General features: G+C 29.6%; 109 protein-coding genes, 1 other RNA gene and 2 pseudogenes (2 of these 112 cut by a window edge). 41 read left to right on the top strand and 71 right to left on the bottom strand.

Annotated features, from left to right (window positions below; translation table 4 throughout):
* From HLA87_RS01900 to rpmH, 6 genes are all read right to left on the bottom strand, one after another.
* A protein-coding gene (locus HLA87_RS01900; protein ID WP_171111384.1) for a PQ-loop repeat-containing protein crosses the window boundary here: on the bottom strand, positions 1–424 show its 5' portion. It extends 326 nt beyond the left edge of the window; 424 of the gene's 750 nt are visible here — the first part of the coding sequence; the start codon lies at positions 422–424; its stop codon lies off the left edge, out of view.
* Positions 424–1,251 carry an alpha/beta fold hydrolase gene (locus tag HLA87_RS01895; protein WP_171111382.1) on the bottom strand — a complete coding sequence of 276 codons (828 nt, stop codon included), beginning with the start codon at positions 1,249–1,251 and terminating at the stop codon, positions 424–426. The genes HLA87_RS01900 and HLA87_RS01895 overlap by 1 nt, the downstream gene beginning before the upstream one ends.
* A 3-nt stretch (positions 1,252–1,254) precedes the next feature.
* Entirely contained in the window at positions 1,255–2,235 is a 981-nt protein-coding gene (locus HLA87_RS01890; protein WP_171111380.1) for a lipoate--protein ligase, read from the bottom strand.
* Positions 2,236–2,342: 107 nt separating this feature from the next.
* Positions 2,343–4,253: a membrane protein insertase YidC gene (gene yidC, locus HLA87_RS01885; RefSeq protein ID WP_171111378.1), complete on the bottom strand. Its 1,911-nt coding sequence runs from the start codon at positions 4,251–4,253 to the stop codon at positions 2,343–2,345.
* Positions 4,243–4,569, bottom strand: a complete 327-nt coding sequence (gene rnpA / locus HLA87_RS01880; protein WP_171111376.1) for a ribonuclease P protein component — start codon at positions 4,567–4,569, stop codon at positions 4,243–4,245. Before rnpA ends, yidC begins: the two co-directional genes overlap by 11 nt.
* Before the next feature lie 21 nt (positions 4,570–4,590).
* Positions 4,591–4,740: a 50S ribosomal protein L34 gene (rpmH, locus tag HLA87_RS01875; protein ID WP_171111374.1), complete on the bottom strand. Its 150-nt coding sequence runs from the start codon at positions 4,738–4,740 to the stop codon at positions 4,591–4,593.
* Positions 4,741–5,095: 355 nt separating this feature from the next.
* On the opposite strand from rpmH, the gene serS reads away from it, so the two are divergent.
* Entirely contained in the window at positions 5,096–6,361 is a 1,266-nt protein-coding gene (gene serS / locus HLA87_RS01870) for a serine--tRNA ligase (RefSeq protein ID WP_171111372.1), read from the top strand.
* 45 nt (positions 6,362–6,406) lie between these two features.
* On the opposite strand, the gene nusG is transcribed toward serS, so the two are convergent.
* The 6 genes from nusG to HLA87_RS01840 are packed head-to-tail and all read right to left on the bottom strand — an operon-like array spanning position 6,407 to position 10,007.
* Positions 6,407–7,012 carry a transcription termination/antitermination protein NusG gene (nusG, locus tag HLA87_RS01865; RefSeq protein ID WP_171111370.1) on the bottom strand — a complete coding sequence of 202 codons (606 nt, stop codon included), beginning with the start codon at positions 7,010–7,012 and terminating at the stop codon, positions 6,407–6,409.
* A 19-nt stretch (positions 7,013–7,031) separates the two neighbouring features.
* Positions 7,032–7,235, bottom strand: a complete 204-nt coding sequence (secE, locus tag HLA87_RS01860) for a preprotein translocase subunit SecE (RefSeq protein WP_171111368.1) — start codon at positions 7,233–7,235, stop codon at positions 7,032–7,034.
* Positions 7,235–7,384, bottom strand: a complete 150-nt coding sequence (gene rpmG, locus HLA87_RS01855; RefSeq protein WP_171111366.1) for a 50S ribosomal protein L33 — start codon at positions 7,382–7,384, stop codon at positions 7,235–7,237. Before rpmG (HLA87_RS01855) ends, secE begins: the two co-directional genes overlap by 1 nt.
* Before the next feature lie 59 nt (positions 7,385–7,443).
* Complete coding sequence (locus tag HLA87_RS01850; protein ID WP_171111363.1) at positions 7,444–8,031, bottom strand: hypothetical protein; 588 nt, start codon at positions 8,029–8,031, stop codon at positions 7,444–7,446.
* Positions 8,032–8,034: 3 nt separating this feature from the next.
* Positions 8,035–8,730 (bottom strand): 23S rRNA (guanosine(2251)-2'-O)-methyltransferase RlmB, encoded by a 696-nt coding sequence (rlmB, locus tag HLA87_RS01845; protein ID WP_171111361.1) that lies wholly within the window; start codon positions 8,728–8,730, stop codon positions 8,035–8,037.
* Positions 8,731–8,774: 44 nt separating this feature from the next.
* A complete protein-coding gene (locus HLA87_RS01840; protein ID WP_171111359.1) occupies positions 8,775–10,007 on the bottom strand; it encodes a class I tRNA ligase family protein in 1,233 nt (410 codons plus the stop codon).
* 293 nt (positions 10,008–10,300) lie between these two features.
* Between HLA87_RS01840 and parE the strand changes: the two genes are divergently transcribed.
* From parE to HLA87_RS01805, 7 genes are all read left to right on the top strand, one after another.
* A complete protein-coding gene (gene parE, locus HLA87_RS01835) occupies positions 10,301–12,214 on the top strand; it encodes a DNA topoisomerase IV subunit B (RefSeq protein ID WP_171111358.1) in 1,914 nt (637 codons plus the stop codon).
* Positions 12,215–12,222: 8 nt separating this feature from the next.
* The gene (gene parC, locus HLA87_RS01830; RefSeq protein ID WP_171111356.1) at positions 12,223–14,802 is read left to right on the top strand and encodes a DNA topoisomerase IV subunit A; all 2,580 of its coding nucleotides are present in this window, start codon (positions 12,223–12,225) and stop codon (positions 14,800–14,802) included.
* 497 nt (positions 14,803–15,299) lie between these two features.
* The gene (locus HLA87_RS01825) at positions 15,300–16,283 is read left to right on the top strand and encodes a hypothetical protein (RefSeq protein WP_171111354.1); all 984 of its coding nucleotides are present in this window, start codon (positions 15,300–15,302) and stop codon (positions 16,281–16,283) included.
* Positions 16,273–17,289, top strand: coding sequence for a hypothetical protein (locus tag HLA87_RS01820; protein WP_171111352.1), 1,017 nt, complete (start codon positions 16,273–16,275; stop codon positions 17,287–17,289). Before HLA87_RS01825 ends, HLA87_RS01820 begins: the two co-directional genes overlap by 11 nt.
* Positions 17,290–18,209: 920 nt before the next feature.
* Entirely contained in the window at positions 18,210–18,962 is a 753-nt protein-coding gene (locus tag HLA87_RS03675; protein ID WP_419538404.1) for an MAG0920 family protein, read from the top strand.
* Between the two features lie 251 nt (positions 18,963–19,213).
* A complete protein-coding gene (locus tag HLA87_RS01810) occupies positions 19,214–19,888 on the top strand; it encodes a hypothetical protein (RefSeq protein WP_171111347.1) in 675 nt (224 codons plus the stop codon).
* 189 nt (positions 19,889–20,077) lie between these two features.
* The gene (locus HLA87_RS01805; protein ID WP_419538408.1) at positions 20,078–20,647 is read left to right on the top strand and encodes an MAG0920 family protein; all 570 of its coding nucleotides are present in this window, start codon (positions 20,078–20,080) and stop codon (positions 20,645–20,647) included.
* 43 nt (positions 20,648–20,690) lie between these two features.
* Here the strand turns inward: HLA87_RS01805 and rbfA are convergent, their stop codons facing one another.
* Both rbfA and HLA87_RS01795 read right to left on the bottom strand, forming a co-directional pair.
* Positions 20,691–21,032 carry a 30S ribosome-binding factor RbfA gene (gene rbfA / locus HLA87_RS01800; protein ID WP_171111342.1) on the bottom strand — a complete coding sequence of 114 codons (342 nt, stop codon included), beginning with the start codon at positions 21,030–21,032 and terminating at the stop codon, positions 20,691–20,693.
* A 159-nt stretch (positions 21,033–21,191) separates the two neighbouring features.
* Positions 21,192–21,749, bottom strand: coding sequence for an inorganic diphosphatase (locus HLA87_RS01795; RefSeq protein WP_171111339.1), 558 nt, complete (start codon positions 21,747–21,749; stop codon positions 21,192–21,194).
* A 140-nt stretch (positions 21,750–21,889) separates the two neighbouring features.
* Between HLA87_RS01795 and lpdA the strand changes: the two genes are divergently transcribed.
* The 4 genes from lpdA (at position 21,890) to HLA87_RS01775 (ending at position 27,431) form a co-directional block, all read left to right on the top strand.
* On the top strand, positions 21,890–23,368 hold the full coding sequence (gene lpdA / locus HLA87_RS01790) for a dihydrolipoyl dehydrogenase (protein WP_237022756.1): 1,479 nt from the start codon (positions 21,890–21,892) through the stop codon (positions 23,366–23,368).
* Positions 23,369–23,489: 121 nt separating this feature from the next.
* A complete protein-coding gene (locus HLA87_RS01785) occupies positions 23,490–24,920 on the top strand; it encodes a hypothetical protein (protein WP_171111337.1) in 1,431 nt (476 codons plus the stop codon).
* Positions 24,921–25,334: 414 nt separating this feature from the next.
* Positions 25,335–26,420, top strand: coding sequence for a thiamine pyrophosphate-dependent enzyme (locus HLA87_RS01780; RefSeq protein ID WP_171111335.1), 1,086 nt, complete (start codon positions 25,335–25,337; stop codon positions 26,418–26,420).
* Between the two features lie 24 nt (positions 26,421–26,444).
* Positions 26,445–27,431: an alpha-ketoacid dehydrogenase subunit beta gene (locus tag HLA87_RS01775; RefSeq protein WP_171111333.1), complete on the top strand. Its 987-nt coding sequence runs from the start codon at positions 26,445–26,447 to the stop codon at positions 27,429–27,431.
* Between the two features lie 113 nt (positions 27,432–27,544).
* Here the strand turns inward: HLA87_RS01775 and rpsT are convergent, their stop codons facing one another.
* Positions 27,545–27,820 carry a 30S ribosomal protein S20 gene (gene rpsT / locus HLA87_RS01770; protein WP_171111331.1) on the bottom strand — a complete coding sequence of 92 codons (276 nt, stop codon included), beginning with the start codon at positions 27,818–27,820 and terminating at the stop codon, positions 27,545–27,547.
* Positions 27,821–28,545: 725 nt separating this feature from the next.
* Here rpsT and HLA87_RS01765 point away from each other — a divergent pair.
* The 5 genes from HLA87_RS01765 to HLA87_RS01745 are packed head-to-tail and all read left to right on the top strand — an operon-like array spanning position 28,546 to position 33,210.
* Positions 28,546–28,974, top strand: a complete 429-nt coding sequence (locus HLA87_RS01765) for an LSm family protein (RefSeq protein ID WP_171111329.1) — start codon at positions 28,546–28,548, stop codon at positions 28,972–28,974.
* Between the two features lie 8 nt (positions 28,975–28,982).
* Positions 28,983–30,620 (top strand): hypothetical protein, encoded by a 1,638-nt coding sequence (locus tag HLA87_RS01760; RefSeq protein ID WP_171111327.1) that lies wholly within the window; start codon positions 28,983–28,985, stop codon positions 30,618–30,620.
* A gap of 3 nt (positions 30,621–30,623) precedes the next feature.
* The gene (locus HLA87_RS01755) at positions 30,624–30,905 is read left to right on the top strand and encodes a YlxR family protein (protein WP_171111325.1); all 282 of its coding nucleotides are present in this window, start codon (positions 30,624–30,626) and stop codon (positions 30,903–30,905) included.
* Positions 30,884–32,686, top strand: coding sequence for a translation initiation factor IF-2 (gene infB, locus HLA87_RS01750; protein ID WP_171111323.1), 1,803 nt, complete (start codon positions 30,884–30,886; stop codon positions 32,684–32,686). The genes HLA87_RS01755 and infB overlap by 22 nt, the downstream gene beginning before the upstream one ends.
* Positions 32,687–32,697: 11 nt before the next feature.
* Positions 32,698–33,210 carry an adenine phosphoribosyltransferase gene (locus tag HLA87_RS01745; RefSeq protein WP_171111321.1) on the top strand — a complete coding sequence of 171 codons (513 nt, stop codon included), beginning with the start codon at positions 32,698–32,700 and terminating at the stop codon, positions 33,208–33,210.
* A gap of 30 nt (positions 33,211–33,240) precedes the next feature.
* On the opposite strand, the gene HLA87_RS01740 is transcribed toward HLA87_RS01745, so the two are convergent.
* The 7 genes from HLA87_RS01740 to def all read right to left on the bottom strand — a co-directional run bounded on the left by HLA87_RS01740 (position 33,241) and on the right by def (position 45,005).
* Complete coding sequence (locus HLA87_RS01740) at positions 33,241–34,836, bottom strand: MnuA family membrane nuclease (RefSeq protein ID WP_171111319.1); 1,596 nt, start codon at positions 34,834–34,836, stop codon at positions 33,241–33,243.
* Between the two features lie 122 nt (positions 34,837–34,958).
* The gene (locus HLA87_RS01735; RefSeq protein WP_171111317.1) at positions 34,959–36,977 is read right to left on the bottom strand and encodes a variable surface lipoprotein; all 2,019 of its coding nucleotides are present in this window, start codon (positions 36,975–36,977) and stop codon (positions 34,959–34,961) included.
* A 143-nt stretch (positions 36,978–37,120) separates the two neighbouring features.
* The gene (locus HLA87_RS01730; RefSeq protein ID WP_171111314.1) at positions 37,121–37,996 is read right to left on the bottom strand and encodes a 5'-3' exonuclease; all 876 of its coding nucleotides are present in this window, start codon (positions 37,994–37,996) and stop codon (positions 37,121–37,123) included.
* An 8-nt stretch (positions 37,997–38,004) separates the two neighbouring features.
* Entirely contained in the window at positions 38,005–40,914 is a 2,910-nt protein-coding gene (gene dnaE / locus HLA87_RS01725) for a DNA polymerase III subunit alpha (protein WP_171111312.1), read from the bottom strand.
* An 80-nt stretch (positions 40,915–40,994) separates the two neighbouring features.
* Positions 40,995–43,148, bottom strand: coding sequence for a helix-hairpin-helix domain-containing protein (locus HLA87_RS01720; protein WP_171111311.1), 2,154 nt, complete (start codon positions 43,146–43,148; stop codon positions 40,995–40,997).
* Between the two features lie 54 nt (positions 43,149–43,202).
* Entirely contained in the window at positions 43,203–44,333 is a 1,131-nt protein-coding gene (locus HLA87_RS01715; RefSeq protein ID WP_171111308.1) for a hypothetical protein, read from the bottom strand.
* Positions 44,334–44,432: 99 nt separating this feature from the next.
* On the bottom strand, positions 44,433–45,005 hold the full coding sequence (gene def / locus HLA87_RS01710) for a peptide deformylase (protein WP_171111307.1): 573 nt from the start codon (positions 45,003–45,005) through the stop codon (positions 44,433–44,435).
* A gap of 47 nt (positions 45,006–45,052) precedes the next feature.
* Between def and rsmD the strand changes: the two genes are divergently transcribed.
* Positions 45,053–45,601, top strand: a complete 549-nt coding sequence (rsmD, locus tag HLA87_RS01705; RefSeq protein ID WP_171111305.1) for a 16S rRNA (guanine(966)-N(2))-methyltransferase RsmD — start codon at positions 45,053–45,055, stop codon at positions 45,599–45,601.
* Positions 45,602–45,642: 41 nt separating this feature from the next.
* Here rsmD and ffs read toward each other — a convergent pair.
* Positions 45,643–45,739: signal recognition particle sRNA small type (gene ffs, locus HLA87_RS01700), an RNA gene on the bottom strand.
* Positions 45,740–45,784: 45 nt separating this feature from the next.
* On the opposite strand from ffs, the gene HLA87_RS01695 reads away from it, so the two are divergent.
* A complete protein-coding gene (locus tag HLA87_RS01695; RefSeq protein ID WP_171111302.1) occupies positions 45,785–46,765 on the top strand; it encodes a LacI family DNA-binding transcriptional regulator in 981 nt (326 codons plus the stop codon).
* 20 nt (positions 46,766–46,785) lie between these two features.
* On the opposite strand, the gene smpB is transcribed toward HLA87_RS01695, so the two are convergent.
* The 3 genes from smpB to gyrB all read right to left on the bottom strand — a co-directional run bounded on the left by smpB (position 46,786) and on the right by gyrB (position 49,703).
* A complete protein-coding gene (gene smpB, locus HLA87_RS01690; RefSeq protein WP_171111300.1) occupies positions 46,786–47,229 on the bottom strand; it encodes an SsrA-binding protein in 444 nt (147 codons plus the stop codon).
* Between the two features lie 96 nt (positions 47,230–47,325).
* Positions 47,326–47,640: a thioredoxin family protein gene (locus HLA87_RS01685; protein ID WP_171111298.1), complete on the bottom strand. Its 315-nt coding sequence runs from the start codon at positions 47,638–47,640 to the stop codon at positions 47,326–47,328.
* Positions 47,641–47,771: 131 nt separating this feature from the next.
* Entirely contained in the window at positions 47,772–49,703 is a 1,932-nt protein-coding gene (gyrB, locus tag HLA87_RS01680) for a DNA topoisomerase (ATP-hydrolyzing) subunit B (protein WP_171111297.1), read from the bottom strand.
* Positions 49,704–49,871: 168 nt separating this feature from the next.
* Between gyrB and HLA87_RS01675 the strand changes: the two genes are divergently transcribed.
* The 5 genes from HLA87_RS01675 (at position 49,872) to HLA87_RS01655 (ending at position 54,877) form a co-directional block, all read left to right on the top strand.
* Positions 49,872–51,332: a DUF2179 domain-containing protein gene (locus tag HLA87_RS01675; RefSeq protein WP_171111294.1), complete on the top strand. Its 1,461-nt coding sequence runs from the start codon at positions 49,872–49,874 to the stop codon at positions 51,330–51,332.
* A gap of 81 nt (positions 51,333–51,413) precedes the next feature.
* Positions 51,414–52,301 carry an alpha/beta fold hydrolase gene (locus tag HLA87_RS01670; RefSeq protein WP_171111292.1) on the top strand — a complete coding sequence of 296 codons (888 nt, stop codon included), beginning with the start codon at positions 51,414–51,416 and terminating at the stop codon, positions 52,299–52,301.
* A 1-nt stretch (position 52,302) separates the two neighbouring features.
* Positions 52,303–53,217 carry an HpyAIV family type II restriction enzyme gene (locus HLA87_RS01665; protein ID WP_171111291.1) on the top strand — a complete coding sequence of 305 codons (915 nt, stop codon included), beginning with the start codon at positions 52,303–52,305 and terminating at the stop codon, positions 53,215–53,217.
* 102 nt (positions 53,218–53,319) lie between these two features.
* On the top strand, positions 53,320–54,123 hold the full coding sequence (nadE, locus tag HLA87_RS01660) for an NAD(+) synthase (protein WP_171111289.1): 804 nt from the start codon (positions 53,320–53,322) through the stop codon (positions 54,121–54,123).
* 1 nt (position 54,124) lies between these two features.
* Positions 54,125–54,877 carry a YebC/PmpR family DNA-binding transcriptional regulator gene (locus tag HLA87_RS01655; RefSeq protein ID WP_171111287.1) on the top strand — a complete coding sequence of 251 codons (753 nt, stop codon included), beginning with the start codon at positions 54,125–54,127 and terminating at the stop codon, positions 54,875–54,877.
* A 71-nt stretch (positions 54,878–54,948) separates the two neighbouring features.
* Here HLA87_RS01655 and HLA87_RS01650 read toward each other — a convergent pair whose 3' ends face one another.
* The 12 genes and pseudogenes from HLA87_RS01650 to HLA87_RS01590 form a co-directional block, all read right to left on the bottom strand.
* Positions 54,949–55,740, bottom strand: a complete 792-nt coding sequence (locus HLA87_RS01650) for an alpha/beta fold hydrolase (protein WP_171111285.1) — start codon at positions 55,738–55,740, stop codon at positions 54,949–54,951.
* A 549-nt stretch (positions 55,741–56,289) separates the two neighbouring features.
* Positions 56,290–57,573, bottom strand: coding sequence for an Mbov_0401 family ICE element transposase-like protein (locus HLA87_RS01645; RefSeq protein ID WP_171111283.1), 1,284 nt, complete (start codon positions 57,571–57,573; stop codon positions 56,290–56,292).
* A gap of 45 nt (positions 57,574–57,618) precedes the next feature.
* On the bottom strand, positions 57,619–58,305 hold the full coding sequence (locus tag HLA87_RS01640; RefSeq protein ID WP_171111280.1) for an Mbov_0400 family ICE element protein: 687 nt from the start codon (positions 58,303–58,305) through the stop codon (positions 57,619–57,621).
* A 181-nt stretch (positions 58,306–58,486) separates the two neighbouring features.
* Positions 58,487–58,942, bottom strand: a pseudogene (locus HLA87_RS01635) (Mbov_0399 family ICE element protein); the annotation flags it as partial.
* Between the two features lie 106 nt (positions 58,943–59,048).
* Positions 59,049–59,750, bottom strand: a complete 702-nt coding sequence (locus HLA87_RS01630) for an Mbov_0400 family ICE element protein (protein ID WP_171111275.1) — start codon at positions 59,748–59,750, stop codon at positions 59,049–59,051.
* A 283-nt stretch (positions 59,751–60,033) separates the two neighbouring features.
* A pseudogene (locus tag HLA87_RS01625) lies at positions 60,034–63,791 on the bottom strand (Mbov_0399 family ICE element protein); the annotation flags it as partial.
* 150 nt (positions 63,792–63,941) lie between these two features.
* Positions 63,942–64,679 carry a nitroreductase family protein gene (locus tag HLA87_RS01615; RefSeq protein ID WP_171111269.1) on the bottom strand — a complete coding sequence of 246 codons (738 nt, stop codon included), beginning with the start codon at positions 64,677–64,679 and terminating at the stop codon, positions 63,942–63,944.
* 1 nt (position 64,680) lies between these two features.
* Complete coding sequence (locus tag HLA87_RS01610) at positions 64,681–65,304, bottom strand: ribonuclease HII (protein WP_171111265.1); 624 nt, start codon at positions 65,302–65,304, stop codon at positions 64,681–64,683.
* A gap of 42 nt (positions 65,305–65,346) precedes the next feature.
* The gene (locus tag HLA87_RS01605; RefSeq protein WP_171111262.1) at positions 65,347–66,177 is read right to left on the bottom strand and encodes a hypothetical protein; all 831 of its coding nucleotides are present in this window, start codon (positions 66,175–66,177) and stop codon (positions 65,347–65,349) included.
* A gap of 12 nt (positions 66,178–66,189) precedes the next feature.
* Positions 66,190–67,107 carry an RluA family pseudouridine synthase gene (locus HLA87_RS01600; protein ID WP_171111260.1) on the bottom strand — a complete coding sequence of 306 codons (918 nt, stop codon included), beginning with the start codon at positions 67,105–67,107 and terminating at the stop codon, positions 66,190–66,192.
* A gap of 91 nt (positions 67,108–67,198) precedes the next feature.
* On the bottom strand, positions 67,199–68,623 hold the full coding sequence (locus tag HLA87_RS01595) for a phosphotransferase (RefSeq protein WP_171111258.1): 1,425 nt from the start codon (positions 68,621–68,623) through the stop codon (positions 67,199–67,201).
* A 15-nt stretch (positions 68,624–68,638) separates the two neighbouring features.
* Positions 68,639–69,172: an NUDIX hydrolase gene (locus HLA87_RS01590; RefSeq protein WP_171111256.1), complete on the bottom strand. Its 534-nt coding sequence runs from the start codon at positions 69,170–69,172 to the stop codon at positions 68,639–68,641.
* 69 nt (positions 69,173–69,241) lie between these two features.
* On the opposite strand from HLA87_RS01590, the gene HLA87_RS01585 reads away from it, so the two are divergent.
* The gene (locus HLA87_RS01585; protein WP_171111254.1) at positions 69,242–71,089 is read left to right on the top strand and encodes an ABC transporter permease subunit; all 1,848 of its coding nucleotides are present in this window, start codon (positions 69,242–69,244) and stop codon (positions 71,087–71,089) included.
* Position 71,090: 1 nt separating this feature from the next.
* On the opposite strand, the gene HLA87_RS01580 is transcribed toward HLA87_RS01585, so the two are convergent.
* The 16 genes from HLA87_RS01580 to HLA87_RS01505 all read right to left on the bottom strand — a co-directional run bounded on the left by HLA87_RS01580 (position 71,091) and on the right by HLA87_RS01505 (position 83,573).
* Positions 71,091–71,312 (bottom strand): phosphopantetheine-binding protein, encoded by a 222-nt coding sequence (locus HLA87_RS01580; RefSeq protein ID WP_171111252.1) that lies wholly within the window; start codon positions 71,310–71,312, stop codon positions 71,091–71,093.
* Positions 71,313–71,319: 7 nt separating this feature from the next.
* On the bottom strand, positions 71,320–72,033 hold the full coding sequence (prmC, locus tag HLA87_RS01575; protein ID WP_171111250.1) for a peptide chain release factor N(5)-glutamine methyltransferase: 714 nt from the start codon (positions 72,031–72,033) through the stop codon (positions 71,320–71,322).
* A complete protein-coding gene (prfA, locus tag HLA87_RS01570) occupies positions 72,033–73,112 on the bottom strand; it encodes a peptide chain release factor 1 (RefSeq protein ID WP_171111247.1) in 1,080 nt (359 codons plus the stop codon). Before prfA ends, prmC begins: the two co-directional genes overlap by 1 nt.
* Before the next feature lie 85 nt (positions 73,113–73,197).
* Positions 73,198–74,175 carry an aspartate--ammonia ligase gene (locus HLA87_RS01565; protein ID WP_171111245.1) on the bottom strand — a complete coding sequence of 326 codons (978 nt, stop codon included), beginning with the start codon at positions 74,173–74,175 and terminating at the stop codon, positions 73,198–73,200.
* Between the two features lie 98 nt (positions 74,176–74,273).
* Positions 74,274–74,987 carry a hypothetical protein gene (locus tag HLA87_RS01560; protein ID WP_171111243.1) on the bottom strand — a complete coding sequence of 238 codons (714 nt, stop codon included), beginning with the start codon at positions 74,985–74,987 and terminating at the stop codon, positions 74,274–74,276.
* Positions 74,988–75,074: 87 nt separating this feature from the next.
* The gene (rplA, locus tag HLA87_RS01555; protein ID WP_171111241.1) at positions 75,075–75,767 is read right to left on the bottom strand and encodes a 50S ribosomal protein L1; all 693 of its coding nucleotides are present in this window, start codon (positions 75,765–75,767) and stop codon (positions 75,075–75,077) included.
* Entirely contained in the window at positions 75,767–76,348 is a 582-nt protein-coding gene (rplK, locus tag HLA87_RS01550; protein ID WP_171111239.1) for a 50S ribosomal protein L11, read from the bottom strand. The genes rplA and rplK overlap by 1 nt, the downstream gene beginning before the upstream one ends.
* Before the next feature lie 257 nt (positions 76,349–76,605).
* Positions 76,606–77,157 (bottom strand): thermonuclease family protein, encoded by a 552-nt coding sequence (locus tag HLA87_RS01545; protein ID WP_171111237.1) that lies wholly within the window; start codon positions 77,155–77,157, stop codon positions 76,606–76,608.
* A 93-nt stretch (positions 77,158–77,250) separates the two neighbouring features.
* The gene (gatB, locus tag HLA87_RS01540) at positions 77,251–78,669 is read right to left on the bottom strand and encodes an Asp-tRNA(Asn)/Glu-tRNA(Gln) amidotransferase subunit GatB (RefSeq protein ID WP_171111235.1); all 1,419 of its coding nucleotides are present in this window, start codon (positions 78,667–78,669) and stop codon (positions 77,251–77,253) included.
* Positions 78,662–79,990 (bottom strand): amidase family protein, encoded by a 1,329-nt coding sequence (locus HLA87_RS01535; RefSeq protein ID WP_171111233.1) that lies wholly within the window; start codon positions 79,988–79,990, stop codon positions 78,662–78,664. The genes gatB and HLA87_RS01535 overlap by 8 nt, the downstream gene beginning before the upstream one ends.
* Entirely contained in the window at positions 79,990–80,292 is a 303-nt protein-coding gene (locus HLA87_RS01530) for an Asp-tRNA(Asn)/Glu-tRNA(Gln) amidotransferase subunit GatC (protein ID WP_171111231.1), read from the bottom strand. The genes HLA87_RS01535 and HLA87_RS01530 overlap by 1 nt, the downstream gene beginning before the upstream one ends.
* Entirely contained in the window at positions 80,280–81,161 is an 882-nt protein-coding gene (locus tag HLA87_RS01525; RefSeq protein WP_171111229.1) for an RluA family pseudouridine synthase, read from the bottom strand. Before HLA87_RS01525 ends, HLA87_RS01530 begins: the two co-directional genes overlap by 13 nt.
* Before the next feature lie 27 nt (positions 81,162–81,188).
* On the bottom strand, positions 81,189–81,773 hold the full coding sequence (scpB, locus tag HLA87_RS01520) for an SMC-Scp complex subunit ScpB (RefSeq protein ID WP_171111227.1): 585 nt from the start codon (positions 81,771–81,773) through the stop codon (positions 81,189–81,191).
* The gene (locus tag HLA87_RS01515) at positions 81,763–82,518 is read right to left on the bottom strand and encodes a segregation/condensation protein A (RefSeq protein WP_171111225.1); all 756 of its coding nucleotides are present in this window, start codon (positions 82,516–82,518) and stop codon (positions 81,763–81,765) included. Before HLA87_RS01515 ends, scpB begins: the two co-directional genes overlap by 11 nt.
* Complete coding sequence (locus HLA87_RS01510; RefSeq protein WP_171111223.1) at positions 82,511–83,257, bottom strand: lysophospholipid acyltransferase family protein; 747 nt, start codon at positions 83,255–83,257, stop codon at positions 82,511–82,513. Before HLA87_RS01510 ends, HLA87_RS01515 begins: the two co-directional genes overlap by 8 nt.
* 1 nt (position 83,258) lies before the next feature.
* Positions 83,259–83,573, bottom strand: coding sequence for a 4'-phosphopantetheinyl transferase superfamily protein (locus tag HLA87_RS01505; protein ID WP_171111221.1), 315 nt, complete (start codon positions 83,571–83,573; stop codon positions 83,259–83,261).
* Between the two features lie 160 nt (positions 83,574–83,733).
* Between HLA87_RS01505 and recU the strand changes: the two genes are divergently transcribed.
* Positions 83,734–84,219 carry a Holliday junction resolvase RecU gene (gene recU / locus HLA87_RS01500; RefSeq protein ID WP_171111219.1) on the top strand — a complete coding sequence of 162 codons (486 nt, stop codon included), beginning with the start codon at positions 83,734–83,736 and terminating at the stop codon, positions 84,217–84,219.
* On the opposite strand, the gene HLA87_RS01495 is transcribed toward recU, so the two are convergent.
* The 11 genes from HLA87_RS01495 to HLA87_RS01445 all read right to left on the bottom strand — a co-directional run bounded on the left by HLA87_RS01495 (position 84,212) and on the right by HLA87_RS01445 (position 93,641).
* Positions 84,212–84,484 (bottom strand): HU family DNA-binding protein, encoded by a 273-nt coding sequence (locus tag HLA87_RS01495; RefSeq protein ID WP_171111217.1) that lies wholly within the window; start codon positions 84,482–84,484, stop codon positions 84,212–84,214. The genes recU and HLA87_RS01495 overlap by 8 nt on opposite strands.
* Positions 84,485–84,620: 136 nt before the next feature.
* Positions 84,621–85,931, bottom strand: coding sequence for a ribosome biogenesis GTPase Der (gene der, locus HLA87_RS01490; protein ID WP_171111215.1), 1,311 nt, complete (start codon positions 85,929–85,931; stop codon positions 84,621–84,623).
* Positions 85,921–86,598 carry a (d)CMP kinase gene (gene cmk, locus HLA87_RS01485; protein ID WP_171111213.1) on the bottom strand — a complete coding sequence of 226 codons (678 nt, stop codon included), beginning with the start codon at positions 86,596–86,598 and terminating at the stop codon, positions 85,921–85,923. Before cmk ends, der begins: the two co-directional genes overlap by 11 nt.
* 70 nt (positions 86,599–86,668) lie before the next feature.
* Complete coding sequence (locus HLA87_RS01480) at positions 86,669–87,142, bottom strand: hypothetical protein (RefSeq protein WP_171111211.1); 474 nt, start codon at positions 87,140–87,142, stop codon at positions 86,669–86,671.
* A gap of 62 nt (positions 87,143–87,204) precedes the next feature.
* On the bottom strand, positions 87,205–88,281 hold the full coding sequence (locus tag HLA87_RS01475) for a DnaJ C-terminal domain-containing protein (protein ID WP_171111209.1): 1,077 nt from the start codon (positions 88,279–88,281) through the stop codon (positions 87,205–87,207).
* 111 nt (positions 88,282–88,392) lie between these two features.
* Complete coding sequence (locus HLA87_RS01470; RefSeq protein WP_171111207.1) at positions 88,393–89,442, bottom strand: YihY/virulence factor BrkB family protein; 1,050 nt, start codon at positions 89,440–89,442, stop codon at positions 88,393–88,395.
* A gap of 79 nt (positions 89,443–89,521) precedes the next feature.
* The gene (locus HLA87_RS01465) at positions 89,522–89,944 is read right to left on the bottom strand and encodes a hypothetical protein (RefSeq protein ID WP_171111205.1); all 423 of its coding nucleotides are present in this window, start codon (positions 89,942–89,944) and stop codon (positions 89,522–89,524) included.
* Positions 89,937–91,298 (bottom strand): MAG4530 family protein, encoded by a 1,362-nt coding sequence (locus tag HLA87_RS01460; protein ID WP_373422502.1) that lies wholly within the window; start codon positions 91,296–91,298, stop codon positions 89,937–89,939. Before HLA87_RS01460 ends, HLA87_RS01465 begins: the two co-directional genes overlap by 8 nt.
* The gene (locus HLA87_RS01455; protein WP_171111201.1) at positions 91,289–91,636 is read right to left on the bottom strand and encodes a hypothetical protein; all 348 of its coding nucleotides are present in this window, start codon (positions 91,634–91,636) and stop codon (positions 91,289–91,291) included. The genes HLA87_RS01460 and HLA87_RS01455 overlap by 10 nt, the downstream gene beginning before the upstream one ends.
* A 177-nt stretch (positions 91,637–91,813) precedes the next feature.
* The gene (locus HLA87_RS01450; protein ID WP_171111199.1) at positions 91,814–92,788 is read right to left on the bottom strand and encodes an AEC family transporter; all 975 of its coding nucleotides are present in this window, start codon (positions 92,786–92,788) and stop codon (positions 91,814–91,816) included.
* Positions 92,789–93,197: 409 nt separating this feature from the next.
* A complete protein-coding gene (locus tag HLA87_RS01445) occupies positions 93,198–93,641 on the bottom strand; it encodes an RpiB/LacA/LacB family sugar-phosphate isomerase (protein ID WP_171111196.1) in 444 nt (147 codons plus the stop codon).
* Positions 93,642–93,713: 72 nt separating this feature from the next.
* On the opposite strand from HLA87_RS01445, the gene HLA87_RS01440 reads away from it, so the two are divergent.
* From HLA87_RS01440 to HLA87_RS01385, 12 genes are all read left to right on the top strand, one after another.
* Complete coding sequence (locus HLA87_RS01440) at positions 93,714–95,801, top strand: Mbov_0121 family peptidase domain-containing ABC transporter (protein ID WP_171111194.1); 2,088 nt, start codon at positions 93,714–93,716, stop codon at positions 95,799–95,801.
* A complete protein-coding gene (locus tag HLA87_RS01435) occupies positions 95,776–96,168 on the top strand; it encodes an MAG1140 family protein (protein WP_171111192.1) in 393 nt (130 codons plus the stop codon). The genes HLA87_RS01440 and HLA87_RS01435 overlap by 26 nt, the downstream gene beginning before the upstream one ends.
* A gap of 22 nt (positions 96,169–96,190) precedes the next feature.
* Positions 96,191–96,646, top strand: a complete 456-nt coding sequence (gene ybeY / locus HLA87_RS01430; RefSeq protein ID WP_171111190.1) for an rRNA maturation RNase YbeY — start codon at positions 96,191–96,193, stop codon at positions 96,644–96,646.
* A gap of 2 nt (positions 96,647–96,648) precedes the next feature.
* Positions 96,649–97,041 (top strand): cytidine deaminase, encoded by a 393-nt coding sequence (gene cdd / locus HLA87_RS01425; protein WP_171111188.1) that lies wholly within the window; start codon positions 96,649–96,651, stop codon positions 97,039–97,041.
* Positions 97,041–97,910, top strand: coding sequence for a GTPase Era (gene era / locus HLA87_RS01420; protein ID WP_171111186.1), 870 nt, complete (start codon positions 97,041–97,043; stop codon positions 97,908–97,910). The genes cdd and era overlap by 1 nt, the downstream gene beginning before the upstream one ends.
* A 10-nt stretch (positions 97,911–97,920) precedes the next feature.
* Entirely contained in the window at positions 97,921–98,982 is a 1,062-nt protein-coding gene (locus tag HLA87_RS01415) for an aminopeptidase P family protein (protein ID WP_171111184.1), read from the top strand.
* 6 nt (positions 98,983–98,988) lie between these two features.
* Entirely contained in the window at positions 98,989–100,332 is a 1,344-nt protein-coding gene (locus HLA87_RS01410) for an aldehyde dehydrogenase family protein (protein WP_171111182.1), read from the top strand.
* Between the two features lie 85 nt (positions 100,333–100,417).
* Complete coding sequence (gene proS, locus HLA87_RS01405; RefSeq protein ID WP_171111180.1) at positions 100,418–101,848, top strand: proline--tRNA ligase; 1,431 nt, start codon at positions 100,418–100,420, stop codon at positions 101,846–101,848.
* Positions 101,849–101,893: 45 nt separating this feature from the next.
* Positions 101,894–102,265, top strand: coding sequence for an MG284/MPN403 family protein (locus HLA87_RS01400; RefSeq protein ID WP_171111177.1), 372 nt, complete (start codon positions 101,894–101,896; stop codon positions 102,263–102,265).
* Between the two features lie 105 nt (positions 102,266–102,370).
* A complete protein-coding gene (locus HLA87_RS01395) occupies positions 102,371–106,714 on the top strand; it encodes a PolC-type DNA polymerase III (protein ID WP_171111175.1) in 4,344 nt (1,447 codons plus the stop codon).
* A gap of 40 nt (positions 106,715–106,754) precedes the next feature.
* Positions 106,755–107,489: a chromate transporter gene (locus HLA87_RS01390; RefSeq protein WP_212752338.1), complete on the top strand. Its 735-nt coding sequence runs from the start codon at positions 106,755–106,757 to the stop codon at positions 107,487–107,489.
* Positions 107,489–108,163 carry a chromate transporter gene (locus HLA87_RS01385; protein WP_336508864.1) on the top strand — a complete coding sequence of 225 codons (675 nt, stop codon included), beginning with the start codon at positions 107,489–107,491 and terminating at the stop codon, positions 108,161–108,163. Before HLA87_RS01390 ends, HLA87_RS01385 begins: the two co-directional genes overlap by 1 nt.
* A gap of 51 nt (positions 108,164–108,214) precedes the next feature.
* Here the strand turns inward: HLA87_RS01385 and rpmG (HLA87_RS01380) are convergent, their stop codons facing one another.
* The 3 genes from rpmG (HLA87_RS01380) to ftsY all read right to left on the bottom strand — a co-directional run bounded on the left by rpmG (HLA87_RS01380) (position 108,215) and on the right by ftsY (position 109,774).
* A complete protein-coding gene (rpmG, locus tag HLA87_RS01380; protein ID WP_171111173.1) occupies positions 108,215–108,367 on the bottom strand; it encodes a 50S ribosomal protein L33 in 153 nt (50 codons plus the stop codon).
* 137 nt (positions 108,368–108,504) lie between these two features.
* Positions 108,505–108,732 (bottom strand): sigma factor-like helix-turn-helix DNA-binding protein, encoded by a 228-nt coding sequence (locus HLA87_RS01375; RefSeq protein WP_171111171.1) that lies wholly within the window; start codon positions 108,730–108,732, stop codon positions 108,505–108,507.
* Positions 108,725–109,774, bottom strand: coding sequence for a signal recognition particle-docking protein FtsY (gene ftsY / locus HLA87_RS01370; protein WP_171111170.1), 1,050 nt, complete (start codon positions 109,772–109,774; stop codon positions 108,725–108,727). Before ftsY ends, HLA87_RS01375 begins: the two co-directional genes overlap by 8 nt.
* Before the next feature lie 104 nt (positions 109,775–109,878).
* Between ftsY and HLA87_RS01365 the strand changes: the two genes are divergently transcribed.
* The 3 genes from HLA87_RS01365 to HLA87_RS01355 all read left to right on the top strand — a co-directional run bounded on the left by HLA87_RS01365 (position 109,879) and on the right by HLA87_RS01355 (position 112,433).
* The gene (locus tag HLA87_RS01365) at positions 109,879–110,790 is read left to right on the top strand and encodes an ABC transporter ATP-binding protein (RefSeq protein ID WP_171111168.1); all 912 of its coding nucleotides are present in this window, start codon (positions 109,879–109,881) and stop codon (positions 110,788–110,790) included.
* On the top strand, positions 110,790–111,650 hold the full coding sequence (locus HLA87_RS01360; protein ID WP_212752337.1) for an ABC transporter permease: 861 nt from the start codon (positions 110,790–110,792) through the stop codon (positions 111,648–111,650). The genes HLA87_RS01365 and HLA87_RS01360 overlap by 1 nt, the downstream gene beginning before the upstream one ends.
* Before the next feature lie 171 nt (positions 111,651–111,821).
* Positions 111,822–112,433, top strand: a complete 612-nt coding sequence (locus HLA87_RS01355) for a DUF402 domain-containing protein (RefSeq protein WP_171111163.1) — start codon at positions 111,822–111,824, stop codon at positions 112,431–112,433.
* Positions 112,434–112,485: 52 nt separating this feature from the next.
* Here HLA87_RS01355 and HLA87_RS01350 read toward each other — a convergent pair whose 3' ends face one another.
* The 3 genes from HLA87_RS01350 to HLA87_RS01340 form a co-directional block, all read right to left on the bottom strand.
* On the bottom strand, positions 112,486–114,135 hold the full coding sequence (locus tag HLA87_RS01350) for an MBL fold metallo-hydrolase RNA specificity domain-containing protein (protein WP_171111161.1): 1,650 nt from the start codon (positions 114,133–114,135) through the stop codon (positions 112,486–112,488).
* A gap of 120 nt (positions 114,136–114,255) precedes the next feature.
* Positions 114,256–114,978, bottom strand: a complete 723-nt coding sequence (gene rsmI / locus HLA87_RS01345; RefSeq protein WP_171111159.1) for a 16S rRNA (cytidine(1402)-2'-O)-methyltransferase — start codon at positions 114,976–114,978, stop codon at positions 114,256–114,258.
* Positions 114,971–115,343, bottom strand: partial view of a DNA polymerase III subunit delta' gene (locus tag HLA87_RS01340; RefSeq protein ID WP_171111157.1) — the final stretch only. It continues 548 nt past the right edge of the window; 373 of the gene's 921 nt are visible here — the last part of the coding sequence; the start codon falls outside the window, past its right edge; its stop codon occupies positions 114,971–114,973. Before HLA87_RS01340 ends, rsmI begins: the two co-directional genes overlap by 8 nt.

Below are 115,343 nucleotides of genomic sequence, written 5' to 3'. Positions count from 1 at the left end.
CTTGAACTATTCCAAATAATGATAAGACAGTCGATGCGATAGCAATTCCCATTGAAATAAGCAACACTAATCAAGCATGTTTTCTTCTTGATTTGTCTGGAGAGTATAAATATAAAAAGAATAAAGTTAGTGAGAATATGTATGATGCAGCCATATTAGAATATGCAGTAGCTAACATTTTTGGGTTCGTTACGTCTCAAGAACCTAAAATCATTCACCCGACAATTCCTGAAAAGAATAATCAGAATGAATAATATTTAACCTCTGGACTAGTTTCCTTAGTTTTAATTAAGTGAATTAATTGAGGAAGTCCGATAAGAACGGTAAAAATTAGTGATGTCATGCCAAACAGCCATGTGAATCAGGCTGAAATTGGCTCGGCACTAGTCAGGTTTAAAAACCCTAAAACTGTGTTTTGGTCCATTAATAAAATCCTTCTTTCTTTATAATAAAATTATTAATATATTTGTGTATTTTGTCCGTATTTTTGTAGAACATAGCGTGACCGGAGTCGTTTAGTTCATACGTGTTAATATTATATAGATTTATATATTTTTCCGCCCTAGAAAAATCGAAATAATGGTCATTTCTACTGATAATTGCAATAAAATTTGATTTTTTATTATAAAAGTCCCCGTAAATTTTCTTAATTTTGCTAGTTTCGAAAATTTCATTAGCTAAAGCAGTAAATCTTTTTTTACGTTCAATATAGAATTCAGGAGGTGTTTGGAGGATTTTTTGCTTAACAGATTCGGTTTTAATTCAAGTATCATCATACTCAGAAAATAGGTTTAATTGTGATTCATAAAGTTCTTCAGGAGTTGAGGGAAGCATTCATTTAGTTCTGATTTTTATTGACTCTTGAGATTCGTCTCTTGGCATTATTGGTGTAACACCAAAAACGAATTTTATGTCTTCATTAAAAGTGGCATTATAAAGAGCAGCTGCCGTTCCCAAGGAATGGGTAACAACATAAATGTGTTTATTTTTCAATGTTTTTTCAATAAATTCTTGCACTATTTCGCAATAGTACTGCATAGTTGGAGTTTCGATGTTATTTGTTGATTGACCACATCCAGGCATATCGGGAGCAGTAATAGAGTACATTCTGTTTTTAATTTTAAAAAGAGATAAAGCACGTTGTGCTTCATCTCCAAAACCATGAAGAAATAAAACAACTATGTTGGTCAATTCTTCATCAACTAAATAAGAAATCGTTTCATTATTTAGTTCAATAAATTTTCTAATCATTATTTAGCCTAAGATTAGTTTTATAACTTCGTCTGGAGTTACAGTGCCAAAGTACTCTTGAAAATCAATTTCGTTAAAGACTTTTCTTATTGATTCTTCATTTAGTGGTAAATTATTGAATTTTGGTTCAATCTCATGAATATCTTTTTTGCTTAAGAAATCACCTTCAAATCTTAATTCTTTAATGATTCCTTTTTCGATATTTCCTTTAACAGTTACAATTCCACCCTTAAATTTGTTACCGCTTTTAAAGGTGAAAGTAGCAGCTTTATTGAAAATTCAGTCTTCTGAACTTACTTTTTCATACATTTCATCTAATTGTTTTTGGTATTTATCATAAGGGATCTCCATTAAAATACCACCTGAATTCTTAATGAAATAATCAATTAACTTAGTTATGAAAGTTTCAACATCCATTTTTTCTTTTAGTTCATCGTAAACGTTTGTAACACGCGCTCGAACTGATTGAATACCTTTTGATTCATATTTGATTCTAGCTGGGTTTAGAGCATTTGAAAGTTTAGTTAAATCTACATTGTAAAGTATTGTTCCGTGGCTCACAATTCTATTTTTACTTAAATATTGAGCGTTTCCGCTGATTTTGCAACCGTTAACATGAACATCATTTCTACCGTGAAATTCAGCATTTAAACCAAGCGATTTTAAAAAGTCTATAATTGGTGCTAAAAAACGTTCATAACCACCTTGATTATTGTAATCGGTAATAAAACTAAAGTTGATATTACCCATATCGTGGTAAACAGCACCACCACCTGATTTACGACGCGCTAATTTAATGTTGTTGTCAATAACATATTGTCTATTAATTTCTTCGTGCGCATTTTGGTTATTTCCGATTATTATTGCGTTATCGTGTTGATAAAGTATTAATACATCCCCAGTTACATCAGGATCGTTAAGAATAATATTTTCTAAAGGCAACGTAATGTAAGGGCTAGTTTCTTTAATTCTATAAATTTTCATTTTTCCTCTTTTCTATAAGTAAATTTTACCACCTATTTTTTAATGTTTTATACTGATAATTAAGTATTTAAGAAAAAAACAAGCATTTGAAACGCTTGTTAATTTTTTTAAGCAATTATTTTTTTATTGTATCTTTTTTTGTAGAAATTCGATTTCTTGAAGAAATGAATTGCAACAGCTTGAAGTATTGACCAAGCACTAGTTAAGAATCAATAAATTTGAACACCAGCAGTAAAGATTAAGGTAATGAATACAAATACAACCATCATTATTCATTGCATTTTATCGCTTTTTCTCATAGCGGCACGTTGTTCAATGCTTAAATGTTTAGTTTTTCTTTTGTTTAATAATCTTGGAACAAACATTGACATAAATTGTGTTCCAGCTGTTAGTATTAATAATATTAGATATAGATATTCACCCGCAAACAGTCTCTTGTATGAAACTGCAGCAAAGTCAAAACCTAGAAATTGTGTCGATTTTAGCTCGGGTACCGATTGAATTACACGTCACATAGCAATGAAAATAGGGAACGAAATAATCATTGATAATATTGCATCCATTGGACTTACACCATTTTTCTTATACAATTCTGATATTTCTTGTTGTTGTCTCATTTTCATTTCTTTATTGCCTTTGAATTCGGCATATTTTGCATCAATTTTAGCTTTACGTACACGCAATTCTTCTTGAATTGATTGTGACATTGTTGCTTTTCATGTAATTGCTAATACTATTAAACGTGTGATAATAACCGCAATTAAAAGCACTAGGAATGTACTTCACCCATGAGCGTCAGGCAATGGGGTTCTAACAGAGAATGTTAGTCAGGCTATTGGCCAGATTACAAATGAAAAGAAAGGACCATAGCTTAATGTTGATTTAAATGAGTAGAAAGAAATTTGTGGTTCAGCCGCAGCATAAGGAATTGTGTTTTTAACTGCATACGAAGGTGCGCCAATTACAGATTCAGGCGTACTTAAACTAGAAATTTTCTTTTGACCATTTTCATCATAAAGTTGTACACCGAATTTATCAATTAATGGTAATTTGGTGTTTGTGTGTTTTAGTAATGTTGCATCTAAATATGAGTCCATTACTTTATGGTATCTTGTAAGAGCCACGTATTCCTTCTCAGATAGAGTGGTCTTCTTGCCATCGATAATAGATTGCATAAATTCGGCATATGTTTTACCATTAAACGCATCATCATAGTATTTGTTGTTTACAAAAGTATTACGGTATAAGAATTCCAAGACATCACGTCCATATTTTTGGAATGGAAGATTTTGATATCCTTCTTGGTCATTATATACGGTAAATAACGAAGCTTTCTTAACTACTAATTCTTCATTTTCGGGGTGGTATATTGCTAAAGATTTATTATTAATTGGATATAATCCATCTTCTTGTTTTTCGCCAATGATTGCCTTTAAAGAAAAATCTGTATCTAAATATTTAAAGCTTGTTCAATTTTTGTAAATAGATTGATAATTTTTAGCGGTACTGTTGATGTATAGATATCTATTTGGTGTTTCACCGGTAACAATAGGCGTTTCATTTAAATTTTCATCAACAAATCTGATTGATGAAGAAAATTCCCCATTTTCGCCATATTTACCGCCATCTTGTACTGCTTGTTTTCTTAGTGATTCGATAACATCGCTGTAGTTTTTGTAAGCCAAGTGGTAGTTAGACTCTGGAGAATAAGTGATTTCATAGTATTCTCCGGTTTTCATATTGTTGGTGTCATTTTTTGCGGTTTTTTTGATAAAAGTCGAAACTGTTGGTGATATTTTAGCTTGTGAATCGTAAAATTCAGTACCAGCACCTGTATAATTTGAACTTTTAATAACCATAGTTTGAATGCAACCTGTTAAGGTTAACGCAAACAACAATACGTATAAGATAATTTTAGTTACAAGTCAAACTTTCTTTCAGACTGCTTTCTTTTTGCTTGGTCCTTGATTGTTATTCTTGCCTTTGAAGAAATCAAAGTTATTTGATCTATCTCTCATGATTTATTTTTTTAAATAACCTTTCGGTTGTTTCTAATTTTGTTTGATATTTTTGGTTTAAAAATTCTTTACGTAAGATGACAACGAAGTGATACTTTGAATCATATAATCCTAAAGAGTGGATGATTGATTTCAATTGACGTTTGTAAAAATTTCTATATACTGCATTGCAGAATTTTTTAGGAACAGTAATCCCCACTTTAAAGTCATTGGCTGGTTGATAGTAAATTATTAAATATTTGTTAATAACTTGCTTTTTGCCTTTGATGACATTGTCAAATTCTCAACTTTTTTGTAATCTAAATTCTTTTTTCATTTTAAAACCTAAATAGATAAATTAGTTATTGTCCGATACAGTTAATCTAGCTCTACCTTTAGCTCTTCTGGCAGCTAAAACTTTACGTCCGTTAGCTGTAGCCATTCTTGCACGAAAACCATGTGTTTTAACGTGTTTTCTTTTGTTTGGTTGGTATGTTCTTAAACTCATTGTAACCTCCTGTGTGTTTAAATGTTCTATCATATATAAATATATATTAATAAAACGCTTTTCTATTATATACAACAGAATAAAAAAAATTAGAAAAAAACTGCTTGACAGTCATTTTGCAACGCAAATTTATTATTTATCCACAATTTATCAACAAGAATATTGTGTTATTTATTAGATTAATTAATTCCAGTTTTTTTGCGAAAACACACGTTTTACAATTGAAATAGGCGTTTTGAATGAAAAGCATAATGTATGTGATTTAGTTATTATCAATATGGAATAAATAGCGAGTAATATTTGCTGATTAATTAGTGGTATAATTAGACAATTAATAATTAAATTAGGAGTTAACATGTTAAATATAAAGTTTATCCAAGAAAACAAAACGAAGGTACGCGAAGCATTGCAAAAGCGTAATTTTAATATTAAAATTTATGACGAACTAATAATATTGCTAGATAAACGTGGTAAATTAATGCATCAATCTCAATCTAAAAAAGCAGAATTAAGTAAATTTAGTAAAGAATTCGCTGAAGCTAAAAATGATAAAAATAAATTAGCTGAATTGAGAAAAGAAGCGGCGAAAATTAAAGCTGAACAAAGTAAACTTGAGGTTAAAGCTAATGAAATCGATCAAAAAACAAACGAATTATTATGAACAATACCCAATATTTGTCTGGATGAGGTTCCTTTTGGAGAATCTGACAAACAAAATATTGTTTTAGCAACGCATGATAAACTGGGTAGAGGTTTAGTAGCTAAAGCAAAACCACACTATGAAATTGCAAAAGACTTAGACATTATAGATTTTGAACGTGGCGTAAAACTTTCTGGTACCAGATTTGTTGTCTACAAAGGATTAGGCGCAAGATTAACAAGAGCAATTCAAAACTTTTTACTAGATCTTCACACTTCAGATGGTTATACTGAATTTTCAACCCCTGTTATTACTAAACCAAATATACTTTTCGGAACTGGGCAGTTACCTAAATTCAAAGAGGATTTATTCACGGTCGATGGCAATGATTGATATTTAATACCAACAGCGGAGGTTACATTAACAAACTTATTAAATAATGAAATGGTTGATTTGTCGACACCTCATCGTTATACAGCGTTTACGGAGTGTTTTAGATCCGAAGCTGGTAGTGGTGGCAAGGACACTAAAGGAATAATAAGATTGCATCAATTTAAAAAAGTTGAATTGGTTAAAATTACAAACGAAAAAGACGCAATGGCAGAATTCGATCAAATGCTTGCGCAAGCAAAAAAAGTACTTGAATTATTAGAACTACCTTATAGAGAAATATTATTATGCACTGGAGATACGGGTTTTTCATCTAGAAAAACCATTGATTTAGAAGTTTGATTACCTTCGGAAATTCAATTCAGAGAAATTTCATCAGTTTCATATATGGGCGATTTTCAAGCTAGAAGAGCAATGATAAGATACAAAGATGAAAATGGTACAAGTCAATATGCACACACCATGAATGGTTCTGGTTTAGCCATCGATAGACTTGTAGCTTCTATTTTAGAAAATTACCAAAACGAAGACGGAACCATAACAGTTCCTCAAAAACTTGTTCCATATATGGGAAAAGAAATTATCAAATAATGATTTTTAAAAAAACATAATCAGCCGATTATGTTTTTTGCATTATTATTTTTCTTGACTTTTGATTACATCATAGTCGAAATCAGTAGGAACGTTTCTTCCGAAATATTCAACTTCAACGGAAACCATTTTTTTAGAGTCACTTGCTTCAATAACTTTACCGCTTTGACCTTTAAATGGTCCATCAATGATTTCAACAATTTCACCGACAGAAAATTTTGTTTCAAGCTTTCCTTCGTAGAAATCTTTTAACATTTTTTCTTCAGATTTAAAACATTTTCTTATTTCGCGACTTGTTACTGGTGTTGGTTTAGCCCCTTTACCAGATGAACCGATTAAACCTGTTACATACTGTGTGTTACGGATAACAAATCAAGCCTTATCACTCATATACATATTGATAAAAATATAACCACTGTACATGTTGATCATTTTGACTGTATAAGGTTCTCCGTTAAGTTTCTTTTCCGCCTCTTTAGCTGTAAGGCTAGGTTTTTTGAAGATTTTAAATGCACCATCTTCCGTAGCTTCATTGTTAAAACAGTCATCGACTTGTTCACTAATTATTCTGTTTCTTAACGATTCAACAACCAAATCCTCTTTACCGGATACTGTACTGATCATGTATCATAAAAATTTTTTTTCTTCCATATTTTCTCCCACTGTGTATTTAATTTAATCCTAATTTAGTTCAAATTAGAGTAATTAATGTTGCAAAAAGCACCACAACTGCCGTAAATAATAAAGTAAAAATTACCACCTTTAAAAACGATGTTCAATTTGTTTTTTGACTAGGTCATCTAATACGTTTCATTTCTTTAACAAAACGTCTAACCCTGTACTTTTTAACTTTTTTTGTTTTGTTTTCAGGCATTATTTTTCCTCTTTATGCAACGTGTGTGTCTTACATTTTGGGCAATGTTTTTTGATTTCTATTCTCGCTGGATTCCCAGACCCTTTGCTTGTTGAATAGTTCATTGAGCGACATTCCGAACAACTTAAGGTGATTTTTACTTTTTTCATATTTATAATTATAATTTATTCTCCTTATTTAACGGCAAATAAAAAAGTGCCTCGCACTACTAATATTTTACACCATCTATGTAGTAATTGAAAGATTTTTTAATATGATGCAAAAATTCATTTTTTTTATTTCCTGTCATAAATCTCATTTTATTCTTATTATTTTCTAATTTACTCATATTTCTATATATTTCGTCAAATTTCATTTGATTATTAATAAATAAATTTATGTCATATTGGTATATAAAATTATCAAAAGATAATTCTGCATAATCGTCTTTAAGATTAAATAATTCGTCAACAGGTATTGGAGAAATGTTTATTTTTCTTTTATTTCTTAGCCAGTAATTTATTTTTGTTAAGCAAAAAAATTTGCCGGATGTAAGTAAAAAAGTTTTGAATGATGCACCTTTATCGGACCTAAAATTTTTAATGATTAATGGTGTTTTTAGTAAAAATTCATTATAGATATCTTCATATGAAAGCGGTATATCAAATTTTCTACTAAGAATAGATTTAATTGTAATTACCAACTCTTGTTTGTACAAACTATCAATTAAATATACTTGTTTTTTAAAACTAAGCGACGATAAAAAACCGCCAACTTCGCTTTGATTTAGTTGGTTGAATTTTGAAATTAAATTCATAGATTACTCCTTGGTTATTTGATTTATTAATAAACCTGCAGCAACTGAAACATTTAGAGATTGCACTGTTCCCTTTTGTGGAATATAGATAATAACATCAGATTCATTTAAAACTGGTTGTGATACACCCGAGCCTTCATTTCCTATAACAAGAATAGTTGGTTTGTTGTAATCCACTTTATCGAAGTGTTGAGCATTTTTGCTCAAGGCTGATGAGTAAACTCAGTATCCTGCTTTTTTAAGTCTTTTCAATGCAGCAACAAGATTGTTAACTTTTACAACTTTAACACCAACAAAACCACCAGAGCTTACCTTTAATACAGTGGAAGTAATTCCTGCCGATCTGTCTTTGGATAATATAATGTGCTTAATACCTAAAGCATTAGCAGTTCTTAAAATAGCTCCCAAATTATGGGGGTCTTGAATTTTATCTAGTACCAAAACGTTATTTGGTTTTTCTTTTTCTATTATTGCAAGATCATAAATAGGGAAATCTTTTAAAACTGCAATAATTCCTTGGTGATTTTCTCTTGTGATTTGGTCAAAAAACTTATTGTCTTCAACGACCACTTTTACAGTTGTTTCGGTTTTTATTTTTTGAGCAAGATTTTCGTTGTTAACATAAATAACCATAATGGGTAATTTAGCATTTATTGCATCGTTTACAGAATTTCTTCCTCACAATATTAATTTTTCCATATTATGTCCTTTAATTATTATTAATTTTTCCGTTTTAGTTTGTGTTAATAATGCCCTGTTTTCATTAATTTTTCTCTACAAATATCTGCATTTAAATAGTCTTTTTTCTCTACAAATGAACGCCATTCGTCAAAAAGTTTTATTGATTCCAGATAGTTTTTGTAATTAGTTAATGTTGGGTGTAAAATGTTTAAAACAGTGATTATTGTTTGAGCGACTTCATAAGTTTTATATTTATTATATTTTTTGATTTCTTCATTTAATAACATATTGTATTTTGCAAAATCGTAATTAGCTAATGCTTCAAAAATTTTAATCGTTTCTTCAGATGAAGATAATTTTTCAAAATTATTACCGTGATTTAAAAAGATTTGAAAAATCACTTTAATATATTTTGATTCTACTGATTTAAGATTCTTAAATAATTCTTCCGTGATATTTATTGGGGCACTAAATTTAGCGGTCAAAATCATTAATTTATAAATTTCAACTCCGTATTTATTGAAAAATTCCTCAGGGGAAATAACGTTTCCAAGTGATTTTGACATTTTTACACCTTCGAGATTAATTTGTCCCGTTCTCAATCATTCACTTGCCAAGTGTTTATTATGCAATGCAAAATGTTGTATATTTTCATTCTCGTGGTGAGGAAATGTTAAATCCATTCCGCCACTATGAATATCAACTCCTTGAGAAGAAAAATGTTTATCTATTAACGCACAACATTCAGTATGTCATCCTGGTCTACCTTGTCCAAAAGGAGAATTGTATTTTATTCCTACTTTTGTATTTTTTCAAAGGGCAAAATCGGCGGGGAATTTTTTATTGATATTTTGTTCTTCAAAAGCCATTTTTTCAATTTTTTGTCCTGAAACACAGCCATAAGAATCAGCATTTTTTTGAACGTCAAATCAAACATTTCCTTCTGAATCAGAATATGCATTACCAGTGTCAATTAGTCTTTGAATATATTTCGTAATTACATCCATATTATCAGTAACTTTTTCAACACATGTAATAGTGTCAACATTTAACATTTTTAATAAGTTGAAATATACTTGTGTATATTTTTCCGAAATTTCTTTCTCTGTTTTATTTGATTCAATTGCTTTGTTAATGATTTTGTCATCGATGTCGGTTATGTTATGAACTAAACAAAAATCTTTTTTTAAAAAACGCATTGCTTTTAAAATGAGGTCAAATGTCACAATTGCTCTTAAGTTTCCGATATGGGGGTTGTTATAAACCGTCGGTCCACAAATATATAATTTAATCATAGTATTAATTATACATATTTAAATCTGTAATTGATATATATGTTATTTGAATCTAGGAAAAATTATTTTTTATTTTGCAAAAAAATAAATCATAATTATTAATTTTAAGAAAATGGATTGCTAATTCACACATTTTACAATTGAATAAGCAAAATTACTGAAATAAAATATAATATAAAACAACCCCTTTATATTTACAGTGATGCATTAAAAATCATTAACAAACAACTATTTTTTTTCTTATTACTAAATTATATATAGAGATTAAGTATAAAAAATAGTATTATTGATATATGCAAAAATATGATGAAAATAGTATTCAACAATTAAAAGGTTTGGAAGCAGTGCGTAAACGTCCAGGTATGTACATTGGAAGTACTGATGTTAATGGGCTACATCACTTAGTTTGAGAAATAGTTGATAACTCTATCGATGAAGCGTTAGCTGGTGCAGCTAATATAATTTCAGTTACTTTGACCAAATCTGGTTCTGTAATAGTAAAAGATAATGGTCGTGGGGTACCGGTTGGTAAAACCCAAACTGGAAAAACAGCAGTTGAAAGAGTATTTACTGAACTGCACACTGGTGGCAAATTCGATGAAAGTGCTTATAAGACATCTGGGGGTCTACATGGTGTTGGCGCTTCTGTAGTTAATGCATTGAGTACAAAGTTAATAGCCACAGTTCATAAAGACGGCGGAATTTATGAAACTGTTTTTGAAAATGGTGGAGAAATAACACAAAAAACTCAACTAATTGGCAAAACAAAGGAAAACGGAACAATAGTTGAATTTTGACCTAATTATGAAGTATTTAAACGATCAAAATTGAGTTACGAAAAAATATCCGAAAGATTAAGAGAAAGTAGTTTTTTAATTGCTGGTTTGAAAATTATTTTAATTGATGAGATAAGAGATCAAAGAGATGAATTTCAATATGAGAATGGTATAAGTGCGTTTGTGGAGTTCATGAATGATTCTAAAAATGCAATTGGAGATGTTTTTACATTCCGAGAAATTAAACGAGATATTGAGGTAGAGTGCGGTTTTCAATATACCGATAGCTACAATGAAACTATTTTATCTTTTGTTAACAACGTTAAAACTAAAGACGGCGGAACACATGAATCAGGATTGAAATCGGCATTAACTAAAACTTTCAATGAGATAGCAATGGATGAAAAAATGATTAAAGGTAAAAACACTTTTGATGGAGATGATATTCGCGAAGGTTTAACAATCATAATCAGTGTTAAGATACCTGAAAAATATCTTGAATTTGTTAGTCAAACCAAAGATAAACTTGGAACTCCTGAAGCTAAAAGTGTTGTAGAAGAAATTGCTCTTAAGCATCTTAAAATTTGATCAGTAGAAAATAAACCATTAGTTAAAAAAATATTAGACAAAATTAAAAAAGCAGCTGAAGCTCGAGCTAGCGCACGTAAAGCAAGAGCTGAAGCCCGTTCAACTAAAAACGCTTTAAAAGAAAAACAAATTTTAAGCGGTAAATTGACACCTGCTCAATCAAGAAACGCATCCGAAAAAGAATTGTTTTTAGTTGAAGGCGATTCTGCTGGAGGTACCGCTAAAAAAGGTCGTGATCGCAAGTTTCAGGCAATCTTACCTTTAAGAGGAAAAGTTCTAAACACTGAAAAAGCTAGACTTTATGAAATATTAAAAAACGAAGAAATAGCAACTATTATAAATACTATTGGAGCTGGTGTTGGTGATGATTTTGACATTAAAAAAGCCCAGTATGGGAAAGTAGTAATTATGACCGATGCCGACACGGATGGGGCTCACATACAAATATTACTTTTAACATTTTTCTTTAGACATATGAGAGAACTTGTAGATGCCGGTATGGTTTATATCGCATTGCCTCCTTTATTTAAAGTTACGAGTACTCGAGGTAAAAAAGAAATTATTTATGCTTGAGATGAATTGGAACTAAAAGATATTTTGCAACAACCAAACTTTAAAAATGCCGAAATACAGCGTTATAAAGGTCTTGGTGAAATGAATGCAGATCAGATTTGAGAGACAACAATGAATCCTGAAACGAGAACTTTGATTCAAGTGAAAATTAATGACGTTACTTTGGCTGAAAGACGTGTTTCAACATTAATGGGTGATAATGCCGAACCAAGAAAAGAATGAATTAATGCAAACGTAGAATTTAGTCTTGAAGATGACTATGAAATTTAGGAGGCCTAATGACATCAAAAAATAAACTTAAAATCGACCAAATTGTCGAAAAAATTGTTGCTGAAAATATTGATTCAATTATGGCGGATCGTTTTAGTCGTTATTCAAAATATATAATTCAACAAAGAGCTCTGCCTGATGTTAGAGATGGTTTGAAACCAGTTCAACGTAGAATTCTTTATTCAATGAGTGAATTGGGTTTATTTTCTAATAAACCATTCAAAAAATCAGCGAGAGTTGTTGGCGATGTTATTGGTAAATATCACCCGCATGGTGATAGTTCAATTTATGAAGCAATGGTTAGAATGGCACAAGATTGAAAAATTGGCCACACGTTAATTGAAATGCACGGTAATGTTGGTAGTATTGATGATGACCCAGCAGCTGCAATGCGTTACACAGAAGTTAGATTGGCTAAAATAAGTGAATACATCTTGGGAGATTTGAAAAAAAACACTGTTAAATTTGCTCCTAACTTTGACGATAGCGAAAAAGAACCAATTGTTTTACCGTCTATAATTCCTAATTTATTATTAAACGGAGCAAGGGGGATTGCTTCTGGTTTTGCTACTGATATGCCGCCACACAATTTAAATGAAATTATAGACGCCGCAATTGCAAAAATTAAAAATCCTGATATTTCATTAAAACAATTAATGAAATATATTCAAGGCCCTGACTTCCCAACCGGTGGAATTGTATACGGGAATCAAGGAATTTACGAAGCATTTGAGCTTGGTAGAGGTCGTATCACGCTTGTATCAAGATATAAAGTTTATGAAGACAAGAAAAATAAATATATTGAAATTACAGAAATACCTTATGGCGTAATTAAATCAAAATTAGTCAGAGACATAGATTTACTAATAACTAATGAAAATATTAATGGGCTTTTAGAAGTAAAAGATATGTCTGACAGAGACGGCATCAGTATTTTAATAACTCTTGATTTGAATGCTAATGAAGAAACAATATTAAACTTTTTACTCCAAAAAACTGAAATGCAAGTTTACTACAATATAAATAATGTTGCTATTGTAAATAATTCACCTAGATTATGCGGTTTACAACAACTTTTAAATGAATACGTCAGCCATGTTAAAGATATAAAAACTAAGACTTTACTATTTGATCTTGCTAAATATAAAACTAGATTAGAACTTGTAGAAGGTTTTATTAAAGTTTCTGAAATTACTGACAAAGTTATTGAAGTAATTAGAAAAAGTGAAAATGGTAAACAAGGTGTTATTGATAATTTAGTAAGTGTTTTTGATTTTACTATTAATCAAGCAACGGCAATTGCGGAGTTAAGATTATATAGATTGTCAAAAACTGATAAAGAAGCATTTCTGGCGGAAAAATTAGAATTAGAAGAATTAATTAAGCGTTGCGAGTTACTTTTGAGTGATTCTGGTCAATTTAATGATTGAATCATTGAGGTTCTTAAGGAAATTAAAAAAGAATTCGGCATACCTAGAAAAACGACTATAAACCAAGAAGAAATTAAAATTAAATACGATGAAGCTGACCTAGTTGTGAGCGAAGATGTAATTTTAAGCATCACCAAACATGGTTATATCAAGAGATTCTCTACAAGAGTAAATGAAGCGAATGACTGAACAACATTCGGCATTAAAGAAGAAGACAGAATTCAATTTTATGGCAAAGTTAATACAACAGACAGCATATTAACTTTTACTAATCTTGGTAATTATGCGTTAGTTCCGGTTTATAAAATTCAGGAAAGCAAGTGAAAAGAGTTCGGTTCGCATCTATCTGAATTTGTTGAGTTACAATCGGGTGAAGAATTAGTTTCAGTTATTAACGTAAAAGACTTTGAAACTCTTAACTATGTTTGTTTATTTACAAAAGAAGGTCAAGGAAAAAGAGTTTTATTAAAAGATTTTTATGTTTCAAGAAACAACAAAACATTTACCGCAATGAAATTGCGTGCTGGAGATCAACTAGTTGGGGCAAAATTATCAAATGGTTACAAAGACATTTTAATTATTACAGAACGTGGTTTGGCTTCTCTTTACACCGAAAATGATGTACAAATTTATGGAACCAAAGCGAACGGTACTAAATCTTGTTTCTTACCACCTATTGATAGTATTGTGGCATTTTGTCCAGTAGAATCTGATGATGTGGTCACATTACTGGCCAACGATAAATTCGTCAAAAGAATAAAGGTGAATGGTATAACCAAAATAAGTAAAAAACATTTAGGTAAGCCACTATTCAATCAATTTAAAACAAAACCATACCTGGTAACTGATGCTATGTCAACAAATTTATCTGATGAAATTTTTGTTAAAAACAGTAATAATGAATTAACTTTGGAAAAAGTTTCAGAGTATCCTATAACGACAATTAAAGAAGGCTTTTCAAAAATTAAAGTTGAAGATGTTGCTAATTTATCATTTAAATCAAATGACGAGACATCTGATGAAATTCAAAATATTGAAAAATCTTACGAAAAATCGACTGACAAAGAAGAAAAAATTATCGATAATGCCCAAAAACAAGTTGATAATTTATTGGATATGGATGTTGAAGCAATTTTAAAAAAATACTCAATTAAGTAAATAAAAAATAACATTGCGAAGTGTTAATTATTTTGTACGCAATCATTAGTAGTGTAAGTCTCATCAAAAAAAAGATAGAGTTGTAAATGCAGGTCACTTACGCATTGAAGAGATTGTTCGATATAAATTAAATAGAATTGAAGTAGTATTTAAAACATTTGGATATTTTAGATAGAAAGAAACAACATAAAAAATATAAAAAACTTACGAAAATGTAAATAATGTTTTCTATTACACAAACTAGTGAACAGGAGAATTTAATATAGCACACCAAAGTTCTTAAAATCTTGATTAAAGCAATTTTATTAACTGTTTTTATGTTTATTTAACAACATTGAAATAAGCTATAATTATTTAAATATATTATTTGCTCAAAGTCTATTCTTGAAATTTATGGTTTAAGAATTTAATATATTTGAGGAAATCATGGCGGTAGTGTAATATTTAATATGTATTTTTTAGAGTAAAGATGATAAAAATATAAGGGGTGGTAGATAATGAATAAGAAAATTCGATTAGGCCAATTTTTTACAAAGAAAAGCATTTGATTAAAGCCCCAAGTTTTAGAATTCATAGAAAATTCTAAAATGAAAAATATATATGACCCTTTTGCTGGTTCAGGGGATTTATTTAAAGCGTTCGATGGAAAAATGTTTACGAAACAAATTGGTTTAGATATTGACAAAGAGTTGAATTGAAAATATAATGATTCTCTTGTTTGAATACCGCATGAGAAAGATGCGATTATCATAACAAACCCACCATATATTAAAAAACACTCTGCAAAAAGACAGGGTATTAATTTGCAAAAATATTTTAATAAGTCAGAATATGATGATGTTTATTTGATTGCTCTAGAAATGATGCTTAAAGCACAAAAATTTGTTGTTGCAATAATTCCTGAATCGTTTATTAATTCGAATTTTAAAGATAAAGAAAAATTATATTCAATTACCATTCTTGAAGAAAACCCATTTTATGATACGGAAATGCCTGTCTGTGTTGCTTGTTTTGACGGTATAAAAAAATCCTTAGATAAAATAAAAATATATAAAAATAATAATTATGTTGGTAATTTAATGGAAATATATTCTCATTTTTTAAAACCTATTAATAAAATTAAAATTAAATTTAATGATATAAACGGTTGGCTAGCTCTCAAGGCCATTGATGGAACCAAAGAACAGTCTGTAATTAAATTTGATTTTAAACAGAATATTAAATACGACTGAGAAAATAAAATTAAGGTTTCTTCTAGACATATAACATTAATAAATATAAACGTTAAAGATTCGTTAAAAAACAAATTCATAGAAAGAATTAACCTAATTTTAAATAACATTAGAGAAGCTACTGATGATGTTATTTTAACGCCGTTCAAAGGAAATACCATTAAAGGCAAAAGAAGAAGAAGATTAGATTTTAAGTTGGCAAGAGGCATAATAGAGAAAGCGTATGTAGAATTAAATAATGAAATTTAAAATAGACAATATAGAAATTTTTGAAAGAAGTAAAGATAAAAAGAATGCTTCAATAAAAAACAATGAAGAAAATTTTGGATTTTTAGTAATCCCGAATACAGCAGACCAAACAAATAGTCTAACTGAGAATAATCAAGAATTAATCAATTTAATAACAACTTATTCGTCATTAAAAAAATTAGATTTTAATGCTGTGAATCAAAAGTTGTTAGAAGAAATAATTAATAAAATTATTCGCATTATTGAAGACGTAGAATTTATTAATTATTCTTCGTTTTGTATTTATTTTCAAACACAAGGTACATCATATAATCAATTTATTACAATTAAAAAAACATTAAAAGAAAAGCAAGAAATAATAAAACGGTTGATTGAAAATTATATTCATGATAGACATAATATATATTTATCTCATGGATATTCCAATCAAGCCCTTCAAGTTGTTTGCGATGCTTATTCTTCCAAAAGAAAAGGAAGCACTGGTATAAAAAGAATTGAAAGTGATTTATTATCATCGTATAAAAAAGTTAGTACTATAGATGAATTTAAAAATAACAATCAATCTTATTTATTTCCGGAAGACAATAAAAAATTGTTTAACAAAATTTTAAGCGAATATGATATTGCATTTGATTTTAGAAATGTTTATATTAATAAATATCCAGATTTATTAATAAAGATAGGTGATGAAATATTTATTATAGAACATAAATTAACTACCGGTTCTGGAGGGAGTCAAAATAATGAACTAAAGGAAATTATAGATTTTGTAAATTATGAAGAAGATAATAAAAATATTCATTATGTATCTTGTTTAGATGGTGATTCAATATATTACTTGGAGAGTTCTGATGGCAAACAAAATAAATCCAATATACAAAATAACAGAATACTAAATAATTTAGAAAACAATAAAAGTAATTATTTTTTAAATATGAATTTGCTTAAAAAATTACTTAAAAAAGTTAAGGATAATATTGAGTTAGCAAATCAAACCAATGATTAAATAAATTCTCTTAAAGCATTGTTCCACTCACAACAACGAAGACGGAACTTTTATATATAAATATATATATCACAAAATCTATGCAAACAGTAATTGACGAATACAAAAGAGAATAACATTCAAAAATTACAAGCTCAATATTTAATCATTTTTGCGATATATATCTTTAAAAAGTCAAAACTGCAAACATCATTCAAAATTCTAAATAAAAATCAATTTATAAATTTATTGAAGAAAGCTACTTAAGATTACATAAAAATGGTATTGACTGAGATGTAGTAAGAATTAAAATAAACAAATATGTTTTATAAAGTCAATCAATATACAATCTAGAAAGCACTATTACATACTAACCAAAATGATTCGATATTGAGGTAAGACATATAGCGATAACAAAAAAAGAAAAATTAATTGATTACTAATTTATTGTTCACAGTATAATTATAAAATTACTGGTTTGATCATTCGAATGATATCAATCGAATGTGTCTTTGGCACCTTTATATCTATTAGTAAAGCAAAATATAAAATTAAATCATTGTCTAATTGAAGATGTTTCAATAATGAGAATCATTAGATAAATTTATAAAATAATCAAATTTTATTAATAATTTTGTAAGTTATTAATTTAAATCCTTTAAACATTAATAAAGCATATTTTTAATTACTTTTTTATGTTCTATATTAAGTGATTCGAAACATAAAAAGAATTATTTTAGCATTAATTATTTTGACTTTTGTTCGGACATTATAAAATAGATTTTGCGAGATTAAGAAACAAAACAGCTGCTTCATGAAAAAAACGAAAAAGGTTTTTAAAGTAGAACAACAATAATTAGCGTTTCCGATAATTTTATTATTTTACTCTGCGCCATTATTGGCTTGATAATCCCAGCATTTTAAGGTAAAATTAGGTTAATATGTGGGCTTTTTATTCATTAGTGATTTTTTACGCAATACTTACAACTATTCTTTGATTTGTGTTCAAATTTCGTTTATTATCAAAAACTAAATATGACATCAGTTATATTAATTTTAATAGACTAAAAGCCAAATCTTACTTATTGGGTAAAATTAAATTACCCACAAATGTTTTTAATTTATTTGGTCAAAACATTCATAAGATTTTAAAGTTTTTATTTATTTCTCTTTGCTGTTTGGTTCTTTTGCTTATAGGATTTATTGCAGCAGAGTTTGCTCTTTATTTTAAATTCAAACTCAAATTTTATTGATTTGAATTAGAAATAATTTTAATATCTCTTCCTATTTTCCTATTGATTTATATTCTTTGAACTCTAATTTCCTTAATATATAAAGGATTCATGGTTAAAAAACAGATTGATATTTGAAATAATCAAAATAATTATATTGAAATTGAACGTAACAAAAAAATAGACCTCGATGATTATGAGCGTTTTAAAAACGTTATACTTAATGAAACATTCACTTTAGGTTTTTCAACTGTAATAAATCATATTGAGAATTTTGTTAAAATAAAATACACTAAAGAAACAAAATCTTTCTATAACAATGGAAATTTAGATTCCGATGAGTTGATTTATTTTTTGCTTTTCGACTATGATAAAACTAAAATAAATAGTTCATATTACACTTATGAGCACTATATTCAATTAATAGATGAAATATCAATGTTAAACATTAAACAAATATAATTTGTGCCAAATTAAAATGAAAATCGTCTATATTCGTCAATTAACCTTTATAATTTGAATATATTCGACATGTTCACAATATTATCAAAACAAAGAAATTTTTAAATAAAATTTAACACAATACCAACAATTATTGCTTTTGGTTTTGTTCAATAAAGTTGATTGGAATATAAAACAAGGGGGTGAAATGACCACTTATTTAATTGTTTCAATTGTTTACATAGCAATAAGTTTAACAATAATCGTTAGTTTTGGAAGTTTACTTAATTCCTAAGAAAAACAAGTATCTTGATCATATAAAAAATCATAAACTTCAATCTAAAACATATTTACTTTCGAAAGTAAAAATTCCAGAATATGTATTTAATCGATTTAATAAAGACATAAAAAATGCTTTTATTTTAGGCTATATATTGATTGTTTATTACACCTTATTTAATTTAAGTTATATTATTATTCAAATAGTTGTTATTATTACCCAAAAAATTAACGTGATTGACGAACAAACAATCTTATTAATACTTCCGTTTTTGGCATCTATACTTGGTATAAAAGGGATAGTTACATTATTCAAAAATAATATTCAAATAAAATCGCAAGTTAAACAATGAAATAAAGAAAATAAAGATGTGTTGGTTGACCAGACAATACAAGAGCCTGAGAATTATCCCGAATTTAAAAACATTGTTTTAAGCCTAGATTTTGACATTAAATTAACATGAAATCGTAATTTACAAAAAGTTTTCGCAATAACGAAATTATCAAAAGTTAAAAATTTGTTCAATAAGGATGGTCAATTAGATAAAGTTGAATTTATTTATTTTTTGCTTTTGGATTATCCGGAAATCAAAATTAATAATGTCGCTTATGACCCACAATGTTACGTAAATTTAATTAAGGATATTATTAACAATGAGATTCAATAGTGAAATCGCTAACGTTGTTTCCGGGCTTTTTTCCTTTATTTTAGGTAATGCTTTTTTCATAATTTATATTACAGTATTTTCATATACTTGAAGAGAAATTATTCTTAAAAAAGGCGTTTCTCGAGTATTTGTAAAAAACAAAGTAAAGGTTAACGAAACATTTTTTGATCTTTATTTTAAAAACAAAATTTAATTTTAATATTTTTTATATCATTCCTTATTATTTTTTCTGTGGCTTTTATTGATGACATTGCATTTTTAACCCAAATACACTGAGGCTATAAAGATTTTTACTATAGATTGATTTCCTTAATGGTGCCCGAATTAGGCGTTTTAACAGCCTTTGTTCTCTTAATAATAATTACAATGCTTACTATTAAAATGTTAAAAATTGGCAAAGAAATCAAAGAATGGAGAGTAAAAAATAAAGACAATGATTTCACTCTATTTGAAAATATTGTTACGACCCCAAACAATCAAATTTATAATGAATTTAATGACCACGAACATCTGATGTTTATTATTACTGTTACACATAAGGGGAAATTCAAATATCAAGAAGCTAGTGTTGTTAAATTTCTCTATCGGAATTGAAAAAAGAAAATTTTAAAATTTAATAATCGGGAATTAATCAATGAGTTTTATTATTTATTAATATTTAATTATGAAGAAATTCCGCTTAACGACTCATTTTATAAAATTAACGATTACGCATTCATATTTCAAAATAAAGATTTGTTGTTAGACGAAAAAAATTAACATTTGCGAAATGTTAATTTTTTTATTAAGTTTTTAATTTGAATTATTCATCAGTTTTGATTTTTGCTAGAATTTTTTCAATTTTCATAGCGTCATCGATAACGTGGTCTAGTTCAAAGTGTATTTCAGGAACTTTTCTTCAATTTAAATTTTTTGATAGTGATTTTCTAATGAAACCTGAAGCGTTTCTGATTGCTTCAATTCCATCATCTGATTTTTCACTGAATGTGACAAAAACCTTTGCGTGTGAAGAATCTGCAGAAAGTTCGCAGTCTATAACGGTCGGATTAATAATGTTTGTGTTTGTTAATTCTGTCGTAACAATTTGTGCGATCATTGTTTTTAACTGACTTTCTTTTCTTAATGTATTAATGCTTTTACTCATAATTCTTCCTTTCAAGGAGCAAGTTTTTATCTCCTATTATAATTATAAATCTTATTTTACCTATATTTTAAAAATACAAGAGTATATATAAATTTTCATTCATTTGATTTTTGCGAAATATATTGAATATGTGTAAAAAAAGAAAAATAAGGCAATACCTTATTCTTCGTATTTTTCCGGGTGTTTTTTCATCATTAATGCAACAAATTCTTTTTTAGGCATTTTGCCATATTCAATCATTAAGTTTTTGCATTCTTCTAGCTCATCTAAAGCTCATTTTAAGCCTTCAAAACCAGTAACTTTTGATGCTCCAGGTTTTTTTCAATTTTTATAATTATTGAAGAAAGTTTCAACATTTTTTAAAAATGGTTCTGGTAACTGTTCAATAGAAGTGATTGAGTCTAATCTGTAATCATCTGCATGAACCGCAATTAACTTAGTGTCAGTTTCTCCAGAGTCTATCATTTTCATTGCTCCAATAATACGAGCGTTTAATAGTACGCCAGGAACAAATTTTTCTTGAGAATAAAGTAAAACGTCTAATTCATCTCCATCTCAGTCTAAAGCGTTTGGAATAAATCCGTAGTTTGCTGGATAGACAAAATCTCCTCTTAATATTCTATCCACGTGTATTTGACCATCAGCGCGGTCATATTCATATTTAATATTTGATCCTTTTTGAATCTCAATTTTAATTTCTACTATATTATTTGACATATCTTAATTATAAGCATAAAACGCTGTTTGCATTTTTATTTCATAAATTAGCTTTAATTAATAAAAAAAATTTAAATTTTATTATAGAAATAATTTCTTTTTTTATAATATCAATATCAAAATCAACAAATGTTGAAATAATGAAGGGAAATAAATTTATGAAAAAAGCTTTTAGCGAAAAAGGTGTTGTATACGCCGGACAAATTGACGCTGAATTTGACGTAATCGTTGTAGGTGCTGGTCCTGGGGGATATTTAGCGGCCGAAGAATTAGGTAAATCTGGCAAAAAAGTTTTAATTATTGAAAAAGAATTCTGAGGTGGTGTTTGCTTGAACATTGGATGTATTCCAACTAAAGCAATGCTAGCTTCAGTTCATGTTCTTGAAACATTAAAAAATGCTGCAAGTTATGGAGTTGTCGCAAACTTAGAAGACATCAAAGTTGATAGTCAAGCCACTTGAAAGAAAATGCATGAAAGAAAAGCTGCTGTAGTTAAACAAATTTCAGGCGGGGTAAAAATGCTTATGAAAGGTTCAAAAGCTACTATCGAAGAAGGTGAGGCCGAATGACTTGGTTCGCACGTTGTTAAGGTAAATGGTAAAGTTTATAAAGGACAAAGCATTATTATGGCAATGGGTAGCCACGCTCGTAGATTGAAACAATTAAATGGTTTCGAACAAGGATATAAAGATTTTAAATTGTTATCATCTCGTGAAGCAATTAACTATGACAAAGAACTACCTGAAACAATTACCATCGTTGGTGGTGGTGTTATTGGGGTTGAATTTGCACAAGTATTTGCTGCAGCAGGTTCAAAAGTTACAATTATTCAAAACACCGACTCATTACTAACGGGTATGGACAAAGATGTTATTAAAGAAATTACTAAACATCTAGTTGCTGCAGGAATTGAAATTATTTATGGTGCGTCAACTAACGGTCTAAACGATAAAAAAGAACTAATGTACGAAATGAATGGTGAACAAAAAACTATCCTAAGTGATGTTTACTTGATTGCTGTTGGACGTATTCCAGCAACTGAAAACCTTGAAAATACAGGTGTTGAATTAGGCACTAGAAAAGAAATTCTTGTTGATGAATTTATGCGTACAAATGTTGAAAATGTTTATGCTATTGGTGATATTACAGCACAAAATATGTTGGCACACGTTGCTTACCAACATGCTTTAACAGCAGTTGCACACATTATAGGTCATGATGTTAAATATGAATTGACCAAACCAGTTCCAGGATGTATTTATACTCACCCTGAAATTTCAGTAGTCGGTATTACTGAGGAAAAAGCCAAAGAATTAGGATACGATGCATTTTCATCAAAATACTCATTTGGTTACTTAGGAAAATCAATTGCAACAAAAGACACAGCAGGTTTTTGTAAAATTGTTGTCGATCGTGCTACAGGATACATTTTAGGGGCTTCAATTATTGGGGCAAACGCAACTGATTATATTACTGAAATTGGAATGGCAATGCAACATAAATTGACTGTATCTGATGTTACATTCACAACACACCCACACCCAACATTTAATGAAATTGTTTGAGAAGCTGCACGTAATGCGCATCTAAAATTAGAATTAGAAAAAGATAAACACTAAAAAAATCACGTTAAAAAGCTGCACTGCAGCTTTTTTTGTGCTTTAAACACACCCATTTATATGTAATATTATAATAATGAACTATAATTCATATACAAATAAGGAAAAGGAGAAGAAAAGAATGGAAAAAGAATTACTAAAACAAAAAATGTCAATTGGTAAATTAATGTATGAAACAATTAATAAAGAAATAGATGAAGATATGGTAGAAACATGTCAAAATTACCAAGGAAGTATGCCTGAGTGATATGAATTAAAGAAGGACTTGAAAAACGAAAGCGAAGAAAACTTGCTTACCAAAAAAATTCATTTTAACTTGTTAACTAAAACAGTTGGAAGTTTCAATCACGAAAAAGCCGCAGAATTTTCGTTACAGAGAAAAAATCTAAAGAAAAAAAATAAATCATTTTCAATATTAACTGGCATTTCTTCAGTAATATTTGTGTTATTTGCCTTAGCTTTAATAGCGTTTGTTATGTTAGTTTTTTTTGATAATCCATTGAAAACAACATTTGAACAGTACACTAATATCGGTTATCCAGTATTGGGAGGGTTGTGTGGTTTAGGATTCATTTTGATGCTAGTTTGTGTCTCATTAAAACAAAAAACAAAGAAATCATTAGTTGACTTAAACAACGCAATTTACATTTCTGTCTATGATCATTTCACAAATACTAAATTTGACAATGAGTCAATTAAAAAGACTATTTTGGATGGCGCATTTAATGTTGAATACATTTCAACAAAAGCTTCTAAAAAGATTTTGAATAGATTTAGTTACCCAGATATTTCACATGATAAAACATTGCAAGATGTCGGTTTTTGTTACGAATATAAAGTAAATGGTTATACACTAGAACTTCAGGATGTTGATGTCTTAGACAAAACTTCAACATATTCTGCACTAGACAAACAAAAATTAACTAGCGATTCTCGCCAAATCTTAAAACCTAAAATTTCTGACGAGATTCAATGATTAAAATATATTACATTTGATTTTGGAGCGCACCTTTCAACAGCAACCGTTAAAATGCCTGATTTTGTTATTTTTAACTACTTTAATGAAATTGCTAATACAAATAAACGCAATTTTAAAGATCAAAAATTTCAAGATAATGATTTTGATTTAACTTTCAAGTTGAAGACAATGGATGTTCCGTCTCATGTTGTAAATCTATTGGGAAAATCTTTAAATGCGTTAAGAAACAATGTTTTATTCGGTAAACATTACAGTATTGGAAGTTCATCTATTTGATCAATTCAAAATAAAATGTATGCTATCTTATCATACCCGGATAAAAAACTACCGGTTCAACACGCATTAGATTTTAATAAGGTTGTACCTTTATATAATTCCCAAACTAATAAAACAACATTAGAATTTGAAGAAGCAAAATTAACAGATATTCAAGAAATAAATATCAACTTATTCCAATTATTATACGCAGCATGTGATTTATCTATTTTTGGTGCCAATATGGCTGAGTACTTATTGAAGACAGTTGATCCATTAATTGAATTTATTGATTTATATAAATCTAAAACTATGTAGCAAAAGCTACATTTTTTATTGAAATCCGTAAGTTAAAGTTTATTAATGCGAGAAATTTTCAAATATCATTCTCAAATATCAGTATTTGTGGAAATCTTTACACATTTTTAAAAATTTTTTTTGATGCTACATTTGATACTTATTTTTACGAAAAACACGATAGACAAGCATATAAAGGAAAATGTAGCATTGCTGGCGCATATAGAAAAACAATTTCACAAATTTTGAGATTTTTAAGTCATTTTTTTGTGTATAACTATTGTTTTTTTACCAAAAAGTTAAATTTATATACTTTTTTAGCTAAAAAAACAACTTTTTTAATTTCCACATTAAATAATATATTTTTTTTACCAAAAAGTTATTTATATATAATATTAATGTATGAAATATACAAATCTATGAAAGGATACGCATATGAAATTTAAATTCATCGAAGAGGGCAAAGTAATGACTTGCCCAGATGCAATGGTTCGTTTCTTAGACATCAATGGTGATCTAATTGACAAATCATACAAACCAACAGCGTCAAAAGAACTATTAAGAGACATGTACAAAAACATGATTCGTTCACGTTCATGAGACAACTATGCATTAACACTACAAAAAACCGGACGTTTAGGAACATTTGCTCCTATGTTAGGAGAAGAAGCTTTCTTATCGGCTTTAGGTTTTGTAATGAAGAAAGACGACTGATTCATTCCTCACTACCGTGTGCTAGCTACATTATTAGCACGTGGAGAATCATTAGAATCAGTTTACCTATACTGAAGAGGTTCAGAATTGGGTTCTAAATTCAAATCAAACATTGTTCCAATGCAAGTTATCATTGGTTCACAAATTTCTCAAGCAGCAGGTGTTGCTAAAGCACTTAAAGTTGCTGGAAAAGGACAAGTTGCTTTCACAACTATCGGTAACGGTGGTACAAACGAGGGTGAATTCCACGAAGGATTAAACTGAGCATCACTATTCAACTTACCAGTTGTATTTGTAATCTCAAACAACAGATGAGCTATTTCTGTTCCAGAACACAATAGCTACAAAGTTAAAACACTTTCACAAAGAGCTATGAGCTACGGATTACCAGGACTACGTGTTGACGGTAATGACTTGTTAGCTGCTCACGAAGTTCTATCAGAAGCTGCAGAATGAGCAAGAGAAGGACACGGTCCAGTTCTAATTGAAATGGTTACATGACGTCAAGGACAACACACCACTAGTGATGACCCACGTGTATACCGTACAAGAGAAGAAGAAATTGAACACGAAAAATGAGAACCATTCCACCGTATCGAAAAATACTTATTCGACAATGGAATTGTTACTGAAAAAGAAAAAGAAACCTGAACAGAAGAAGCTACTGAAGCTGCTAAACTTGCATACGACAAATCTACAGAAATGATTGCTACAGAAGGCTACGACGACATATTCAAATACACCTACGAAACTCTACCTGAAGAACTAGTTGAACAACAAGAAGCATTCAGAAGATTTATTAAATAGGATTCACATTAAGGAGATAATATTATGGAAAAAATTCAAGTAAATAACATCGCAGCCATCACAAATGCATTAGACATTATGATGGAGAGAGATAAAACAGTTATCGTTTATGGTGAAGACGCAGGGTTCGAAGGTGGTGTATTCCGTGCAACACAAGGACTACAAAAGAAATATGGTGTAGATAGATGTTTTGATGCGCCAATCGCAGAATCAGCAATTACAGGTACAGCAATCGGTTCAGCTGTTGCTGGTCTAAGACCAGTAGCAGAAATTCAATTCTCAGGATTCGTATTCTATGGATTAGCACAATTATTTGGTAACGCAGCACGTCTAAGAAACCGTTCACGTGGTAAATTATCAGTACCAATGGTACTAAGAATGCCTTGTGGTGGTGGAGTTAGAGCTCTAGAACACCACTCAGAATCAATCGAAGCATTATTCTGCCACATTCCAGGACTTAAAGTAGTTATGCCAGCTACACCTTATGACTCAAAAGGTCTATTAATTTCAGCTATTGAAGATAATGACCCAGTTGTATTCCTAGAACACAAACACGACTACCGTGCATTTAAACAAGAAATTCCAGCTGGATACTACACAGTACCAATTGGTAAAGCAGATGTTAAAGCTGAAGGTGATGATTTAACAATTGTTACTTACGGTCACATGGTTCACGAAACATTCGCAGCTATTAAACAATTGGCAGCTGAAGGAAAAGATTACTCAATCGAAGTAGTTGACCTAAGAACTCTAAAACCTTTAGACACCGAAACTGTTATTAACTCAGTTAAGAAAACAGGACGTCTATTAGCAATTTCGGAATCTGTACAATCAGGTTCAATCACAGCTGAAATTATCGCTCGTGTTAACGAAAAAGCATTTGACGACCTAAAAATTGCTCCAGTTCGTCTAAACGGACCAGATGTTACTATGCCTCTACCTGCATTAGAAGGTTTATTCATGGTAAACAAAGACAAAATTGCTACAGTTATTAAAGAAATTCTAAAATAATTTAACAATAACGGAAAACCCCGCGCGGGTTTTTCTTTTTATTTTTTACCATCATGATTTCTAGAAAAATAAAATAAAAAACGGTTACCCGTTTTTAAATGGATGGATGCTTATTATGCTTCAACGATAGCATTTTGCAAGTTAACAAATTTGTCTAAACGTGATGATTTTCTAGCACCTTTGTTTGGGTGGAAAACACCTTTTTGTACTGCTGTAGCAATAATTGAGTGAGCATTATTTACAAGTTCGCTTGCATTTTCGGCTTTTGCTAAAACTGCTTCTCTTGCAGCTCTTATTGCTTTACGCACTCTTGTTTTCATCGCAGCATTTTTTACTCTGTTTTGTTCAGATTTAGCGATGTGTTTAACTTTTGATTTAATATTTGCCATATAAGCCTCCTCTTTTTTCATGTTTAGTTCGATTTGACGAACTGAAAAAATCTTAATTATTATAATATAAAATCTTAATAATCAAAAATTTTATTAATATTCACAATTAATAAAGAAAACAAGAGGAGGGACCTCTTGTTTCGCATTATTTATTATTATAAGTACTATGATGAAATGGAAGAAGCAAACATAGCACGAAATGATACTATTTGTTAGGCCGCTTTATTAATCAAGGCGTAAGCGAACCGCCTTTATTTATAATAGGTGAAGACCCAACCGTTATAAGAAAAAAACATAAACCTAAAACAATGGTTAATAAAAGGAGCAATGCGAGACTCTAAAGAATTAATTTTGACTGGAAACGACGCCCGTTAAATGGCCCAATTCTAAGCTTGTGCGTCGATACACTTAGCGTTCAGTCATTAACGGTATTATAATAATTATTATCATATTATGTTACAACATTTTTACTCGTCACAAAACATTTTTTAATGAAAAAATTGAAGTTTTTCATAATTTTATTTATCAATAACTTTACTAAACACTAACGTTTAAAAAGAAGCTAATTATTAAAAACCAACAAATTGATAAGCTAGTAATAAACACAAATAGAAAACTGAAATGAGCAGTAATTAAAAAAATAACATATTGTGATATAATAATGTCATCAAGTCAAATAATATTGAGTTGCACCCGCAACTCTTTGTTGTTTTTAAGGAGAAAATTTGAATTGAGATTTAAAACTAAAAGAAGTATTTGGTGATGATATTTTATCAGCCAAAGAAACATCTAGTGATGGATTTATTTTGTTGGAAGTTACTGTAAAGTACACAGATATGCAAAAAGTTAATGAACTAAGTTACAAAATCAATGAGTGATTCGATAACGAAAACATTGATCGTTTTGATGGTCTTGAAGTTCATTCACCCGGAATTAACTTGAGCTATGAAGTTAATGAATTAAATAATCATATTGGTGAAAATTTATTAATAAAACTTTACAAAACAGAAAACAAAGTAAATGAATATATCTGTACATTATTACAGTTTAATGATGCAGACATTATTATTAAATGAAATCAAAAAGGAAATATAAGAAAAATTAAAGTGGATAAATCAAACATTTTAAGTGTTGAAAAATTCATTAAATTTTAGGAGTTATTATGTCAAAAACAGAAAAAGTTAGTATGTCACACAGCTTTTACGAAATTGTAAAATCTTTTGAAGAAAATCAAAAACTAAACTTAAGTGATATTGTCAATGTATTCAGTGAAGAAACAACAAAGATTTTATCTAAAATTGACCCCGAAGTAGAAGTTGAATATATTTTAAACGAGGAAAATCAAACATTAACACCAGTAATCAAATCAATGATTGTAATTAGCGATGAGGAAGCTCAAGGGTATTTAAATTCAAGTATGACCCCTGGTAGAGAAAGCGATGTGTTGTTAATGCACATCACATACATTTCACTTTCTGATGCAAAAGCAATTGATAAATCTCTTGAAGAAGGAGATACTGTTGAACGTGTATTGGATCTTGAACGTTTATCTGAAGCGGTAAAAAATACAAAATACTCTAATTTGTTAAAAACCATTCACTCGTCAATTAAACAAGGGATGTCATCGCTTAGAAAACAAAAAGTTTTCGAAACATTCAAGGATAAAATTGGCGAAAGAGTCAGAATTCAATTTAATGCTAGAAACGCCGATGGGTCATGAAATGTTCAAATTACAGATGAACATGATGCTCCAACAACAGCTTATCTTCCATCGAACCACATAAGTTCAAGAAGAGAAATTAAAGCTGGTCAATATGCTTTTGCAACTATTTTGAGTGTGGAAGAGGAAGCTAAATTAAGTCAAGTGCAAGTTTCGATGGATTCTAAGGAAAATGTTGAAGAATTGTTAAAACGTTCAATTCCGGAAATAAATGAAGGTATTATCGAAATTGTGGAAACCGTACGTCAACCGGGTGAAAGAACTAAGGTTGCATTTAAAGCTAGCGCATTAGCCCCTGCTGATTTTGATGTTTTCGGTTCAATTATTGGTCCAAATGGACAAAGAATTACAGCTATTAATCAAGAAATTGGCGAAAAAATCGATGTCATTCTATATGATGAAGATCCTAAGAAATTCATTAGAAATGCAATGTCGCCAGCAAGAATTATCGATGTTGTTGCAAAAAATGGCGAAGACCAAAACTCTACACGTAATGTTTATTGAGTAATAGTTGCTAAAGATGGGCTTACACCAGCTATAGGCCGTAGAGGTATTAATGTATCATTGGCTTCAAACTTAACAAAATGTAATTTAGATGTTATTTCTGAAAAAGATGCTTTAGAACAAGGAATTAAATTTAATTATTCTAATGCAGTCGAGATAAAAAGTAGTCCAATTCGTAGAAACACAAGAAACAACAAAAAAGCGTTTGGTTTCGATGTCGATCTTGACAAAATTAAAGTTAGTGCAGATTCATTTGATACTGATGTGTTAAATTTCCAAGAACAAGAATTTGCTGATATTGATACATCAAGTTTTGATCTAGATTTCGAGGAATTATTTAAAAAACACACAACCCCTGAAGCAACTAATGTAGAACAACCTCAAACAGTTGATGAAATTGCACAACAATTAGAAGAAGAAAGTAAAAATCAACATCAAGTAAGAAACGATGTTGAAGACTACAAAAAAGTTAAAGAAGCCTTGAAAGATTTCAAGGTTGATGATGATTTATCAAGCTATGGGCTTGATGAGTTTGACCTGGACGAGTTTTTAGATGACGACGCTTGAGAAGATTAATAAATGAACCAAATCAATAGAAAATGTATTGTAACTGGTCAAATTTTACCCGTCAATGATTTAACGCGTGTAGACTATGACAAAAAAACAGGAATAATAAGTCTTGATCTTAAAAAAACAAAAAAAGGTCGCGGTTGTTATTTCGTTGCAAACGATGAAAATTGAAATTTCATTTTAAAAACCAAAGCATTAAACAGAAGTTTTCGTACTAATGTCACTAAAAACGTATATGAGTCAATCGAAAAAGAATTAAAGGAGGCAGAATGTCTAAAAAGAATAGATTAACAAATCAAGATGACGTTCAAGCACAATTGAACGACATTAAAACAGAAGTCAAAAACGGTGTGTTTATTTTTACAAATACACTTCCATTAGGGGAATTTGCTACAAAAATTGGAATGAACCCAAATGACTTAATTAAAAGTTTTATGATGAAAGGAAAAATGTACCAAATCAACCACATTCTTGAAGAAGAAGAAATTGCTGAGGTATGTTTAGAACAAAATTTAGACTTTAAAAAAGAACAAAGTGTTGATGCTTCAAACTTTTTAAACACTGTCGAATTTATAGATGACGAAAAATTGCTGTCTAAAAGACCTCCTGTAATCACAATTATGGGTCACGTAGACCACGGTAAAACAACTCTATTGGACTATATTCGTGAAAGCAAGGTGGCTGAAAGCGAATCCAGTGGTATCACGCAACACGTTGGCGCATATCAAGTATTTCATGATAAAGGCACAATAACATTTATTGATACGCCCGGACATGAAGTATTTACCGAAATGCGTTCACGTGGCGCTCAAGTTACCGACATTGTCATTCTAGTTGTTGCTGCCGATGATGGCGTTATGCCGCAAACAAAAGAAGCAATCCAACATACAAGAGCAGCTAATGCTCCAATGATTGTTTTTGTTAATAAAATTGACAAACAAGCCAAGGATTTGGAACGTGTTAAACGTGAATTAGCTGAAAATGATGTTATTATCGAAGAATACGGTGGAGACGTACCAATGATTACTGGATCAGCTAAAACTGGTGAAGGTATTGACGAATTATTAGACAATATTATTACCCTTTCAGATTTGATGGATTTAAAAGCGAACAAAAACCGTTACCCATCAGGAATTGTTTTAGAATCTAGAGCCGATAAAGGTGTTGGTGTCGTTGCTACCCTAATTATTGCTAATGGAACTTTATATAAGGGTGACTTTATGGTGGCTGGTTCATCATATGGTAGAATCAAATCAATTAAGTCTACAACCGGCAAAACACTAGAAAGTGCTACTCCTGGTATGCCTGTTGTTGTCTCTGGTTTAAACACCTCTCCATTAGCTGGAGATAGATTTATTTCTTTTGAGGATGAAAAATTCGCTAAAAAAATAGCACAAGAAAAACAACAAATGGATAAGAAATTCGATTTATTTAACCGTGCCCAAACTTCTGACGAAGATGGCAAGAAAATATTAAACGTAATCATTCGGTCGGATGTTCAAGGAACTTCTGAAGCTCTAAAATCTAAATTAGATGGTATGTGTAATGATGAAGCAGTAATCAAAGTTATTGGAGCCCAAACCGGACAAGTTTCAAACTCCGATTTGTTGCTGGCACAAACATCTGATGCATTAATCATCACTTTTAGAATTAAAGCTAGTTCAAATATTAAACAGAGTGCTAAACAAAGCGGTGTTAAGATTGCTTTCTATGATGTTGTCTTTAAAGTAATTGAAGATATGCAGTTATGATTAGACGGTGAAAAAGCAGTTGTTTATGAAGAGAAAAAGATTGGTTCTGGACACGTTATTAAAACATTCTTCTATTCTAAAGTCGGTACTATTGCAGGTGTAATGTTAGACGAAGGTGTTGTAAAAGCGGGCAGTAAAGTAAAAGTCTTTAGAAATAGAAAACTTATTCACGATGGCAAAATCGAAACCTTAAGAAGAGATATCAATGATGTTAAAGAAGTTGAAAAAGGAAAAGACTTCGGTATGAAAATCAAGAAATTTGACGATATCAAACAAGATGATATTGTCGAATTCTTTGAAGATGTTGCTGTAACAATTTAGCGAGGTTTATTATGAATTTAGAAAAATACATTAGAGATGTTCCAAATTTTCCCAAAGAAGGCATAATTTTTAAAGATATTAGCCCTCTTTTAGGCAATGGTGAAGCATTACATTATACAATTACTAAGATGTCAGAAATAGCTAAGGATTGTGATATAATTGTCGGTCCTGATGCCCGTGGTTTTTTGTTTGGTACTCCTACCGCAGCATTTTTAAAAAAACCTTTTGTTATGGTGCGTAAACCCGGAAAATTACCAGGTGAAGTGTTCAGCAAAAATTATTCTTTAGAATATGGTAATAATGTTTTACAAATTCAAAAAGGTTTCATTAAACCTGGACAAACAGTTGCTATTGTTGATGATGTCTTAGCAACGGGTGGTACAACTAAAGCTATTGTTACTCTATTAGAAGAACAAGGAGCAATCGTCAAAAGAATTATTCTTTTATTAGAATTAAAAGATCTTAATGGCCGTGAAAAATTTAAAGATAGTGGTATTGAGATTACTTCTTTAATTGAGGTATAAAAAACAGTCCTTTATAATTGGACTGTTTTTTTAATAAGGATCATTAGGATCTAAAATTAAATCATAACTTATTGGAGAGTGATCGCTTACACCGTTATAGATGTATCTGGAATTAGAAGAATATGTTTTATTGTATTTTTGATAATTTTGATAATAAGTTATCCAATCAACTAATGATGTTATTTTAGCTCACTGGAATATGCTAGGATCCTCAACAAAACTATAAAGCTTATAAACCTTAGCATTTTCAAATTTTAAATTTGATTTATGAACAATCTTGTCATAAGGTTTTGCATAATTGCCAAATTCAGTTTTTAGCGAAGACAATGCCTCTTCTCCTTCGCCTAAAGGCATAATAGCACCGTATTCACTCACTCAATCGAACGCAATTGATTCTTTTCCGCTTGGAATGTTAGTATCACCCATAAAAATTAAATCATCATCACCATCATTAATCTTTTTGACTCAGTCTAATACATTTTTAATGTTTTTTGCTTCGTTATATTCTCTCGAACCCATACCTTTAAATGATTCTTCGCCAATTTTTGTTTTAACGCCAGGCCCATCAAAATGAGAAATAGCTAGTGTAAAGTTAACGTTTTTATATCCTTCAACATTTGATCTAAATTTGCCAATATACGGTGCTCTTGAATATGCATTTAGTGCAAGAGGGCCTTTAAAAACTTGGAAATTTGAATTATCATAGATTATTCCGTTTTGGCTATTATTCAAAATTTCAGGAACAACTTTAGTCTTATTATAAATATAAGCAGCAGCTTTGTCTCCTTTAACATTAATATTCTTTTTGGAATCAACAGGTAATTCTTTGTAAATGAAATCTCAAAGATTATTAGTGTTATTTTTTTGTTCTAAGACATTTAAATAATTAACAAGACGAGATATCACTTTTATTGAGTCTAATTCAATTAAACCTACAACATCATACTTTTGAGTAAATATTATTGATGTTATTGCTTGATATTTAGGTTCCAAAGCCCCATCTCCAAAATTAGCAACATTTCATAATGCTATTCTTAATCTATCATCTGACGTTGTTTGTACATTTTGATTATCTTGATGTTCGTTTGGAACTGGATTTGGTACTGGAACATCGTCGTTTTTGTCTTCAGTGTTAGTGTTATCTTCCGATGGATTTTGTTTATCTACAGAATTATTCACACTTTCATTATTATCGTCCGATATAATTGTCTCATCAATTCAATTATCGCCTTCAGGAGTTCAATCAGGATCATCGATATTTCCTGCTATTTTTTTATTATTGTCTTTGTTTATTGAAATTGGTTTGACATATTTACTGTCAATAACAAGTATTTTAATAGCAACAACATCTTTATTTTTATCAATGATTTCATATGTTAAAGTCATTTGATTATTATTTTCAACTTGATTAATTACAAGGTATTCATATCCATGTTCATTGCCATTAAAATCGAAATATTTAGTATAGTCATTATCGCTTGGATCAATCAAAACATTTTGTTTTAATGTTAACTTAAATTCAGGATTATTTTTTGAATCATTCTGGAAGGAACAAGCACTTGAAGCTCCTATGAATGAACCAGCCGACGCGCTCAACAAGATTAATTTTTTGAAGATTTTTTTCATATTTAAATTATAAACTATTAAATGTTATAAGAACAAAATAAAGCTGCTAAGTTTGCATCTGTTATCAAAATATTTAAAAAAGCAACAAAAAAGCGAATAAATCGCCGTTTTTATTGCTGACATTATTTATTAATGTTGAATAAAATTTGTTCATATACAACATCATCGACCGTGGCATGGTCATCAAGAATTAAATTAAATTGAAGTTTAAATGTACCACTCTCATCTTTAATAATTCTGATTCCACCATTATTTTTAACTCTCGGATAAGGTTTAACATATGTTCCATTATTTTTTCCACCATGTGTTAATGAAATAACACCTAAATCAGGATTTAAGGAAAGCCCGATTACATCACCTGTGATTGTTGAATCGGCGTATGTAATTTTATTATTCTTTACCTTTATTAGTGGTTTTTTACTTTTTATTGCTTTTTCAAAGTTTTCTAAATTTTCTTCAATTTTGACAGGGTCAACAATAAACAGTTTTTGTGCTTTAGCGAATTCAGCTACTTTTTCATTAGAATAATGTTTAATTTCTTCACCCGCTTTAAAACCGGTGATTGTAAATTCTTTTGTTAAAAGTTCTACGCCTTCATTTACTAAATCAGTGAAAGTTAAAGTAAGGATATATTCTGAAGTGTTAGCTTCATTAATTTTTCCATTAGTAATTTCAACGTTAACTGCTTTTTTATCAAATTCACCAAGTGAAAAACTATCTTTAGTAATTGAGTTTGTTGAGGTTTCAGATTTGTTGATTGATGGATCAAGAGTCACTGATTTGAATGAATCAACATATGTTTGTAAGTTAAATGCTTCAGTTTTAAAACCACTAATTTCGTATGTTTTTACTACATTTTGTTCGTTTTTTGCAAATGTTGCTTCAACAGAAATTGTTCCTTTATATTTATTTTCGCTATTTTCAACTTTTTTGTATGTTGCTGTTGCATTTTCCGTTAGTTCAAATGGGGCATCATCTTTAGATAATGTAAATTTAGTAACATCAATATTTTCTATAGTTACGTTTTGTTTATCTGGATAATTTAGAGTTACTCCGACTAATTGTGATTCAAAATTATCAACTTTAAATCCTTCAATAGTTACTTCTTTAATTTTACTTTCTAATGTTTCGGCACCAATTTGTGTTGTAATCACAAATGAAACTTTTACTTTTCCTTGTCCTTTTAGAATATCAAATGACTTAATAACCATTTTTTCATTTTCGTCAGATAATTTCACTTTATCCTGTGTTGCTTGGTTATCAAAAACATTATCTACATCAGGGTATGATAAGGTTAATGTATCTATTTTAGTGTCCAATTCAGCTTTCGTTCTAAATTCAAATGCTTCAGCTTTAGTTGTGTAAACTTCATCAAAGATTGTGGTTTTTTTGGTTTTTGCATCGTATTGTCCAAATTTAAATTTTAGTGAATAATTGTTTCCATCTTTAACAAGCGTTACTTTGTTAATGTTTTTGTCTGCTTCTGTAGGGTGTACTACATTAACGCCAAATGCTGGTACAAAATCCTCTAAGTGGAATAATTCAACTCTATTTTTGTTAGCTTCATTGTCACCTTTGACATATTCTTTGTCAAAAAATGAATTTGTTCCAAAATCATAGTAAATGGTTGCGTTTTCTTGAATATTATTGAAAAATTCAGAAGATTTTGCACTTTTAGTGATATGTACGGCATTTACAAAATTTTCGTTTGCTACATTTTTCTTATTATTCGCTGGTGTTTCGGTATTTGTTCCTGGCGTATCAGCATTCGTTCCTGGTGTTTCAGGGGTTTTTGTACTACTTGGTTCTTTAAAACCATCTAGTTCTTTAATAACTTCTAATGATTTACCATCTTTCTCTGTTACAGTCAAAGTAATAATTAATTTTGTTTTTATTTTATTACTTGGTACTAATGATTTTATTTCAATTTTCACATCTTTAATTTCACTGATAGAAATATCTGTTTTTAATACATCCTTAGCTTCTTTAGTTTTTTTAATTTCGGAATCAATAGTTAACTTTAGCAATTGATCATAGTTTTTCTTTTCGTCCTTTTTGTTATTGCATGAAGCGGCAATAACAGGAATCGCAGTTAGTGATGTTGAGGCCAGTGTTAAAAAGCCTAATTTTTTCTTTTTCATATTTCTCCTTTTAATATCTTAAATACATTTAAATTTTATATTTTTTACTTGTAAAAGCGACTTTTAACCATTATTTAACCGAATAAACAGAAAAAAATGTTATTTTTTCCGGTAAAAAAAGAAGCTTTATAAATTAAGCCTCCTTAGTTTAAAAATGATAATCATTTACTAAATGCAGTATTTAAACTGTATTTCTTCATTGCCTCTAGACCGCTATTTAAGTCAATTTTAGAACATGAATAGAATGATAACTCAGTATTCATTGATACATTTTTATTTAATATAGTAAGTTTTTTACAAAACAATGCATCGTCTTGTCCATCAATTAGTTTTTGTTTAGTTGCCCCTTTTATTTTATCGATATTTCGATAAATCTCTTCGATAGAACCGTAAGTATTAATTAATTTCAATGCTCCGACTTTACCGATACCAGCTACACCTTTAATATTATCTGATGTATCACCGGCCAAACCTTTTAAATCCGGAATTTGCGAAGGTTTGATAATGTGAATTTGTTCAAAATTATCTTTTGTGTATAAATCGAAATCGCCTTCTTTATTTTTAAAGATAACACTCGTGTCTTCGCATACCAACTGTAATAAATCTTGATCTTTTGAGTATATATATTTATTTACATCTTTAATTTTTGATAATGTAGCAATTAAATCATCAGCCTCATCTCCAACTTGTTCAAATCATTTTATTTTCAAACAAGTTAAAATCTCTTTAATGATTGCGAATTGTTCAAAAATTATTTCGGGAGCTTTTGTACGCCCAGCTTTATAATCATCGTACAACTCGTGTCTGTGAGTTTTGCCATGAGCATCAAAAGCAATGAATAAGTATTGAGGATTGATATATTCTAATATTTTATGTAGAGTCATCAAGAATACATGAACCCCATTCGTTGTTTTTCCGTTCATATCGGTCATGACTGATCTTGATGGGTGGTATGATGCATAAAACGATTGAAACAACAAAAAGTTACCATCAATTAGTAAAAATTTTTCTTTATTCATAACTCTCCTTAAATTATTCCAAATCCTAGCAATCTTAATTTACCACGTGAATTTGAAACTTTTATTTTTATTATATCTCCCACATTAATAGGCGACCATTCGTTTTGATTTTTATTATTAACAAAGAATGCTTGATTCATTGTTGAATCGCTCACTTCTATAACAAAAAATGATTTTCCATTTAATAATGTTTTTCTTACAACTTGTACTGCAATTTCTGTTGTTATGGTATCAGGAATTGTTGATAATTTATATTTAAATTGCTTTTCGTATTCAATAGTTGGAAAAGCATTGTAACACGCACCTAATAAAGATATTTCATTTGTTGATTCATAATTAATATCTCTTTCAACTTCGTCGTGAACCATTGAAAGATAGCCCGATTTGGTCAATTTTTCTTTGGCTTCTTGCCAATTATTCATATTTGAAACTAACTTAAAACATTCTAAAAGGTTTTTTACTGCATTTTCAATAAATTTCATATGACCAAAATCACGAAAAACATTTGCCCGGACCAATAGATCTAAAGCGTTCTCGGTCAAACCTGCAAATCTTAATCTTATAATAGTTTCGTTTAAATTGTTTGTAAATGGACCCAATTCATTTATTGAACTCATTATTTTGCTTACTCCGTCATTTCCGAAGCCTTTGATTAAATCAAATGGTAGATAAATTTGTTTATTTTTTATTAAACAAGCATTTAGAGAGTGCAAAATGTTTGGTGAGTTAACTATATAATTTTGTTTTTTTATTTCTTCAACATATTTACCAATTTTATCTTGTGCACCTCTACTATTTGAAATTAATGCTGAATAAAAAATTAAAGGGTAATAAGTTTTGTAATAGGCCATTTTCATAGTTAGATAAGCATAAGACACGGCGTGAGATTTATTAAAACCATATTCTGCAAATTGTTCAATGTTCTTATAAATTTTCTTAATTTGTGAAATTTCTAGACCGTTATTTAAAGCACCTTGAATAAATTTGTCTTTGTATTGTTTAATTTCATCTTCATGCTTTTTACTGATTGCTCGTCTTAAAAAATCAGCTTCAACAAAACTCATTCCAGCTACTTTTTGTGCTATCAACATAATTTGTTCTTGATATACCATAATACCGAATGTTGGTCGTAATATTTCATCATAAACTGGATGAATTTTTTCTATTAAATCAGCGTCTTGTTTATTTTGCGCATAGTTTTTAATATATTTCAAAGGACCTGGTCTAAAAAGAGAAATAATTGCGTATAAATCATCGAATGAGTTTAACTGAACAGTTGCAATAGTTTTTTTCATTCCTGGAGATTCTAATTGAAATATCCCTTCGGTGTAACCTAAATTCAATCTTAAAAAAGTGGATTGGTCATTTAATGCCATTTTGGCTGGATCGTTATCAAGCAAATTATCAAACCATTCATTTTCAGGAATAAAATATTCCATGTTTTGTACCTCTGTTAATGTCTTCAACCCTAATAAATCAATCTTTAATAATCCAAATTGTTCTGTATAGTCCATTGTAAGTTGAACTTGTTGATAACTTCCATCATTTGTTAAAGAAGCCGGCGCATAAGATATTATTGGTTGCTTAGAAATAATTAACCCAGCTGGATGATAACTCTGTTGACGAGGAAGCCCTTCAATTTTTAACGCATGTTCTAATAACTCTGGGTAATTGTCAATGGCCAACTTAAATTTAATGTTGCTTTGCATTGCCTCGGTTAATGTTTCACTAGTGCTTAAAGTTTTTGATATTGCATTAATTGTAACTAAACTAATTCCCAATACCCTTCCGACATCTCTAATCGCCATTTTAGCGCCAAAGGTTTGAAAAGTTGAGATTAATGCAACATACTCATTTCCATATTTGTTTTTTAGATATTCAAAAACTTCCATTCTTCTGTCATCTTGAATATCTATGTCAATATCAGGTCATGACACTCTTTGGGGATTTAAAAAACGCTCAAATAATAAATCATATTTTAAAGGGTTTATAGATGTAATATTTAATAAATATGAAATGAATGACCCTGCGGCACTTCCACGTCCTGGGCCAATAGCAATATTATTATTTTTTGCTCAATTCACAAGATCTTGAATTATTAGAAAATAATTTATAAAACCCAGTGATTTTATTGTTTCAAATTCATAAGCAAGTCTCTCTCGCCAAAGATCTTTATTTTTGGGCAACTCATGTGAAATTCTTGTTAAACCATCATTCAATAACTTTATTAATAATTTTTCATTATCTTCATCGTCATTATTGTTAAAGTCTGCTAAATTAAGTTTTTTTGAGGGTAATTTAAAATTACAATTATCAATAATGAAGTTAATTCTATCTATTATTATGCAGTCAGTTACTGAATTATCGAAATAGTCGTTTGCGAACTTATTTTCAGTATTATTTGACAATTTCTGAACAATATTTAGCGTGTCATTATCTTTTACGTATAAGAGTTTGTTTGTTTTGGTTATGATACTATTTTTAATAGAAGTATCATAGGAATTTACATAATAACTATCACTGATAATTAAATCCGTTTTTCCAGTTTTGGCATAATAACCTAATTCGGGGTGATCTATGATAAAGATATTTTCGTCAATGATTTCGTCAATATTTATTGTTGCATTTTTTGATTTTTTGAATATTAAAGAATTAATTTTTTGAAAACCTTTATAGTTTTTAGCTAGTAAAATGAATCTGTACTCATCCACGTCTAAGTCAACTCCAATAATCGGCTTAATATCATATCTTTGACAACTTTTAAGAAAAGCACCAAGACCAAATAAATTATTATGATCTGTTAAAGCCACGGCATTCAATCCGTGCTCTTTGCTTAAACGAACCAAGTCATCAATCCTAATTATTGAATCTAAAAATGTATATTCAGTTGTATTGTATAAGTTAGTATATTTATTCATATTAATATCATACTTAATTATTTTAAAAGTATTTAAAATAAGGAAAAAAGTATAAAAAAAGCAGGTTTTATTCTGCTTAATTAGTCTTCGTAAATTAATTTTCCTTGGATACGTCCACGTTCTAAATCATTATCAATAATTTCAACTTTAATGTTATCTCCGACTTTAACAATATCGGCTGGCGATTTAACGAAATGTTTTGGATGTTTTTTCATGTTGCTTATGTGGATTAATACATTTTGTTTAATTCCAATATACACGAATATGCCAAAGTCAGTAATACTTTGTACGCTTCCGTCTATAAGCATACCTTTTACAACATCCTCGGCTTTTAAAACGTCTTTCTTCAAAATATATCCATCTTTCTCGTCGCGAATGTCTTTGGTAGGGTTTTTAAGTGATTCTATAATTAATGCAACGTCAAACACATTGGAATTGAATTTTTTTGCTAGTTCTTCAATATTTTGATTTTCCAATGTATCGATGTCGATATCATCTAAATCTATTTCAAGGTAATCGCATATTTCAGTAGCTAATTTATATGACTCTGGGTGAATTGATGTTCTGTCAAAGAAATTCTTAGAATCATGAATTCTTAAAAATCCGATACTTTGTTCAAAAGCTTTTGGTCCAATTCCCTTGACTTTCTTCAATTGATTTCTGTTTTTGAATTTTTTAATCTCATTTCTATATTCAATGATATTTTCCGCCATCTTCTCGCTTAATCCAGAAATATAAGTAAGAATAGTTTTTGAAGCAGTGTTTAAATCTACACCTACTTTGTTGACGACTTTATCGATTTTGAAACCTAAGGCTTTAGACAAGTCTTTCTGATTTACATCGTGCTGATATTGTCCCACTCCAATTGATTTGGGGTCAATTTTAATTAACTCATTTAATGGGTCTTGGAATCTGCGCCCAATATTTACTGCAGAACGTTCTTCTACACTAAAATCAGGGAATTCTTCTTGTGCAATTTTGGATGCTGAGTAAACAGATGCACCGACTTCTGAAACAACAACAAATGCAATGTCTTCATTTTTGCTATTAGGTCTATTTTTCAATAGGTCAGAAATGAACTCTTCAGTTTCTCGTGAACCAGTACCATTCCCAATAGCAATAACATTAACATTATATTTGTCAATTAATTGGTTGACTATTTTGGTGGAAAGTATTTTTTCATTTCTTGGAGGTGTTGGATAGATAATATTTTTTGTTAAAAAGTTTCCTTGCGGATCAATTACAGCAATCTTACAACCGTTAACATAGGCTGGGTCTATTGCCAGCACTGTTTTATTTTTAACCGCAGGCCATAACAGCATGTTTTCTAAACTATTAGCAAACAATTCAACAGCTTCTTTTTCTGCTCTAGCAAACAAATCGGCTTTAATTTCTCTAATGATTGAAGGAAGAATTAGGCGGTCTAAACTATCTTTTATTGCTTCGTTAATGATTTTTCCGGTTTTTTTGTTTTTGAAATAAATATTATTTAACGTGTATAAAATTACATTTTCATTATAGTTTATGTCATAAGATAATATTTTTTTATTTTCTCCACGAGATATAGCCAGAACTCTATGATTTGGAATGGTTTTGACTTTTTCTGAATAATCATAATATTGTTGAAAATTTTGGTTTTCGTCAACTGCATTTTTCTTAATTTTAGTAACGATTTGTCCAAAGTTTCAGAGTTGTTTTTTTACATATTCTCTTGTTGAAGCATCCTGAGAAATTATTTGACTAATTATATATTGAGCTTGTTCAATAGCAAACTCAATAGTTGGCACACTATCATTTAAATATTTTTGCGCATCTTGATATGGATTGTACTTCGGATCTATATTATTCATTATTTCAAGCGCAAGTGGTTCCAAACCTAAGGCGATTGCTTCAGTAGCTTTTGTTTTTTTACCAACTTTAAATGGCTCATAAATATTTTCTACTTCCGACTTAGTTTCTGCTTTTTTAAGTTTATTTTCAATATCTTTAGTCAAAAGTTCTTTCTCTTTAAGGATTTCAATAATTGCTTCTTTACGTTTGTTTAATTCAACATCGTAAGTATATAAATCATTTATTTTTTGAATTGCTTCTTCATCGAGTCCGCCTGTTTGTTGTTGACGATAACGCGCAATAAATGGAACCGTTGAATTATCAGCCAATAAATTTAAAACTGTTTCTACTTGCCCCTCGGTTATGTTTAATTTTTTTGCTACATATGATATTGATATATTCATTTTCACCTCATTTCTAATTTCTATATTGTACTCTATTATTTTAAAAAAATACGGCTAAGCAGCCGCATTTTGGTTAATTATTAATGAATCTAATAAACCCACAGCAATTGCTGTTGTTTCTTCATCTATACTTCCTAGGAAGTGATTTGCTAATTCGGTTACAACTCTTGTTTTTTGCTCTTTTGTTAAGTTTGCTGTTATAGGTTTTAAATCATTAGAAATTAAATTAAGGTTTACTTTGGTTTTGGATGGATCTATACCCTCATCTTTTACTTTTTGAACAAAATCATTCAATGCTTGTTTGGCTTGTTGTTTTTGTTCTTCATCAACAGGTATTTGTGCAATACTTTTTACAAACACATTATAAGATTCTTCGGTTTTTGAAGTGCCATCCAAAATAGTAGAAATTAAGCTTGTTGTTGAATTAAATGTTTGGATTTGTTCTTGTGTCGGTTCTTTACTAAATGGAGTAATAGTTAATGTATTTGTTTCCTTATTGTAATCGGCACTAGGGGATTCGGTAAACGTTTCACTAATGTTTGAAATATTTTGTATGTTTTCTTTATCCATTGAAATTTTTATTGCTGTAGTCACTATTGGCAAGTATCTAGATAATCCCTTAATCTTTCCTTGTGACAATTTTTCCAACAAAGCGTCGTTTATCTGAATTGGTTTGTTATTATATCCAAAGATACCAGAAATATTAACCGTGGCCGACGCAAAAGGCAACGCCGATAGTGGGGCGACAGCCAAACCTAACGTTTTAACTAATAAGGTTTTTTTATTTCTTTTCTTTAGTTGGCGAGCTGTTAATCTTGAAATTTTCATTGATATTCCAGTGATAATCAATGCGATGATTTGGATTAAGGCCAGTATCACAAAGAGATTTAAACCCGCAATTATAGCCTCAATTTCTTCCTTGTAATTACTATAAGGTTCTTTACTCGTATCTATGATTTTTTCAACCCAATGTATTTTTGGGGCTATTGCAAAGGCTAAAACAGCGCCAATTGTTGTTAAAATTAACATTGTTATTGCGGATCAGACCCCTTTGAAATATCCTCATAAAGCCGCTATTAAGCAAAAAATGATAAATATCGCAATTGGCAATAAACCCATTGAAGGTTTGTCTGCGGAACCAAAAAATTTTTTTATTGGTTCGAGATAATTATTTAAAGTTTCCATGACTTTATTTTACTATTTAATATTTATTAAGATAATAATTTACTATCTTCCAATTTAAAAAAATAAAAAATCAGTAGTTTATACTGAAATTTAAAAATATTAGCTTAACAAACGTGAGTTGGGTTCCGCATTTCAAGGATTTTTTTTGTTTATTCTATCGATAAAAAGTTTTCCTTCGAGATGGTCAAGTTCATGTTGTGCGACAATTGCTAAATACCCTTCAAGATCCATTCTTACAACCTTTTTCTGTGTATATGAATAAGCTTCAAACACTATTCTGTTAGCTCTATAAACATAACCTTCTTGGCCACTTATGTTTCGTCCGACACTTAGACAACCTTCACCATCTTCTAATGAAATTTTAAAGTCCGACTTTGCTATTATTTTGGGATTGATGAATACATCTTTTATTTGATTTGGTTGTTTATTCAATAACAGAGGGTCTATTTCGGTAGTGTTTATATAAAACATATTTTTCAAAATACCATATTGAACCGCAGCAACACCAACACCTGGTTGAAATATCGTTCCTTCGGTTTGACTATCATCAATATGATAAATCATAGTTTCAGCTAATTCTACATCCTCGGGTCTTAATGGAATTGGAATATCTTTAGATTTTTGTCTTAGAACTTTATTTGGCAATTTAACTAATTTTACGTTGTATTTCATAGTTTAATTATAATACCATAAATAAACAATATTTTGCGAGGTGAAAAATGTTAAGAATAATTTCAGGAAAATATCGAAGATTGTTAATACAACAACCTAAAACAGATTTAACCAGACCAACTAAAGACAATATTAGAGAAGCCATCTTCAATTCACTAAGATTTGAATTAGAAGACACTATAGTTCTTGATTTATTTGCTGGCAGCGGTGCTATGGGAATTGAATCTTTAAGCAATAATGCAATGAAGGCATATTTTGTTGATATTAATAAAGAGGCCATAAAAACAATAAATGAAAATTTAAATAATCTAAAAATTCATAATGCTGAAGTCTATAAAATGAGTGCAATTGAGTTTTTAAAGACAAAAACAGGGCGTAATTTTGATTTTATTTTTATTGATCCGCCATATCAAGAATATCATTTGTTAAATCAATGTTTAAACCTAATTTCAACTAATAATTTTTTAAATGATTTAGGTTATTTAATAATTGAAACTGATGATATTAATAAAATTATTATTCCAGAAAACATGCTAATTCAGAAAACTAAACAATATGGCAAAACAACAATTTTGTTTGTTTCAAATAATATTTAAAAACCTCCTTCAAAAAAATATGTTCCGAAAACTACTGTAATTGAATACAAAAAGTCAACAGACACAACACTTCTTGATATGGCTGCTGCGTTCCCGCCCTGACCAGGTTACAAGGTTATTGTTCCATTGACTTAATTATTATAAACTAAAAAAATATATCTTTAAATTTTATATAATTTAAATATGAGAAGTTTTTCATATAAAGATATATCAAAATTAGCAAAAGTTTCTATCAGTACTGTTAGTCGCTATTATAATGGTGGCTACGTAAGTAAAAAAACAAGAGCTAAAATTGATAAAGTAGTTAAAGAACACGGTTATTACCCAAACAATGGTGCGAGACTGATAAAAGGAAGAAGTCGTTCGATATTCATCATTGTTCCTGAATGGTATGAAAATTCATATACCCATATCATGAACGGTATTGAACAGGGAGCAAAAAAACGCAATAAAAAAGTGTTTATTACTCACTCTGCCCCTGAACAAGACGAATATATCGAAACTATTAAATATTGTATGGCGTGAAAACCTAACGCGATTGTTTTCTTTTTACCTAAAACCGAAAATGAACAAATTATTAAATTTATCAGAGAACAAGTATTTGACTCTATAACGGTTGTATACGGCGAACAAATCGAAGGAGTTAACTGAGTTGACGTTGATGTGGAAAATGCGTTTTATTCTGTCACAAAAACGTTTTCTGATTATATCGAACCAAATCAACAGGTTATATATGCTGATGATAATAAGTTATCTCCAAGACAAAGAGAACTAAGATTTTCAGGTTTCCATAAAGCCTGCGATAAAATGAAGATTCAATATGAACGTTATTTTGTTGAAAATAAAAAAATACACGAATTACAAAAATTCCAAAAATTCTTAATTGATAACAAACACTCAAATGTTGTTTGTTCAACACATGAAACTTTCATTAACCTAGTGTCATCTAACGATAACCAACTAAGATTAACGGACATTGGTTTTCAATCAATTTATGACACTCAAAAGAAATATAAAACTAAAATTTTTATTGATTACCGCAAAATAGGTGAGCAAATCGAAAAAATGATATTTGACACTGAAATGGCCAAATTCAATGACACCTACACTCCAGGTGAGACGTTATCAAATTTATTCAAGCCAATGATCATTACACAAAAATAAAATGCCAAACGGCATTTTTATTATTTAAAATTTTTAAGAACCTTTTGAAGATAACGATCATTATCTCTTTTTTTGATAGCTTCTCTTTTATCAGCTTTATTCATTCCTGTTACCAAAGCAATTTCAATTTTTATTCTTGATTGATTATTAAAATAGATTTTCGTGGGTATTATTGTCGCATTACCCATTCTTTCTTTTTTGTTTTGAAGTCTAAGTAATTCATTATGGTGCATTAACAACTTTCGATCTTGCGTTTCGTCACATTTAACTAACATAAATTGTTTGAATGTAGCATTACTTAAATAAAGTTCGTTATTTTTGAAAAAACAATATGAATTAGTCAACTGTACAGTTCCAGCACGAGCTGATTTGACTTCTCAACCCTGTAAAACTATTCCCGCTTCGTATTTTTCGTGTATTGTGTTGCTATGCAGTCCTCTTCTGTTATCGCTTATAATTTTCATAGTAGTGAAATTATAACAATTAGGAAGTATTTTTGTCATAATAAACAGAATACATATTTGATAATTAAAAAATCGAGTACCTAATTGCCTCGATTTCTATAAGTATTTTTTAACAATGTTAGCTAATTCTTCGTATGTGTGGTATCCTGTAACTTGTTCAACAACTTCATTTTTGTTAAAAACAAATCAAGTTGGCAAGTTTCTAACAGCGAACTCTTGAGAAAGTTGTTTGTTAGCATCTACATCAACACGATATACATCAACACCATCATTTTCAGCTAATTCTTCCAACGAAAATTTAAAATTTCTACACGGCGGACATCATATAGCATGGAAAACTAAAACATAAGGTTTTTCGTGTTTGCCTTGAACGTTTTCTAAATATTCTTGTTCAGTAATTTCGTATAACATATTATTATTCCTTTCTAAATTTATATCGTTATTTTAATATAAAAACTTTATTTATCAGTATAAAAAACTGCTTTTTTTCATTTTTTTAGAATTTAATGAAAAAAGCAGTCAGACTGCTTTTTTTAAGTTAATTATAAATCAATATTTTTAACATACTTGGCATTTTCTTCAATAAATTCACGACGCGGGAAAACTTCATCACCCATTAAAGTTGTGAATGTTCAGTCAGCACGAGCAGCGTCTGCTATTTGGACTTGCAACATTTTTCTATTGTCGGGATCCATTGTGGTTTCTCATAGTTGCTCAGCATCCATTTCACCAAGACCTTTATAACGTTGAACGGTGATTTTTTGTCCATTGTTCATTTGTGCCATTAGTTCTTCTTTTTCTTGATCGGTATAAACATATTTGATAGTTTTACCTTGTTGAAGTCTAAATAAAGGTGGTTGAGCAATGTAGACAAAACCATACTCAATTAGAGGTCTAAAGTAACGATAGAAGAATGTTAATAGTAACGTTCTAATATGTGAACCGTCAACGTCAGCATCAGTCATAATAACAATTTTATGATATCTTAATTTATTAATATTGAATTCTTCGCCAACTCCAGTTCCTAATGCGGAAATTAATGATAGAATTTCAGCATTAGCAAACACCTTACTTGGTGTATTTTTTTCAACATTTATAACTTTACCACGTAGAGGTAAAATAGCCTGTGTTTCTCTGTTACGTCCATTTTTAGCCGATCCACCGGCTGAATTACCTTCGACAATGTATAATTCACTGATTTCAGCATTTTTCGATGAACAATCAGCTAATTTGCCTGGTAAAGAACCCGAATCAAATACTGTTTTACGGCGTGCAGCATCTCTTGCTGCTTGTCCAGCTAATCTAGATCTTCTGGCAGCTAAAACTTTTTGAATTAATAATTTAGCTTCATTGGGATTTTCGTTTAAAAAACGTTCTAGAGATTCGCTAAATACTTTATTAACAGCTCCACGCGCATCTTTATTTCCCAGTTTTCCTTTTGTTTGACCTTCAAAGACAGGTTCGGTGTGTTTAATTGAAATAATTGCAACGATACCTTCTTTAACATCATCACGAGTAAATTTTTCATCTTCAGATTTAATAAACGAATTAATGGTTGCGTAATTATTAATTAAACGAACAAGAGCATCATAGAAACCTAATTCATGTGTTCCACCTTCGACTGTAATGATGTTATTTGCGTAGCTTACAACATTACTTGTAATTTTTTCGTTATATTGCACGGCTACCTCAACAGCAACTGCAGGTTCATCGCCGTGCGAATATTCGCCTTCAGCATATATGACTTCTGGGTGAATTAATTTTTGACCTTTATTCAATTCTTTAACATAGTCAACAATCCCGCCTTCAAAATGGAATTCAATATTAGTAGTGTTATCTCTTTGGTCAATTACACTGATTTTAAGTCCACGGTTTAGATAAGCTATTTGTTTAGCGTGGTCAACAACAACGTTTTTATCAAACGGATGTTGATCCATGATACTGAAATCTGGGTGAAATTTAACTTTAGTACCAGTGTCATCAGCTTCAACAGAATTAATTACTGTTAGATGTTGAGCAATATGACCACCATTTTGGAAGTGCGCATAATGTAATTTACCATTCCGTTTTACTCAAACATGAAAATCGTCACTCAATGCATTTACGACCGAAGCACCAACACCGTGAAGTCCACCGGAAACTTTGTAGCTATCTGAGTCAAATTTACCACCGGCGTGTAGTACGGTAAGAACAGTTTCTACAGTTGATAAACCAGTCTCTGGGTGTGGGTCAGTAGGTATACCTCTACCATTATCTTCGATTTCTACGTATCCGTCATTGGTTAATGTTATTGTCACTTTATCGGCGTAACCGGCCATACATTCATCAACTGAGTTGTCGACGATTTCTCAAATTAAGTGGTGTAAACCCCTTGGGCCTGTTGAACCGATGTACATTCCAGGACGCACTCTGACAGGATCTAAACCTTTTAGAACCTTAATATTCGAGGCGCCATATTCTTTTATTTCGCTCATTATTTCTCCTTATTATTGTATCTTTAATATATATTAATATTAAATACTATATTCTAATTATATATGTTTTGAATTTTGTGAAAAATAATTTATAATTAATACATTAAAGTGTAACTAAATTTTTTTAGTGCAGTTTTTTTATTCAAATTACTCATGAAAGGAGAAAAAATGGAAAATTCTGAAAAAAAGAGTGAGTTTACCAGTGAGGAAAGCAAAAATCAAAAAGAATTTATTGCTTCAGAAACTAAAAATCAAGTTCAAAATGTCGATATTTTTACTCAAGAACCTGACAGCCCTGTTTCAAAAACTGTTGAACGTAAAAACACAAAATATAAATACACAAAATTGTCTAACTTTGTACTAAGACTCTCAAGATTTTACGCACCAATGCCAATGTGAAAACTTATGTTAATTACATCTGGTTTTGCAGTAGTTTTTGGGATTATTAGTGTGTTTTTAGTTAAAAACCCAGGTATTTATAACTTTGGAGCAGCTGCGTTTGGTCAAGCGACTGCTAGAATTACTAACGTTTTGCTTAGAAATAACCCAAATATTACTCCGGCAATTTATAACGTTATTGACCACGCCTTATTCTGAATCTTATATATTATTTTATCTATTCCTATTTTTATTTTTGGATGGAAAAAGACTGGAAAGGTATTTACAATGCTTACATTACTATTCTTGGTGGTGTCTAGCCTTGTTTCATTTGCTGTTGGGCAAATTCCTGGTTCAGATAAGTTATATATCATCGGAAACTTTTCACACAGCGATATCCCCGATGAATTAAAGAATTATATTTCAAGTGAATATTGATCTGGGAAAGATCAAATGTGACAATTGATTCCTTTAAGCTGAAATGATGCGGGTAACGTAATAGCACAAATTATTTTTGGTGTTGTGTATGGATTCTTGTTAGCATTTTTCTTTGCTGTGATTGCCATAATTGGTGGTTCAGCAGGTGTTACTGGAATTATTGGGGAATACATGTCTGTTGTTAAACAAAAAAACTTTGGAACAATTAATGGATACATTAATCTAGGTATTTTGGTTGTTGCAGTTGCTATTGGTTCATATCTACCAGGAAGCTTATTGATTAATTCATTCGCTAAAGGTATTTCTGCAACTGATACAGCATCAATAATGAACAGTGATTTCTTCAAAAATATGGAAACATGATTCGAAACTAATAAAGTGAACCTTACTGAATTTGAAAAAGGAAGAATTATTGAAACATTGCAACAATTTAAGGAATTAAGTTGGTCTCCAGCAATGTATTTCTCACCTAACTTTGTTTCAACTCTAATCTCTAACTTTGTCTTTGTATTTGCATTGAATAAATTATTTCCAAGATTTAAAATTGTTCAATGTAAAGTTTATTCACCTCATATGTCAGCAATTAAAGCTGCCATTATTGGCGACCAAAAAACAATTAATAGTTTTACAGTAACGGTGGGTGAAGGCGGTTACTCAGGTTCAAAAACCAAGGTATTATCATCAATTACTTTATACAAACAAGTTCCACGTTTAATTAAAAAGATACGTGCAGTTGACGAAAATGCATTGATTACGGTTTCGAATGTATCATCAGTTGATGGTAGATTATATATTCCGGACAGTAAATTTTAAAGTGGCGAACCCACTTTTTTATTTCAAAATTTAATTTGATTTAATATCGTTAAAAGATAATCATTAATCTATAATTAAACTATGCTATTAAACTATATTAAATATAAAAATAAAAAAGTTCCCGTTTATTTAGAAGATAATAAAAAAGATACAACAATATTATTTTGTCATGGAATAAATTCAAGTAGTGATTTTATAAGTAAACTTGAACCGTTTAAAAAAACTTATAATGTTGTTGCAGCTAATTTTATTGGTTCGAAATATACTCAAAAACCAAACCCAGACGAAATAAATATCGAAGACTGAATAAATATTGGAAAGTTACTGTTGAATTCTATAAAAACAAAAAATATTATTGTTTTAGGTCATTCGATGGGTGGTGTTGTAGCATTAAATTTAGCAGACGATAAACGTGTCAATAAAGTTATAATGATGTCTACCGTAAATCCCACAATGACTGAAAATAATAGTTATAGTATTTTAAAATCAGCAATAGCACCCACAAATTTTGTATCAGATGTAATCGGAAAGTTAATTGTAAAAGTGAGTGAAAAATTCAAAAAAACAGCTAAATTGGTTGAATCATTTAGTAAAAAAGGTGTGTGAGCCTCCTTACTTGAAAAAGTTATCTTGAATAAAGAATATCTGGATTCATTGGGCGAACTATATTCAGCAAATGCCAAAAAGATGAATTTTGTAGTAGGGTCTAATGATGCAATAATTGGTGCAAAACATTTTGAGAAGTATGCAAACGAACTGGGTATTCCTTTTACCATAATTGGCAAAGGACATTCACCAATCAAGGATGATCCAATAAAGGCAAATGAATATTTAAATTCGTTTTCTTTAAACAAAAATAGACATTGGTGAAACAGATTTGTTACGATTAAAAAACACAAAATTGAATTCAGTAGTTGAAAAGACATCGATGACTTAAATACTGAAATATTAGAAGAATTAGGAGAATAACATGGATTACACAAGTTTTGAATTGAGATTAAAACAATTATTAATGAATGGGAATGGACCAAAATTATTGTTAAAGTTATTAGAAAGTCCCTTTAGATTTAATTCTAAATTACACCCGTTCAATGTATTAACTAAAATGGAACAATCATTTTTAAGAACTCAAGAAAATAAGTATTATAAATTTATTATTGAATGTGGAGAATTTGTTTTAAATGAAGCAGAAGTTGAGCATGTTGAAAATTCATATTGTTTAAATTATGTGGACACATCAAAGATTGAAGCTTGAGACGGAGAAAACTTAACTCCAGAAGACATTGTTAATGCTAGTGAAATAATTAAATTTAGAGCACCGCTTGCTTTTAAAAATAAAGATAATACGAAACTATCGCTAGTTTTCCCTAAAAAAAGAGATATCGGCTCAAAAAATGAAGTGGGTAAAACTATTGAAATGTTTACGAAAAGAATTAAAGCTTTAAGAGCTAATGATAAAACTCCTAAAGTAGAAATTTTAATATGATTCGTCGATTCATTATATACAAGAAATGAAGAACAATACAAGGAAGCTTTTCGAGCTGTAAACACTGAAGAATCAATTGTAGACGTTAAATACGGGTCTGAATTATTTGATGAATTTAATTTAAGAACACAGTGAGACGAAATCGAATCATATATTGCTAATTTTAAAAATCAAAATTTAGATTTCTTTTTAAAAATGCCAGACTTAAACAATGATCCGGAAACTTTTGAATTCATGGTTGGCTTGAGCAATTCTGCCTGAGAAAAACTAAGCTCTGATAATCCTGATATGGTTTTACTAAGAAATTTAATTTTTGGAGATGAAGGCGATAATTCTTATAGTAGAGCTAGTCATATGAGAAATTCTAAGCTAGTCGAATCCGTTTCTGAAGTAAGCTAAAGCCTTATGGCTTTTTTTATTGCAATTTTTATAGTAATTTCTAATACTTTTATCTTTAAATAATACTTTATAATTGTAATAACTATTTATTAGGAGGAAATTATGTCGATAAAGCGCGTTGGTTTAAGAGTTGATAATTCAATTAATGCAAGACCTGATTCTAAAAAGATTAAGGAGTATGTAGATTATTTAGTTGACTGATTAACCCAAAGAGTTAAAAAAGCTCACGCAAAAGGAATTATAGTTGGAATAAGCGGTGGAATTGATTCAAGTTTGGTTGCAGCATTAGCCAAAAAGGCTTTTCCTGATAACACACTTGGCGTGGTGATGCCCATTGATTCAATGAGTTTTGATTTAGCACATATTGAGGAGCTAAAGAAAAATTTGTACCTATCAACAGTCACTGTAGACTTAAAAAATACTTTTGACGAAATTACACGTGTAACGTGTGTAGAAGACAAAATGTCTTTAAGTAATATTAAGCCAAGATTAAGAATGACAACATTGTATGCTCTGGCTCAACAACACAACTATATTGTTGCAGGAACTGACAATGAAGATGAATTATTCATTGGATATTTTACAAAACATGGTGATGGCGGAGTTGATATTTTGCCAATAAGTCGATTATTAAAAAATGAAGTGCAATTGATGGCGAGATATTTAAATGTTCCTGAATCAATCATTAATAAAAAACCATCAGCAGGTTTATGAGAGGGTCAAAGTGATGAAGATGAACTTGGATTTTCTTATGCCGATTTAGATAATTATTTAAATAATAATTTTAATTTAATAAATAGTGATATAAAATTAAAAATCGATAGGTTGCATAAAAACACTCATCATAAAAGACAAAAGGCTTATCAACCAAAATCAATAAAAGAATTTTTTAAAAAGGAGAAATAAAATGGCAGGACATTCACATTCAGCGAACATAGCGCACCGTAAAGGTGCTCAAGATAAGGCAAGAGGAAAAATATTTCAAAAATTATTTAAAGAAATTTATGTTGTTGCTACAGGACCAGGAGGAGCTGATGTAGACTCTAACCCAGCTTTAAAACTTGCAATAGCTAAAGCAAAATCAAAAAATATGCCAAAAGCAAATATTGAGAGAGCATTAGCAAAAGCTAAAGGAGAAGCTAAAGACGGAGCAAATTTTGTTGAAACATTATTTAATGCAACAATAACAGGAGGAGCTACCTTCTTAATCAAAACTCTAAGTGACAACATGAATAGAACTAAATCATCTATGGCTGCACTATTCAACCGTCAAAATGCCGTATTAGGCAAGACAGGTCAAGTTCCATTTCAATTTGATTTACAAGGAGTGTTAGAGGTTTCTAAAGATTTAATCGATGAAGATACAATAACATTGTGCGCACTAGATCATGGTGCAACAGACATTGACACCGATGAAAGTTCATATCTTATTTCATGTGCTCCTGAAAGTTTCCCAGAACTTAAGTCAGCATTAGAAAACGAATTAGGAATCACTGAATTTTTACAATGTGAAGTTACATATGTACCAAATTCAACTGTTGAATTTGATGGAGAAAAGGCAGAAAAAATTAAGGAATTCATTGCTAAACTTGAAGATGACGACGATGTTCAAGAGGTTTTCCACAACATAGAACTTCCAGAAGTTGATGACGAAGAATAATTAAAAATCCAAAACAAAAATTAACATCTCAAAAATGTTAATTTTTTGTTTAAAATAATATTTTATTCTTTTTAAGAAATTATAAAAGGTTCTAAAATTGAAATAAATTCTTCCCAATTTTCCTCAAACATCATGTGACCAGTTTTCGGTATAAAAACCGTTTTGATATTCTCAACGTTTTTGTTAAAATATTTTAGGCAATTTTCTCTATCAATTACTCCATCTTTTTCACCTAAAATTAATAATGAAGGTACTTTGATTGACTTTAATCCGTCTTCAATTTCGTCATGAAGTTCTAACAAAGGCAATGAATTACCTAATTTAATTACATCGGCGTTATTGTGTTCGTTGGGATCGAAATTTTCTTTAGCTAGTTTCATTCATTTTTTATCGTTTGTAAATTTGCTAATATCATAGTAAAGAACAGATAAAAAGTTTAAAAATTCTTCAAAATTTTTTGGGAAATATGTTGTATTATAAGTATCTACAGTTTTTAAAGAAGTTTTATTCATCGGTGCAACAAATACCATTTTACCGATTAAATCAGGACGCAATTTATAAGCTAATGAAATAATTCCGCCCCCCATTGAGTGACCGATTAATGTAACATCTTTAAGATTGTTATCAATCATAAATTTGATTAACAATTCAGCATATTGGTTCACACTTAACTCATGATTTTTTATCGCTTTTACGCCATTGCAGCCCGGGAATTGAATTGCGTAGTAGTCCGTTTTTGTTCAATAATTTTCAAAAATTGAAAATGTCGCTGGTTTTGAGTTAAAACCATGAACAAATATTACGGGTTTATGTGGCTGTTCATTGTTTTTAAAAACATATGGATAATCATATTTAATATTCATATTGCCTCCTTAGCATTTACATTTTACCAATACAATAAGCATTTAAGGAAGCGTAAAATTTTAGTGTGTTAATTCAAGCGCAAGCGTCTTAAATATCTGATTTAATTATACCTCATTTTATGATTCGTTAAATTTTTGAGCATTTTTTTTAATGAGCCCAAAATTTATCGTGGTGTCATTAATTTAAAAACAACAAAATAACCTGGTGTCAGGTTTTTGTTTTTCCTTTACGCGCGCACGCGCACCTTTTAAGGCAAGATAAGGTTGGCGACAAACTTCTAACCGAAGTGCCAATTTATCTTGCATATTACATAGTAATATGATTTTTTAAATATTTGGCACCAGATTGGCACCAGCATTTCATTTCTGGCGCCGATTTGGCACCAATTAAGGTTTTTTGTTGTTTTATATAACTATGTTATACAGTTTTTTATAGACACTGGCACTGATTTGACACCACCATATAATTAGGCATAATTTTTCGCCTAAAAACATTAATAAAATAATTTTGTTTCTTGTAATTATTTAATGTTTATACACCAGCAAAATTTAGCCTATATCGTTAAAAATAGTCGCTATATTTCGCAATAAATTTTTATAAATAACTTTAGTTTTAATATGTTTTTTTGAAAACAATGCATTCGGTTTTTTGATATGTTTTTTGAATGAGTGATAAACAAAATGCTCGGTATAACTCTTATTCAAAACGATTTTTCCTTCGTTATTTCAAATGTTATTAACATGATTTTTAATATATTTGAATAGTAATTTTGCTTCTCTTATGTATTTTTTATCGACACCCAAATCATTTGCTTCATTTAGAAATGTTTGTTTTAAAGTTTCATAATTATGATAATTTAAAGCATATTTTTTATCAAAAATCGCCCCAAATAAATCAACTCATCTTGCGCCAAAAGTCGTGCTAAATCATGATTTATAAAGCTGTTTATTGTCCTTAGAATTGAATTTTCCAAACCCAAAAGTATCGTTTATTTTCTTTACTAAATGAAAATAATCAAGGCTATATTTAACCTTGATTTTACTTGCAAAATCACCCATTCAAATAGCGCCATCGCCTTTTAAGACGGTTTTTTTACGGCAAATATTTAATTTTTTAAACTCTTTATTAAAGAAATTTTCTAAATTTGTAAGTTCATTTTTTGATGATTTATCTTGCAAATTTTTAGTGAAAAAATAACATATTGCCGAGCTGTTTTGATAGTGTTTTTTAGCTGCATTTTTACTAAGAAAATTAGTGTGTAAAATTACCTCTCTAACCCTCATTTTAGGACGGTATTTTATACCTTGAAATCTAGTGAATAAATCATCAATTTCAACGTGAATTTTTTTCTGATTTCTAAGCTTAAATCTATTGGCATTTTCTAAATATTTTTTGTTGTTTTGAATATCGATTTGCTCGTCGATTTTGAATCGTTTTTTCATCTCATATAATAGTTGTTTTGATGGCTTTAAAGGTATCAATTCAGACGGTAATGATTGATTATTTAAGTCGCTTATAATACAAAATTTAATTAAATCAAAATCATATTTAGACCGCTTTAAACGTTCTATTATTACATCATGATAATATGTTATTCGACGTTTTTTGCCCCTATTATCTAGATATTCATACATCGTATAATTTAATTCGAAACTACCGCCCATCGTAATTCATTTATGAGTTTTTTGTTTTGCTATTTTCCAGTCTGGATATTTTTCGAAACGTATTTTATTTCGAAATTCTTCTTCAGCAAAATTTAATTCTCTTGCTTTGTTAAAATAGTATTTTCTCAAATCTAGTTCATTACTAAATATATTAATTTCATAATTCATAATTCAATTATAAAAAAACATAGCCTCGCTATGTTCATATTAATATTACATCTTTAATTTAAATGTAAAAGCCTGTGAGTCGCTTTCTTCCTCCACGACCTTTTGCTTTTGCACTTTTTCTGAATTAATTAAAGTATTTTTATGCTTCCGTATTTCCAGTTGGACATTATCTTGTTCTGTAAATCAGCTTAAATCTTGCACATCAACTTTATTAAGTTGTCTTAATATTTGTTTTAAATTGGCTATTTGTGTGCTTTCTTCAAAAGTTAATGGCGTGTCCGTCAACTTATTTGGTTGTGAGTGAATGATTTTATTATGCGCTTGGTATTTGCCGTTATTTAATTCTAAGTTAATACGTTGAATTGTAAGAACCTTGTTTTTTTCATCGTTGATTCTTTCAAATAAACCAGTGATGATTTCTTTACATTGCCTACTATCAATTAAATTATCTAATCTACTAAATTCGCCTTCAGCAAAATAACTATGAAATTGTTTCTTATCCATTACTTGAATGCTCGTTAAATCAACTAACGATTCATATCCGTCATTATCAATTAATTTTATTTCGCCAGAGAAAAACCTCTTAGGGCTTGATGTGCCCCTATAATTTAATGACCGAGAATTTAGATATCATACATCATTACCGGTATAAAAAACAACCACTGGATGATACTTTGTTCCTGTTATTCGCAAACCGCGTCTATCAAAGTTAATAATTGGTAGATTGTTCATTGCTAATTATTTAAATTTTCTCATAACAAAATTATATTAAAAAAACTAATGTTTCCATTAGTTCTTTTAAGCACCCTTCTTGTGCTGGCTTAGAGCTATACGCTATTTATATGATTAAATAACCGCTCATTTTATTCGTTATTAGTATACTATACTTTCAAAGAAAAGCAAAATATTTTTTCTATTTAATTTTTTTATCAAAGTATCTCACTTTAATAAATCAGCCTAATGCTATACTAATTCCCAAAGTTATAAGGCCTAAAGGGGCTAAAATAGATATTAAAAGCTTCTTATTTTTTGCTTTTTGCTTTTGAATATCATCATTATTATTTGGCAACTCAACAACAACATCATCTAAATCATCAATGACGGAGCTATTCAAGATATTTTCAATTGTAAACTCGGCAGCGTTTTTTGAACTACCGGCAATTGGCCGAATTTTTATCTGTATCGATTTTAATATATTTTTTTCATTTGTTAAAAGCCGCAAGGAATTATTTAGTTCATTTAAATCTAAATCTCAATCTATTCCATATTTAATATCGTAAGTTTTTTGTAAATACTCATTAATATCGACTATTACTTTGTCTCTCTGTTTGGATAATACGTTTTCTTTATAACTGAATTTTTTTTGTTTTGTTAAAATAGTATTTTCTCAAATCTAGTTCATTACTAAATATATTAATTTCATAATTCGTAATTCAATTATAAAAAAACATAGCCTCGCTATGTTCATATTAATATTACATCTTTAATTTCAATGTAAAAGTTTCTGCAGGAGGACTTGTTTCGGGTTTTGGATTGTTCGGGAACGGTTTACCAGCATTTGGTTTCATTTCATTAGAACATAAAGATTTTGGAGGTTTATCTTTTAATACATTCTTTTTATTATCTAATATTTTGTCATTACCATTTAAAAAGTCCTGAAGCTCATTTTTATCTAATAATGATATAGCATTAATATTTTCTTTTAAATCTTTAATTTCGCTTGTATTTACTTTATCTTTTCAATCTACAATTATTTTATTATTTCTATCTTTAGATAAATAGCATTCATTAAAAGCAATATTACCATCCTGTATATTCTCATTTAATTTATTGATAATTTCTGCATATTTATCTGAACTTATTGATTCACCATTAGGATACTTCATAGGTTCAAATATAGACTCAAATTCCTTTCTATTCATTATGTTAATTGATGAACAATTTATTATTTCACCTCTACCGTGATCTATAGAACCGTTTTTAAAATATACATCTAGGTCTTTATCTTGAGGAATTTGATTTCTTCATGTTTTAGCAGTTAAATAATAAACCTTATCATCTGTGTAAAATACAACAAGAGGATGTGATGATGCAATTTCAGTTTTATCTAAATTTCTACTTATTTTCAACGTTCTAAACTGTTGCTGTTTGAATCTTCAATATGTGTTATTTTGCATGAATAACCTCCTTGATAAAATTATAAAGTAATAAAAAACCAAAAAAAGAGCTTTCGCTCTTTTAGGGGGCCACTTACCATATTCTATCCACTATGTTGAATCAAGTATAGTATAGGAATCAAACACTGTGTGCCTTTACATCCTTTATAGACTGTCGGAAAAACCGGATTCTAGGGTTTAGCTGTGTCGTCTTATGTTATTATTTTACACTACTTTTTCTTATTTCCAAAGAATTTTTTAGTTTTTAGCGTTTTAATTTTCAAAGAAAAGCAAAATATTTTTTCTATTTAATTTTTTTATCAAAGTATCTCACTTTAATAAATCAGCCTAATGCTATACCAATTCCCAAAGTTATAAGGCCTAAAGGGGCTAAAATAGATATTAAAAGCTTCTTATTTTTTACTTTTTGCTTTTGGATATCATCATTATTATTTGGCAACTCAACAACAACATCATCTAAATCATCAATGACGGAGCTATTCAAGATATTTTCAATTGTAAACTCGGCAGCGTTTTTTGAACTACCGGCAATTGGCCGAATTTTTATCTGTATCGATTTTAATATATTTTTTTCATTTGTTAAAAGCCGCAAGGAATTATTTAGTTCATTTAAATCAAAATCTCAATCTATTCCATATTTAATATCGTAAGTTTTTTGTAAATACTCATTAATATCGGTTATTACTTTGTCTCTCAGTTTGGATAACACATTTTCTTTATAACTGAATTTTTTTGTTTTAATTGACATTAAATCAAATAAAAATTGCTTCCCGTTATCATCAACAACAATCTTAGCGTTATTTATAGCGTTATAACTAGTTAAATTAACGACTTTTCGGTTAATTCCCTTAATTACTACCGCTTGCTTAAATCCTTTGCCTTTAGCAAGGTTTCTGACCGCATTTTCAAGATTGCTAATCTCAACATCTTGGCCTAATATTAATCCACGTTGTAATAATTTTTCGTAGGTATATCGAGTTATCTTTTCTCTGATTTCTGATAAATTGCCTGCTTCAAAGCTAAAGTCAGGTATTTCAATTTCTTTTAAATTAATTTCATGTTCGAACACATGAAAAACAACGTTATTGACTTTTCCATATAATATTCCACGGCCATTAATTGCTTCAATAACCAAAATAGCATTATGAATATATTTATTATCACTTGGTCTGATTTGTGGAAGAGACATTTCAAAAGCAACCGAATCTAAATTTTTTATTTGATAGTCCTTATCCAATTCCAGTCCTTGAATTTGTTTTTTAATTTCCGAAATTATGAAATTTTTAATTTCATTTACATCATTTAAACCATTAAGTTCAATTGTTTTTAAAGTTATATTAGCAAATATATTAGCTTTTGTTTGAGACTTATTAGGCTCATCTTCATCATTAGCAGAATTATGATTTGGATTTTTCTTTTTATCTTCGTCAAAATTATCTATTTCGCTTATTTTAAAAACGTTCAAAGGAATTGAAAATATTTTATAAGGCATTATTGCGATATTAGAATCGGGTTTAACTAGTTCAACTTTAATCGTTAATAATTTTGTTAAATAACTAAAATCTGTTGTAAAGTTAAGTTTATTAAATTCTTCATCGGTAAGTCCGTTAAATCAAGATTTTTTGTTTTGTCAAATTTGAGTCATAAAATCTTTGATGTAATTATGTTTAGCGGTATCAATAAAGTATTGTCTATTTAATTCAAGATTAATAATTTGGTTATTAGTTGGTTTAATATCCTTGAATTTGATTTTCATAAATATAGGGTTTTGATTAAGCATATATATTTCTTCAACCGTATTAAGGTTAAAGTAGATAAATGCTCCAGTCTTATCAGGGTTTATTTCTACCTTGCTGATATTAACTTTATCTTTATTAGTAAAGTCTGAAAGCAGTTCGACTTCTGCTAATTTGGTATTTTTATATCTATTAGCAAATTCATCCACACTAAATTTATCATCTGCGATGGTTTTTAGTGTTGGGGCAATACTAATATAACTATTGAAGTAATCTCTATAATAAAGACGCTCTATATAGCCTTTATAATATTCCATAGCATCTTCATAATTTAGTTTGTATATTTCCTTGTCTGTTAATCCAACCGAGATTAAATAATTATAAAATGATGCTCCGGTTGTTGTTTTTCACAAAGGCTGTATTTGACCGCTATCTAAAACAACATTATCCGTAAAATAAGAATTTGGCGGATTTTTACTATCTGAATTTTTTTCACCTGGTTCCTGAATTAATATTAATTTAAAATTACTAATTGAATTAGGGGCATTCGAGACAAACAGTCAAATTCCAGAAGTTGAAAAGTATGATGTTTCTCCAGTTTCTTTAATCTGGTCAATAGAATTTATTGTGTTTGTATTACTATACTTAAGAAGATATTTATTATTATGTGCTTTTGTTTTTTCTAATTTAAACAATGTAAAGTTCTCTGTTTCTCCAATTACTTGTTTTAATCCACCTTTTCCAAGAACGACCGCCTCAGCGATGAAACCACTCGGTTTGTCTTCATCTCAACCTGGTCTAAACAAAGTACGTGATTTATATGGTAATTTAGTATCGGCATAATATTCTTCATCAATTTCTTCATTTCATTTGGGATGTTTACTTCAATCGGCAAATGTTTCATATTTATTATCAATAAATATTGGCTCTTCTTCAAATGGTTTTAAATCAAACCAAACTAGTTGCTTCTTTGTTCCTGTTTTAGGGTCTATCGAGGCATCATACATTGGATTATCTATTAAATTACCGGCACTATCTTTTTTATATTCCCCATTAGTTTCTTTAACATACTTTTCAATTAATAATTTTTAAATTCGGGATAATTCTCAGGCTCTCAAGCATATCATTTAAAATCCATTTTGGAGCTTCGTGAATTAATTTCAATTATTTTGCTATAAATTAATTTAATATTCTCTTCGTTATTTCCACTATTAGGTTCGTATTGAATAATTTGAATTTTGTATTCATTTAGTTTATGCGAGTTTTTCTCATTTATCTCAGAATGCGGGTCGGCATCGAAATCCAAAACTCTACTATTATCACTTGCATTTAAACGATTATCTTTTAAGCTCTTAAAAAAGGTTTGGTCTAAAACATCAACTTTTTTGCCATTGATAATCAAAACTTCGTTTTCACTTAATGTCGTATTAAAACTGACGCTCAATGGTGTGTGAGCGACCCATCTACCAGCATAGTAAGTATTTCCATAATTCCCAATCGCTTTATCATTTTCAGCTCTAACCAATACATCATCTACTAATTCCGTATTATAATCCTCGAAGTTAATATATTTACCAAGATTAATTTTTAAACGTTCATCCATTTTTGCGTTTTCGAGTCATTTAGTTGCACGATATTTGATTTTAATGTTAGATTTAAGTAATTTTGAGCCAAGATTTTTTGAATGAGTTGCTATATCTTTAACATAAACATCTATGCTATTTTTGGCGCTATCTTCAGATGAAATCTTATAACTTAAGACTAAACTACTATTTTTATCTTTAAGTTTATTATTTAATGTTTCAAAATATTTGTTTAGATTATATTTATTACTTTTTTGGTTAGTACCTTTTAATGGATTAGTCATTAAATTTCCACCCGTATCTGTATTTAACACTATTTCGTCGCTAACAACGCTTAACGCTTCATTTCAGAGTTTATTATAATGATTTTCAACATTGCGATTAACAAATTTAGACTTAACTCTAACTTTTAAAGAATACACCTTTTCATCGCCTGATATTGCATCAGTTGAATGATGATACGTGTTTCAAATTTGACCTGTATAATAGTCCTCTTCTTCGTTGTAGTACTCCTCATCAACTCAAATTAAGGAATCATTAATTAATTCAATTTCAACCAAGGCGTCATCTTTATTGACGACATCATTAAAAAGTTCATTTCATTGAGAACGCAAAATGTTCTTTTCGTTCGGGGCGATATCAGAATTAATTAGATTCTCATAAATTTTTCTTATTTTTTGAAAGTTGATATTTGTGCGGAGTTTATATCCTTTATAAAAATAAATTAGGTTAAATTGGTTAATATGGTATAAATAAATAGCGATGAGTCGTCATTGAGGTTGTATAACTTTAATGTACCGCCTGTTCCACAAACAGGTGTTTTTTTATACTTTTTTGTATAAAAATGGTTTGTCTTATTGACAAACCATTTTTTATTTATTATTTACTAATTCAAGATTTCAAATTTCTTCGATTAAATCAGTATCCATGCGATATGATGAAGCGGATTTAATGGTGGCTTCAGTGTATGAAAATGCTTTTTTATCTGGCGAAATTTTGTTTAAATGCTTAATAAGTTGAGCATCGTATTGATCTACTTCATTATTTAAATTATTGTAGTCATAGAAGTTTTCGTACACACGGTTTAATTTAGGTTTAACATGTCCTTCACTAAGTCTGTGGCCTATTGTTAATCCAACTACTGGGAATGCTTGACCTTTTATATTTAATAGGTTGATTATTTCTTTTTCAATCGTTCTGACAAGACCTATAAAACAAGTTCCTAAACCTAAATCTGTAGCAATATCTTGAGCCATTGTAGCTTGTATAAATGCATCACCGACTGCAACTGTATATGATTCTGAAGAATGATTATTATATTGTAATTCTGGGTGTTTTGATTTTGCAATATTCATTCTATTGTAGTCTGCTAAAAAAACTATAAACATATCACATGATTTAATTGCGCCAGTATATTTGCTAGTTTCTCCTAATTTATTTAATATTTCTTTATCTCTTACTACAATCGCACTTGATGAATGTCAATTTGAAGATGTTGGTGCAGATTTAATAACATTTATTATTTTATTATAATCTTCATCAGAAATTTTTTTGTTTGTGTCGTATTCACGAACACTATATCTTTCGATAGTTCTATTGTAAAAACTCATTTTACTCCTTATTGTTTAAAAATGTTTCGTATGCTGATTTAACATTTTTATAACTTTTTCTGTGTTCTGGAATCAATCCATATTTTTCCATAGCTTGTTTGTGTTTCAAAGTTCCATAACCTTTGTGTGTTTTGAATGAGTATTCGGGATATTTTAAATCCAATTCATCCATATATCTGTCTCTTGAAACTTTTGCTAAAATTGAAGCTGCCGCCACCGTGAGAGATTTAGAATCACCCTTTACTAAATTCAATTGTTTGACAGTGCAATTAGGCAATTTTTCATAATCTGTAATAACTAAATCAACATCGTTAAATTGGTTTGCAATTTCAGTCATTAGTTTTACGGAACCGGCTTTAGGATTTAAATAATCAACCTCAATACTGGTTAAAAATTTAATATCGTATTTAATGGCATCTCTTTTAATCTGTTCAAACGCCATTTCTCTTTGTTTAGCATTTAATTTTTTAGAATCGTTTATTAACGGATTAGAATAATTAGGAGGAAATACCACTCCCGCAACGACCAATGGACCAGCACAGCAGCCCCTGCCCGCTTCGTCTAAACCCAAAATTTGTTTTAGATTTTTAAATTCTCTTAATTCAATATCTACTTTATATTCCATTTATCTCCTAATAAAAATTGTAGCAAAGCGCCACAATTCCAATTATTTTTTGTCAGTAATGTCAATTATTTTGTTGACTAATTCCTCTTTTTCCATTTTTTCATAGCCACTAATATACAATTTCTTGGCCATTTCGTATAAACGGTGATTTGGAAGCATTAGTAATTTTTCTATTTTTTGTTGTCTATCAGATTTAACTATCTCAGCTTCAGTTTCGTTCACAGGTTGATTAGGTCTTTGATTTTGTGACGATTCTGGAGACATTGAATTATGATTGAAAATATTATTTAAGTCCGAAAACATGTTAGTACTTTGTCCAATTGTCTTGATAAGCTCAAATTGTTTAGCATTTGCAAAAGCTATATAAATAAATTTAGTTTCACGCACAAACCCATAATATAAAGATATTGTTAAGAATGAAATTAAAATAGGTAATACTACCTGAATTATTTGTAAAGTGTTCAATTTTACGTTTGATGTGTTGCCTTTGGATATAAAGAAAGTAATAATATCAAAAAAGCTTATAAATGACATTATTCCAAAAAAGGTGGCCGTGCCTGGTTTTAAATGTTCAAAACTTTTATTTTGATAACTTTTAATCATTCCCAAAATGTATGATATTGATATTCAAACTCATATCGCGATATAAAACAATGGAATTAATACGTAAATAAGGACTGAACTATTGTCAGTTTTTGTTGCAAACATTCCATTTTTATATTGAAGAATAAATTGTGATATTTGATGTACTAATATCACTGCTGTAACAATAAGTATAGATATTAATGAACCAATCACGTACTTACGAAATGTTGTTTTTTCCAGCTTTCATAATTCGGCTGTACTATTTATGTTTAAATATTGTCTTTTCATTTTTCTCCTTAATTATTCTTCGTTTTTCAATTCGTTAAAATCGAAATCTGCAATGTTAAATTCATTTGGTATAGGTGCAAAAACAGTAATTTTTTTACCGCTGATAGGGTGAATAAATTCTAATTTATAAGCATGCAAACGTTGATTGAATTCGTCAATTTTTTTGTTATATACAGGATCTCCATAAATTGGGTGCCCAATATATTTTAAGTGTACACGAATTTGATGGGTACGACCAGTTTCAAGTTGACATCTTACTAATGATTTTGGTTCTTTTTCTAAATAAAAATGTTTAAGTAGATACACTGTGGTGATTGAATCTTTCCCATCTTTGTGGACAGTCATCTTCTTACGATCGTTTGCGTGTCTGTTAATTGGTAAATTTATTTTGGTTGTTTTATTTTCAATTAAACCATCGCAAATAGCCAAATACGAACGATGAATTTCATGATTTTTTAACATTTCAACCAATTTAACATGAGTTTCATTATTTTTGGCTATAATCAACAATCCACTTGTGTCTTTATCTATTCTATGAACTATGCCCGGTCTTAATAAACCGTTTTCATTTGATAGTGTTTTGAAATGGAATAATAATCCATTTACCAATGTATCGTCATGATGGCCGGGAGCTGGATGTACAACCAAATCTGTGGGTTTGTTTAAAACTACTAAATCATCATCTTCATAGACAATGTCTAAATCCATTTTTCTAGGAACCACATTAGTTTCTTTATCAATTAATTTCGTAATAGTAATATTTCAACCTTGTTGAACAATGTATTTTGGTTTGTTGACTGGTATCGTATTATCATTCAATAAAACTGCGCCTTGCAAGATTAATTGCTTAACGTCATTTCTTGATAATTCGGTATTATCTGAAATATATTTATCTATTCTGTCTTTATATGTAACTTCTAATTTAATCATAATAACATTATATATATAAAGTAAAAATAAGTGCGCAATAAAAAAACGAACTTTTTTATAATTTTTTGATTGTTTTATTAATTAATGCTTTTTATTTAAAGTATATGAGGTTATCTAAAACATTGTTCGTCAGTCAAGAAAAATCAAATTCAGGATTAATTGTTAGCGACCATGCAATTCCATAAAAATTTGCCAACGCTTTGGTTTTATAATACTCGTTTATATCTATTATTCTATTGCTATTTTCAGAGTAAGAATTAAGGAATTTTAACTCTAACTCTGATGACAGCACTAAAGCTGAAGCGCAATAGGAAAGATCAAAATAAATATTATTCATACTTGAATATTCAAAGTCAATAAACTTAATATTATTAGTGTTATCAAGCAGAATATTTTCTTTGTTTAAATCATTATGGGACGGAACGTCGTTAGTTAAAAATTCCGCGTATATTAATAATGTTTTAATTATGTCTGGGGTAAATATTAAGTTAAATTTTATATGGTCATTTAACATTTCAATGTATTTTTCAATTCTTTGACGAATTGAATTGTTTTTTAATTGAATTTGGGAACAATGCAACTCAGATATTGCCTTTGCAATGTTAGCAATTATATATTCGTTACTAAAATTAATATCTAATGAGTTTATGTATTTTCTGATTATCATATTTTCATTTTCAAATATAACTTTTTCATTACATTTTAGTTTGTCAAATAAAGACAATTTATTCAGGTGATTAAATCCGTTTTTTTGTTTAATTTGTATAAATAAATCATTTTGTACATAAGAAAGATTTGTTAATCCTTTTCCTATTTTTGGGGTATCACTATTAATAACAAAATTTGAATATACCGATTCATAACCATGTTGTCTAAATTCATCTGATATAAATGTTATTTCTTCAAATTGTTGGTCTGTCATACAAAATTCAGTTTTAACAATCTCGGGATTAAAATTCTGCGATTGGACTAATGTTATTGCATCAAAAAAAGGATGAGCTTTACGAACTCATTCAAAATCTATTAATTCTATATTGCCTGTTTCGTTTATTAGTATGTTTTTAGCAGACAAGTCACAGTGCGAAGTCACCAAATCGGCGTCTTTTGTGTATTTTGCAACTAAATCTACATATTTTTTACTGCCTTTTTTGTAGTGATGAAAATCCATTTTTGGGACATTTAATGTCAATTGGTGAAATTCTTTTATTTTTTTTATTACTTTCAGTTGAATTTCTTTTGTTAATTTGATATATTCAAGTGTTTTTCCTTGAAATCATTCACGAATTAATATTCCATTTTCATAATACAAAGTTGCAGAGAGTGATTTTAGTACTAGCTCCTCAATATCGTGATTAACAAGATTAGAAATAGGTATTCTAACCTGAACGTCCTTTCTTTTATATTTGGCTTTAAATGTATAGTTGTGAAACCCCTTATATATAAATTCGATGTCAGAAAGTTCGCTTAATAATTCTTTACTGATATTTTCTTTTAAAAATTGCATATAGTTTGTCATATTTAAATTATAACCTTACATTAAGTTTGGGTCACTTAATCTGGTATACGGCATTTGTCAAATATCAAAGATATATTTGATTAAGGATTCGTGGTATTTCATGAACTGATTCTCTCTTATTAAATTAATGACCGTGTCATAATCAGCTCACATTAATTGTTCAACTTCTTCTTTTTGAATTTCAAACTTATCTAATTCTCAGTCAGTAACACCGATGAAATAGTCACAATATATTTTCTTTAGGTTGATTGTGAATGCCGCTTTTTGATGCAGAGGTTCAAAGTTATAACCAATTTCCTCTAAAGCTTCTCGTTTTATTCCTTCAACAGAACTTTCTCCATGATCGACTGCCCCACCAACACTAACGTCTCACAAACCAGGGTATTTTGGTTTATTTGAAACTCTTTTTTGTATTAACATTTCACCTTTTTTATTAAATAAACACAGAAAAGCGACTATATGGTTGTTTCCATACTCTAAACTTTCTCCACGAATAAATGTTTTACCTGTTTTTTGACGTTCATTGTCATAAATATCTAATAATTCCATTTTGAATCTCTCCCATATCTTTTATTTATAAATATTATTGCATTTTAAATATTTTTTTATACTTTATATATGAAAAAAAATAGTAAATATAAATGGGAATTCACATCTAAAAAACCAATTAAATTTCTTGCTTTATTTGTTGCAATAATTTTTTTAATTATTATGTTAGCCTTTTTAGGTGTAATAATATGGAAATCATCTGATATCGTTAAGGAATTTGGATTTAAACCTTGGTCATTAGATTTTGATGGTGTAGATGGTATTAAGGGTGGTATATTTAATTCAATAACTATCTCTATAATAATTGCTATTTTTACATTAATTTTTAGTATTCCTTTATCAATAAAAAGTGCAGTTTTAATCACATTTAGACTTAATAATAAAGTAAGCAAGATTATAAAGCTAGTCGTGAAAATAATAGGAAGTGCCCCTTCAGTGATTTTTGCATTGTATGCTCTCAATGTTTTAACGAATTTTACTCATTTTATGTTTAATTCGTTTAATGGAAAAAGTTTTATGACTTGTGTTTTAATGTTTATTATATTTAATTCTGCAGTTCTGATAAATAACTTAGTAAATAGTTTTGATTCCATAGATTTTAACCAACAAAAAATTGCAAAAGATTTAAGAATCAATTCATCTTTGATTATTTACAAATTACTACTGAAATCTAATAAAAAGCAAATTTTAAAATGTTGTTTTACGGCTTTTGTTAAAGTTGTTGGTGAGGCGTCAGCTGCTTCATTTATTATGATTAGTAATAATTCATATAATTTATGGGTTAGCGGCGAAAATTTCTTCAGTAACTCCATTAAACCGGCGGCAACAATGGTAACAACTAACTTTTTCGCTCTTAAAAGTGAATATGTGAAAGAATATTTATTTGCATTATCACTGACATTAATTATTGTGATTGGAGTAATTAATTTTCTCATTACTTTAATTACGAAAACAAATACGTTTAAAACAACATATAAAGACAATTTAATTATATTATCCAACAAGTGAAATAATGGAAAAAATAAGGAATCCCAAAGAACTAAAATTTATGATAATATCCAAAAATCAATTGAGTGATTATTCTTTATAATTATTGGTTTGTTAATCATTAGTGCTTTCATTTATATTTTAATATTCGGATTTTTATCAGTAATTAAACCGACATCGACTATTAAATTTGGTGTAGATACAACGCTTTGATCGATGTCAACCACATTATATGGTGCGATTTGAACGGCGATTATTGTTATACCTTTTAGTTTGATGGTTTCAATTTATTTTGAGAGATTTTCAAGAAAAACATTTTTTAGCAAGTTAATTAATTCACTATTAATAACAAGTGGAGGTTTACCATCATTAGTGCATGGTTTATTTGCGTATGGTATTTTTATCCATCTTTTTGGTTGAACATTAGATAAAGGCCATGATTCATCATTATTGGCCGGTGTTGCCTCTGTTGTTGTATTGTTGATACCAGTTATGATTAAACAGTTTAATAACGGTTTCAAAAAAATTAACAAAACATTAATTAAACAAGCCGCAAATAAAGGCTTAAGCAACCCAAAAATATTTTTCAAATTAGTCCTTCCATTGATAACACCAACAATTTTTAATTGTTTCTTTATGGTGCTGACTCTATTTGTTGCTGAAGCATCACCATTTTTATTAACTTCAGGAAGACAAAATTCAAATGTCTTTTCGTTGCTTTACCCTCAACAAACATTAACAACAAGAATGGTGGCTGAATTAAACAAACACAGTTCTAATTCAAGAAACGTGATGTTAGAATGTGCTTTTATTGCTATTTTATTAACTTCTTTATTTTCTTTAATCACTTATTTTGTGACACCGTTATTGAATACAAAAATGCAAGAAAAAGTTAAGGTGTATTTAATTAAAAATAAAATAGCCGCATAGGCTATTTTTTAGTATTTTCAATTAAATTAACAACATCTTGTATTGTTTTTAATTTCAGTAATTCTTCATCACTGACACGAATTTTTAATTCGTCTTCAAGATCAAAAACAAGTTCAGCCAAAGTTAATGAATCTATTTTAAGTTCTTTTAATTCAGAGTTTAATGAAACTTTAGACTTGGTAAATTTTTGAACCTTTTCAATAACTAAATTTGTAATATTCATAGCGTAATTATACAATAATAGCAAATCTTGGCTTATTGTTTATATCATTTAAAATTTTGACATTATTCAATTCATTTCATTTTTGAATATGTAAGGGGTTAATTTCGAATATAAGTACACCATCATCGTTTAAATAACTTTTATAATGATCAAGTATTTTTTTATAAAAATACCACCCTTCGTCTTTTGTGTATAAAGCATGTTGTGGTTCTCATTTTAAATCTTTGTCATTATTTAAGATAATATTTTCATCGAGATATGGAGGGTTAGATATTATTAAATCAAATTTTTCGGTTACATTTGAAAATAAGTCACTTTGGATAATATTTACGCGTGTATCACTGCCTAGATTTTCAATTGCGTTTTCCTTAGTTTGTTTGATAGCGATAGGATCAATATCCGAAAGAGTTACTTGTACTTTTGGTGCATTTACCTTAATTGCCAAACCAATAAAACCTGAACCGCAGCAAAGATCAAGTACTTTAAAATCAATTTTGTTTTTCACGTATTTTTTTAAAGCCAAATCAACCATTTCTTCAGTTTCATATCGAGGTATTAAAACCTTATGGTCTAATTTTATCTTCGTATTTAAAAATTCAATATATCCCATAATATATTGAATAGGCATTCCTTCTTGAAGTTTTTTTAGTTCTTCATTAGAGATTATTTCGCTTAATCCGTAACGACGTTTTTCTAATTTTAACTCTTCAATTGTAGGCATTATTTTAATCCACTTGCTGCTATTTTTTGGTTTTGTTCTTCGGTCAGCAAACTTTCAATAATCGAATCTAATTTGCCTTCAATTACCTGTTTTAAAGATGTAGAATAACCAATTCTATGGTCAGTTACACGGTCTTGAGGATAGTTATATGTTCTAATTTTCTCGCTTCTATCGCCGTGCCCTGCTAATTTTCTATATCCTGATTCTTCATCTTGCTTCTTTTGCATTTCGAGGTCATAAAGTTTAGATCTAAGAACAGACATTGCAGCTTCTTTGTTTGCAATTTGGCTACGTTGATCTTGGGATGTTACTACAATTCCAGTAGGAATATGTGTAATTCTAATAGCTGAATCAGTGGTATTAACACTTTGTCCACCAGCCCCGGAAGAACGATATGTATCAATGTTAATATCTTGAGGTTTAATTTCGATATCTATACTATCATCAATTTCTGGCATTACAGTTACAGTTACAGTAGATGTATGGATACGTCCTGAACTTTCAGTTGTTGGTATTCTTTGGACTCTGTGTACGCCTGTTTCAAATTTTAGTTTCGAGTAGGCATTTTCTCCTTTAACCATAAATACTATTTGGCTAAATCCGCCGGCATTTGCTGGCGAAGTTGAAAGAACACTTTGTTTAAAACCAACTTCTTCAGCATATTTTGAATACATTCTGTATAAATCGCCGGCAAAAATGTTTGCCTCATCCCCTCCAGCGGCTCCACGAATTTCAATGATAACGTTTTTATCATCATTTTCATCTTTAGGTAGAATGAGAATTTTTAATTTTTCTTCTAGTTCAACTAGCTGTGGTTCGTTTTCATCAATAATTGATTTAGCGAATTCTATTTCGTCTTGATCTTTTGATGAAAGCATAGTTTTGGCTGTTGCTATATCTTTTTCTAAATTTAAATATTTAGTGAAAACATTGGCAATATCTTTGATTTTACCAACTTCACGATTTATTTTTGTATACTCCTTTATATTGTTAATTACTGATTCTTCGGTTAATTTTTCGACTAGTTCATCATGTTTATTTTTGATGCTCATTAACGATTTGTACATTGTTTGTTCCATAATTTTAATATTATAAACTAAACCTGCGATATTCTCATATGTCTTTAGTCGTTAAATAAATAAAAAAACGAGAATTTTCTCGTTATTATAGTAAGTGTATGTTTTGTTCAGCAAGTTTTTGCTTCATTTTTTCTGGCCAATATGAAGATTGGACCTCTCCGATATGATGTTTTTCTAAAATTAACATACATAATCTACTTTGCCCTATTCCACCACCGATTGTTAATGGTAGAACATTATTTAATATACCAGCGTGAAACTCAGACATTTCGGTTAATTCCTGAACACTTCTATTAGATTGCTTTAATAACGCGTCCCGATCTACTCTAATACCCATTGATGAAATTTCAATTGCTTTATCAAGTCAAGGAGCATAAATAATTAAATCACCATTCAATTCTCAGTCGTCATAATCAAAAGCTCGACGAGATTGCGCATAACCAGATTTTAACGGTCAGCCAATTTGATAAATAAAAATTGTTCCTTTTTCTTTGGCTAGTTTTTGTTCCCTTTCTTCTGGAGTTAATTCGGGGTAAAGATTTTCTAATTCTTGAGAGCTTATGAAAAACACTTCTTTATTAAATTTTGCTTCTAATTTGAACTTTTCATTAATATGTTTTTTAGTGAGTAAAATCGAATTATAAATCTTGCTTACTGTATATTTTAAATACTCAATATTTCTATCGTTTTTATCTATTATTTTTTCTCAGTCTCATTGGTCGACATAATATGAGTGAATATTATCTAATTCTTCCTCACGGCGAATTGCGTTCATATCAGTAAACAAACCCTCATAAAGATTAAAATCATAATCGTGTAATGCCTGTCTTTTTCATTTTGCTAATGAGTGAACTATTTGTAATTCTTTTGTTGAATTTTTTGGCAAAAATGAAACCGGTTTTTCGCCATTTAGACCATCATTTAAACAAGATTCAGATGTAACAAATAATGGAGCGGTAGCTCTAGTTAAATTTAATTCTAATTTAAGCAAGTCCTGGAAGTATGAGCGCAAATCTTGAATTGCACTCTGTGTTTGTCTAATTGATAACTTTGTTTGGTACATATTAACTCCTTAGTGAATAGATTATATAAGATTATTCTATAATTAGAAACTTTCCACATTCATTGAGAAATGTGTATTTTAAGAAAAAAATAATCACTTTAACAAGCGATTATATTTTTAGATAAATCTTCATTTCATTTTTTTGACAAACCTTTATATATTAAATAAATATAAGGAATTCCTAAATTGGTTTCAATTAACGAGTCAATAACTATAGGTCCTCATTGTAGTTTTCTTATTCCGTTAATCATTAAAGCAAATTCTCAACCGAATTGGACTACAATTCCTATAATTAACATTCTAATGATGGGAAGTTGCGATTTCTTAGTAACAAGATTATATATAATAACACCAAAGTATCCTACTATTAGCATTAAAGCCATAACCCAGTGATATTTACCTGTTTCTCGTCAAATCACTATGTCATTTTGACCAGGGATTGCTTTAGCAATCATTGGTGAACAAATTCATCAAATTAAAATCATTAACGTGAAATGAATTAAATGTTTATCTTTTTTTATTGCAAGTCATATAAACAAGAAATTCGTTGTTCCATAGCTAAGTGATAATCACAATAAAAACCAGAATGGATTAGCTCCATGAACTTGTCTTTGACCGAGCGTTTTATAAAAAATCCCCCAATCAACTAGAAAGTATAATATTCCGCCCGCTAAAGCGAACAAAGTACTCATGTATTTTTTCTTATATATTAATAGGCCATATATTAAAACTAAAAAACATATATCTAGTATAACTAATCCTAAAGTCATGTGACGACTAGGAATATTGTCAGGTATTATGATATTATTCATTTTCCCTCTTTCCTTTTTTCTTTTCTTGCTATTAATTATACTGATAAAAAATAATAAAAAATCAAGCATTTGCTTGATTAAAAATAATTATTTTTCGATTTTAACTTTGATACCAGGACCCATAGTAGGTGAAACAACTAAGTTTTGCATGTATGCACCTTTAACTGTGGTTGGTTTTAGTTTTTTAATTAGTGAAATAACGGTTTGTGCGTTTTCAACTAATTTTGCTGTATCCATAGATACTTTTCCAATTTGAGTATGTACAATTCCGGCTTTATCTGTTCTATAGTTTGCTTTACCTTTTTTAAGTTCTTCAACTGCTTTTTCAGGAGTTGGGGTAACTGTACCAGTTTTAGGGTTTGGCATTAGACCTTTAGGCCCAAGTTTTTTACCGTATTTACCTAATAATGGCATCATTGCTGGATCAGCAACCATTACGTCGAAGTCAAATTCGTCTTCTTTAATTTTTTGTTCTAATGCAGCACCGTCAACTACTTGATCAGCACCTGCTGCCTTAGCAAGTTTTTGTTTTTCTGGGTTGTTTGTAACTACTAATACTTTTACAGTTTTTCCTGTTCCGTTAGGTAATAGAACTGAGCCACGTAGTTGTTGGTCAGCTTTACGTACATCTAGGTTTAATTTGAATACTAATTCGATTGATCCGTCAAATTTTGTGTATGAAGTTCTTTTAGCTAAGTCAATAGCTTCTGTTAAATCGTAAGCAACTGATTTATCAAATGATTCTCACGCAGCTTTAATTTTTTTACCAACTTTAGCCATTATTCTTCTCCTTCAGTTTCTTCTTCAACGGTATTAAATGATGCATCAGAACCTTCAGCAGCAGCTTTAGCGTCCTCATCCAATTGAGCTTCAAATGCTTCAGCAGCAGCAGCTTTAGCGGCAGCTTTTGCAGCAGCTTTTTCAGCAGCAACATCATCTCAACCTTCGATTAAAATACCCATGTTTTTAGCTGTACCAGCTATTGTAGCCATTGCAGCCTCAACATCGTTTGTATTTAAATCAACTAGTTTGTATTCAGCGATTTCTTTAAGTTGTTGCAAAGTGATTGTTGCAACTTTAGTAGTTTTAGCGTTTGAGCTACCTTTTTGAATTCCAGCAGCTTTAATTAATTTGTAACTTGCAGGTGCAGTGTAAATTTTAAAATCAAATGTTTTATCTTTGTAAACAGTAATTTTAACTGGAACTGGTTCGTTACCTCTGTCACGTGTCGCGTCATTGAAAGCACGGGTGAAGTCAGGCATGTTAATACCTACACCGGCCAATTTAGGACCTGGTTTAGCTTGTCCCGCTGGGAATTCTAATTTACGTACACGAACAATATCAGCTTTTGATTTTGCCATAATAAATTTATCCTTTCGATATTGTGGTTCTAGCGATATATATCTCCCACTAGTTTAGAGGCAATTGTTAAATTGCTTTTTAATTATATATTAAGTATTAATTTTTGAAATAATTATTTTATCACCCTTTTTTACATGGATAAATAACTGTTCAATAGTGAATAATTTGCTGAATATTATTGAATTTAAGTGTTATTGGTGTAAATAATTAAGCAACATTGTTCATAAATGAAATAATTCTTTAACATAAAAGAGAATTATTTTTTGTAAAAAACTTTTCTTTCACCATAAAATCATAGACCTTTTTTTGTAGTTTTAGCTTGATTTTCGCTCTTTTTAAGTTCGTTTAAATATTGTATATTCTCATAATTATTAGTTCAATAATTTATATTTTTTCTACTTTTTGAAATATATTTCACTCTCGCTAAACCGGATTCTAGCAGATGCAGAGCAATATCTTTGTCATTATTACTAAATACTTTACATACCCATCTTTTATATTTATCTTCTGTAATTTTAACGATTTTGATGGGTTGTTTATTTAATAATTTTATAACTTCAGCTTTAGCTTTTTGGGCGAAAAAATTTTCTAAATCTGCTACAGAATTATTGCTTTTTTTAGTTTCTGGCGTATCGATGCCATAAAAACGAATTCCTACTTTAACTTTATCAATATAAGCATAAATTGTATCTCCATCTGCTACAAAATAACTATTTAATTTATACTTAGAATATTGCGAAAAATTCACGGTACAAGACAATGTTGATAAAGGAATAGATAGTAGCGGTATAAGTTTTAATCATTTCATATATTTTTAGTATCTTTTTAGATTCGTTTTTACTAAAAAAGTAAAAAAATTGCGTTTTTACTGAAAAAATGCAATAAAAAAGCAACAAAGTTGCTAATTATTAAATCTTTCTTTTAAAATACTTTCGACGATTTCTATTGCTTTAGTAGGGTTTACTTGGCCGCCAGAAATTTTCATAAGAGACCCTTGTATCATTTTCAATACTCTTTCGGGACGTGAGGTGTATTCATCAACTAATTTTGCATTTTGTTCAATTATTTCATTAATTCATTTTGTGATTATATTTATGTCTGATATTTGTTCCAAATTGTGCTTTTTAACTAATTCATTGACATTGTCATGATAATTTTGCAATAATGGGATTAGTTTTTTAAATGAACGCCCACTTATAATATCTGAATCCATCAGTTGTATCGATTCAGATAATTGCTCTGGGTCAATATTTAGATCGCAAACATGTTTTTGTGTTGAATTTGCTAATGAAACAATTTCAGCGAAAAACAATTTTGATAATTTTTCTTTATCAGCGTAATTAATTGAGTCAAAATATTTGGCCATTTCTAAATCATTTACTAATGAATTTATGTAAATATCTTGAATACCTTCTGATTTATAACGCTCAGTACGCTCTCAAGGTAATTCATTCAGTTTTATATTGCTTATGAATTCATCACTAATTTTTATAATTGGAATATTTGGTTCTGGGAAATATTTATAATCAACTTCTCCAGTTTTTGTTCTCATTACTATATTAGATTGAGTTTCAGGGTCAAATCTTTTTGTTTGTTGTAGAATTTTTTCACCAGTACGTAGTTTTTTGGTTTGTATTTCAATTTCGTTTTCAATTGCTTTTGCAATTCCTCTAAATGTATTGATATTCTTAATTTCAACCTTGGTTCCTAAATTATTAAAACCCTTAGGACGCAATGAAATGTTTATATCAGCTCTTAAAGAGCCTTCTTCCATTTTTGCGTCAGAAATTCCTAATGAAAGAGCAATTTGACGAATTGTTGAAACATAATTAACCGCTTGTTCTGCGTTTTTAATGCAAGGTGTGGTAACTATTTCTATTAACGGAGTACCGGCACGATTATAATCTAGTTTAGTAACTTCCCCGTGGTGTTGCCTTGCTGTATCCTCTTCCAAGTGAATTCTTTCGATAGTTACTGTATCTCCAGTATTTTGGTCAATAACTAAAGTACCATTTGAACCTATTGGTCTAAAGAATTGTGTGATTTGGTAACCTTTAGGCAAATCGGTGTAGAAATAGTTTTTGCGGTCAAAATGCATCTCGGTATCTATATCCATTTTTAGTGCCTTTGCTAATTTTATAGCGCTAATTACTGCTTGTTTATTTAACAGAGGTAATGTACCCGGATAACCCAAATCAATTTGATTTATACAAGTATTGGGTTCAGCGTTGAAATCAATTTTAGCGCTTGAGAACATTTTTGTTTTCGTGTTTAACTCCACATGGATTTCTATACCTATTATTGCTTCAAAACTATTCATTTTTACCTCCCAAAAATTCTTCCATTCAAAGTGCAAATGAAAGTAATTTTTCATCTGTATAAATTGGTGTTTCTAACGCCATGTTTACACCTAAACCCTCAGAATTTTTAATTCAGGGAACGGTAATTGACGGCAATCCGGCTAAATTAGAAGTAGTTAGTATGTATTCCATGTAATCTCTGGAAATATTTTTTGAGGACTCAATAAATGGTGCTATGTCGCCGCTAGCTGGGAAAATAATTAGATCGTATTTATTGTGTAATTGGTCTCAGTATTGTTTTATTAGCCGACGAACTTGCTGAGCTTTAATTAAAAGTTCTTTTTGATTTTCTGAATGCAAAAAGAAACTACCCAATGTTAATCTTCTTTGAACCATCGTTCCAAATCCTTGAGAACGAGTATTAGTCATTATTTCTTGTCAAGATTGACCATCTTTTCTTGAACCAAAAGCTATACCATTAAGATTGGCTAGGTTACTTGATGCTTCAGAGTAAGAAATAATATCATAAACTGGCTTTACGGCACGAATTAGGTCTTCATTAATTTTTACTAATTCTATTGAAATATCAGTATTTTGGAGTTTTTTAATAATATCTGTATAAGAATTTTGCACCATATCTGATAGCAAATTATTATTTATGTCTAAAACTCCAATATTTTTAGGTTTAATTTTTTCAATATTATTAATTTTAACTTCCACAGTCGTGAAATCATTTTTGTCAATACCGTATAGAACCTTTGAAATCACGGCAATATCATTTACATTGTGAGTGAAATAACTTACAGTGTCAAGCGATGAAGCATAAGGAAACATCCCATACCGACTGATTGCACCATAACTAGGTTTGAATCCAACTAGCGAATTATATGATGCTGGTAAACGCACTGAATCACCGGTATCAGATCCCAAGGAGAAGCAAATGTCTTTAGTCAAAGTTGCGGCTGAACCAGAAGATGAACCGCCAACTAAACGTAGAGGGTCAAGTGGATTTTTTATCAAACCAAATGCACTAAAGGTACCTGTGCCTCCCAAAGCTAATTCGTCATTATAAACCTTAGCAACTGGAATAGCTCCTGCATTAATTAATTTTGACACAGCAGTGGCGTTATAACCCGGATGAAAATTTTCTAATATTTTACTTGAAGCAGTTGTTTTTACATCCTCGGTAGCAAAAACATCTTTAATTGTAAAAACTGCGTTGTTTAGTAACCCGTCTCCAACTTTTTTGGGTGAATTATAAATATGAGCAACAGCATTATTTTTGTCTTTTTCAATTGAAATTAAAGCATTTTCAAAATTGCCTAGATTTTTAATTTCCATTATTGTACCACCTTCGAAGTTATGATGTAATCATCATCTGAATCATATGCATTTTTTAATGCTGTTTCTTTAGTTATTGCTCCAGTGTAGTCAACTTCATCTTCTCTGAAAAAGTCTACTATCGGTGTTTCGTTGATGTGGGTTAACGGTTTTACTCCGTTGGTATCTATTTTATTTAAAAAAGATAATTGTTTTTGAATAGTGTCTCATTCAACTAATATTTGATTGATTACTTCATCGCTTGGTTCAAGCATTAATGAACTAACTATTTCAACAAGTTTTGTTTTATCTATTGTTTTCATTTTTCCTCCTTGATTCAATTAATTGGATATGCTTTAAATTTTTTATTATTTAGGTATTCTAAACATCCTTCCAAATTCTTAAATTCCAATGAATATGAGTGTAAATAGAGTCTTTTAGCTCTCTGTGCACCATATTTAATATCACCTAAAACCGGTGCTTGTAAGTTTGCGCAAGTTAATCTAATTTGGTGTTTACGCCCACTTAATAAAGTAGCAAAGTATTGATTATCAATTACTTCAATTTTAGTTGTTGCGAGTTTAGCATTATTTCAATTCTCTTGAGCAACAACCATTTTTTGTACTAAATCATCCTTTGAAGTTAAAATAGAATAAATACCAGGTTCAATATGATGTTCAGGTATGAAAAGATACTTTTTGACTAATGAATCTTGTTTTGAGTTTAATTGGACAAGCGATTCGTAGTTTTTTGCATAAATTATTAAGCCGCTTGTTAATTTATCTAATCTACCGACATGGCTTGGTTTAAAAGCTGTGTTTTGAGTAAAGCTTAGATATGAATAGACTTGTTGATCTAAGGAATTTTGGTTTGAATGAACCTCAACGCCGGGCAATTTATTTATCAATAGAATATTTTCATCTTCGTAAATAATTTCGGAGTTTAAGGTTAGATTCGGATTCGATTTTAATAAAAACGCATCCGAATCATTTAAGCCATAAATTGTTATTAAATCATTTGAATTTATAATATAGTTTGGATCTTTGTTGCGTTTAGAATTTATACGAATATCGCCTTTTCTCAATACTTTATGAATTTTTGATATAGGAACATTTTTATAAATAGAAGTTAAAAACTTTAGTAATTTACGACCTTGGTCATTACTGGTTGCAATAAATTCTTGTTTTGCCATAACTAATAGAAAATAGTGGCAAAACCACTATTCATATTGGTCCGGTCTTTGTGAATCAAAGAAACTAAAGTCTTCTTGAGATTCTGATTCCACTCCATCAATGAAGTTGAATTCAGTTAACTTTGGCAACTCAGCAAGAGTTCTAATTCTAAAATAATCATAAAATTTGTTTGTAATACCATACAAAACTGGATTCCCTGGTGTTGGACTAATTCCAACTTCTTCGATAACACCTTTAGCTAAAAGTGTGTTCATAACTTGTTCGCTAGCAACGCCACGAATATTATTTACCATTGAACGAGTAACTGGTTGTTTATAGGCCACAATCCCAGCAACTTCAATAGCGGCATTTGATAAACGGTGTTTTTTAACCACTTGTACCATTTTTGTGATGTATTCTTTGTAGGTTTCACGTGTAGCTAGTTTATAGATGTCGTTAAAGTTTACAACTTTAAGCGCTCCATCACGGTTGTTATAGTCTTTAGTAAAATCGGCCATAACTTTTTTTGCTTCATGAATTGTATTTAAGTTAAATATTTCTTTAACTTGTTCAAGAGATAATCCGTCATCTCCTTGAATATATAACAATGCTTCTAAAATATTATTTTTCATAATCTGGTCCTTTCGCAAATGTTATTGTGCCAAATTGTTCATTTTGTTCCATAGTAATTTTTTGCATTTTCACAAGCACTAATACAGCCATAAATGTTATAACAAAGTGATTCATTGAAGGTTGATTAAAAATCATTTCGAATGTTACATTGTCAGCAGTTTTGAAAAGATCTAGAATAAAAGGTATTTGATCTTGCGGAGTGAGTTGAAAATGGTCTAATTTGGTTTTTCTAAGTTTTTGCGCATATGTTCGTTCGAACATTTTTCTTAAAATTGTGATTAGCTTAAGCGGCGTTGAATTACCGTCTAGTTGTGTTTTGTCGTCATCGAGAAGGTATTCCTCAATGTCGCTTGGTTTTTTAATAAAAATATTTGTACGTAGTTCTTCTTGTTCACGAAGCGTTTTAGATATTTCTTTAAATTGTTGATATTCATATAGACGACGTAAAATTTCACGCTTGTCTTCTTCAATTTCAGGTTTTTCTTCTGGAGTAAACAACATCATCTTTGTTTTTAAAGCAAGCAATGTTGCAGCCATGACTAAATATTCACCGGCAAGGTCAATTTCATTTTCTTGTAAATCTTGAATTATTTTCAGATAAGCGCTAGCCAATTCAGCAACATCAACATCCATAATATCTTTGTGTTTATCTTGGACTAATGCTAAAAGTAAATCTAATGGCCCATCAAAGTTTTCGATACTAATATCAAATTTTTTATAGTCTGATTCGTATAAATTATTCATTTTTGTCTAAACTCATTTCTATTTCGTTTTTTACCCTGTTAGCGATTGCTAAATTATCCATTGCTAAGAAGTCGGCCGGTTTAATAGGTTTTAAAAACTTAACATTTACTAATAATTTTTTTCCCCTGTTTTTGTTTAATGCTTGGCGAGTATCGCTAATTGAAACTGGTACGATTGTTAGATATTGGCTTTGAGCAACCTTGATAGCTCCCGCTTTGAATTCACCTAATTCATCAGTAGTGATGCGTGTGCCTTCAGGGAAAATAACCCCGTAACGTTTATTATTTTTAACAAAATCCCCAAATTCATTAAGTGATTTAAGTGATTGACGTAAATCTTGACGATTAATAAAGATTGTGTCCAATAATTCTAAAACACCACTTGCGAATTTTTTACGTTTTAATTCAATTTTTCCCAAAAATGTTGGAATTTTGTTTCTGCCCAACATTGCAAAGTCTTTCTTTTCTAAGGCAGCTAAAATAATTAGCGGGTCAATATTGGATTTGTGATTTGGTAAAAGTAATGCAGGTGATTTTGGTAAGTCGCTATAACCTTCAACATTGATTTTTACATTGAAATATCACAATAACTGTTTTGCTCTTTTAAGTAAATAGTCATTTCTTTGTTGGGGAGTTAATTCATCCGGCATACGACGGTATTTTCTTACCATTGCTTTCAATCTTCAAAGACACCATAAAAAATGCCACCATAAAAACACCATTTTAAAATTAAAACTCATTTTATACCTCCTCTAATGCCACGATTGCTATTAGCATATTTCCTTCGTGGCTCGTTGAAATTTTTCAGTCTTCAAATGTTCAAACACCAGATTTTTCTTTGACAATTTTAATTTTTGAAAAATCAAAAAATTTATTGTCAGCCTTAAAAAGCGCTTCTTTAATTGCCCAAAGTGACGCTAAATATGACACCCTAATCTCTTCACTGGTTAATTTATGGAGATAATCAATTTCCGATGGGTGGCAAAAGCGCTTTTCAAATCCTTGTTTTATAGATCTAAATCTATCAATCAAAACTAAATCAATTCCTAATTTCATAAGTTTATTATATGTAAATTTTAATATAAATAATAAATATTAATATGTAATTAATACAATATTAAATTTAGATGATCAGTAATCCATTGAATTTTTTGAATAAAAATGTTAATTTTTTCCTTTTTAAGATGAATTTTTGAAAAAATAAAATAGAAAATGTATGAACAAAAATCGCGGAATGTTATTAGAAAAAATTATCAATCAAACTTTAAATTATTACGAAAAAAATAATTTAGCCTTTATAGAGAAGAAAGGTCTACCCATTAAGTTCTATAAAATTAATGATAATCGTCAATTGCTAGATGCTCATATTTTTAAAAAGAGTACAGTTGACTACATAGGTTGTTTCAATGGAATTTTTATTGCATTTGAAGCAAAATCAACTAATGAATCTAGATTACCCAACAGTAATATTAAAAAACACCAAATTGAATATTTAGACAAAATTTATAAATCAGGAGGTTATGCATTTTTCATAATTTTATTCAGCAATGTGGATGAATTTTACATTGTAAATTCAGTGTATTTCAAAGAGAATTGGAAAAAATCTTGGAGCTACGATGAAATAAAAAAAATCGGCTTTCAAGTCGAGCTCACATATCCTGGTGTGATTGACTTTTTACCGACAATTAAAGGTTTTAGTTAATAACATCTTTTAGGTATTTAGATGGTTTGAATTTTACAACACGTTTTTGTTCGATTGTAATGCTTTCTTTTGTAAACGGGTTTAGAGTTTCACGCCCTTTTCTAATTGAGGTTTCAAAAGTTCCTAAAGAACTTAATTGTACTTTCTCATCATTTGTTAAACGTTCTTTAAGAACAAAAACGAATTTGTCGAAAAAATCGTTTGCAACTCTAACTGGTACATCCATTAATTCAGCTACTTCTGCCACGAATTCTTTTTTAGTCATAATGCATCCTTTCATGTTTAAATGATTATTTATATATCATCAAAAATAACCATGTAATATTATTATAACAATTTTTATTAAATTTGTGTTTGATAAACTTCGAATAATCGCCCAAAAGTATTGAAAAAAAGGCTTATTACTCAAGCCCCGATTTATTTTTAAAAATTAACTTGATTGGACAACCGGTAAAATCAATAACTTGGCGAAGTTGTTTTTCAAGATATCGTTCATAACTTCAGTGCAAATATTTTTTATTATTTACAAAGATTAGAAATGTCGGTATTCTTGTGTCTAATAATTTTCTGGCAAAGTAGATATTTAAACGGCCTCCATTGTATGGTGCTGCAGGTTGTATTAGTTGTGTTTCTCTTATTAGATTTGATAGCAATGATGGTTTTACATCTCGCTCAAGGTTTGTTTTAACTTTAATAATTGTGTCGATTAGTTTATCTACACGCTTATTATGTAATACCGAAATGAAACAGAATGGTACTCACGGCACAAAATGAAATGTGTTTCTCATATTTTTTTCATAATTAACCATTGTGTTTGTTTCTTTTTCAATTAAATCTCATTTATTTACTGCAACAATTATAGGTTTTGAATTTTCAAGCGCATAACCAATTATACGAGCGTCAAAATGGCTAAGTTCTCTTGAGGAGTCAATCATGATAATTGATAAGTCTGATTCATCAAGCGCAGAAATTGCACGCATTAGTGCATATTTATCAATCATATCAACAATTTTACTTTTCTTGGTTATTCCTGCGGTATCAACAATTTCAAATTTTTCACCTTTTAACTCTACAACTGTTTTAACACTATCTCTAGTTGTACCGGCTATATCGCTTACAATTGAACGATCTTCGCCGGAAAGAAGGTTGAGAAGTGATGATTTTCCTGAATTTGGTCTACCAATAATTGATAATCTAAAGTTTCGTTCGCTCTTCTCATCGTCCAAATATAAATTTTTAAGACATTCGTCAAGGACATCTCCAACTCCATGGCCGTGTTGAGCACTAATTTGGAAAATTTTGTCAGCTCCTAATGAATATCACGTTCAGTTAAACATATCGGTGTTATCTAATTTATTGGCAACAACCACAACAGGCTTTTCACTTTTTCTTAACATGCTTAAAATCATTTGGTCATCATTAGTAATTTCGGCAGAACCATCAACCATAAAAATAATTACATTAGCTTCCTCAATGGCAATTTTAGCTTGAGTTCTGATTTGCTCTTGAAACGGTCTATTTTCTACTTCAATACCACCGGTATCAATGACTCTAATTTCTTTACCGCTCCATTCAAAAGTTTCATATAGTCTGTCTCTTGTAACACCCGGTTCGTCATATGTTATTGAACTTTTTTTGCCAACAAAACGATTAAAAAGTGTACTTTTTCCAACATTTGGTTTTCCAATAATTGCTATTACATTATTTCTCATTTACCACCGCCTTTATTAATCTTATTATTTCAACAACAACGGCTTCGAAATTCATCTCCGTACAATTGATAACGTGCGCATCTTCAACAATTTTTAATGGATCATTTTTTCTGTTAGAGTCTTGTTCATCTCGTGCTTCAACTTCTTTGAGAACTTGGTGAAAATTTGTGTTATAGCCCAATTCTTTGTTTTGGAGGATTCTTCTATTAGCTCTCTCGTGAGCAGTAGCGGTTAAAAATATTTTAACTTCAGCATATGGCATAATGCGATATGTTGTATCTCTACCATCCATAATATAACCCTTTTTAGCTTTGGTAATTTGTTGGATGTATTTAACAACATATTCTCTTACATGTTTGTAAACGGCAATATCTGATGAAATTTTTGATATTTTATCGGCTCTAATTAATGAACTAATATCAACACCATCACTATATATTCTTTCGTGTTCATCTAAACTAATTTTTAAAATTTGGTCATCCAAAATAGCATTTACTGCTTCTTCATTTTTAGGGTCAATATTTTTGTTAGAAACAACGTAAGCTATAGCTCTATAGACGCTACCAGAACTAATAAAAGTATATCCTAGACGCTTCGCTACCTCTTTCGATACAGTCGATTTACCAGCGCCAGATGGCCCATCGATTGCGACATTTATTTTTTTCATAAATCCTCCATTTGAATTGAACTAATATAATTTATATTATTTAATATTACTAAAAAATATTACTTTTGAATTAAAGTTGTACTTTATTTATAACAATTTCTGCTGATTCAGCCATTGTTACAGTATCTTCGTTATTGAAACGAGACTCTAAACCCAAATCTAAATTCGAACCACTATTTAACATTTCATATACATTTTCATTCATAAATTTAGATATATCTTTACGCTGCAGCGACACTGATTTAAATATATCTTTTTTAAAGTTAGACAATTTAGAAATTAACATTCCTAAATTAACTTCAAGATGATATCAATCTTCAACTTCAATATATTTGATTATGTCATTTACTTTTGCTTTGTATTGAAATAAGCAAGGGTCATTCATGATTGAAACAAGTGAGTTATTAGGTTTTAATTTGTAATAAATTGAGACATCGTCAAAAAATTCAGGGTCTGATTCTAAAAAACTAGCAAATAAACTTTGTTGACTATAGTCATTGTGATTAAGTTGTTCGATAAAATTTTGATTTTTCTTTGTTTTCATAATATATATTATATTTTAAATAATAATTAAGATTAAGATAAAGAAAAAACACCGATTGGTGTTTATTTGAATTGTTTAATGAAATCTGTATTTGTGGTATCTGAATATTGTTCAAGATCTTTTGAAAGTTTTTTCATATCCGAGCTTGAAAGTTCTGGAATAATAACTTTCAATAATATTTTTAAATCACCTGCGCGATTGCTCTTTCTAACACCTTTTCCGCTCAAAACAAGTGTTTTGCCGTTTTGGTAGGTTCTGCGTAATTTAATAGTTTCTGTTCCGTAAGGAGTCGGTACAAGCACTTCGTTTTCCTTGATTATATCTATAAATGAAACAGGGTATTCTAAATAAATATTTAGATTATCTCTTTGGAAGTATTGATGAGGTTGAACATTAATTTCAACATATAAATCTCCTGAAGAGCCGCCATTTTCTCCTCTACCACCATAGCCGGTAAGTTTGATTCTATCTCCGTTATCAGAGCCAGCAGGCACTGAAAAAGTAACAACTTTTTCTTTTTTGATGTAAATTTTGCCTGAACAGACTTTACATTTATTTATTATTTGTTCTCCTTTTCCTTTACATTTATTACATACCGAAGTGTTATTGATAATGCCAAAAGGTGTTCTTTGCTGAATTTGTTGTTGCCCACTACCATGACAAGAATCGCAAGTAACAATATCAGCCGGTGTCGCACCACCACGACCATTACAGTGACTACATACCTCTCACTTGTCTAAATTTTGTTTGACTTCCTTACCTTTTATTGATTCATTAAATGTTATTTGCAAGCGCATTAACATATCATTACCACGCGATGGTTCAAATGAATTACGACCAAAACCGGCAAATCCATTAAAGAAATTGCTGAATATATCGCCAAATCCACTAAAACCGCCAAAATCGCCAAATCCTTGTGGCCCTTCTTCGGAACCGTATTTATCGTAGTTTTCACGTTTTTGTTTATCACTTAAAACTTCGTACGCTTCGTTTAACTCTTGCATTTTTTTATCACTGGTTCCATCTTTTAACTTGTCTGGGTGATATTGCATTGCAAGTTTTCGGTACGCATGTTTAATTTCTTTTTCTGATGCGTCTTTTGAAACGCCTAAAACTTCATAATAATCTTTTTTACTCATGATATATATTTTAGCACAATAATAATTAGACTGCTAAATTTAATTAATGTGTAAATTTAAGAAATAAAATTAGCCTATTAAATTGAAAAATAGGCTAATCCAATAAAAAAGTTATTTGATTTTTTTAAAAAGTCATTCACGTTTTGCAATTGTGTAGCTTGAATGATAAGTTTTATAATAGGATTCATTAACGATTAAACCAAGGAAAATAAAGTAAGAAAGCGATGATACGAACAAAGCAATATACATGAATGTTCCGATTGCTCCATATTGATTGTATTTAATTAATGAAGTAAGATAACCAAATGCCCCAATAAATAACATATTTGGAAATGAAGCAATAAGAACACCAGGTAATACAGAGTTTCATGATAATTTAAAACTTGGTGTTAATTTGTAAATTAAGGTAAAACCAAAATATAGGACAATCATTAAATAAATATCGAAAGAAACATAGAAAAATATTTTTTCTCCAAATGAGTTTAAATTAGCTGCTATTAATTTATAGATAAAAATATAAAAAGCGGTTACTAAAAATAAATAGATACTTATACTAACAACAATAAAGAACCCTTTAATTCTATTTATAAAGAAGTTGCCTAACGTTTCGTGTCCATAAATATAGTTTTGAGAGTAGATAAATCGTCCCCAACCGTTTGAGCCCAGTCATGTAGATGTTAATAATAAAATGGCAATTGTTGTGTATTGTACACCGTGATTAATATTAAGATTTGGCACATTAATTAAGTTTTCAACCCCTGGGATGATTCTAACTAATATTACATTTAAAAACACATTGTTATAGTCTTTAACGAATGAAAGTAGGACAATAACTACCGTTAAGATAGGAACAAAAGAAACCAAAAAATAAAACGATAGAGAAATTGGTATAAAAGTTAGATCTTTGGCGGTAAAACGATTATACGTTCTATCAATTAATTCTTTTGTTTTGCTTTTATTTTTCCATGTAGTTTTTGGAGTTGCAATTCACAAAATAAGCATAATAAAAAATTTGATTATTTTTTCTAGTAATCACCATTGTTTATTTTCGTTAGGTATAACACTTTTATTAATAACTGATTTTTTAATCTTTTTATTATATGCCTTCTTTATTTTTTTTGGATTTTGGCCAGTGTAAATTTGTTCTTCGTTATTGCTCATATTAATATTATATGGAGATTTATGAAAAAAGCAACACAAGTATATTGAGTTGCTTATTAAAGGACTTGATTATGAGTGTTTATTTTTTATTTATTAATAATAAATTATTAATTGTCAATGCTATAGAAATAATCGTAAACACTGTGATAACAATTGAAAACGATAAAAAGATATTGATATAATGTTTCACAGGTAATAGAATTCATGTCACAATCATAGCAAAGTATGCAAATACTGATAAAATTACTATTATTTCAATAATTAGAGAGTTTTTTCTATATTCTATAAATACACAAGAATTGATATATTGATATAAAGATGTAAATCCTGCAAATATCATAAAGCAAAACATTAACGATATAAATGTAAACATAGGCAGAGCAGCAAATTTATTCACTTGCTCAATGATAGAGAATATTGAAACGGTTATTGAAATGAATAAATAGGTTAAAGAAGTTACTAAGAATAAAATTAATGATGTGCGATAATTTTTTTTATTCATAATTTTCCTTTCTTAATCTTTTGGCTAGTTCTAAAAGTAAAAGCTCCCTGATGTCAATACTGATGCTTCCATTGTTTTCGTTTTGTATTCCTTTGAATTCGTCTATAAGTGAGTTTAAAACTCCCGATAGATTTTTATAATCGATTTCTTTAAATCTAGACATCAAAATATTGTATTCATTGTCTGAGGAAAAAACTCTTTTCAGACTACAAATTGTTTTATCTTTATGTGTAGAAATATTTAATATTTCCTGTTCAAATTTATATTTATCTTTGATTATTTCATTAATTTTCTTGCTGATTAAATTAAATTTTTTGAGATTCATCTTTTTAAAAATTAAATTAAATAACTCATTTAATTCAAACAGATGACCATTTAAATTGAGTTTGGAATTAATATAAATTAAGAAAGAATTAATATTATCTTTTGTGGGTACAAACGCATCGGATTTCATAAAATAGGAAACAAAGAAATTTGAAAAATACATATATTCAATGTGACTAATAATTTTTTTGATACTTAAAATATTTGATTTTGATATCAAAAATGCTAAATCCATCAACGCATTTTCTACTTTTTCATCACTTTTGTCGAGATTTTTTTTACTAAGCATGAAACTTTTAAAAAGTTGGTGTATTTTCATTGAAATTAAAAAGTGGCGTTTTGGAAGAAAAAATCCATTTTTGTTTCAAATTTTGTTTTTTTGTATAAATTTGGGCAAGAAGATTTCCACCGGCTTATTGTCATAAGAGTATTTTGCAAATAAACCATCGTTGTAAATAGTTTTTAAATTACCAATATTATTTAATTTACAGTTTTTTTCATAAGAAATGAAATCTAAATCGTTTGCCTTTCTGAAATAATCTTTATATTTTAGTTCAAGTGATTTAGAACCATGCAAAACGAAACCGTTTTTTTGCATTCTGAAAATTATATTTCTTTCGACATCATCCTTTTGTTCGTTTTTAGTAGTCATTTGTTTCAAAACTCTTATATTCAGAGTAACAAAAAGTTTCAATTTTAATCATTTATATGCCCTAAATCAGTTATATTCATAATATTTGTTAATATAAATTATTGAAAGCGAATTTAAGAATCAAATAACCTGCAAAAATAATAAAACAATTAGTAGAATATACAAATAAACGTAGGTTTTAAAAGCTATATCTTGTCCTTTGTTTTTATTTTTTAGGATATTAAATAATTCAAAATTACTGGTACTTACCAAAACAAAAATGTATAAAATTACTGAAAAAAGCAGAGTAGAAAGAAACAAAAATAAGTAATATCTTTTCAAGCTGTTTTTGATTCAGTTTTTTTGTTTTAAAAAATTAATTTTATCTTTTAATAACATGTTGTACCTCACATAACATCTCTGTTATATTCCATCAGTTTTTCATACGCAATTTCATAAATTGATTTTACTGTATTGTCAACGCTATTCACTTTAGATTTTGAGATTATTAGTGAAAGGAAGTTATACCATTGAGAAGTAACATTATTTAAGGCTCTTTGTGCTTCTTCCAACGAATTTTTAATTAATATTATATTTTTTGATTGAGCAATGTTTGTTAATTTTGAAATATTTTCTTCAAATTCTTTCTTCAAAGTATCAATTTCATTTTTAAATTTATAGATATCTAACTCGGTTGATACCGCGTTTACATTTTCATTTTGATAAATTGTTAGCATATTTCTCCATTTAAACTATTTTATACTATACTGAAATTATATCCATAAAATATTAATTGCCATCCAAACTACAGAGTCAAGACCTTGATTTAAGGGAAAATGTGAAAAGTATCCATTTATAGCAGTTGTTTTCATAATTGATTTTAAAATTTAATTAAAAAACAGCCTTTGACGCTGTTATGTTAATTTAAATATAAATTCACAAAGCACAATGAAGATTGGAATTAGAATTATTGACATTATTGTTGAAAGCGCCGAAGCTCTCGCAGTGAAGTTTGGTGCTTTATTATACATTAATGATAGAGCAGCAGGAACCGTTCCCGGAGGCGTTACGCTAACAACAACAATAGTTAAACAAACTTCGGCAGGTATTTTTTTAGCAGTATAGAACGAATACATGATTGCTAGCATGATTAGTGGAACGATGATTAGTTTTATAAATGTGTATAACCAAACATATTTATCTGTAAAAACTTCTCTAAGGCGTTTTTCACTCATTTTCATACCAACTGTTAATCAGACAAGCGGCGTACATAAACGTGATAATGTCAAAACAACATTATTAACATAAGGCATAGTTGTGTGGAAATCCATTCATCCAGCAGGTTCAATATTAGTTGCTATGTAAAGATTTTTAGAGGCATCAAAAATGTATTTGCTTGAGTCTTTTGCGATATAAATAGAGTTGAAATTAGTGCCAAATTTTGCTTTCTTAACAACTTCTATTGTGTCGAAATAATTAACACCGTCTATTTGTTTCGTGAAAACATCAATTTGAATAGCGTCAATATCTTTTGTTGAGTTTCCTAATCCTGGAATCAACTGAGTTAATCATAAAAATAATCCTAAAACCGTAATCATTAATGTTGAATTGGTAGCTAACTTTTTGCATGTTTGTTTTAAGTTTTCTTTATTCATTTTAATACCTGAAATAATAACAAAAACAAATGTATACAAAGTTATTCTCTGTGGAATGTTTCACATACTTACACTAATTATTGCTCCGGCTTGATGCGATGTTCCTTGATAAAATTCACTAATTACAGGTAATCCAAATGTGGCTGTTGCCCCGAAAATTATCAGTATAAACATCATTAATGCACGTTCTTTTGGCACATCATTATTGGTGGTGGCCGATATTGTGCCTAGCATAGTTTTGTTTGAAGCATTTTTAACTATTTTCGGTAGTTTTCAATCGAATTTAACTCATAATCACACAAAAAAGCAAAGAATTATGTAAAAGAGGAAGGACAATAACAATATTCAAGCTTGCTCTTTAAGTTTGTTAAGGGAAATACTCGACATAAATCCTTTTAGAGCTATTGCTGGAACTGAAATTTCAAGAATAATTTTAGTAAAAGGGTTAATTCAAGACGATTTAAAAATTCCAAATTTAGTGAACAAATAACCTATTGATATTAATAAAACGCTCGCAATACATACTCCAATGAGGTTTGAGTTGGTTATAGTTGATATAAATACTTCACGCATAATTATTGATTATACTCCCATAGATTTTTGATGATAGTAAGTTTATAAAAAAACAAAGTCAGCGCTTTGTTTAAAAGTTTTCTATATCATCAATACGATTTTGATGTCTTCCACCCTCAAATTCGGTGTTGATATATTCCTTAATCATTGCTTTAGCTTCATCAAGCGGTACTTGTCTTCCGCCCAAAACCAGAACATTGGCATTATTGTGTTGTTTTGCTAAGTGAGCATCTTCGACACTAGCAATTCTTGCAGCACGAATTCCATGGTGACGATTTAGCGCATATGAAATACCTAAACCTGTTCCACAAAATCCTAATCCAAAACTCACTTCGTGTTCTTTCATATAATTAGCCAATTTATGGCCTTGTAGTGAGTAAGAAACAGAAGTTGATGAATCAGCTGGTCCTAAATCTACAACTTCATATCCAAGTTCATTGATATAACTAATTAATTCATTTTTTAATTCGCAACCACCGTGGTCGCTAGCCATAGCTACTATTTTTTTACTCATAATTCTCCTTACATTTATGATTATTATAGTAAAAAGTATGCGTTTTTATTAATTTTTTCCGTTTTTTAAAAAATGGACACTTTCTGGTCAATAAATGATATGAAAATTACTAAACAATACGATTCTAAAGACTGCGGCCTGCATGTTTTGCAATATCTTTTTTTGAAGTTAAATAAAGAATATGTCGATATAAACTATTTAAAACTCAAAGCGCACTATACTCCGCAAGGTATAAATTTAGCAAATTTAAGTGAAATTGCAAGCCAACACGGGGTAAAACTAGATCCATATAATGCAGATTTCGATTCAATTAAAAATATTAATAAAGTTGATTTCCCGCTTTTAGTGTTAGTTAAAAACAATGAGCTAGCACACTATTTAATAGTAGAAAAAATTACACATAAATATTTAGTGGTACAAGATTCCAATATTGGTGGCAGAAATAAACTTTCTTTTGACGAATTTAAATCTATTTATCAAAATGTAATCATTTTTGCTTATAAAATGGATAATTCAAAAAACGAAAAAGCTATAAATGAAATTGAAGACAAAGTTAGTTCAATGTTCACATTTACAAAACAAACATTCGGATTATTATTACTTGCCATTTTATCGGTTATATTAACATTTAGTTCTTCATTTTTTGTAAAGCTAACTTTTGATTACGTCTTACCTAATAATTTAATCAAAACATTAATTGTTCTATTTATTTCATTTTTATGAATAAATATTCTCCGATTTATAAATTCCTCGATAAAAGACATAATTATTAGAAAGTTATCCAATAAAATTGAGTTAGAAATTTCTGAAAATTTTTATTTAAAAATTCAAAGATTGCCAATTAATGAATTAAATAAAATGACACATAACGAACTGATAAAGAGGGCCAGTTACATTAATTTTATTGCAAATTATAAAGCTAATTTTGTTTATTCTTTTTTTGTAGAAACAGCTTCAATTATTGTTAGTTGTGTTTTGCTTATTTGATTAAATTATTTATTATTTTTGATAATTTTAATATTTTTAATATTTGCTGTTTTTACAAATGTTATTTTTCAAATGCATATTAATAGAAAATATAATGACTTTATTTCAAAAGCCCATCAAAGAGCAGAATCAGATTTAGATGTTATATTTACACTGAATACTTTTAATACTTCACTTGATAAAAATTTTAAAGAGTTGAAAAGAAGGGAGAAGATGCTTAAAAGTATGAACGCTGATTATTCAATGTTCAATAAGAAAATAGTTAATAATTTACTTGTTGATCTGGTGATTGGAAATTTGGGGATGATTATTGTGTTTACTGGTTGTTTATTAATTTTCAAGAATTCTTTAACAGTTGGCACATTAGTAATGGTTCTTACAACTTTAAATTATTTTGTACAACCCATTACTTCATTAACATCAATAATAATGATGAAAAATATAGTTAATAAACATATTCAAATGGTAAATTTTGTTTTAAATTTAACAGAATCTAAAATAAAAAATGAAGGGGTTGAAATTAAAAATATAGACAAGATTGAATTAACTGATATTAACTTCGGCTTTGATTATGGCAAAAAAATACTAAACATTAAAAGTTTAGTATTGCCAAAAAATACGCAAATTATAGGCTCTAATGGTGGTGGGAAAACCACTTTATTAAATTTACTAAATTACAGAATTTGCAATTGATTAGGTCAAATTAGGATTAACGATATAGATCTTGATTTTATTGATAATGAAAGTCTTAAAGAAAATTCGATTTTGATAAGTTCTGACCCATATTTACCATCCTTTAATATTATTGAATTTATTACATCTAATAATAAGCAAAATCAAGAAACATTATTGGAAAATATTAAAAAATATAAACTGGATGAATTAATGGATTCATTAAGGTTGAATTTATATACTGAACTAGTTAATAATGGTTCCAACATTTCTAAAGGTCAAAAACAATTTATTGTGTTGCTTAAACTTTTCACTAAAAAATATAGACTGATAATGTTGGATGAGGCATTTGATAATGTTGACGAAAAAATATTTAAATTGATGATTCAAAAAATAAAAGAATATCAAAAAGACGCCTTCTTTATTGAAATCAGTCACAATAAGAAATATGTGCATGTAAACAAGGAGGTGGATTTTGACAAAATTAACAAAATTAACTAAGTGATTTTGAATATACTTAGTTGTTATAACTTTATTATCAATTTTTGTTTTCTACTTCGTGTTAACTTATAAAATTGAAAAAACAATTAAGGTTAATTTCATTGTTGATGAAAAGAAGAATTTAGTGCTATTAGCTCCTGAAAAATCTTTATTTTATATTGATAAAAATAAAGAAATATCAATAAATTACGATAATAAAATATACCTATTAAAAGTAAGTGCGGTTAAAAAAATCAATGAAAATGTTTTAGTTACTTTTTACAAATTGCCACGAAATATGAGGCTAATCCCAAATACGCATATAGAAGGTGTATTGTACTATGACAAAAGCTCAATTTTATCTAATTTTATATCATTGAAGTATTAGGTCATTATTATATAATTAACTTATGATTGAAATTAATATTAATATTGAAAATGGTACATCATTCCATTTTGAAAATGAATACAAACAAATATTAAGGAATCTACAAGATTATTTTAATATCGATAAAACAATCGTTTTGGATGTTTCGATAGTAAATAATCAAAAAATCAAAAAATTAAACAAAAAATACCGAGGAAAGGATTACGCAACCGATATTTTGTCATTTGATTTCGGGAATGATGACTTCTATAATGAATTGCCAATTTTACCGATTGGTGAATTAATTATTAGTCATGAAAAAGTTGAGTCTCAGGCCGAAGAATTTAATCACTCAGTGAGAAGAGAATATTGTTATTTATTTGCTCATGGATTAATTCACTTAATGGGCTATGATCATGAAACAGAAACTGAAAAAGTCGAAATGGATAAAATGGTTGACGACATATTCAATCCATTAGGTATTACTAGAGAGGAATAAAAATGGACGTTAAAAAATTAAAATCACTTTTACAATATTCATACTGCCCTTGGTCACACTTTAAAGTGGCAGCCATCGCAATTGATGCTGAAGGGAGAGAATGACCTGGTGTTAACGTTGAAAACGCAGCATTCCCATCAGGATTATGTGCTGAACGTTCAGCGCTGTTCGGTTCAGTAGCACACGGTGCAGTAGTAGGAACATTTAAAGAAATTCACATTATTTCATCTGGAGCTGGTGTGGTTTCACCATGTGCTGGTTGTAGACAAGTGTTGACAGAATTTATGCAAGATGATGCATTAGTTCACTTATATAATGGCGAAGGAGATGTAGTTAAAACATTCAAATTAGTTGAATTAGTACCTTTACCAATTAGAAGTGAGCAAATTAAGTAATGAAAGTAAGTATTGTAAGTATTATCGGAAGACCAAACGTTGGCAAATCATCATTGTTAAACCAAATTTTAAACTATGAACTGGCGATAGTTTCCAACATACCACAAACAACAAGAGATCAAATTAATGGGGTTTATAATGAACCAGGTTATCAAATTGTCTTTGTTGATACTCCCGGAATACACAAACCATTAAACAAATTAGGTGAATCATTAAACAAAAATGCGTACGATTCATTGAAAGATATTGACTGTATCTTATTTCTTTCGCCCGTAAATGAAAATATTGGGTCGGGAGATAGGGTAATTTTAGAAAAAATACAAAATCAAAAAAATAAAATAGCTGTTATTTCAAAAATGGACTTAGCTAAATCGCCTGATATTTTATTAGCCAAAGTTGAAGAATTGAGATCATATGGTTTTGAAAAAATATACAGTATCTCAACGGATAATATCTCTTCAATTAAGAGCTTAATTGAAGAATTGAAATCTTGTTGTTATGATGGCGAACCATATTATGATGAAGATTATATAACTGATAAATCAATGAGATTTATGGCTAAAGAAATAATTAGAGTTTCAGCAATGAAATTGCTTCGCGAAGAACTTCCACACTCTATTGCTGTTGAGGTTAATGAATTTATTGAAAATGAAGATCAAATTAATATCGAAGCCCTAATTTTCGTTAAAAAACCTTCGCAAAAAGGGATGGTTATTGGAAAAGATGGCCAAATGATAAAAAATATAGGCATTAATGCCCGCAAACATATGTCAATGCTATTTGATACTAAAGTCGATTTGCGTCTAAAAGTTAAAATAGCTGATAAATGGATAAATGATCCTAAATTTTTAAAGAAAATGGGATATTAAAGGAGAAAATATGAATAGAAAATATTTGGATAAAGTGTTTAAAGAACACAATATTGACGCAATCGTGTCTGAAGCACCACAAACTAGATTATGATTAACAGGTATTCCAACAACTGATGGGTATGTAATCATTGAAAAAAATGAAGCACATTTATTCGTTGATGGTAGATACATTGAATTTGCTCGCAATAATGCCAAAAACGTTAATGTTCACTTATTGGTTGGAAGTTCTTTGAAAGATTTCTTCGCGGAAAAAAAATACAACAAAGTTGCTTTTGAAGAAGATTATTTAAACCTTCAAACACACAAATATTTACAAAGTTTAATTAATCCAACCGAAGAAGTTTTCATCCGTGGTCAAGAATTACGTATTTTAAAATCAAATGAAGAAATTGAAATAATGCAAAAATCAATAGATATTTCTTTAGAAGCCCTTAACGAACTTTATAAATGAATAAAACCAGGTATGACTGAAAAGGAAGTAGCTGCGAAGTTGAATTATTTAATGAAGTTAAAAGGCGCCGAGAAAGAAAGTTTCGATGAGATAGTTGCTACAGGGTCTTCTTCGGCTGAACCTCATCATCACCCAACGGATAGAAAATTAGTTGCCGGTGATTTATTAAAGATTGATTTTGGAGCTTTATATAAAGGTTATTCCGCAGATATTACAAGAACAATTATTATGCCCGATGAGAATGGCAAAGTTAATATTAATAACCCAAAAGCTAAAGAAATTTTAGACATTGTTTTAGCTGCTGCTAAAGCTGGTAGAGATGCAGTTAAACCCGGTATTAAAGCAAGCACTATCGATCAAATTTGTCGTGACTACATTAATAATGCGGGTTATGGTGAATATTTCGTTCATGGTACTGGACACGGCTTAGGCATTGATGTTCATGAATTGCCATATGTAAGTTCTAAAGGTTATGATTACACCTTAGAACCAGGAATGGTTATTACAGTTGAACCAGGAATTTATATTGAAGGTCTTGGTGGCGCTAGAAACGAAGACGATGTCTTAGTTACAGAAACAGGACGTTATGTCTTTTCTAAACCAGAAGAAAGATCTTAGTAATTTATGAAACAAGAAGATTTATTGAAATATGAATCTCAAAGGCGCGATGTTTTAAAAACGCCGTTTATTTCCTATGAAGAACGTGTTTCAATTCTTAAAAAATTAAAATCGATAATCGAAGAAAACATCAACAACATAAACTATTCATTAAAAAAAGACTTGAACAAACATGAGAATGAAGTTTATTTTTCTGAAATTGGTTTAATTTTAAATGAAATTAGATTTGTACTTAAAAATCTAAAAAAATGAATGAAACCTAAAAAAGTTAAAACACCGTTGGCTGTATTTTCTGGCGTTTCTAAAATTATTCAACAGGCAATGGGGCACTGTCTCATTATTAGCCCATGAAATTATCCGTTTTATTTAACGTTTATGCCTCTAATTTCTGCTGTTGCAGCAGGAAATAGAGTAATAATAAAAACATCTGAACTTTCAAAACATTCTTCTAGTTTGATAACGAAAATTATTAATGAAGATTTAAAAACAGATAAGGTATATGTCATGAGCCCTGATGTTAATGATATTAAAGAGATGTTAAAAAACAAATTTGATTTTGTTTTTTTTACCGGTTCGGAACGTGTAGGGAACTTAATCAGCGAACAAGTTGCTAAATTTCACACACCTATAATTCTTGAGCTAGGCGGCAAATGTCCAGTCATTTTAGATTATAGTGCAGATTTAAGGAATGCAGCGAATAAAATTATGGCTGCTAAGTTTATCAATAGTGGTCAAACTTGCGTTGCTCCAGACTATATTGTTGTTCCTAAAAATAAAGGAACTAAATTTATCGAATATTGTCAAGATTACATAAATGCAAAATTGGATAAACTTGAGAATTTTCCCAAAATAATAAGCGCACAACATCATAAAAGAATTATGAGTTTAATCCCCAGTGATATTAACGTTCAATACACTGATACTCAAATTTTGCCAAAAGCATTCATTTCTGATTGAGATAATAAAATTATGAAGCAAGAAATATTTGGCCCATTATTACCTGTTATTGAGTATCAAGATTTTTCAGAAATAGTTCGTAAGATATCTGAAAAATCAGAACCTTTAGCAACTTACGTTTTCACTAAAGAAAAAAAATTTGTTGATGAGGTTTTTAAAAACATAAGAACAGGTGCTTTAGTGATTAATGATTTATTGATTCAGTTAGCTAATCATTATTTACCTTTTGGCGGTGTCGGATCATCAGGTCATGGACGCAGTCATGGACATGCAGGATTTTTAGAATTTTCAAATTCAGTTAGTTATTATCGTAGAACTTGATTTTCTACTGAATTAAGTGAGCATCCGTATTCTGAATTAAAACTGAAAATTTTAAAGAAAATAATTAAATAAAATGTGTTTTTTTGCAAAAGCGACCGAAAACACATTTTTTTAATAAAAATATTAAGTTTTTAAAAAAAGTATATATAATGAATTTATGAAAGAATTAGATAAAATTACACCATTAGAAAAAGACTTTGCGAAGTGATATACCGATGTCGTAAAACAAGGTAATTTAATCGCGTATGGACCATTAAAAGGTACGTTAGTCTTTAAACCAAATTCATTTGGTATTTGAGAGTTGATTCAAAAATACTTAAATGAAGAATTTAAACAACAAGGAGTCCAAAATGTTTATCTTCCTTTGTTAATACCTGAAAGATTATTTAACAAAGAAAAAGATCATATAGAAGGTTTTAATCCCGAGTTAGCAACCATTACACAAGTTGGTGAGGCTAAATTAGAAGAAAAAGTTTTTGTTAGACCAACATCAGAAGTATTATTTGCTGATTTATTTAAAAACTCAATTGAATCTTACAAAGATTTACCGATTATTTATAATCAATGAGCAAATGTTGTTCGTTGAGAAAAAACAACTAACCCATTCTTAAGAAGTCGCGAATTTTTATGACAAGAAGGTCACACATGTCATAATAATGCAATGGAAGCGCGTCAATTGACCAGAACAATGATTTCGCTTTATGCAAAATTCCTTAAAAATTACTTAGCTATTCCTGTAATTGTTGGCAAAAAAACACCTAAAGAAAAATTTGCGGGAGCATGCAGTACATATACAGTGGAAGCGATGATGAAGGATGGTAGAGCTTTACAAGCCGGTACTAGTCACTATCTTGCTCAAAATTTTTCAAAACCTTTTGAAATTACTTTTAAGGACGAAAATAACAATATTCAATTTGCTTATCAAACATCGTGGGGTGTTTCTACTCGATTGTTGGGAGCAATTATTATGACCCATGGTGATAATAGAGGAATAATTATCCCGCCTAGAATTGCGCCAACTCAAATCGATATTCTTGAATTATTTGCATCTAAAAACCCAAAAGTAAGCGAAGTAGCAAAACAATTAGTTAAAGATTTAGGAAGAATCTATAGAGTAAGATTGGATAATTCTGATAAAAACCCTGGATTTAAAGCTTCTAATTCCGAAATCCAAGGTACTCCATTAAGAATCGAAATTGGTCCTAGAGACCTAGAAAACAATATGGTAACAATAGTTCGTAGAGACACTCTAGAAAAAATTGTAATGCCAATTAATCAAGTTAAAAAAGAAGTTAAAACTTTACTTAATGACATTCACAATAATCTATACATAACAGCAAAAGAAAGATTAGACAAAAATATTGTTGCCGTTGACACATATGAAGAATTTGTGGATCAAATTTCTAAATCTAAATTCGTTTTAGCTCCTTTCTGCTGTCATGACGAAGAAGAGGAAGAAATTAAAGCTGAAACAGGTGCTACCACACGTTGTATTCCTAAATCAATGGAAAGAGACGAAAAAATGAAACCATGTATTACGTGCCATCATGTTACAAAACGTTTTGTGATTTTTGCACGCGCTTACTAATAGATTGACTTAGCATTTCGCTAAGTTTTTTATTTAGGAGATAATATGAATTCTTTTTTAATCCAAAACTTCTCAAATTATAATTTAACACAACTTGAAAAATATAAAGGTGTTAAAGATATATGCCAATTAGAATTAGGGCGAGCTAAAAGCAAAAGAATGAATGAATTTAAAAATAGTAAGAAACCTTCATCATTAACTAGTGATATTAAAAACCTATACAACTATTACTCAGATAATATGCAAAGGGTGTTGGTGTGTATGAGCGATATTAGTCGCGAAATATTAGATAATGAGTTATTGAATCCTTGTGATGACCCATTCTGATGAGATATGCTTTGCTCTAAAACCACTTATTACAAAAGGCGAGCCGCAATGGTTGATGAGTTTTTATTTTATTATTTTGATAGTTTTTAGAAACGAGCGCTTCGGCGCTCATTTCAAATTTATTAAGAAAATATCAATCATTATTTATGGTTTTGTTCTTTTAAATTATAATGATAATAATAGGCTGGGGGAATTATGAATGAAAGTAATAACAGATTTAAAAAATTTTGTGATTCAATAGGTTTTAAAGTACCGAATAATTTGATAAAAACCGAACTTGAAGTTACTAAATATGAAACTGAAATTGACCAAATCAGTGTTAATATAAACTTCAGAGATGAAATAAATCCTGAAGATTTTTTTGCTTTGTTAGTAGCTATAAGATCAAATAAAATTTATAAAGTATTTATAACATTTAATTTTGACTTATTACAGTATAAACACAATAATTTGGTTAAATTTATTGAATACATAATTGGTACGAAAAGTAAATATTCAAAACTAAAAGTTTTTGATTGAAACAAGGAATTAATTGGTTTGGATGGCTCGAATTTTGAAGTTACAACTATTAGTGAGGACCGTTTTAATGAATTTAAAGATTTGGTTGAACAGTTATCTAATTCTTTGAATAAATATGGTTATAAAAATTTAAATCTAAAACTAAGATATCAAAGTGTTATATTGAAAGAACTTGACGAATCAAATAGAGATAATGATTTATTAGCACAAGAACAATTTTTAAAATTGATGAATTCTAAACCTGTACAAAGTAAAACCACTGATAACAAACCTAGCAAAAAATGATCTAGAAAGCAATATCAGGATGTTGAAATCGTTAATATAAAACACTTACCCGAAAAAACAAATGTAACTATTACTGGTGAAATATACGCTACCGATTTAATTGTTACTAAAAATAAAAAATATATATATTCATTTTCAATTACCGATCACACTGACGCAATTAATGTTAAATGATTTAAGGACGAAGCACTTGATGAAGAGATTCTAAATAAAGATTTAAAAACTGGGAATTTTATCAAATTATTCGGTACTAGTGCTTATCAAACTTTTGGAAAGCCAGAATGATTTATATATATTGATTCATTTGAAAAGACAGAATCAATACTTAAAAAACGTATTGACACAGCCCCTGAAGACCTAAAGAGAGTAGAATTGCATGTTTCGTCTAAATTGAATACTATGGACGGACTATTTAATCCACCTGACATTATTTCAAAAGCAGAAGAATTTGGTATGCCTGCCGTGGCAATTTGCGATTTAGATGCCGTTCAAGGTTATCCTAACTTTTACCAAAAAGCAAAAAAATCTAAAGTAAAAGGGTTGTATGCAGCTTCTTTTTCCGTATTCCATAAAAACCCAATCATTTTTTATGGCGAAGTTCCAAGTGGAAAAATTACAGATTATTCTTATGTTTCATTTGATATTGAAACTACTGGTTTAAGTCCAAAGTTTCATGAATTAATTGAATATGGTTCATACGTAATTAATGTTAACAAAGTTGCTCCTCAACCCACACAATTTTTAGTAAAGTCAAAGGAAAAAATAAAACCGTATACCACACAACTTACAGGTATTACGCAAAAAGATATTGATAGTACTGGTCTTGATTGTAAATCCGCTTTACAAAAAATTTATGATGATTTAAATGGCAAAATAGCTCTTGCACACAACGCAAAATTCGATTACAACTTTATTAAGGAACAATTCAGATTGAATAATATGGAGTTTCCAAATGTTGTAGTTATTGATACTTTAGCAGTATCGAGATTAATTTTTTCTGAGCGTAAAAAACACTCACTTGGAGATTTAGCTGCTAATTTAGGTGTTAACTATAACCCAAATGTTGCTCACCGTGGAGATTATGACGCCAAAGTCCTAGCTGATATCTGGTTAGAAATGATGCATATGATGTCAACCAAAAACATCTTCACATTTCATGATTTATTAGAATTCAAACCTGAAAATGAATTCAAAGACCGTTTTCCTTATGCATTTACAAGTTTGGTTCGTAATCAACTAGGTTTGAAAAAACAATTTGCGATGGTAAGTAATTGTTTAACAAAAAATTATAGTTATGGGCCAAGAACATTCTATGAGGATATTAAACCAGATCCTGACTTGTTGTTTGGTTCTGGAACGCTGAAATCTAAATTAATTGACGATTATTTCTATGCTTCGCGTAGCCAATTTTTGGAGGAAATTAAACGTTATGACTATATTGAAATTCCCGCTCCGCAGGTGTTTCAACATTGGATTGACATGGAATTTATTACTAAAGAACAACTCTATGAAGGTTTGAAAGACATTATTCTAACCGCTAAAGAATACAATAAAATTCCAGTTGCTACAGGCGATGTCAGATATGCTGATAAAGCCGATAAAAAAGCATTTGAAATTTTGGTTTATGCGAAGGGGATAGGTGCAGCTCGCCACTATTTATACAATTATGGAAGAGCCAAAGAAGGAACCTTAACTATACCTGATCAAGAATTTTTAACCACTAATGAAATGCTGGATCAGTTTGAATTTCTTGGTGATGAAGACTTAATTAAAGAAATTGTTATTACTAATAGCCGCAAAATCGCAGATATGTGTGAAGAAGTTGTTGTTATAAAAGACAGACTATATACTCCTAAATTTGATGACTCTTCAAGAAAACTTAGAGAACTGGTTTATCAAAATGCAAAATTAAAATATGGAGAGAATTTACCTGAGATTGTAGATCAAAGAATTAAAGCAGAATTAACTCCTATTATTGAGTATGGTTTTGACGTAATCTATTGAATTTCACACAGATTAGTTAAAAAATCATTAGATGAAGGCTATGTCGTTGGTAGTCGGGGTTCCGTTGGATCATCTCTTGTTGCAACACTAAGCGAAATATCTGAAGTTAACCCCCTACCGCCATATTATTTATGTAACAATTGTAAATTTTTTGAATTAGCAAATGTTCCTGGGATTACTTCTGCTTATGATTTAAAAAATAAAAAATGTCCTAACTGTGAAATTGATATGGAAAGAGATGGGCATAATATTGCTTTTGAAACATTTCTTGGTTTCAAAGCCGACAAAGTTCCTGATATTGACCTTAACTTTTCTGGTGAATTTCAAGGTGAAGTGCATAATGAAACAAGAAGATTATTCGGTCAAACACACACTTTAAGGGCTGGAACTATATCTACTGTTGCACCTAAAACTGGTTTTGGATATGTAAAGAATTTTGTTGAAGAGACACATACCGATTACTCAGATGCTTATGCTATGTATTTAGCTACTAAAATTGACGGTGTAAAACGTACAACCGGTCAACACCCTGGAGGTATTATCATTATTCCTACTGAATATGATGTTTACGACTTTACTCCAATCAATTACCCTGCCGATGATACAAATTCAACCTGATTTACTACTCACTTTGAATACAAAGCTATTCATGATAATGTGTTAAAACTTGACTTATTGGGCCATGATAACCCTACGATAATCAAAATGTTAGAAACATATACTGGATTGAAAATTGCTGATATTCCTAAAAATGACCCTGAAATTGTTAAGGTGTTTAATTCTACAGATCCGTTAGGGATAAAACCATCTGATATTGGTGGTGAAGTAACTGGCGCTATCGGTTTGCCTGAATTTGGTACTCAGTTTGTTCGTCAAATGTTATTGCAAGCTCAACCTAAATCATTTGCTGATTTAGTATCTATATCTGGGTTGAGCCACGGAACAAATGTTTGAATTGGAAACAATCAAGATTTAATAATGAAAGAGGGTTTTAGTCTTCCTGACATTTTCTGTTGTCGTGACGACATTCTTGCTAAATTAGTTGCACAAGGCGTTCCCAATCGTTATGCATTCAATATCATGGAAAAGGTCCGTAAAGGTAAAGGTTTAACACCTGAAGAACAAGTCGAATTGAGAAAATACAATGTTCCAGAATGACAGATAGATTCAATGCTTAAGATTGCGTATATGTTCCCTAAAGCTCATGCCGTAGCATATGTTTTAATGGCTTGATGAATTGGCTGATTTAAAATAAATCAACCATTGGCATTTTACGCCTCTTATTTTGCAACCCACGCTAAAGCAGTTGATGTAGAAAGCATGGTTGATGTACGTAACGGTAAGAAGGCTCATAACAAGTTAGTTCAACTTCAATCTGTTAATCGTAAAGATTTAGATAACAAATCAATTGATTTAATGCCTACTTTGGAAATTACCCGCGAACTATACGCACGAGGTTTGTATATAGCAAATATAGATATTGAGCGTTCTCTGGCTCATGAATGAGTAATTGATAATGATGAAAAATGTCTGATACCACCTTTTAAATCGCTTGACGGTTTAGGTGATTCGGTTGCTGAGTCTATTGTTAATGCCCGTAACGAAAAATCATTCAGCTCTATTCAGGATTTTATAACCAGAGCTAAAGTCAATAAAACATTAGTTGAAAAAATGGAAAAAATGGGTATTTTTGCAAAATTAGATGAAACAGATCAAATGAGATTGTTTTAGTTAAGTATTTAGTAAAATTTATTTCAATAAAGGAGACATAATGAATAACGAGAATCATATAAAGAAAAAACCTACGTTTTGAAACGTATTTGTCTTAATACTTATGGTAACTTTTATCGGTTTTGGTGGAGGCAATGCCCTTATGCCTGTGATAAAACGCTATGCTGTTGATAAATATGAATGACTTGATAGTGATGAATTCGACAAAAATGTTGTTATCACAAATATGTTGCCCGGCCCGATGGCTATTGAAGCATTGTCTTATATTGCAATGAAAACACTCGGATTTTGAAAAGGTTTTTTTGTTGTTTTACTAGCATCATTACCTCATATTGTGGTCACTATAGCCTTATTTTTTGTATTGTCGAAGTTACCGCTTGAATATTTATATGTTGTTCAGGTAGGAGTATTAGTTGCTATTGTGGGAAGTTTGATTGGTTTTAGTTGATCGTATTTCAAAAAAGGAATAAAAACCAACAAGATTAGCGTTTGAACAATATTATTTTTAATTACAATGGCTTTTTCATTATTTGTTCCTACTCCTTATAACGTTCCAGTAGCGATTATGTTTTTAATTATTGGCATTTTTGCAGCTATTTATTATGTTCAAAAAAGAAAAAATATTAAAAACTTAAGATGCCGATTAAAACAAGAAAAAAATAACCTAAATACTGATAAATCAATTGAAAATGTCGAAAATTCAAATTCAATAACAGAGGTAATTAATATTGATGAGATTGATAAACAACTAGATAATACCAGTGAGGTCAAATAATGGGATTATTAGCTTTATTAGTTTCTCTGCCTCTTATCGTTCTCGTTTCATTGTCTGTGTTTGGTGGTGGTCAAATATTTATGCCAATATTTACTTGGCTATGAAAATCTCTTGCTAAATGATTTAATATAACTATTACTGCCGAACAAATAAACAGTGTGTTTGCTATTTCTAATTCAACTCCCGGAATTTTAAGTCCTAAATTTGCAACTGTTACTGGATATTTGGTGTCGGAAGGTCAATGATGAGGCTATATAGCGATGTTAATAACTTACCTTGCATTTTGCATTCCACCTATTTTGATGATGAAATTAGCAATGAAATATGCAGATAAGTTTGAAGATTCAATGTTTTTGAAAAAATTAATTAATATTATGAATCCGGTTGTAACTGGGATAATTGTTGCTTTGGCAATTCAATTATTTATTGGTTTAATTGCACCGCAAGTGATATTTAATAAATCAGCTAAGGAATATTTTGGATTAGATTACAATGATAAAACAGCCGTGTTTTTCTCTGGATGAAGAGCAATTGTTTTATATGTATATGTTCCAATCGGAATTATCGTTTCTTTAATTCTATATTTCAAAAAAATCCCTATGTTTGGATTAATATTAGGAAATGTAATAATAGCGTTGATTTTATTTGAACCTTGATTAAAAGTAGCTTCTTAGCTATTTTTTTATTAAAATAAAAAACCGGCATAAGCCGGTTAATTATGATTATTATTTCTTTTCTTTGTGGTTTGTGTGTTTGTTACATTTGCCACAGTATTTATTTAATTCCACTTTTTCTGGGTGGTTTTTTTTGTTTTTCTTACTAATGTAATTTTCCATTTTGCACTCTGTACATTGGAAAGTAAATCCTTCTCTTGCCATTCTTGTCTCCTATGTGTAATCTTATGTGTGTAAAATTCCTTTTAATTATAACCATAAATATAATTAAAATAAATTTTTAGTTTTGTTATTTGTCTATTTTAGCATATTTTTTACAAATGAGATAAATTCTAAGGCAGCTAATTGATTTTTTCTTGGTATTTTTCTAATTTTTGAATTGCTTTTTTTACACTATCGTATGCTGCTGCTCTAGTTGTGGCTGTAATATCGGCAATTTCTTGATAGCTTAGATTTTCTAAAAAATAAAGTTGGAAAGCTTGTTTTTGAGTTTGAGTTAATAAATTTTGAAATTTTTCAAATAACGAGATATATATTTCGCGTTGCTCAATATCATTAATCTTACTCATTTTCCACCATTAAATCTTTCGTCATTGTGTAGATGAATTTTTCAAGATCAAATTGTTCAAGGTCATCTAAACATTCGCCTAGTCCAATGTATTTTACATTTAGGTCAAATTCATCTTTAATTGAAAGGACAATCCCACCTTTACTTGTACCGTCCATTTTAGTCAAAATAATTCCGGTTGGATTTGCCGCTTCTTTGAAGTGGCGCGCTTGGCTAACACCGTTTTGTCCTGTTGTCGCATCCAATACTAATAAACATTCATGAGGCGCATCATCTTGGAAACGGGTTATTATTCCGTACATTTTTTCCAGTTCTTTCATCAAATTTATTTTATTTTGTAATCTACCAGCAGTGTCAATCAGCAGCAAGTCATAATTTTCTTCTTTAGCTTTTTTAAGTGAATCAAAAACAACCGATGAAGGGTCAACGCCTTCCTTTGCTGGTTTAACAATATCGGCGCCAGCACGATTTGCCCAAACATCTAATTGACTAACTGCCCCCGCTCTAAATGTGTCGGCAGCAGCAACCAAAACTTTTTTACCCATTTGAATATATTTGTGGGCGATCTTTGCTACAGAAGTAGTTTTTCCAGAACCGTTAACCCCAACAAAAACAAAAATATTAAGGCGTCCATCTTTGAAGTTTAGGTTTGTATCAACAACACTTTTATTTGTATAGATAACAAACATCTGATCGGCTGTCAATTCACCAATATCCTTAGTATCGTGTAAATTACGCAATCTTACTTCATTTTTTAGATGCGTTATAATTGCGTACACCAATGAAGCATTAATGTCTGACATGATCAAAATTTCTTCTAATTCTTCGAAAAATTCTTCATTAATTTTTTTATGTTTATTTTGCAGGTTAAAAATTTTGCGCCCAAGACTGGATGCATTACTTAGTCCAGTCGAGTATTTTTCCAGTTTTTTTGATTCAATTAGTTTTTGTTCTTCCAATTGTTCAATTTTTTGTTCTTTTTCGGCCAGTTTATCTTTTTTTCGGCCAAAAACTTTTTCTTTTAAAAATTTAAAAAATCCCATAGTGACTAAATTTTAAAGGAAAATCAAATATATTTAAGTAAAAGACACTCATAGTTAAAATGTTTTGCGTAAAAAATATGTTTATAATTATTATTGAGGTGAAAATGAACAAAAAAACTATGATAAAAGTAAAAGGTTTAGTTAAGAAATTTAACAAACTAACAGTTGTAAACAATCTTTCGTTTGAGGTAAAAGAAGGAGAGTTATTTGGTTTTATAGGACTTAATGGTGCCGGTAAAACTACTACATTAAATATTATTCTAGGTCTTTTAAATAAAGACTCAGGAGATATCTATATTGATGGTGATTTGCTAACAAATAACATAGATAAAATAAGAAATAAAATAGGGATAGTTTTTCAAGAATCGGTTTTAGATGGCGAGTTAACAGTATATGAAAATCTAGTAATAAGATGTTCATTGTATCAAGATAAATTAAATGACGTAAAAAGAACTGTTGATAGAATCATGAGTGAATTTGAACTAAATGAATTGAAAAATAGACCATATGGTAAATTATCGGGCGGGCAAAAAAGAAGAGTGGATATAGCTAGAGCGCTTGTTCACAATCCACGTATTTTGTTTCTTGATGAACCAACCACTGGACTTGATCCTTCATCACGAAAAATGGTTTGAGAGATATTGAAAAAACTTAGAAAAGATCATAATCTTACAATTTTGTTAACTACTCACTATATGGAGGAGGCAAACGACTGCGATAACATGATCATAATAAAGAAAGGTGTTAAATTGGTAGAGGGCACACCTTTTGAACTTAAATCTAATTATTCAACAACAATCTTAAAAATACATGAATTTGACGAAACATCAGATTTTAAAACAATAATGAATAAAGTTGGGGCTATCAGACAGGATAATTTTTGATTTATTAAATTCGTAAATTTCATTGATTTAAAACAATTCATTGATAAATACTCCACTAATCTTAAAGATTATGAAATTCTAAAAGGAAGTATGGATGAAGTATTCTTAAACGTGACTAAGGAGAAAGAATAATGACACAACTTAATGCTTTATTAAAAAGAAATTTCCTTTGCTTTTTTAAAAGTAAATCCAAAGTATTTTTCACATTTTTAACACCATTAATCTATTTATTCATTTATTTCATATTAATAAGAAAACTGATGGCAGGTGGTTTCGAAAATATACCAAATGCTTCTAAAATTACTAAAGACGCTTTAGTTGATGGGTTTTTGTTATTTGGAATTATTTCAATAACAACTATCACAACTGCCGTGACTGGTGCGACTCAAATAGTTGATGACAAATTAAGTGGTGTTTTAAAAGATATTTCAATTACTCCGATTAAGTCATCAACAATAAGAGTGAGCTTTATATTAATTAATTGAATCATTAATATGATTATTTCAACCGGATTATTCTTGATTGCTATTTGTTACATGTTAATTAAACATACGGCGATTAATGGTTGATATAACTATCTTTATTTTGTGCCAATGATTGTTTTGTCAACTTTATTTAATTCAATATTATTTACACTTATCTTTAGTTTTTTTAAAAACAAATCTGTTTACAGTGCGTTTTGTTCATTATTTTCATCGATTATAGGTTTCTTGATTGGGGTATATATTCCTTGAAACTCTTTGAATAATAATGTGCTTCTCCAAATATGTTCTGTTATTCCGCAGACCCAATTTACTAATGTATTTAAATATTTAAGTTTGGCAAATATTTCAGAAAATGATATTAATTTTGGTAAAGAAGCCTTAGGTATAGATTATATTGTTTTATTTGGCCAAAAAATTAATATTTGAATCTGCATACTTTACTCAGGCTGTTGAACAGTAGTGACTTTAACAGTTGCTTCATTGTATAAATTCAATATCAACAAATAGGCATTGCCTATTTTATTTTACTTATTATGCTATGAAACGTGTGTATTCGTAAAGTATGTCGTAGTTTTTAAAAAATATTTTATAATTTATATATCGAATTAATTTGGAAAAATAAGCGATTAGAGCTTTTTAATAAAAATAAAGATATTTTTTATCTTTCCGAGGGGAAAAATGCCAGAAAATAAAAACAAAGAAATGAAGTTCCCGCTCTTGGGAGCTATTGTTAATGTCCAGGCTTATAAATACAATGGTTATTTATATCGCCAGTGAAATGGGGTTAAGGTCATTAGAAATACTGATGATCATTTCGCACTCTTTATTTATAAAACAAGAGTTGCCGAAACAGAAAAAAGTTCGTGAGTTTATCGCGAACCCGTTATTTGATTCATGCCTAAACATGAGAACTATAATGCTTTAATAATGTTAAAGAAAAAACATAATTATATATATGTAAATATGGCCTCAAAACCAATTTACGAAGATAATACTATTAAATTCATTGATTTTGATTTGGATATCAAGTCGTATCCAAAACGCGAACTTGCAATTGTTGATAGGGACGAATTTGCTCATAATTCAAAGAAATATGAATATCCTGAAAGTTTAAAAAAGATTATTTATCAAACACTTGAATTAGTTGTGGATAAATATGAAAAACAACAATATTTCTTTAATCCAAAATTGATTGATTATTATATCGATGTAATTAAGAAGGATAATTCTTTACCAAAGGATTTTAGAGCTCCTGAACCCACAAAATCTCGTAGATCAAAGAAAGATTAAGCACAAATTAATTCGTTTAAATAATTAAAAAATAGAGTTGCACAACTCTATTTTAATTTTGATTTAAAGAAACAATAATCATTGGTTCTTTATTAAATGTTTTGAAAATTCTTTTTCTTATTACGTGGCGAGCGCGGTTTTGAAAATCTTTCAATCCTTCAAATTCTTCTGTCTCTAAAAGACTAACAATTGTTGAAATAATTAGTTCTTCCGCTTCTTTTTTGTCTTCTTTCGAGATTGCGCCGATGATATTAATTTGTGTACGCCCTGTTAATTTTTTTGTATTTGAATTATAGGTTGATGTAATAATTATCGCTCCATCACGACCTAAAATTTCACGTTCTGCTATAACTTCAGTACTAATATCTCCGATTCCAAAGCCATCAATAATAACATCGCCGATACCTTTAATTTTACCTTTGGTGCTAGATAACTTGCCGTTGATAAAGTGCGCTATCTTTCCATTTTGTAATAACAAGCAATTTTGTGGTTTGATTTTAGCTTCTTTACTAATACATTTAGCAGCCTCTGATAAATAACGGTAAAGTCCTTGAACTGGAATGACATACTGCGGTTGTAAAGCATTAACTAAATCAATTAAATCTTGTCTTGCTGGGCGGTGACGATAGAATTCTTTATTTGAAACATCGGAAATTTTAGGTGTAATTCTAGCTATGTCGTCTAACGATACTGCTGCAATACTCTCAAGTCCCGCAATTGGAGGTGCAATCATAATTACATTATCTGTTGGTTTTAATTTTAAGAACACATCATTATTGTCTGTAATTCTTAAAAATCTTGAGTAAAGACGTTCGATAGCTCCCGTGACCAAAACAACTGCGTTGTCTGATTTGTTGGCCATTTTGTAATCGATTTGTTCCGGCAATTTCAAATTAGGATTTTCCTTTTGCATTAGATAGAATAATTGGCCATATGTCTTACCATAAGTGATTATTGGACGGTTTGTTTTCATTGCTAGTTCCAATATTTGATGTATTGAAACCATTTCTTCGTCATAGGCACCGATAATTATTCTTTCATTATCTTTCGCGCTCATAAAAACATCTTTAATTGATTCTGGAAGGTTGATTTTATCTACTGCTTTCCCTGAATAGTTTGCGCGTCCCGAGTCGACCACCAATGCAATTAACTTACGTTTTGTAAAGCCTGTTTTTAAATGTTGAAAATCCAGTTTTCCATAAATACCTAAATTCCCTTCAACAAAGTTAAACATAAATAACACATCGCCATCTGGAGTAATAAAATCAAAACCAATATGTCCAGGCATTGAACCAGCAAGTTCAATCGGTTGAACAAAAATTTCACCCAATTTAGCCATCTTGCTTAAAGAAATTATCTTGTAATCTTTGTTCATGATTTTATATTTCGAAAGACGATCTGCAATCATTATTTTATTGAATGATGATGTATAGATGTTTAGATTCGGTATATGCATCAATAATCAAGGTAATGCTGAAAACGTTTCGTTTTTAACATCAGTTACAAATACCCCGACTATTTTTTCTTTGTTTTTTTCAAGATAAGTAAAATCAGGAATTAATGTGTCAACCCCGTTTTGAGAATTGATAGGAACTTTAGTTCCGGCATTGATGATATAGATTTTTTCATTGTATTCTAAAACGTAACAGTTTTTACCATTTTCATCCAAACCGCCTAATGCAAAAATATTAATATGATTCATATATCCTCCATTTCGCTAAATTATTTAATTGAATTTTAAAGTTTCTAGTTGTGCGTATTATATACTAAACATTAATTTATTATTTAAAATTAGATAAATAAAATCAAAAACTAACAATTTCTAGTTCCTGATTTTTGAAAATTCTGCATATTTATTAATTTTTATTTTTTTAGTTTCAACAGGTTTTACAACAATAGTGAATTCGCCTTTTTGACTTGTATTCTCCAGTTGAGTTCTTACGTCTTTAATATTCCCAAAGTACTGAGTTTCGTGTATTTTGGTTAATTCCCTAGCGATAAAAATTAGTATTTTATCTGACCAAACCGTTTCTAAACCATCTAGAAAATTATTTAATTTATGTGGTGAGACATAAAAGATATGTGAAAAGTCAGGTGATAAAGATTCGAATTGGCTTTGTCTTTGTCCTTTTTTTTCTTTAGGAAATCCGTGGAAAACAAATGTGGATGATAGACCGCTTAAGGCAAACGCTGATATTGCGGCATTGACGCCGGGGATTAATTCGACACCAATATTATTTTTTCTCGCAAGTGAAATTAATTCAAAACCCGGGTCACTGACCATGGGCATTCCAGCATCTGAAACTAGACCTAAATTAATTTCTTCGTTTAAACACATTTCAATAAGGTATTCTGCTGTCTTCTTTTCGTTTATTTTGCTATAAGAAATTAATTTTTTATCAATTCCATAATATGATAATAATTTGCCACTTACACGAGTGTCTTCGCAAGCGATTACGTCGCAAATTTTTAATGTTTCTAATGCTCTCAAGGTTATGTCTTTTAAATTGCCGATTGGTGTTCCAATAATATAGATTTTACTCATAACACTCCAATATGTATACAAACATTGATTCTGCCTGTAAAAATAAATTATCATTAGTTCCAACGGAATTTAAAAACTTGTCAAGAACTAAAAAACACTTTTTGTAATTGAATTCTGCTTCAGCAATTTTTTTAGCAAATGACTGAAATTTCTTAGGAAGGAAATCAAGTGGCATTCATGCCCAAGTAAGTATAAATTTTAAGCATTCGATTAGAAAAACTAAATCGTCATGATATTCTCGTTTGTTTAATTTTGTCAACAATATAATTAGTGAAATTTTATTTTTAAATGATTTAATTAAAGCGTCCAGTAATTCATTAATTTTAGAAAATTCATAGAATTGTTTATTTTCTAAGATTAACGAT

This window comes from Mycoplasma miroungigenitalium, from assembly GCF_013008635.1.
In the GTDB taxonomy this organism is placed as follows: domain Bacteria; phylum Bacillota_I; class Bacilli_A; order Mycoplasmatales; family Metamycoplasmataceae; genus Mycoplasmopsis; species Mycoplasmopsis miroungigenitalium.
This window is presented reverse-complemented; position numbering and strand designations above follow the sequence as displayed.